94 protein-coding genes, 2 tRNA genes and 1 other annotated feature (1 of these 97 running past the window's edge) are annotated in these 115,343 nt (G+C 51.6%); of the genes, 43 read left to right on the forward strand and 53 right to left on the reverse strand.

Going from position 1 to position 115,343, the window contains the following annotated elements; genetic code table 11:
* Nucleotides 1-200, reverse strand: a 200-nt coding sequence (gene tssD, locus CUZ56_RS11275) for a type VI secretion system tube protein TssD (protein ID WP_126980509.1), incomplete at its 3' end; no start/stop codon positions are given.
* An 828-nt stretch (nt 201-1,028) separates the two neighbouring features.
* Between tssD and rfbF the strand changes: the two genes are divergently transcribed.
* The 8 genes from rfbF to CUZ56_RS11315 all read left to right on the forward strand — a co-directional run bounded on the left by rfbF (nt 1,029) and on the right by CUZ56_RS11315 (nt 10,459).
* The gene (gene rfbF, locus CUZ56_RS11280) at nt 1,029-1,808 is read left to right on the forward strand and encodes a glucose-1-phosphate cytidylyltransferase (protein ID WP_126980510.1); all 780 of its coding nucleotides are present in this window, start codon (nt 1,029-1,031) and stop codon (nt 1,806-1,808) included.
* Between the two features lie 5 nt (nt 1,809-1,813).
* The gene (locus CUZ56_RS11285; protein ID WP_126980511.1) at nt 1,814-2,716 is read left to right on the forward strand and encodes an NAD-dependent epimerase/dehydratase family protein; all 903 of its coding nucleotides are present in this window, start codon (nt 1,814-1,816) and stop codon (nt 2,714-2,716) included.
* Nucleotides 2,709-3,803, forward strand: coding sequence for a CDP-glucose 4,6-dehydratase (gene rfbG, locus CUZ56_RS11290; protein ID WP_126980512.1), 1,095 nt, complete (start codon nt 2,709-2,711; stop codon nt 3,801-3,803). The genes CUZ56_RS11285 and rfbG overlap by 8 nt, the downstream gene beginning before the upstream one ends.
* A 305-nt stretch (nt 3,804-4,108) precedes the next feature.
* Complete coding sequence (locus CUZ56_RS11295) at nt 4,109-5,227, forward strand: glycosyltransferase family 8 protein (RefSeq protein ID WP_126980513.1); 1,119 nt, start codon at nt 4,109-4,111, stop codon at nt 5,225-5,227.
* 300 nt (nt 5,228-5,527) lie between these two features.
* Nucleotides 5,528-6,490 (forward strand): hypothetical protein, encoded by a 963-nt coding sequence (locus CUZ56_RS11300; RefSeq protein WP_126980514.1) that lies wholly within the window; start codon nt 5,528-5,530, stop codon nt 6,488-6,490.
* A gap of 14 nt (nt 6,491-6,504) precedes the next feature.
* Nucleotides 6,505-7,821, forward strand: a complete 1,317-nt coding sequence (locus tag CUZ56_RS11305; RefSeq protein ID WP_126980515.1) for an RraA family protein — start codon at nt 6,505-6,507, stop codon at nt 7,819-7,821.
* A gap of 450 nt (nt 7,822-8,271) precedes the next feature.
* A complete protein-coding gene (locus CUZ56_RS11310; RefSeq protein ID WP_126980516.1) occupies nt 8,272-9,024 on the forward strand; it encodes an SDR family NAD(P)-dependent oxidoreductase in 753 nt (250 codons plus the stop codon).
* Between the two features lie 370 nt (nt 9,025-9,394).
* A complete protein-coding gene (locus CUZ56_RS11315) occupies nt 9,395-10,459 on the forward strand; it encodes an alkene reductase (protein ID WP_126980517.1) in 1,065 nt (354 codons plus the stop codon).
* Nucleotides 10,460-10,625: 166 nt separating this feature from the next.
* Here the strand turns inward: CUZ56_RS11315 and CUZ56_RS11320 are convergent, their stop codons facing one another.
* Both CUZ56_RS11320 and CUZ56_RS11325 read right to left on the reverse strand, forming a co-directional pair.
* Nucleotides 10,626-11,093: a WapI family immunity protein gene (locus CUZ56_RS11320; protein ID WP_126980518.1), complete on the reverse strand. Its 468-nt coding sequence runs from the start codon at nt 11,091-11,093 to the stop codon at nt 10,626-10,628.
* Between the two features lie 245 nt (nt 11,094-11,338).
* Nucleotides 11,339-12,241, reverse strand: a complete 903-nt coding sequence (locus CUZ56_RS11325; RefSeq protein WP_126980519.1) for a LysR family transcriptional regulator — start codon at nt 12,239-12,241, stop codon at nt 11,339-11,341.
* Nucleotides 12,242-12,396: 155 nt separating this feature from the next.
* Here CUZ56_RS11325 and CUZ56_RS11330 point away from each other — a divergent pair, with 155 nt between their 5' ends.
* Complete coding sequence (locus tag CUZ56_RS11330) at nt 12,397-13,533, forward strand: alpha/beta hydrolase (RefSeq protein ID WP_126980520.1); 1,137 nt, start codon at nt 12,397-12,399, stop codon at nt 13,531-13,533.
* Nucleotides 13,534-13,707: 174 nt separating this feature from the next.
* Complete coding sequence (locus CUZ56_RS11335) at nt 13,708-14,919, forward strand: MFS transporter (RefSeq protein ID WP_126980521.1); 1,212 nt, start codon at nt 13,708-13,710, stop codon at nt 14,917-14,919.
* 681 nt (nt 14,920-15,600) lie between these two features.
* On the opposite strand, the gene CUZ56_RS11340 is transcribed toward CUZ56_RS11335, so the two are convergent.
* The 4 genes from CUZ56_RS11340 to CUZ56_RS11355 all read right to left on the reverse strand — a co-directional run bounded on the left by CUZ56_RS11340 (nt 15,601) and on the right by CUZ56_RS11355 (nt 20,476).
* Nucleotides 15,601-16,572, reverse strand: coding sequence for a fimbrial protein (locus tag CUZ56_RS11340; RefSeq protein WP_126980522.1), 972 nt, complete (start codon nt 16,570-16,572; stop codon nt 15,601-15,603).
* 24 nt (nt 16,573-16,596) lie between these two features.
* Nucleotides 16,597-18,978, reverse strand: coding sequence for a fimbria/pilus outer membrane usher protein (locus tag CUZ56_RS11345; protein ID WP_204250889.1), 2,382 nt, complete (start codon nt 18,976-18,978; stop codon nt 16,597-16,599).
* A 107-nt stretch (nt 18,979-19,085) separates the two neighbouring features.
* The gene (locus CUZ56_RS11350) at nt 19,086-19,868 is read right to left on the reverse strand and encodes a fimbrial biogenesis chaperone (RefSeq protein ID WP_126980524.1); all 783 of its coding nucleotides are present in this window, start codon (nt 19,866-19,868) and stop codon (nt 19,086-19,088) included.
* Between the two features lie 71 nt (nt 19,869-19,939).
* Nucleotides 19,940-20,476, reverse strand: coding sequence for a fimbrial protein (locus CUZ56_RS11355; RefSeq protein ID WP_126980525.1), 537 nt, complete (start codon nt 20,474-20,476; stop codon nt 19,940-19,942).
* A gap of 381 nt (nt 20,477-20,857) precedes the next feature.
* On the opposite strand from CUZ56_RS11355, the gene CUZ56_RS16370 reads away from it, so the two are divergent.
* The 4 genes from CUZ56_RS16370 (at nt 20,858) to CUZ56_RS11380 (ending at nt 24,390) form a co-directional block, all read left to right on the forward strand.
* Nucleotides 20,858-21,085 (forward strand): transposase, encoded by a 228-nt coding sequence (locus CUZ56_RS16370; RefSeq protein WP_369126761.1) that lies wholly within the window; start codon nt 20,858-20,860, stop codon nt 21,083-21,085.
* A gap of 324 nt (nt 21,086-21,409) precedes the next feature.
* Nucleotides 21,410-21,865 (forward strand): helix-turn-helix domain-containing protein, encoded by a 456-nt coding sequence (locus tag CUZ56_RS16280; protein ID WP_275427143.1) that lies wholly within the window; start codon nt 21,410-21,412, stop codon nt 21,863-21,865.
* Nucleotides 21,750-22,963 (forward strand): IS3 family transposase gene (locus CUZ56_RS11375; protein ID WP_404948041.1). Its coding sequence is split into 2 segments (ribosomal slippage): nt 21,750-22,008 and nt 22,008-22,963, totalling 1,215 coding nucleotides; the frame shifts between segments, so codons are not numbered across the junction. The genes CUZ56_RS16280 and CUZ56_RS11375 overlap by 116 nt, the downstream gene beginning before the upstream one ends.
* Nucleotides 21,998-22,114: a sequence feature (AL1L pseudoknot), on the forward strand. It overlaps the preceding gene by 117 nt.
* Nucleotides 22,964-23,349: 386 nt before the next feature.
* Nucleotides 23,350-24,390 (forward strand): IS481 family transposase, encoded by a 1,041-nt coding sequence (locus CUZ56_RS11380; protein ID WP_126980619.1) that lies wholly within the window; start codon nt 23,350-23,352, stop codon nt 24,388-24,390.
* Between the two features lie 693 nt (nt 24,391-25,083).
* Here the strand turns inward: CUZ56_RS11380 and CUZ56_RS16200 are convergent.
* Nucleotides 25,084-25,314 (reverse strand): hypothetical protein, encoded by a 231-nt coding sequence (locus tag CUZ56_RS16200; protein ID WP_239442438.1) that lies wholly within the window; start codon nt 25,312-25,314, stop codon nt 25,084-25,086.
* Between CUZ56_RS16200 and CUZ56_RS11385 the strand changes: the two genes are divergently transcribed.
* The 7 genes from CUZ56_RS11385 to CUZ56_RS11420 all read left to right on the forward strand — a co-directional run bounded on the left by CUZ56_RS11385 (nt 25,213) and on the right by CUZ56_RS11420 (nt 35,493).
* The gene (locus tag CUZ56_RS11385; protein ID WP_239442436.1) at nt 25,213-26,049 is read left to right on the forward strand and encodes a phage integrase N-terminal domain-containing protein; all 837 of its coding nucleotides are present in this window, start codon (nt 25,213-25,215) and stop codon (nt 26,047-26,049) included. The two genes, CUZ56_RS16200 and CUZ56_RS11385, sit on opposite strands and share 102 nt — an antisense overlap.
* A 130-nt stretch (nt 26,050-26,179) precedes the next feature.
* Nucleotides 26,180-27,682: an IS21 family transposase gene (gene istA, locus CUZ56_RS11395; protein WP_126980528.1), complete on the forward strand. Its 1,503-nt coding sequence runs from the start codon at nt 26,180-26,182 to the stop codon at nt 27,680-27,682.
* Nucleotides 27,669-28,394, forward strand: coding sequence for an IS21-like element helper ATPase IstB (gene istB / locus CUZ56_RS11400; protein ID WP_126980529.1), 726 nt, complete (start codon nt 27,669-27,671; stop codon nt 28,392-28,394). The genes istA and istB overlap by 14 nt, the downstream gene beginning before the upstream one ends.
* 283 nt (nt 28,395-28,677) lie before the next feature.
* The gene (locus tag CUZ56_RS11405; RefSeq protein ID WP_126980530.1) at nt 28,678-30,225 is read left to right on the forward strand and encodes a type I restriction-modification system subunit M; all 1,548 of its coding nucleotides are present in this window, start codon (nt 28,678-28,680) and stop codon (nt 30,223-30,225) included.
* The gene (locus CUZ56_RS11410; protein ID WP_126980531.1) at nt 30,222-31,421 is read left to right on the forward strand and encodes a restriction endonuclease subunit S; all 1,200 of its coding nucleotides are present in this window, start codon (nt 30,222-30,224) and stop codon (nt 31,419-31,421) included. The genes CUZ56_RS11405 and CUZ56_RS11410 overlap by 4 nt, the downstream gene beginning before the upstream one ends.
* A 61-nt stretch (nt 31,422-31,482) precedes the next feature.
* On the forward strand, nt 31,483-34,731 hold the full coding sequence (locus tag CUZ56_RS11415) for a type I restriction endonuclease subunit R (RefSeq protein ID WP_126980532.1): 3,249 nt from the start codon (nt 31,483-31,485) through the stop codon (nt 34,729-34,731).
* A 336-nt stretch (nt 34,732-35,067) separates the two neighbouring features.
* Nucleotides 35,068-35,493, forward strand: coding sequence for a hypothetical protein (locus CUZ56_RS11420; RefSeq protein WP_126980533.1), 426 nt, complete (start codon nt 35,068-35,070; stop codon nt 35,491-35,493).
* Nucleotides 35,494-35,591: 98 nt separating this feature from the next.
* Here CUZ56_RS11420 and CUZ56_RS11425 read toward each other — a convergent pair whose 3' ends face one another.
* Nucleotides 35,592-35,813, reverse strand: coding sequence for a helix-turn-helix domain-containing protein (locus CUZ56_RS11425; RefSeq protein WP_126980534.1), 222 nt, complete (start codon nt 35,811-35,813; stop codon nt 35,592-35,594).
* Nucleotides 35,814-35,914: 101 nt separating this feature from the next.
* Between CUZ56_RS11425 and CUZ56_RS11430 the strand changes: the two genes are divergently transcribed.
* Nucleotides 35,915-36,160 (forward strand): helix-turn-helix domain-containing protein, encoded by a 246-nt coding sequence (locus CUZ56_RS11430; RefSeq protein WP_126980535.1) that lies wholly within the window; start codon nt 35,915-35,917, stop codon nt 36,158-36,160.
* A 55-nt stretch (nt 36,161-36,215) separates the two neighbouring features.
* On the opposite strand, the gene CUZ56_RS11435 is transcribed toward CUZ56_RS11430, so the two are convergent.
* Both CUZ56_RS11435 and CUZ56_RS11440 read right to left on the reverse strand, forming a co-directional pair.
* Entirely contained in the window at nt 36,216-37,490 is a 1,275-nt protein-coding gene (locus tag CUZ56_RS11435) for a tyrosine-type recombinase/integrase (protein WP_126980536.1), read from the reverse strand.
* 250 nt (nt 37,491-37,740) lie between these two features.
* Nucleotides 37,741-37,816 (reverse strand) — tRNA-Gly (locus CUZ56_RS11440).
* A 223-nt stretch (nt 37,817-38,039) separates the two neighbouring features.
* On the opposite strand from CUZ56_RS11440, the gene CUZ56_RS11445 reads away from it, so the two are divergent.
* Together CUZ56_RS11445 and CUZ56_RS11450 are read left to right on the forward strand one after the other, a co-directional pair.
* Nucleotides 38,040-38,228 (forward strand): hypothetical protein, encoded by a 189-nt coding sequence (locus tag CUZ56_RS11445; protein ID WP_126980537.1) that lies wholly within the window; start codon nt 38,040-38,042, stop codon nt 38,226-38,228.
* Between the two features lie 27 nt (nt 38,229-38,255).
* Nucleotides 38,256-38,741 carry a hypothetical protein gene (locus tag CUZ56_RS11450; RefSeq protein ID WP_126980538.1) on the forward strand — a complete coding sequence of 162 codons (486 nt, stop codon included), beginning with the start codon at nt 38,256-38,258 and terminating at the stop codon, nt 38,739-38,741.
* Nucleotides 38,742-38,745: 4 nt separating this feature from the next.
* Here the strand turns inward: CUZ56_RS11450 and mtgA are convergent, their stop codons facing one another.
* Complete coding sequence (gene mtgA, locus CUZ56_RS11455) at nt 38,746-39,456, reverse strand: monofunctional biosynthetic peptidoglycan transglycosylase (protein WP_126980539.1); 711 nt, start codon at nt 39,454-39,456, stop codon at nt 38,746-38,748.
* Nucleotides 39,457-39,609: 153 nt separating this feature from the next.
* Between mtgA and CUZ56_RS11460 the strand changes: the two genes are divergently transcribed.
* Together CUZ56_RS11460 and CUZ56_RS11465 are read left to right on the forward strand one after the other, a co-directional pair.
* Nucleotides 39,610-40,536, forward strand: coding sequence for a DMT family transporter (locus tag CUZ56_RS11460; protein WP_204250891.1), 927 nt, complete (start codon nt 39,610-39,612; stop codon nt 40,534-40,536).
* A 126-nt stretch (nt 40,537-40,662) separates the two neighbouring features.
* Complete coding sequence (locus CUZ56_RS11465; RefSeq protein ID WP_126980540.1) at nt 40,663-41,859, forward strand: toxin-antitoxin system YwqK family antitoxin; 1,197 nt, start codon at nt 40,663-40,665, stop codon at nt 41,857-41,859.
* A 141-nt stretch (nt 41,860-42,000) separates the two neighbouring features.
* Here CUZ56_RS11465 and CUZ56_RS11470 read toward each other — a convergent pair.
* Together CUZ56_RS11470 and CUZ56_RS11475 are read right to left on the reverse strand one after the other, a co-directional pair.
* Nucleotides 42,001-42,077: transfer RNA gene (locus CUZ56_RS11470), tRNA-Ile, on the reverse strand.
* A gap of 226 nt (nt 42,078-42,303) precedes the next feature.
* Entirely contained in the window at nt 42,304-43,035 is a 732-nt protein-coding gene (locus CUZ56_RS11475) for a class I SAM-dependent methyltransferase (protein ID WP_162615331.1), read from the reverse strand.
* 214 nt (nt 43,036-43,249) lie between these two features.
* Between CUZ56_RS11475 and CUZ56_RS11480 the strand changes: the two genes are divergently transcribed.
* Both CUZ56_RS11480 and CUZ56_RS11485 read left to right on the forward strand, forming a co-directional pair.
* Nucleotides 43,250-43,597: a DUF6717 family protein gene (locus CUZ56_RS11480; RefSeq protein ID WP_126980542.1), complete on the forward strand. Its 348-nt coding sequence runs from the start codon at nt 43,250-43,252 to the stop codon at nt 43,595-43,597.
* 195 nt (nt 43,598-43,792) lie between these two features.
* On the forward strand, nt 43,793-44,215 hold the full coding sequence (locus CUZ56_RS11485; RefSeq protein WP_126980543.1) for a DUF805 domain-containing protein: 423 nt from the start codon (nt 43,793-43,795) through the stop codon (nt 44,213-44,215).
* A gap of 78 nt (nt 44,216-44,293) precedes the next feature.
* On the opposite strand, the gene CUZ56_RS11490 is transcribed toward CUZ56_RS11485, so the two are convergent.
* Nucleotides 44,294-45,916 carry a toxin-antitoxin system YwqK family antitoxin gene (locus CUZ56_RS11490; protein ID WP_162615332.1) on the reverse strand — a complete coding sequence of 541 codons (1,623 nt, stop codon included), beginning with the start codon at nt 45,914-45,916 and terminating at the stop codon, nt 44,294-44,296.
* A 165-nt stretch (nt 45,917-46,081) separates the two neighbouring features.
* Between CUZ56_RS11490 and CUZ56_RS11495 the strand changes: the two genes are divergently transcribed.
* Both CUZ56_RS11495 and CUZ56_RS11500 read left to right on the forward strand, forming a co-directional pair.
* Complete coding sequence (locus tag CUZ56_RS11495; protein WP_126980545.1) at nt 46,082-46,318, forward strand: hypothetical protein; 237 nt, start codon at nt 46,082-46,084, stop codon at nt 46,316-46,318.
* Nucleotides 46,319-46,561 carry a hypothetical protein gene (locus CUZ56_RS11500; protein ID WP_126980546.1) on the forward strand — a complete coding sequence of 81 codons (243 nt, stop codon included), beginning with the start codon at nt 46,319-46,321 and terminating at the stop codon, nt 46,559-46,561.
* Between the two features lie 42 nt (nt 46,562-46,603).
* On the opposite strand, the gene CUZ56_RS11505 is transcribed toward CUZ56_RS11500, so the two are convergent.
* From CUZ56_RS11505 to CUZ56_RS11515, 3 genes are all read right to left on the reverse strand, one after another.
* Entirely contained in the window at nt 46,604-47,398 is a 795-nt protein-coding gene (locus tag CUZ56_RS11505) for a hypothetical protein (protein WP_126980547.1), read from the reverse strand.
* A gap of 176 nt (nt 47,399-47,574) precedes the next feature.
* The gene (locus CUZ56_RS11510) at nt 47,575-48,822 is read right to left on the reverse strand and encodes a hypothetical protein (RefSeq protein WP_126980548.1); all 1,248 of its coding nucleotides are present in this window, start codon (nt 48,820-48,822) and stop codon (nt 47,575-47,577) included.
* A 195-nt stretch (nt 48,823-49,017) separates the two neighbouring features.
* On the reverse strand, nt 49,018-50,319 hold the full coding sequence (locus tag CUZ56_RS11515) for a toxin-antitoxin system YwqK family antitoxin (RefSeq protein ID WP_162615333.1): 1,302 nt from the start codon (nt 50,317-50,319) through the stop codon (nt 49,018-49,020).
* Nucleotides 50,320-50,617: 298 nt separating this feature from the next.
* Here CUZ56_RS11515 and CUZ56_RS11520 point away from each other — a divergent pair, with 298 nt between their 5' ends.
* Nucleotides 50,618-52,507 carry a M48 family metallopeptidase gene (locus CUZ56_RS11520; protein WP_126980550.1) on the forward strand — a complete coding sequence of 630 codons (1,890 nt, stop codon included), beginning with the start codon at nt 50,618-50,620 and terminating at the stop codon, nt 52,505-52,507.
* Between the two features lie 123 nt (nt 52,508-52,630).
* On the opposite strand, the gene CUZ56_RS11525 is transcribed toward CUZ56_RS11520, so the two are convergent.
* The 5 genes from CUZ56_RS11525 to CUZ56_RS11545 form a co-directional block, all read right to left on the reverse strand.
* Nucleotides 52,631-53,785 carry an MBL fold metallo-hydrolase gene (locus CUZ56_RS11525; protein ID WP_204250892.1) on the reverse strand — a complete coding sequence of 385 codons (1,155 nt, stop codon included), beginning with the start codon at nt 53,783-53,785 and terminating at the stop codon, nt 52,631-52,633.
* Nucleotides 53,786-53,858: 73 nt separating this feature from the next.
* A complete protein-coding gene (locus CUZ56_RS11530; RefSeq protein ID WP_162615334.1) occupies nt 53,859-54,308 on the reverse strand; it encodes a zinc-ribbon domain-containing protein in 450 nt (149 codons plus the stop codon).
* Between the two features lie 105 nt (nt 54,309-54,413).
* The gene (locus CUZ56_RS11535) at nt 54,414-55,673 is read right to left on the reverse strand and encodes a Kelch repeat-containing protein (protein ID WP_162615335.1); all 1,260 of its coding nucleotides are present in this window, start codon (nt 55,671-55,673) and stop codon (nt 54,414-54,416) included.
* Nucleotides 55,674-55,821: 148 nt separating this feature from the next.
* Entirely contained in the window at nt 55,822-56,985 is a 1,164-nt protein-coding gene (locus CUZ56_RS11540) for a Kelch repeat-containing protein (protein WP_162615336.1), read from the reverse strand.
* A gap of 151 nt (nt 56,986-57,136) precedes the next feature.
* The gene (locus CUZ56_RS11545) at nt 57,137-58,348 is read right to left on the reverse strand and encodes a hypothetical protein (RefSeq protein WP_126980554.1); all 1,212 of its coding nucleotides are present in this window, start codon (nt 58,346-58,348) and stop codon (nt 57,137-57,139) included.
* Nucleotides 58,349-58,762: 414 nt separating this feature from the next.
* Between CUZ56_RS11545 and CUZ56_RS11550 the strand changes: the two genes are divergently transcribed.
* From CUZ56_RS11550 to putP, 3 genes are all read left to right on the forward strand, one after another.
* Nucleotides 58,763-59,191, forward strand: coding sequence for a nucleotidyltransferase family protein (locus tag CUZ56_RS11550; protein ID WP_126980555.1), 429 nt, complete (start codon nt 58,763-58,765; stop codon nt 59,189-59,191).
* Nucleotides 59,192-59,354: 163 nt separating this feature from the next.
* Complete coding sequence (locus tag CUZ56_RS11555) at nt 59,355-60,722, forward strand: DUF6138 family protein (protein ID WP_126980556.1); 1,368 nt, start codon at nt 59,355-59,357, stop codon at nt 60,720-60,722.
* Between the two features lie 663 nt (nt 60,723-61,385).
* Nucleotides 61,386-62,918, forward strand: a complete 1,533-nt coding sequence (gene putP / locus CUZ56_RS11560; protein WP_126980557.1) for a sodium/proline symporter PutP — start codon at nt 61,386-61,388, stop codon at nt 62,916-62,918.
* Between the two features lie 131 nt (nt 62,919-63,049).
* Here putP and CUZ56_RS11565 read toward each other — a convergent pair whose 3' ends face one another.
* The 14 genes from CUZ56_RS11565 to allE form a co-directional block, all read right to left on the reverse strand.
* Entirely contained in the window at nt 63,050-63,592 is a 543-nt protein-coding gene (locus CUZ56_RS11565) for a GNAT family N-acetyltransferase (RefSeq protein ID WP_126980558.1), read from the reverse strand.
* 122 nt (nt 63,593-63,714) lie between these two features.
* Nucleotides 63,715-64,215 carry a DUF4149 domain-containing protein gene (locus CUZ56_RS11570; RefSeq protein WP_126980559.1) on the reverse strand — a complete coding sequence of 167 codons (501 nt, stop codon included), beginning with the start codon at nt 64,213-64,215 and terminating at the stop codon, nt 63,715-63,717.
* Nucleotides 64,212-64,688 (reverse strand): transcription elongation factor GreA, encoded by a 477-nt coding sequence (gene greA / locus CUZ56_RS11575; RefSeq protein ID WP_126980560.1) that lies wholly within the window; start codon nt 64,686-64,688, stop codon nt 64,212-64,214. The genes CUZ56_RS11570 and greA overlap by 4 nt, the downstream gene beginning before the upstream one ends.
* A 170-nt stretch (nt 64,689-64,858) precedes the next feature.
* Nucleotides 64,859-65,329: a hypothetical protein gene (locus CUZ56_RS11580; protein WP_126980561.1), complete on the reverse strand. Its 471-nt coding sequence runs from the start codon at nt 65,327-65,329 to the stop codon at nt 64,859-64,861.
* A 265-nt stretch (nt 65,330-65,594) separates the two neighbouring features.
* Nucleotides 65,595-67,517 (reverse strand): acyltransferase family protein, encoded by a 1,923-nt coding sequence (locus tag CUZ56_RS11585; protein ID WP_126980562.1) that lies wholly within the window; start codon nt 67,515-67,517, stop codon nt 65,595-65,597.
* Between the two features lie 141 nt (nt 67,518-67,658).
* On the reverse strand, nt 67,659-70,928 hold the full coding sequence (gene carB, locus CUZ56_RS11590) for a carbamoyl-phosphate synthase large subunit (protein WP_126980563.1): 3,270 nt from the start codon (nt 70,926-70,928) through the stop codon (nt 67,659-67,661).
* Between the two features lie 198 nt (nt 70,929-71,126).
* Entirely contained in the window at nt 71,127-72,287 is a 1,161-nt protein-coding gene (gene carA / locus CUZ56_RS11595) for a glutamine-hydrolyzing carbamoyl-phosphate synthase small subunit (RefSeq protein ID WP_404948042.1), read from the reverse strand.
* A 356-nt stretch (nt 72,288-72,643) separates the two neighbouring features.
* Nucleotides 72,644-74,107, reverse strand: a complete 1,464-nt coding sequence (locus CUZ56_RS11600; protein WP_126980565.1) for an NCS1 family nucleobase:cation symporter-1 — start codon at nt 74,105-74,107, stop codon at nt 72,644-72,646.
* A 125-nt stretch (nt 74,108-74,232) separates the two neighbouring features.
* Nucleotides 74,233-75,267 carry an AraC family transcriptional regulator gene (locus tag CUZ56_RS11605; RefSeq protein ID WP_126980566.1) on the reverse strand — a complete coding sequence of 345 codons (1,035 nt, stop codon included), beginning with the start codon at nt 75,265-75,267 and terminating at the stop codon, nt 74,233-74,235.
* Between the two features lie 644 nt (nt 75,268-75,911).
* On the reverse strand, nt 75,912-76,844 hold the full coding sequence (gene arcC / locus CUZ56_RS11610) for a carbamate kinase (RefSeq protein WP_126980567.1): 933 nt from the start codon (nt 76,842-76,844) through the stop codon (nt 75,912-75,914).
* Nucleotides 76,845-76,985: 141 nt separating this feature from the next.
* Nucleotides 76,986-78,347, reverse strand: coding sequence for an allantoinase AllB (gene allB / locus CUZ56_RS11615; RefSeq protein WP_126980568.1), 1,362 nt, complete (start codon nt 78,345-78,347; stop codon nt 76,986-76,988).
* Nucleotides 78,348-78,419: 72 nt separating this feature from the next.
* Nucleotides 78,420-79,853: a YfcC family protein gene (locus CUZ56_RS11620; protein WP_126980569.1), complete on the reverse strand. Its 1,434-nt coding sequence runs from the start codon at nt 79,851-79,853 to the stop codon at nt 78,420-78,422.
* 91 nt (nt 79,854-79,944) lie between these two features.
* A complete protein-coding gene (locus CUZ56_RS11625) occupies nt 79,945-80,973 on the reverse strand; it encodes an aspartate/ornithine carbamoyltransferase family protein (RefSeq protein ID WP_126980570.1) in 1,029 nt (342 codons plus the stop codon).
* 64 nt (nt 80,974-81,037) lie between these two features.
* Nucleotides 81,038-81,814 (reverse strand): (S)-ureidoglycine aminohydrolase, encoded by a 777-nt coding sequence (gene allE, locus CUZ56_RS11630; RefSeq protein ID WP_126980571.1) that lies wholly within the window; start codon nt 81,812-81,814, stop codon nt 81,038-81,040.
* A 1,350-nt stretch (nt 81,815-83,164) separates the two neighbouring features.
* Between allE and CUZ56_RS11635 the strand changes: the two genes are divergently transcribed.
* The 7 genes from CUZ56_RS11635 (at nt 83,165) to CUZ56_RS11665 (ending at nt 95,319) form a co-directional block, all read left to right on the forward strand.
* Nucleotides 83,165-89,329 carry an Ig-like domain-containing alpha-2-macroglobulin family protein gene (locus CUZ56_RS11635; RefSeq protein ID WP_126980572.1) on the forward strand — a complete coding sequence of 2,055 codons (6,165 nt, stop codon included), beginning with the start codon at nt 83,165-83,167 and terminating at the stop codon, nt 89,327-89,329.
* Nucleotides 89,330-89,442: 113 nt separating this feature from the next.
* Nucleotides 89,443-90,237, forward strand: a complete 795-nt coding sequence (locus CUZ56_RS11640) for a transglycosylase domain-containing protein (protein WP_126980573.1) — start codon at nt 89,443-89,445, stop codon at nt 90,235-90,237.
* 76 nt (nt 90,238-90,313) lie between these two features.
* Entirely contained in the window at nt 90,314-91,129 is an 816-nt protein-coding gene (locus CUZ56_RS11645; protein WP_126980574.1) for a transglycosylase domain-containing protein, read from the forward strand.
* Nucleotides 91,126-93,519 carry a penicillin-binding protein 1C gene (gene pbpC / locus CUZ56_RS11650; protein ID WP_126980575.1) on the forward strand — a complete coding sequence of 798 codons (2,394 nt, stop codon included), beginning with the start codon at nt 91,126-91,128 and terminating at the stop codon, nt 93,517-93,519. The genes CUZ56_RS11645 and pbpC overlap by 4 nt, the downstream gene beginning before the upstream one ends.
* Before the next feature lie 601 nt (nt 93,520-94,120).
* Nucleotides 94,121-94,474, forward strand: coding sequence for a hypothetical protein (locus tag CUZ56_RS11655; protein ID WP_126980576.1), 354 nt, complete (start codon nt 94,121-94,123; stop codon nt 94,472-94,474).
* A gap of 105 nt (nt 94,475-94,579) precedes the next feature.
* A complete protein-coding gene (locus CUZ56_RS11660) occupies nt 94,580-94,903 on the forward strand; it encodes a hypothetical protein (protein ID WP_126980577.1) in 324 nt (107 codons plus the stop codon).
* Nucleotides 94,904-94,995: 92 nt separating this feature from the next.
* Complete coding sequence (locus CUZ56_RS11665) at nt 94,996-95,319, forward strand: hypothetical protein (protein WP_126980578.1); 324 nt, start codon at nt 94,996-94,998, stop codon at nt 95,317-95,319.
* Nucleotides 95,320-95,401: 82 nt separating this feature from the next.
* Here CUZ56_RS11665 and nrdG read toward each other — a convergent pair whose 3' ends face one another.
* The 3 genes from nrdG to CUZ56_RS11680 form a co-directional block, all read right to left on the reverse strand.
* The gene (gene nrdG, locus CUZ56_RS11670; protein WP_126980579.1) at nt 95,402-96,061 is read right to left on the reverse strand and encodes an anaerobic ribonucleoside-triphosphate reductase-activating protein; all 660 of its coding nucleotides are present in this window, start codon (nt 96,059-96,061) and stop codon (nt 95,402-95,404) included.
* Between the two features lie 65 nt (nt 96,062-96,126).
* Nucleotides 96,127-98,379, reverse strand: coding sequence for an anaerobic ribonucleoside-triphosphate reductase (nrdD, locus tag CUZ56_RS11675; RefSeq protein ID WP_204250894.1), 2,253 nt, complete (start codon nt 98,377-98,379; stop codon nt 96,127-96,129).
* A 336-nt stretch (nt 98,380-98,715) separates the two neighbouring features.
* A complete protein-coding gene (locus CUZ56_RS11680; protein ID WP_204250893.1) occupies nt 98,716-99,663 on the reverse strand; it encodes a DMT family transporter in 948 nt (315 codons plus the stop codon).
* A 152-nt stretch (nt 99,664-99,815) separates the two neighbouring features.
* Between CUZ56_RS11680 and CUZ56_RS11685 the strand changes: the two genes are divergently transcribed.
* Complete coding sequence (locus CUZ56_RS11685; RefSeq protein WP_126980581.1) at nt 99,816-100,598, forward strand: AraC family transcriptional regulator; 783 nt, start codon at nt 99,816-99,818, stop codon at nt 100,596-100,598.
* 53 nt (nt 100,599-100,651) lie between these two features.
* Here CUZ56_RS11685 and CUZ56_RS11690 read toward each other — a convergent pair whose 3' ends face one another.
* From CUZ56_RS11690 to CUZ56_RS11720, 7 genes are all read right to left on the reverse strand, one after another.
* Nucleotides 100,652-102,238 (reverse strand): tripartite tricarboxylate transporter permease, encoded by a 1,587-nt coding sequence (locus CUZ56_RS11690; RefSeq protein ID WP_126980582.1) that lies wholly within the window; start codon nt 102,236-102,238, stop codon nt 100,652-100,654.
* 19 nt (nt 102,239-102,257) lie between these two features.
* Nucleotides 102,258-102,752 (reverse strand): tripartite tricarboxylate transporter TctB family protein, encoded by a 495-nt coding sequence (locus CUZ56_RS11695; RefSeq protein WP_126980583.1) that lies wholly within the window; start codon nt 102,750-102,752, stop codon nt 102,258-102,260.
* 216 nt (nt 102,753-102,968) lie between these two features.
* A complete protein-coding gene (locus CUZ56_RS11700) occupies nt 102,969-103,955 on the reverse strand; it encodes a tripartite tricarboxylate transporter substrate binding protein BugE (RefSeq protein ID WP_126980584.1) in 987 nt (328 codons plus the stop codon).
* A gap of 228 nt (nt 103,956-104,183) precedes the next feature.
* A complete protein-coding gene (locus CUZ56_RS11705) occupies nt 104,184-105,662 on the reverse strand; it encodes a hypothetical protein (protein WP_126980585.1) in 1,479 nt (492 codons plus the stop codon).
* A 392-nt stretch (nt 105,663-106,054) separates the two neighbouring features.
* Nucleotides 106,055-107,617 carry an alkyl hydroperoxide reductase subunit F gene (gene ahpF / locus CUZ56_RS11710; RefSeq protein WP_126980586.1) on the reverse strand — a complete coding sequence of 521 codons (1,563 nt, stop codon included), beginning with the start codon at nt 107,615-107,617 and terminating at the stop codon, nt 106,055-106,057.
* A 102-nt stretch (nt 107,618-107,719) separates the two neighbouring features.
* Nucleotides 107,720-108,283 carry an alkyl hydroperoxide reductase subunit C gene (gene ahpC, locus CUZ56_RS11715; protein ID WP_126980622.1) on the reverse strand — a complete coding sequence of 188 codons (564 nt, stop codon included), beginning with the start codon at nt 108,281-108,283 and terminating at the stop codon, nt 107,720-107,722.
* A gap of 306 nt (nt 108,284-108,589) precedes the next feature.
* Entirely contained in the window at nt 108,590-109,123 is a 534-nt protein-coding gene (locus CUZ56_RS11720; protein ID WP_126980587.1) for a hypothetical protein, read from the reverse strand.
* A gap of 217 nt (nt 109,124-109,340) precedes the next feature.
* Here CUZ56_RS11720 and CUZ56_RS11725 point away from each other — a divergent pair, with 217 nt between their 5' ends.
* Nucleotides 109,341-110,312, forward strand: coding sequence for a DMT family transporter (locus CUZ56_RS11725; RefSeq protein WP_126980588.1), 972 nt, complete (start codon nt 109,341-109,343; stop codon nt 110,310-110,312).
* A gap of 49 nt (nt 110,313-110,361) precedes the next feature.
* Here the strand turns inward: CUZ56_RS11725 and CUZ56_RS11730 are convergent, their stop codons facing one another.
* The 6 genes from CUZ56_RS11730 to recG all read right to left on the reverse strand — a co-directional run.
* Entirely contained in the window at nt 110,362-110,940 is a 579-nt protein-coding gene (locus CUZ56_RS11730; RefSeq protein WP_126980589.1) for a putative hemolysin, read from the reverse strand.
* Nucleotides 110,940-111,917, reverse strand: coding sequence for a hydrogen peroxide-inducible genes activator (locus CUZ56_RS11735; protein WP_126980590.1), 978 nt, complete (start codon nt 111,915-111,917; stop codon nt 110,940-110,942). The genes CUZ56_RS11730 and CUZ56_RS11735 overlap by 1 nt, the downstream gene beginning before the upstream one ends.
* Before the next feature lie 24 nt (nt 111,918-111,941).
* Nucleotides 111,942-112,352, reverse strand: coding sequence for a hypothetical protein (locus CUZ56_RS11740; protein WP_126980591.1), 411 nt, complete (start codon nt 112,350-112,352; stop codon nt 111,942-111,944).
* A gap of 103 nt (nt 112,353-112,455) precedes the next feature.
* Entirely contained in the window at nt 112,456-112,920 is a 465-nt protein-coding gene (locus CUZ56_RS11745) for a hypothetical protein (RefSeq protein ID WP_126980592.1), read from the reverse strand.
* Nucleotides 112,921-112,983: 63 nt separating this feature from the next.
* On the reverse strand, nt 112,984-113,412 hold the full coding sequence (locus tag CUZ56_RS11750; protein WP_126980593.1) for a hypothetical protein: 429 nt from the start codon (nt 113,410-113,412) through the stop codon (nt 112,984-112,986).
* Nucleotides 113,413-113,448: 36 nt separating this feature from the next.
* Nucleotides 113,449-115,343, reverse strand: the 3' portion of a protein-coding gene (recG, locus tag CUZ56_RS11755; protein ID WP_126980594.1) for an ATP-dependent DNA helicase RecG. Its footprint extends 328 nt past the window's final position; the window shows 1,895 of its 2,223 coding nt (coding positions 329-2,223); its start codon lies off the right edge, out of view; it ends in the stop codon at nt 113,449-113,451.

The following is a 115,343-nucleotide window of genomic DNA, read 5'->3' on the forward strand; positions in this document are numbered from 1 at the left end:
GGTTTGTGCACGCGCTGGCCTGAGGGCTGGCCGCTTTGCGGATCGGTCGGGGTCGTAACACGGTGGCTGATTTCCTGCACCAGGATTTCGTCTTCGTGGCCTTCGACGTAGACGTTACCGACGGAATCTGCTGTGAATGCACCCTGGGTGATGTTGCCCTGGGTTTTGCCTTCAATTGAAATATACGCTGGGGTTGGCATTCTGAGTGCTCCTTGTTGAAATAAGTAAAACAGACATGAATTAAAACAAACGCGCTGCCTTCTGGCAGTTTCACTGAGATATATTGCAATTCATGTGCCAGCACCCTAGCCAAATATTCAACATATTGATTTCATTGAATATTTTAAATCCAAAACAAAACCAAAAAGAGGTTATCCACAGAAATCTGACTTATCCACAGGCGAAAACGGGCCATTAATGACCCGATTTTTTATAACTCGTTGATTTTAAAGAGAAACTATACCGGGCCAATAATGACCCGATTTTTACTAACTCATTGATTCCAAATAAGAATCACACCGGGTCAATAATGACCCGGGGGAACACCAACGCTATTCAATAGCCTCAAATCTCGTCGTTGGTTCAATCAATATCAGCTCTTCTACGGCTTCATCAAACCAAGTGCAGAACTGTTCCCCCTTACTCATGCCAACGACCTTGCCCCCACTCATTGAACGGTTTTGCATCCTCAGCATGAATGCTTTTTTCGGGCAATACAGGCATGTGTGATGTGAATTCCGGGAGAAAAAGTGAAGCAGATTCGCACCGGGTTGCTTCCTCTGTTCCCCTCTGATTTCAATACCAATGGCACCTCAGTTTAAAGGCGGGTTTTGGATTGTTCCAGATGAAATATTTTCTGAGTACCAGCAGCGCTAACTCAGTTGTGATAGGCCCCAGTTGCTGTATGAACAGAGAAGCACTTACAATCCTTGATTATTTTAAGAAGATTTCCATAGATGCAGGCTCATGCAGGCTGGGTGCTTTTGTGTTGCCTATGCCGCAAATGGAGATTAAACCAAAGGAAAAAAATGAAAGTTTTGATTCTGGCAGGCGGGTTGGGAACCAGGCTGGGCGAAGAAACCGGCATTCGTCCTAAACCAATGGTTGAAATTGGCAACAAGCCAATCATCTGGCACATTATGAAGATTTATTCTCATTATGGGTTCAATGAATTTGTTGTTCTTTGCGGATACAAGCACGAAGTCATCAAGGATTATTTTGTCAATTATTTTATGAATAATTCCAATGTGACCGTTGACTTAAGAACCAACGATGTCACCGTGCACCAGAACCTGTCTGAACCTTGGAAAGTCACTTTGCTCGATACCGGCAAAGATACCTTGACCGGCGGCAGAATCAAAAGAGCACAGGAGTACGTCGGCAATGAGCCTTTCATGCTGACCTATGGCGATGGTGTTTCCAACGTTGACATCACCGCACTGATTGAAAGCCACAAGAAATCCGGAAAACTGGCTACCCTGACAGCATACCAGCCGGAAGGAAGATTCGGCGCGCTCGGGATTGATGACGACGGTATCATCAGCAATTTTCAGGAAAAGCCCAAGGAAAGCGGCTCATGGATCAATGCCGGCTTCTTTGTGCTGCAACCTGAAATTTTTGATTATATTCCCAACAGCGACCGCGCCATCTGGGAACAGGAGCCTTTGAGAGGCCTGGCAAAAGACGGCCAGCTCCACGCCTATAAACACAGCGGCTTTTGGCACGCCATGGATATGCTCAGAGACAAGGTCGAGCTCAATAACATGTGGGACAGCAATTCGGCTCCTTGGAAAATCTGGGAGAAATAACAGAAATGAAACGCGTACTGGTAACCGGCGGAACAGGTTTCATTGGCACCCATGTGGTCAATGAGCTTGTGGCAAGAGGGTATGAAGTTCACCTGCTGACATTTTCCCAAAGCCGCCACAATCAAGCCAACTTGATACAGCATGAACTGGACCTGATGGACTCCCAAAGAGTCCATGACTTTTTGCGGGCCAACCGTTTTGAATCTCTGATTCACATGGCCTGGTATACAGGCCCCAAATGCCATGCCTCCAATGACAATATCAAGTGGACCATTGCAACCCTGAGCCTGTTGGAAGGGTTTGTTGAAAATGGCGGCAAAAAATTCCTAGGCGCCGGCAGCGTTTCAGAGTACGACTTCTCTTACGGCTACCTGCGCGAGCATCAAACGCCTTTGGCCTCTCCTTCGATCTACGGAGAATGCAAGTCCTCAGCCTATCACATGGGCAAAGTCTATTGCCAAAACAACCAGGTTGACTTTCAGTGGGCCCGAATTTTTAATTTGTACGGCCCTAACGAAAAGAAAACCCGGCTGATGCCATCGGTCATCCTCTCCATGCTCAAGGGCGAAGATGTCAAGGTCAGCGACTGTCTCAAAATTCAGGACTACCTGCATGTGTTTGATACGGCCAGGGGCATTGTGGACCTGTTTGACAGCAAGGTCCAGGGTGCTGTGAACATCAGCTCCGGAGAGCCGGTCCGGCTGCGCTCCATCGTTGAAAAAATTGCAGAGTTAACCTCCTTTAAAGGGCAGATTCTCTGGGGTGCTATCCCCTCAAGTTTTGATGACCCTTTTATTGCCGGAGATAATAGCAGGCTTGTTCAGGAGGTTGGTTGGTCGCAAAAGATCAAACTGGATCATGGTTTACAAATAACAATAGATTGGTGGAAAGAAAATCGCGATGTTTAATAACGTATATCAAGGCAAAACAATATTAGTTACCGGCCACACGGGGTTCAAAGGCTCGTGGCTCTCGATCTGGCTGACCATGATGGGCGCCAAAGTCATTGGTTACTCCCTTGACCCTTACTCTCAAAAAGGCAATTTTGTCGCCAGCCATCTGTCTGAAAAATTGTTTGCCGACATCAGAGGCGATATCCGCGACTACGAAAAGCTCAACGGCGTCATTGAAAAATACCAGCCTGAATTCATTTTCCATCTGGCTGCGCAGGCATTGGTCAAAACCGCCTATGCCAACCCCAAGGAAACCTATGAAACCAACCTGATGGGCTCGCTGAACATGCTGGAAGTGACCCGGCAGAATGCTTGCGTGAAAACCGTGGTCATGATTACCTCTGATAAATGCTATGAAAATGTCGAGCAGATCTGGGGTTACAAAGAGACCGATCGCATGGGAGGGTATGACCCCTATTCCTCATCAAAAGGCTGCGCTGAATTGATGATTTCCTCCTACCGCAACTCCTATTTCAACCCGCAGAAATACGCTGAACATGGCAAAGCCATTGCCAGCGTCAGGGCAGGTAACGTCATTGGCGGCGGCGACTGGTCTGACAACCGCTTGATTCCTGACTGCATTCGCTTTATCGAAGCAGGCAAAGACATTGAAATCCGCAATCCCAAGGCCACCCGCCCGTGGGAACATGTGCTTGAACCCCTGTCAGGTTACCTGCGTGTAGGCGAAAAACTGCTGGCTGACCCCATCCAGTATGCCACCAGCTTTAACTTCGGCCCCCATATTTCTGCCAACAAAACCGTGATGGAAGTGGTCTCCAAACTGGCTGAGTACTATGGCAAAGGCAAAGTCATTGATGCATCAAGTACCGCAGTTGTGCACGAAAACACCCTGCTCAACCTTGATGTCACCAAAGCTTATGTGATGCTGGGCTGGCACACGCAGTGGAACCTGAAAGAATCGATCGAAAAGACGGTCGACTGGTACAAAAAAGCACTGACAAGCAACGATATGTATGACTTCTGCGTTGAACAGATTGAAGAATACATCAAGAGAATGGAAGCATCTGCACCGCATCTGTAATCTGTAAGCAGGCTTCCCTGATCGGATGTTATTTTAATTTTGAATGAGAATTAACCCCGCCGCAACCCAACCACCTCTTTCTTTTGAGGTGGTTGCAATGTGGCCGGATACATACTTGTTTTGAATCACTCCGTTGCATGCAACGGAGTGATTTATTTTGAAAGATAGTTTTTACCTTTGGCCATTTAACGCCACAGAACCGGTTGCATACGGCGGCAACATCTCTTTCGCGAGATTAGCCATCAAAGCCAATGCACCACCGGATGCAAAGATACGTTATTCAACAGAACTAGTCAGGTACAGCAATGGATGAAATAAAACCTTTTTTCCAAGACAATTACGCGACACTCGCTTTTTCGTCTAGTGATTACTTTATCCCCTACTTAACCGTCACATTGAAATCCATTGTAGATAACAGCGACGAGCATACCAACTATGACATCATCATCTTTTCCAAAGATGCCTCAGAAGCCAATAAAAAATATGTCATCGACTTTATTTCCAGAAAAAACATTTCTGTGCGGTTTGTCAACGTCAAAGAATACTTTAAAAACCTCAAGCTTTACACCGCTGCGCACATCACCATTGAAACCTATTTCAGGCTGGTGATACCACTGTTTTTAAAGAACTTCGACAGAGTCTTATTTTTAGATGCCGATCTGATCATTACTGACGACATCAATAAGCTCTACAGCATGGATATCAAAGGCTATCCGATTGCAGCCACAGAAGAATGCCTGTTCTCTGCGCATATCCGCCTTTACGGCAAAGAAGCCATCGACTACGTTCATAAAAAGCTGGGGCTCTCCGACCTGGACACCTATTTCCAGGCGGGGGTCATGCTTTTTGATGTGAAGAAATTCAGTGAGTTTAATTATTCCAACAAACTCATGGAAATGGTGACCAACTTCAATTACAACATCCTGGACCAGGATGCGTTAAATGAACTGTTCAACAATAACTACTACCGGTTTGGCAACGAGTGGAACTGGCCGCCAATGCAAAAGCACATGAAGGAGTTGAAATACATTGAAAAAATGTCTCCCAACATTCGTGCCAAATACCTGGCCGTCACAGACCCCAAAATCATCCATTACGCAGACAAAAACAAACCCTGGCTCGACCCGAATGAAGATATGGCCGTCACATGGTGGGACTATGCCAGAACAACACCTTATTATGAATTGATCCTGTACCGGATGAATGAAAACCTTTACGCTAAAAAAGGTGAGTACGAAGAATATATTGCATACACCATCCGATACCAGGAAAACAAATCGAATTATTGGAAATACCGCATTCTGTCAAAAATCACCTTTGGCAAAAGACGGGCACGCCATAAACGGAAAAAACAAGAAGCCAGATACGAGCTGCAAAAAGCAAATGAAATTGCGCGCAAATTTGCCATCAAACTCGGGAAATAAAGCTTCTATCCGGTATCGGCACAGTTTAATCTGACAGAAGGCCTCGCCTTCTGTCATGAAAAAACACAGAATGATCTAGCATATAACCCCGGATGGACGCATAAAGTAGAATAATCTTTAGCTGAGTATCGTCACTATCCGGCACAGCCTTGTAAAGGAATTACCTGCAGCGCCAAACTCTATTTTTATATCTTGGACTGCACCCTGCCAGTGGTATTTGCTAAAACCCGGCACCTTTGTGAAGGAACGCCATAGCAAACACAGACATACCGGTTCGCCTGTTTTAATTTGGAGGTAACTATGAGCAGTTTTATTGACCGGATACTGGCAACAAGAATCAGAGTTAAACAAATTGCAAAATCGGTTGATGAAGTTCATGCTGTTCAGGACCGGATAGAACAATTGCTCAAAGACATGCAGCAAAACCTGCCTCATGAATTTGAAAGCAAGGCACAGGCTATACAGGGGAAAATTGACTCCCAACTGCAAATTGATTCACAACTGCAAAATGTCCACCTCACCAAGGCAGACACCCAGTTGCACCTGCTGCAAATGGCCAGGCTGTTCAACGACAACCTGTATCACCTGATCTTTCACCGGGAAGAAATTCAGACGCTGCACCAGTCCGTCTTTCCCCAGTTTGCCAATCAACATGAAGGCCGGGAAATTGCCGTTGTAGGCTGCGGCCCAACGCTCAAACAATACCAGCCAATTCCGGGTGCCGTGCACATTGGTGTCAACAAATCCTTCCAGCACCCGGCACTCGAACTGGACTACCTGTTCATTCAGGATTACGTTTCTTCAAAAGGCTATATCGAAGCCGCCAACCAGTACCGGCGTGGTCAGTGCCAGAAATTCTATGGCATCATCCTGGGCGCATATGAAATATCTATTCCTGCCATACAGGCCATCGCAGCCAACGCCTACCGGTATTACGTCATGGTCGGCTACTCGCCATTCTGCCAGGACATTCAAAACAACCCGCTGCCTAACTTTAACTCCATTACCTTTTCTGCCCTGGCCTTTGCCCTGCTGACCAAACCCAAACGCATTTACCTGGTGGGATGTGATACAAACGAAAGTGGTTATTTTGACGGCCAATTGAACCATATGGCCCAAGCAGATTTAATGCACTCTATCAGCATCAACAAACAGGGTTGGAACCATTTTAAAAATTTCATAGACATCTTTTATCCGGATATTGAAATCGTATCGGTCAACCCGGTCGGACTCAAAGGATTGTTCAAAGACATCTATCAATAGCGCGAGATTACCGTATGAAAGTATATGCATTTGTGCCGGCCAAAGGCTCCAGTGAAAGAATTCAAAACAAAAACATGCGTTTTCTGGAGGGCGAAAGACTCTACATCAAAGCGCTTAAAACGCTGTTGCAATGCACAGAAATCGACCGTGTTTTTCTTGACTCGGAATCGCAGGAAATGTACCAGCACGCCGACTACCTGCCCATTACATTTTTGCAGCGTGATCCGGCACTGGCCACCAACAAAACCGATGGCCACCAGATGTTCATGAACGAGGTCAACTCCTACCCTGACGCCGACATCTATGTGCAACTGCTGTGCACATCACCATTCATCAAACCACAGACCATTGATGAAGCCATCCGCAAGCTGAAAAACGATGCCAGCTACGATTCCGCCATCCTGATGAAAAAGGACAAATACTATTTCTGGAAAGACGGCCAGCCGGAATATGACCCCAACCATATCCCCAACAGCAAAGACTTGCCCGACACTGTTTCAGAAAGCATGGGCTTATACATCGTCAAAAAAGGAGCCGCCTTTGCCACCCAGAAACGTTATGGCACCCGCCCCTGGATGATTTTTGGTGACCCGCAGGAACTTGTTGACGTCAATAACGAAGAAGACCTGAGGTTTGCCGAAGTATATGCCAAAGGCATCAAACGCCAGGAAAGTGAATACCTGCGGCTGGTTCGCAGCTTTATCACATCCCCTGCACTCTCCGACCTGCTGGACGACATGTTTTTAGAAAAAGGAGAGCCTTGCGGCGCGGTTCTCTCCAACTGGGTCTGCAACCTGCCCGGCTCCACCGCACTGGGGCGGGCCAATACACTCAGGCTTCGCGCACTTGAAGAAGGGGAAGACTTCCACGGCATTTACGATGCGCTGGAATCCTACGCCGGCATTTCTGACAACGACATCATCGTTGTTGAAAACGAAATCAATGACTTTGCCTATTTTGGCGACCTGAACGCCACCCTGGCGCTCAGAAGCGGTGCATCTGCCGCCGTGATTGACGGCGCCACCAGAGATCCCAAGCAAACCCGGTTCCTCAACTTTCCGGTATTTGCCAAAAAATACAACGCGCAAGACGTCAGGCGCCGGGCAACGCTGGACTACATCAACAAACCCGTCACCATTGGCGGCATCACGGTCACGCCAGGCGACCTCATCTTCATTGACGAATGCAGCCTGGTTGTCATCTTTCAGAAATACGAAAGTGAAGTGATGAAAAGATGCATTCAAACGCTGGCCACCGAAAAAAACATCGTTAACGAAATCATCAACAAGTACCACATCAAAGACATCATCGACAACAACGGCGCGTTTTAGTAAACCCCAAAAACAGGGCAAGAAAATAGCTGAGCCCCAACCCGCAGTGCGTGCAATCCGGACTGCGGGTTTACTTTTGCTGAAGACATGGTGCGCCCCATACATCTTTGCATCACCCGGCCTGACAATACTGGTACCTGACCAAATACCAAACCAGACACCAGATCAAATACCGGCACAATTCTGAAAACAGATTTCACCCTGCCGCACCTGCCGCCGGTTTTTACCCTGCATACCCGATACACCCGATACTCCAGGCAAACCACCACCAGAAGCCATTTGCAACCCATCCGGTTGATCCGGGTTTAATACAAAATACCCTATCAAAAGGGGCGTTGAAACGGTGTATTTCAAACACCTTCATCCGCCTGCATCACGAACACGCCATCATCCTGTACTACAATGAAATCACCAACTGATATGAAACAACCGAAAAATCCAGGAGGAGATATGACACAAGAAATGACAGGAAAAGTTGCTTTGGTCACCGGGGCCGGTTCAGGCATTGGCAAAGCTGCCGCACTCAAGCTGGCAGCAGCAGGTGCTGCCGTTATCGTTTCAGACCTCAACAAAGAAAGCGCCCACCAGGTCACTGAAGAAATCATCAAAGCCGGTGGACAGGCAAGCGCATTTGTTGGCAATGCCGCTTCCGAAGCCGATGTCAAAGCCTCTGTTGAGCTCGCCGTCAGCACATACGGCGGGTTGCACGCCGCATTCAACAACGCCGGTGTTTCAGGCGTTTCCGGCTCTATCACTGAAATTACCGCTGAAGAATTTCGCCGCACCATCGAAATCAACCTCTTCTCCGTTTTTTACGCCATGCATTATGAAATTCCCGAAATGCTCAAGTCCGGTGGCGGCTCTATTGTCAACACCTCATCCATTCTGGGGCTGGTCGCCACACCTTTTGCGCTCGCGTATTCCACCTCCAAACATGGTGTCGCAGGCATGACCAAATCGGCAGCACTGGCTTTTGCAGCCAAGGGCGTTCGTGTCAACTCCATTCATCCGGGCTACATCGAAACCCCTTTGCTCGGCACCCTGCCCAAAGAAGCCATTGACTCCATGGTAGCGCTCGAACCCGTTGGACGGCTTGGCACGGCAGATGAAGTGGCTGAACTGGTGCTGTTCCTGCTCTCTGACAAAGCCTCCTACATTACCGGCTCACAATACGCTGTTGATGGTGGCTACCTGAGCCAATAAAACCGCCCGCATCTTTTTTCGCAACCGGTGCAACAGCCACGGTTGCGAAGCAGCAATCCATACAACAATCCACGCCCCTGATCAGACCTGGCCTCGCTGCATCTTTAATCCTGCATCCTTGCCCCTGTACCTGCCAGACGGCACCACGGCCAAACAACACCGTATCATTCAAAAACAACCCCGATTGCTCCATTTTTGGAACAGTGTAATCCATATTTTCATATTTATTTCATAAATGAATCGATAGATAATTCCTCCATCAGCCAGACAAGGACGCCACCATGAAGCAGAACAAAAAAATAACATCGCACCATACCGATGCCGCTATCGCCATTTCAAAAATATCCACTTGATCACCACGGAGTACACCATGAACAAACTGTTTGAACCTACCCAAATCGGCCGCTACACAGTCAAAAACCGCCTCGTTATGGCGCCCATGACACGCTCCCGCGCCCATGAAGACGGTACACCAGGAGAACTGGCAGCCGAGTATTACGCCCAACGCGCCGGCGTTGGTCTGATCGTGGCCGAAGGCGCGCAGCCCTCAGACGATGGGCAAGGTTACCTGACAACGCCTGGCATTTACACCAGTGCCCATATTGCAGGCTGGAAAAAAATTGCTGACGCCGTACATGCCAAAGGCAGCCATATCTTCATCCAGCTCATGCATGCCGGACGCATGTCACATCCGGACAATACACCGCACCATCGCCAGGCCGTTGCACCGTCCCCGATTGCACCGGGGGCACCCATGTTCACAGCCAAAGGCATGCAGGACATTCCTGCGCCCCGCGCACTGACCACACAGGAAGTGCACCAGACCATTCAGGACTTCCGCTACGCAGCCCGCTGCGCCATCAAGGCCGGTGCTGACGGTGTCGAGATCCATGGCGCAAACGCTTACCTGGTTCAGCAGTTCTTCGCGCCAAGTGCAAACACACGTACCGACCAATACGGCGGGTCGATTGAAAACCGCGCCCGTTTTGCCATTGAGGTCGCCGCCGCCGTTGCCGAAGAAATCGGAGCCAACAGAACAGCCATACGACTGTCCCCCGGCACAGCCATGTGGGGCATTGATGAAGGCCCCGAAGGTCCTGACCTGTACCGTTACCTGGTGGCAGAACTCAACAAACTCAACCTGGCCTATCTGCACATCATGCACCAGGGCAATGAGCCATTGCTGGCCGACATTCGCAAACTCTGGCAAGGCACATTGATCATCAACCGCCCAGGCCGGCCGCGCGAACAGATTGGGGCCGATATCAACTCGGGGCTGGCTGACCTCGAAGCCTATGGCCAGATGGTGCTGGCCAACCCTGATTTTGTCGAACGCCTGAAAACCAATGCACCAATGAACGATGCCGACCGCACCACATTCTTTGGCGGCACAGCGCAGGGATACATCGATTACCCTGCCATGCAAAATATCTGAGAAAGATATCTGGGAAAAATCAGGAGGTGGAAAATAAAGGGTTTCACCTCCTGTAAAAAACGGAGAATGACAATTCAAAACTCCGAATTAAGATCTTATATAGGTATCGTCTGCGCTGAAAGATCACAGTAACCGATACCTGCACTTTATGAAAATTTCTCCTGGCCTAATTATTTTCCCCTTCAATTCTTGAAGGGTAGTTTTCAATCCACTTTTGAATGGCACTGAGTATCTGTGAAAAATCATTTTCATCGAGATCAAAAAGCAGTCGCCAATCATCCTTTGATGTATAGGGATACTTCTGCGTAAAGCCAGGTTTAAGCTCGCAATTAAGAATTACCGCTATTCTGACGACGTTATCAATGCAGGAAACAAACGCCAGCTCAAGGCATGGCTCCGTAAAGCGCAGATGAGAAAAAGAAGGTAAACGCCTATCTGCCAATGCATTGAACCATGCGTACAGTCGGCAAAAGTCAGAGGCTTCTAGGGCAGGGTCAGTTTTTTCAAACAGATCATCATCCTGCCTCACAGTAACTTTCAGTAAGCACCAGTCATCTGCCAGATCTGGGAATTCATAACCCAGGATATTCAGCCTCAGTTCAACAGCATGATCTTTACTCTTTAATGAAAGCATTGAATAACAATCCGTTCCAAAGTGAACACTGCGTTTAAGCCATCAAAACTCATTTTATTCAACATGTGGTTTGCATACCCGTAAATCAAAAGACAAGACAGAAAAACACTCAGCGTGTTTTCATTCTTAATGGTTGTTAGTCTTTAATGGAAAAACCGATTTAGAGTACCAGTGTTTGTTGAATTGCCCGCTTTCAAAGCAATCCATCTTTCTATTAACTCAAGCAAACAATTCAATTCATTTTGTCACTTTGCATAATACTTGCGCAAAATCTCCGTCAGCCAATCAAACACAGCCAGCACATGCGCAGAGGTCATGGTGCGTTGCGGACGGTAGAGATACATCACCCAGCGTTTTCGCATCATCTCAGGGAATAACTCCACCAGCCTGCCGCTTTCAAGGTGCTTGTTGCACATATAGTCGGCCAGCAGCGAGCAAGTCATTCCAGCCAGGGCCGCAGAAAGTTCACTATAGGGGTCATCGGTGACAAAGCGCTGCTGTTTTGGATACAAATGCAAATCGTCGTTAATCGGCCAGCCCCACGCACGCCCCGTATTCACATTGATTAAATTGCTGGCAGGAAACCGTTTTTGCAAATCATCCAGATCTTTTGGCTGCCCGAGCCTGGCCAACAACCGTGGCGAAATGACAAGCTTATCCTGCATTTCGCTGATCTTACGAACAATCATCAGCGGGTCAGGCTCAAAACCGACCCGCACCCCCATATCAATCTGATTCTCAACTAAATGCAGCTTGGCCGAATCCACACGCCAATCTATGCGCAATTCCGGGTAATCCGCGCACCTCGCCACCAAGTCTGCCAATATGGCATCGTTTTCGGGCAACCTCAGCACAGTGATGCGCACCACTCCGCTCATATTGCCCTGCTTTTTTTGCGCCGTGGCAAACAGCTTTTCACCGTCCAGCAAGTACTGCTGGGCCCGCGGCAAAAAGCGCTCGCCAAACTCGGTTAGCTGCATATTGCGCGTATTGCGAACAAAAAGCAGTGCCCCCAACTCCTCTTCCAGTTCGGCAATCACGCGTGTGACCACCTGCGGTGACACCGACATCCGCAGCGCTGTTTCGCGGAATTGCAAGGTCTCGGCAGCGGTACAGAAATACTTCAAGGCATCCAGTCGATTCAGCATGATTATTCCTGTTTCGCGAATTATCAATTCCTGATTTATTCATTGTATCAGAGTAATCAGCCGCTGATAATCAACATATCCAGATAAATCTGATGCCCATTGGCAAAAAAACCAGCCGCATATTTCACCCATAAATTCACCAGCCAGGAACAGAAATGAAAAACTCTTTTTCCCGCAGAGAAATTTTACAAACCACCATTGCTGTGAACGTTGCCCTTGGCATCAGCGCATCTGCGGCAACCGCCAGCCCCCAACTTCCCGTCAATACAGGAGCAAATCATATGCAACTGACTCAAGAGTGGGACAAAACCTTCCTCAAAAGCAACAAAGTCGATCATCAAAAAGTAACTTTCAAAAACCGTTACGGTATCATGCTGGCAGCCGATATGTATATGCCGCAAAACACCGGTGATCAAAAACTGGCCGCCATTATTTTAAGCGGCCCGTTTGGCGCGGTAAAAGAACAATCATCAGGCTTTCATGCACAGACTTTAGCGGAGCGCGGTTTTGTAACGCTTGCGTTTGATCCGTCATTCACAGGCGAAAGCTCAGGCGAGGTTCGCAATGTGGCATCCCCCGATATCTACACGGAAGATTTCAGTGCAGCGGTAGATTTCATTGGCTTGCAACCTTTTGTCGACCGCGACCGCATCGGTGTGCTGGCCATTTGCGGCCTAACCGGCATGGCCATTACCGCAGCGTCAAGTGACTCCCGCATCAAAGCAGTGGCAACGACTGCAATGTACGATATGTCACGCAGCATGAGCAAAGGTTATCAGGACTTTTATACACAAGAACAACGCCAGAAAGTGGTGGATTACCTCAGCCAACAGCGCTGGGCTGATGCGGAACAAGGCACATTTGCCACAGGGCTGCATGAAGTTCCGTTTGATAAAAACGGAAACATCGTCAAAGCCGACCGCTTATTTCCTGATGCACTGCCGGCAGATGCCGATCCCGTTTCAAAAATATTTTTTAACTATTACAAAACACCGCGTGGTTTCCACCCCAGGGCAATTAACTCTACAACCGCCTGGACGGCGACCACACCCATGTCATTCTTCAGCTTCCCGCTCATGGATAACATCAAGTACGTTTCACCACGCCCTCTTCTGTTGGTGACCGGCGACAAGGCCCACTCCCGCTACTACTCGGAAGACGTCTATAAAGCCGCCTCTGAACCAAAAGAACTGGTGGTTGTCGCCGGTGCCGACCATGTGGATTTATACGACAACCTGGACAAAATCCCTTTTAACAAGTTTGAACAATTCTTTAAAGAACATTTGAGATAACTTGTTTTCAAACACCCTCGCGGTAAACCAAATCCAACCCCAAAAAACTGCCTGTCTGAAACATACAGGCAGGCCGCTTTACCTCACCGCCAAAAAGTTCATGGTAGACGGTGGCCCCTGATCTGCTTCCTTCCATTTTCCATTCAGCATCAAATAAACAAAAGACCCTTCCCGATGACAGATTCAACAAATCAGGCCAAGAACCGCCTGCTGATACCCATCTTAACCCTTGGCGTATTTGGCATTCTGAACACCGAAATGGGCGTGGTCGGCATTATTCCGATCATCGCCAGGCAATTTGACATCAGCGTGCCCGACGCAGGCTGGATGGTCAGCCTGTTTGCTTTGGTGATAGCCTTTGCCGCACCTGTCGTACCGCTGTTCTTTTCCAAAATGAACCGCAAAACCGCAATGACATTGGCACTGTCAGTATTTGTCATCAGCAATATAGTTTCCATTTTTGCTCAGAGCTATACCGTGCAACTGGTTTTTCGGGCTATTCCCGCCTTGTTCCACCCTGTATACATCACCATTGCCTTTACCACAGCAGCAGCTTCGGTGAGTAAACAAGACGCACCCAAAGCCGTCGCAAAACTGTTTATCGGCGTATCGGCAGGTATGGTACTGGGCGTACCGATAACCAGCTTTATCGCTGACGAATGGGGGTTCAGCACGGCCATGGTGTTCTTCACCGCGGTGAATGTCATGGTACTGGCGGCAACACTGCTGTTCGTGCCATCCATGCCGGCAGGTAATAAACTGACATATGGTGAACAGCTCGGAGTATTGAAAAAAATGATCTTATGGCTTTCGGTAACCGCCGCCATTTTAATGAACGCTGTCATGTTCGGCTTTTATAGCTACCTTTCCGATTACCTGCAATCGGTTACGCTGCTGCCTTTTAAAATCATCAGTCTGTTGCTATTTGTGTATGGAATGGCAAATATCATCGGCAACGTTTTTGCTGGCAGATTGCTTGCCAGAGCACCCTCCCCAACGCTCATGACCATGCCCGTACTACTGCTCGCCTTGTATGCTTTGCTGTTTGTGATGGGCAAGTCCGCCTTTGCCGTCACAGCCATTCTGCTACCGCTCGGGATCGCCGTCGGCATTGCCAACAACGGTAATCAATACATGGTCAGCACCGCCGCTCCTGAAGCGCCAGAGTTCACAAACGGATTATTCCTGACCGCAGCCAACCTTGGCACCACACTGGGAACATTTGTTTGCGGGCTGTTCATTTCAGGCTGGGGTGCGCAATACGCCATACTTAGCGCAATGCTGTTTGCCGCACTGGGAATTATCGGAATCGCTTTGAGAACATATCTGTACAAACCCAAAGGCCCATCTGAAAACTACGCCACCCCGACACTGGCATCAACTTGAATGTCAAAACTCCGCCAACATTATGAACAGGCACATGACTTGCCCATATACTTAAATTAATCGGTTTGGGGAAATTTCAATGCGTGTCTGCAGACAGAAAAGCACAAAACGCCTTAATTTCTAATGATTTTCAGCCTTTAGCGAAAGACTAAAATAGAGAATTGGAGCGGGAAACGCACTCCGAAATATCGGCCCAAGTCTTTGAGGTAATAAGAAATTTTTCCTTGTACCTCTAACTCGTGTACTACATTTTGTACTATTTGTTTAAAGTTGGCAACCACTAATAATGTCAAGCAAAGCAGACTCTATGAAGTGAGGCAAATGCTTTGAAGCAGCTCAGTAACAAAGGGTTATAAGGGAATGGTCACAAAGGCAAAGGCGCCATTACTGCGTAATGGCTTCTACTTTTAAAAGCAGTTAGATACCGGGGAAAAGGAAAAGGCCAGTGTACATCAGACACATTTCAATCGGTTCACTTTTACCACCGTAAATATAAAAAAGCCGAGAGCGTTCAGAATTCTGTGTCAAGCATAGAGTGTATTAAAAAATCTTGAATATTTGTCTCTATTTTCACTCAATTAGGGTGTGTTAACACTACTTGTAAAGCATGGGAGAGCATCAGATAAATGTTACGGCTTAGTGTTAACACGCCCTAACGATTATGTAATTAAGGGGCACAGTCTAGTTGTATGTCAAAGTGACCGTTGCAACCGTATTGGCCGTACCGCTTATTATTGTACTTCCCGTTTGATAATAACGAGCCTGTAAAGAAATATCAAAAGAACCACCGGCAATCGTCCCCAAACTTTTGGCTGAAGACAATGTCAATGGTATATCCTGATATAGCAATTGGATGCCAATACCGCTGGCAGTCGAACCGCTATCCAAAACTAAAATACCGTTTTGTGGGTCGCTGCTGTTGCCTTCAATAGTAAAACTCAGCAGTGTATTTCCATCGCATTCAACGGGAATAAAAAATTGCTTGATTGCTGTTGTACTTCCTATGCCGCTAAAGTTATTTCTGGGCAATGTTCCCATGTTTACATTGATCGGATTGGTTGTCACTGTACATGACACCGTTTGTATGACAGTTTGAGCAACTGTTATGCTTTGCGTGACAATGATACCACCGGGAAAATAGCCGCCAGATCCTCTGGCACTGAGCGCAAACCGTATCGTAGACAACTGACCGGCATTAATAGTACCCGTTTTGACCAGCGTAAATTCCTCTGTAACTATAACAGTACCTTCTCTTATATTTAACGGTAACACATTAGCAGTATTATTACTAACTGACATTGACGACCTCGTTACCCATGAACCATCATTAGCCTGACTCTTCCAATGCATACCAACACCAGGATAAAGTGTATTAAGGATATCACCGGATGGTGTGCCAAGAGCAGGATTGCTGCCAGTTGTATAAAGCTGCCAAGTTTGGCCCGAAGGGAGATCATTGCCATTGCAGTAGACTGAGTAACTGACTATTGCGGTTGCTAGGGAATCACCAACACCCTTGTTTGCTACGTTAACATTTCCTCCGGGAAATACTACTGTAATATCCGGTGGTGCAAAGCTGCAGCCGGCCTGCACAGTATAAGACAACAGCAAACAAACATTCAAAATCAGCAAGCGAATATAGGTTTTCATCATGATCAAGACTTTTGAAACAACATATCATTCACAGTTCAGACTCTCCTGCCGGATGCCGTGTGAATGATCTGCTTGAAAATTAAATTCTGTCTGGCATTTCTGCCCTCCTCCCCAGCTCACTTCAAGTTTGCCCTGTGAGGGCAACCCAGCAAAATAAACCTGCCCCCAGTCAGCAACAATGCTGTCATTATCTTGCCCCACGACTTTCGCCGTGGCACCAAACGGAACTAGCGAACCATGATGGGTTAAAGTAAAAAGAACTCGTGAACCAACCCTGGCATTGAAATTGGCAAGCACCAATGCGCCTCGGGTAGGCACCACCTCCCGTGTTGTTTCATCTAGGTCCACGTGGTCTTGTAATGACAGAGTATCTACGGCAATGCGGTTACTGCGATATGCGCTCAGATAAGGTACCACTGCATTCCCCCATGCGTCCGTAGCTATACCCATCTGGTTATGAATTTTTGCATCACTGATTTCAGGAATGCGTACCAGCGCCATACTTTCTCCTGGTATTTGCGACAGCGTGATCCCGTAAGGATGGACAAACACGCCGCCTTGCAAACCAAAGTTCAATCGCCGTGAATACTTGTCATAATTGTATCCAGCATTGATTTCCCCCATGGTGCCGCGATAGCTGGCACTCAAATTACCATTGACATGATGGTCGCGGCTTGCATAGCCCTGGCTAACACTGTAGCTCAGATTGTGATCCGCCAGCGCTGTACCGCTGACGCCCATTTGTGTAATAGTTCCATTATGCTGTGTCGCCGTGCTGCTGGTATGAATCCAGTTATTTCTCAATGGACCATCTAAAGGTATTTGGATAGAAAATGAGAGCTGCCGGTCAGTTCTGCCATAGCCCGCATTTTGCGTCTGATTATAATTGAGTACATAATTGATCCGTCGGTAACTGCCGCTCCATCCGATATTAATTGTGCGATCATAGCTGCTTCTGTTCCAGTAATTCTGCTGATATGCCGACAGATATAAATTGCCTGCATGGCCTAACGACTGGGAAAGAGTAACCTGAAAACGGCTACGCTTGTTAGCATCATATATGCCGTACTCATTAGCTTCCTGAAAAGTATAAAAGTCCTGTGTCGAATAGCGATAACTGGCGAGCGTGAGCGTTGTATCAGTTTGTGTAAGTGTCTTGGCATACTGCATGCGATAGGATACGCCATGCTTTGTATCATTGTCTGGCAGTTCTGTGCGGGCGTAGGTTACGTCTACTGACGCAGATCCGAAGGCCCCCAAACCAAGACCGCTGCCTACAACCGAAGATATATAGCGATCGGAAACCAATACCCCGCTATAAAGCGTCAGATTATTTGATATACCATAGGATAAAGTGGTCATACCAAATCCGGGTTCCCGCGCTCCTGTTTGCTGCGAGTGATACTGTCCTGCCGCGAAAGCATATTTGATGCTGCCCTCACGCAACATGTTGGGCACAGAAGAAAATGGCTGGCTGAAGCGGCGCTTGCTGCCGTCAGCCTCTGTGATGGTGACCTCCAGATCTCCACTGGCGCTTGTAGGAAACAAGTCTTTGATTTCAAACGCTCCCGGAGCAACATAGGTCTGGTAAATCACTATGCCATTCTGGCGTACGGTAACCATTGCATTTGACCAGGCAATGCCACGCACGATTGGAGCAAACCCACGCAGACTCTCAGGTAACATGGCATCGTCAGACACCAGCTTGATTCCACGAAATATGATACTGTCAAAAATCTCCGATGGCGTACTGCTTTGCCCCAGCACCAGTTGCCCCTGTAACGCCTGAATATCCCGATACAGATATGTGTTAATCGACCTGAACGCATGTGAACTGTTGCTTGCATCCGAATAAGTAGAATAATTGCGCAAACGCCAGTCGCCAAGGTTCAGGCCACTTTGCAGATTGACAAAATGGTTGTCGCGGGTTTGTCCCATGTTGCGTTGCCAGGTACGAGAGCCTGTCACGTTGTAGCCAACAAATGCTGCAGGCATGCCCTGGTCCCAGCGTGCAGGGTCTATGGTGCCGTGCGCCTGCAGATCCATCGCTGCCTGCGGAATAGAAATGTCCAGACGTTGTTGTTCAAAGTACAATACGCTTTGTGCGCCAGGAATATAGGTAGAAAAATGGCTCAATGGCATCGCTTCATCCGATTCAACCAACACTGCAAATGCCTGAATTTTGACACCCATCGCTCTGAGCATGTCAGATGTCAGCAACGGCTGCAGCCGGCCATCTTCTAAAGCAACAAAAGGATAATTACCACTATCAAAATAAATGCCATTGACATATACATCCACGCGATAGGTGCCCGGAAGCTGTTCACCTTGCTCGAAACGGCTCAGATCCACTACTCCCGTATCGACCTTATCCAACGCATCAGGATTAAACCAAACCTCAGCCAAAGAAATTTGAGAGGTAAATACAACAAACAGTGCCGGTATACTGTATTTGATGAGTATTTTTATACGATGTATCATCGCGGTTCAGATAAATTTAAGTTGACAATTGTTTACGGGGCAGCAACACTTTCCGACAATCGCATCCCATGGCTGTCTACACTATCGGGAAATATAGATTTATCGGCAAACTGTGCTGTTGACGGAGACGTAATTGCACCATAGTCATTGATCGCTTGCCAGGTTACTGACACGGTTACATCTACCTTGTTAATTATTGGTACGAGAGATTCGCTAAAAGGAGCAATCATGGGAGGCATGGGCACATTGTCATGACCGATCTGCAGGGAAAACAGCGAAACAAAATAAGGTGTTGGATTTTGAATGACAACCACTCCGTCAACATATATGAATGTCAACTTCTTCCAGGCGTCATTGGCCTCATCCGTACGCAAACTCGTGGGGCGATAAAACAATTTGATGCGCGTTTTGATTGCAATCGTTAACTGGTTTGCCTCGGTTTTTTCCACTGCGGGGATGGCTTTGACATTCAACCAAAACACAGACTCCCGATCTTGTGGCAGATTTGTTTCACCCGTGAAAACTATTCTGAGTATATTTTCTTTACCAGCATCAAGACGAAATAAAGGCGGGGTAATGATAAAGGGCGCTTTGAATCCTGGATCGCTAAAATCATCCGCCCATGACTGGATCAGATGGGGAATGCCGTCTGCTGAATTTCTCACCGACAGTGTCGCTTCACGTTTGCTGGCATCATAGATCACGCGCGTGCCACCAACGCTGATGCCTTTGCCATATACAGGTTCAAATATAACCAATCCCCCTAATAATAAAAATATCAGGTAAAAAAAATGGCGGATAAAAAAAGTGTTCATGGTTTAGTCAATGTCGTTTCTCAGAATCAAGCAAAAAGCGCATAAATCATTATGCGCTTTTTGTTTCAAGTTTAGGGATAGACAACCGTAAAATTGGTTACAGCATTTGCCGTTCCAGCAGTCACCGTACTACTGGTAGCCATATACTTGGCAACAAATGTCAGTGTTGCTGAACCGCCAGCGGGTATCACTATTGAAGTTGATGGCGTATACAACGGAATCGGGGTGATGCCATTTTGTTCGTATAAAGCAACACCAACGTTGGTCGCAACACCTCCCCCACCGGTCAATGCCAAAATACTGCCATTCCCCGTATGAGCTGTGCCATCAAAAGAAACCTGTGCAGCGGTCACTGATGGTGGGCAGCTGTTGAGGCCGATTGTAAAAGTCGTTGCCGCAGCAACATCGCCAGCTGCGCCAAATATGCTGCTGCTGACAGTCCCAAGGCTAACCGTCTGACTTGCAGAAACCGTATCTACAGTACAGGCCGAATCGGTGATCGTCCCTGTAAAATTAATCGTTCCATCCGCAGCCTGCGCGACTGGAATCATGCCCAGCATCGCAGCCAATATCGCTGTTAAAGCAGATTTGTTAAAAGTAGATTTCATCGAAATATCTCCTGAGAAATTAAGGAGCAAATTGCTCTGGTTCGAATGATCTACTTTTTTGTTATACAAAGGTAAATTTAATATTTTTGTATACTATTTTTGAGGTTTTAATACCACAATACCTGTATGGTAAAGGAAGTTGACGTCTAATAGACAAGGAACTATACTGACCAGTTTTCCGCAAGCTAAATGTTGCTAACACAAGTCATCGACAAAGCGAGAGCAGATAATGGCCGCAGTAAGCTTAAACAAAGCTAGGTTCAGGGCTCATTAAAATTAGGGATGAGATGAAGTAAACATGCTGAGAGTGTTCAACGAAATGTTCAAATATAAATGACAAAGCCCCATCTATTTTGGTTATCACCAAAGCAGCTTGATTAAATTAGCCCTTACTTTCCTGTGTCTCATGGAATTACCCGCATAGATGATCGCAAGGTCATCAACGGGATTATTCATGTGTTGAGAAATGGTTTGCAATGGCGAGATGCGCCTCAAGATTATGGCTCTTATAAGACACTTTATAACCGCTTCGTACGCTGGAGCTGTATGGGGATATTTACCCAGATTTTTGATGCGTTGGCGCAAAAACAAAAAAGAGTGAATACCTGATGATTGATGCTACACATTTCAAAGCACACCGTACAACAGCTTCACTGCTTAAAAAGGGCTGCTTGCCGCGCCATCGGAAGAACCAAGGGCGGATTAAACTCTAAATTGCACATGGTGTGTAATGCACAAAGCAAACCTGTCGTCATGACACTGACCGCAGGCCAGGTCAGTGGTTATATAGAGCGTGTTATGAATTTTGAAGGATCACGGCGGCATTGCTGAACATGAGGATTGTGAAAACGATGAAATGCAGCCCGGCCAGTGTTTGGGGCAATCGCTCATAGCTGTGTGATTCATAGACATCGTTTCAATTAGAATGGTGGAATGGATGCCGCAATACGCAAGCGCTTAAGATGGATAAAGCTTTACGAAGAAACAGGAAATGCAGGCCTTGTTTGCCTCAAATGTGGTATTACAAGGCCTACCCTTCGTAAATGGTGGAAACGCTATCAAAAAGATGGCGAGCAAGGCTTGCAGGATCAAAGCCGACGACCGAATTACTCCCCTAAAAGCAAAATATCTGAAGAGCACAAAAAACTCATTACCGAACTCCGACAACGCAAACTCGGACATCGAAGAATTCATGAATCGCCCCGGGTATTGAGGAGGCTCCAACCTTTGAGAGAATGGAGCGATGAACAAGACAAAGAAATACTCACCCGAAGTGCGCGAACGTGCGGTTCGTCTGGTACAGGAGCAACGCGGCAATTACCCGTCTTTATGGGCGACAGTGCAATCCATAGCGCCCAAGATCGGTTGTTCGGGTGCGACCCTGCATGACTGGGTCAAGCGCAGTGAGATCGACAACGGCCAGCGCGAAGGGTTTACCAGCAGTGAGCGCGAACGCTTGAAACAACTTGAAAGGGAGAACAAGGAACTGCGCCGAGCCAATGATATTCTCAAGGCGGCCAGTGCGTTTTTTGCCCAGGCGGAGCTCGACTGCCAATTGAAGAGATGAAGCGCCTGATTGATCAAAAGCGCCATGTCTTTGGGGTCGAGCCAATGTGCAAGGTATTGAACATTGCCCCTTCATGCTACTTCAGACATGCCGCCCGGTCGCATAACCCGGCCCTTCGCAGCCCGCGAGCCAAGCACGACGATATTCTGATGACCGAGATTGAACGGGTCTGGCAGGCCAATTTGCAAGTCTACGGCACCCGCAAGATGTGGCATCAACTGCAACGCGAAGGCATTGTGGCGGCCCGCTGCAGCGTTGAACGCCTGATGCGTAGGCTGGGACTGCAGGGAGCGCGTCGGGGCAAAAAGGTGCGAACCACCATCGCTGACAAGCTCGCCCCTTGTCCGCTGGATCACGTTAATCGCCAATTTCATGCCAAGCGCCCCAATGAACTGTGGGTGTCTGATTTTACCTACGTCTCAACCTGGCAGGGCTGGTTATATGTGGCCTTTGTCATTGACGTGTTTGCAAGACGCATTGTCGGATGGAAACTCAGTACCAACATGCATACCGACTTTGTGCTTGATGCGCTCGAACAGGCCCTGTATGACAGAGTTCCGCCACAAAATGCACTGATACATCACTCGGACAGAGGATCACAATATGTGTCCATCCGTTATACCCAAAGACTCAAACAGGCCGGTATTGAACCTTCTGTAGGCTCCCGTGGCGACAGTTACGATAATGCCCTGGCTGAAACCATCAATGGCCTGTATAAAACCGAGCTCATTCATAAGCGGGGGCCATGGAAAAACAGGCAGTCTCTGGAGATGGCCACCCTGCAATGGGTACATTGGTACAATAACCATCGATTGCTGGGCTCAATCGGCTATATACCACCGGTTCAGGCTGAGGCTCAATACTGGGAGAATCTACTATCTGACAACTCTAAAACCGAACTGATTACTTTGACCAACTAGCCTCCTCAATACCCGGGGCGATTCATATCGAGATTGGCCTATATGATTTTTTATAGCGTTTAAACGCTGATGTTGTGGGAAGTGTAAAGGAAAATCACTGCGGCAACTCTGGTCATACCGGCACTGTGTAGGGATATTATCAAACCTCAATGAATATCGACCCTGATTAAATTCTTACTCACTTTTGACTAAGAATTTAAACAGGCGACAAGCGCAGCGCGTCAGCCCTAATTTATGTGTTCTGGCGCAATGTTTTGATGTTTTTGGGGCATATTTAACTGAACTAGTTTGGATGAAATCAGACACTTAGCTTGAAAAAGAGAGAGTTACCAGTTTTGATAATGGGTATCGAATCCTTTAATCAAAACTTAAAAGAGGTAACTCTCATGCTATATACTACCAACCAAATCATCAAGCATAAAGTAGGCTTGTTAAATCTGGCCGAAGAGCTTCACAATGTGTCCAGGGCCTGCAAAGTCATGGGTGTATCAAGAGACACGTTTTATCGCTACAAAGAGCTGGCAGATCAAGGCGGTGTGGATTCTTTGATTAATCGCAGCAAGCGTGTCCCCAACCTAAAGAACCGAGTCGACGATCAAACCGAGCAAGCTGTTGTGACATATGCTATTGATTTCCCCGCGTATGGTCAACATCGAACTAGCAATGAATTGCGTAAACAAGGTATTTTTGTCTCTGGCAGTGGTGTACGCTCGATCTGGTTACGTCATAGTCTGGAAAATTTCAAGAAGCGCCTGGAAGCTTTAGAGAAGAAAGTAGCCCAGGAAGGCATTATTCTCAACGATGCACAAATAGCGGCGCTGGAGAAGAAAAAGCATGACGATGAGGCTTGCGGGGAGATCGAAACGGCGCATCCCGGTTATTTGGGCTCACAGGATACTTTCTATGTAGGCAATCTCAAGGGGGTAGGCCGTATTTACCAGCAAACCTTCGTAGATACGTATTCAAAAGTAGCTCACTGCAAGCTCTACACCAGCAAGACACCTATTACAGCAGCAGATCTGCTCAATGACAAGGTGTTGCCATTTTATACCTCGCACGAACTTCCTATGCTGCGCATACTCACTGACAGAGGTACAGAGTTCTGTGGCGCTGTCGAGCGTCACGACTATCAGTTATATTTGGCTCTTAACGACATTGATCACACGAAAACCAAAGCCATGTCACCTCAAACCAATGGTATCTGTGAGAGGTTTCATAAAACCATCCTACAGGAGTTTTACCAGATCACCTTCAGGAAGAAACTTTATTCTACGTTGGATGAACTCCAGCAAGACCTTGATGTCTGGCTGGAATTCTACAATAATGAAAGAACGCATCAGGGCAAAATGTGCTGTGGGAGAACTCCTATGCAAACTTTGCTTGAGGCCAAGCTGATCTGGCAGGAGAAAAACCTGAATCAGATCTAAACTGACAGATACCCTGCAAATACTGGTAACTGTCTGATCGGGTCTGAGCTAGTACAATTTAACAGATTTAAAATAGTTCATTCCATAGACATTCACCTGCGTCCACTGCCCTAAACAGCTCTTGCATTCACGTTTTAACCTCCCTACAATCAAATGACTTAGCGTGCTTGTTAGCACATAAGCCCAGAGATACGAACTCTTGGAGTATCTGCTTCGTCAGAAGTCGAGTCATTTTTCTTCACACCCGTTACATACACGGCATCACTCCCTCCGTTTGGGCGAGTGTACGCCTTTTCCAGCGCCGTATGTGCCAGATACTTTCCCCTGGCGACAACTGCGCCAACCTACTCAAAAGCTGAACATTGCCGCAAACAAGCCCTGTCACTACCTGTAGTGACAGGGCGGGCAAACCGGCTCTGCAAGCCATTTTGAAAAGCGTTTCTCATAGTTATCGTCTCGTGACGATGCCCTTTTCTCTTCTGCCATTGCGTTTTCGCACTCTCCTGTCTCAATGCTTTATCAACTACTCATAAGGAGGTTCATTTAACCCAACCTGTATTTATTCCTTTTGTCTTTCCCTGCGTAGACCGCTTTCAACAGAAAGCACCGCAGGCGCTCCAACTGGAGCAACAGATGTCGCTGATACATCTGGCCCTTGTCTGTTAAGCAACGGCTTACAGGAACCTGTCTCCTTCACTGGATCGGGTTGGCAATAACATTAACCATTTTTGAATTCAGCAAACGACCAGAAGATATTTTTTGATGATGCAGCAATGATGAGGTGTTTGATTCGTGGATGACCTGACTTACCAGCTTAAACAATTGTGCCACCGCTCCCATGATGGCGCCCCCAATACGCAAAGCGACCGCCTCAAAATATTGCGACTGTGTGCCAGTGAACTGATCGAACTGGGATTTCGCCATATGAAAGCGACTTCCCTGAAACCCAAACATATCGAAGCACTGGTGCAGACGTGGAAACAGCAGGATTTGTCGGCAGGCACGATTAAAAACAGAATGGCTGCACTGCGCTGGTGGGCTGAGAAGGTGAACCGTTCCAGTGTTATCCCCAAAGACAATACGACATTGGGAATAGAAAAGCGGGTTTATGTCACCAAAAACAATAAAGCCAAAACACTGGATGGAGACAAGCTCAGCCTGGTCACTGACGCCCATATCCAGATGAGCCTGAAATTACAGGCGGCCTTCGGACTCAGAAGAAAGGAGTCTATCAAGTTCATCGTGAGCGATGCCGATAAGGGCGACCATATTGAGCTGAAAGGCTCATGGACCAAAGGCGGCAAGCCCAGAAGTATCCCTGTCAGGACACCTGCACAAAGGCAGTTGCTTGATGAACTGCACCGGTTTGCAGGTAAAGGGTCACTGATACCCCAAGAGAAAAGTTATATCCAGCAACGGCATGTCTATGAGGGTCAATGCAAACAGTCCGGATTGAGTAACATGCATGGACTGAGGCACCAATACGCTCAGGAGCGTTATGAGGAGTTTACCGGATGGAAAGCGCCCAAGGCAGAAGGCCCTGCTCAAAAATCTCTTTCAACAGAGGAAAGAGTGATAGACCAACAGGCCAGACAGACGATCAGCCGAGAGCTCGGGCATGAGCGCCTTGAGGTGGTCGCGGTTTATGTTGGGACTTGATGCGTACCGGCCCATACTTATGTTAAATATTGTGTAAAAGTGCACCAAAGAACCATAGGATTACAGTGCAAAAGTGCACCACCTGTGGAAGCAACTAACCTCTAGGCATTTTTGCCGGAGAAATCTTTGGATGTTACTAATGGAAACAATAGCAAAAATAAGAAGGCTTTTTTATAAAGACAAACTATCACGTAGAGAAATAGCCAAACGCCTAAGGCTTAACAGAAGAACGGTGAGCAAACACCTAAACACTACAGAGCCGCCCAAATACCAACGCAGTAAACAGGAGTACCCCAAACTTGGGCCTCACCTTGAGTTTATTAATGCACATTTACTGGCTGATGCCGCCAAGCCTGCCAAGGAGCGTTTAAGCATCCGCAGGTTCTTTGAGCTGTTAAAGAGCCAGGGTTATGAAGGGCAATACAGTGCATTAAGTGCTTATGCCAGGCGTTTTAATGCTCAACAGCGCTTAAAGGAAACAAAGGTCTTTATTCCTCAGAGCTTTGGTATAGCTGAGGCGTACCAGTTTGACTGGAGTGTTGAAACGGTGAAATTGGCTGGCGAGCTCGTTAAAGTCAATGTTGCCCACTTTCGACTTTGCCACAGCCGAGCGTTTTTTATCAAGGCTTACCCAAATCAGCAAATGGAAATGCTCATGGATGCACACAATCAAGCCTTTGAGTTCTTTGGAGGTACTTGCTCGCGAGGCATCTATGACAATATGAAGACTGCTGTTATTGCCATTCAAACAGGCAAGGAGCGTACATGGAATGAACAGTTCCTGGGGCTGATGAATCATTACCTCGTTGAGCCTGTTGCCTGCACACCTGCCTCAGGTTGGGAGAAGGGACAAGTGGAGCGCCAGGTTAAAACCTTGCGTAAGCGATTATTTGAACCCACCCTGTCTTTTACCAATGTGCAAGAGCTTAACGCGTATCTGCGTGAGCAGTGCAGTTTGCTGATGCATGAGTTCAGACACCCTGAGGATAAAAAGATAACGGTTGCTCAGGCCCTGGAAGTCGAGAAAGGCTCTTTAACACGCTGTAGCACTTATCCTTGGTATCGGGCCAAACTCGTTTATGTCAGCAATCTGTCCCTGGTTGTATATCAGGGTCATAAATACAGCGTGCCTTGTGAGTTTGCTGGCAAAGAGGTGACATTGCAGGTTTTTGCTCAGCAGATCAAGGTTGTTTATCAAGGCCAATGCGTTGCCACACACGAGCGCAGCTTTGTTAAAAATGCCTCTTCGTATAACGCATGGCATTACTTAAGTGCCTTAAAGCGTAAACCAGGTGCATTACGCAATGGAGAACCCTTTTTAAACTGGCAATTGCCTGCACCTTTGCTTGAGCTTCAAAAATGCCTGCTTGCCAAGCCTAAAGGTGATAAAGCCATGGTTGAACTGCTTAGTCTGATTGCCGAGCATGGGGACGATACAGGCATTACAGCAGCAAGTCTGGCATTGGAAGAAGGCGTTCCAACTGTAGAGGCTGTATGTAATATTATCAATCGGCTCAATGAACCCATTATTCCTAAAATAAAAGGCAAGGAAATTCCTTTGAATACGCCACCGCAAGCAAACTGCGTGCGCTATGACAACCTACTCAAAGGAGAACTCCATGCCACGCGCTGAATGCCTTGATATCCTTAACCAGTTAAAGCTCACTGCCATGAGCTCCTATTGGGATGAAATTGTGACTGATGGTATCAGGCGTAAACGCTCTACGTTTGATATTTTACACAGACTGCTCAAAGCTGAACAAGCTCAAAGGCAAATTCGCAGTATTGAGTATCGCATCAATCAGGCCAAATTCCCCGCACATAAAACGCTGGCTGAGTTTGACTTTAAAGCCAGCCCTGTCAATAAACCCGCCATTGAATTGTTCATGGATAACTCATTTATTGAAGATAAGCGCAACCTCATCTTTGTTGGTGGACCTGGAACGGGTAAAACTCACCTGGCCTCAGCTATTGGCATTAATGCTGCATCAACGGGCAAAAAGGTGCGTTTCTGGAATGTGCTTGATCTGGTTAACAAGCTTGAACTGGACAAGGACTCCAACCAATACAAACTCAATACTCAGATGATCAAGTATGACCTGGTCATTCTTGATGAGTTGGGCTATTTACCCTTCTCTCAAAAAGGTGGGGCTTTGTTGTTTCATCTCATTAGCCAGTTACATGAGCATGTCAGTATTGTCATTACAACCAATCTGGCCTTCTCTGAATGGGCTACTTTATTTGCTGATGAAAAGATGACCACTGCACTATTAGACAGGCTTGTTCATCATTGCGATATTGTTGAAACAGGTAATGATTCTTACCGTTTTAAACACAGGTCTTGAAGTGGTGCACTTTTAGACCGTTACCCCGGTGCACTATTCCACTGTATTTGACACATACTTAATCTGAAACCTTTTTGATTCTGCTCAGAATCGAATCTGATAGTCGTCTCAGTGTCAGTAACGGATGTTCATCAATTCAATTTGTAAGTCAGCTCAATCCAACAAAGGCTTGGAAGCACACAGATCTCTCAGGGCAATTAACTAAATTTCATAAGAGACACTCGTAATAGCGAGAGCTTTAAGGCAAAATAGGTTATCCGTCTGAATTTGGAAAACGACAATAATGGCAAGAAGACCTAAAGAAATCAAAGCAGAACCTTTAGAGGTTATCCTTTGGAAAGCGGCTGACAAGTTGCGTAAAAACATTGATGCGGCCGAATACAAGCATGTTGTACTGGGGCTGATTTTCCTTAAATACATTTCTGATTCTTTTGAGTCACATTATGAATTACTGAAAGCTGGTCAAGGTGAATTTGCTGGTGCTGATCCGGAAGATAAAGACGAGTACACCGCTTATAACGTGTTCTTTGTGCCGGAACAGGCACGATGGAGCTATCTGATATCTCAGGCCAAGCAACCGAAAATCGGTATTTTTGTTGATAAAGCAATGGAGCTTATCGAAGCCGATAATCCTCAATTAAAAGGCGTGCTGCCAAAGGTCTATGCCCGTCAAAACCTTGATGCCACCGTACTGGGTGAACTGATTGACTTGGTTGGCAATATTGCATTAGGCGATGCCAAAGCGCGTTCTGCTGATGTTTTGGGGCATGTATTCGAATACTTTCTGGGAGAGTTTGCGCTGGCAGAAGGTAAACAAGGTGGCCAATTCTATACGCCAAAATCCATTGTAGCTCTCTTGGTCAATATGTTAGAACCGTACAAAGGCCGGGTCTTTGATCCCTGCTGTGGTTCTGGCGGTATGTTTGTTCAATCAGAAAAGTTTGTTGAAGCCCATCAAGGTAATATTGACGATATTTCGATTTACGGTCAGGAATCCAACCAGACAACATGGCGTCTGGCAAAAATGAACCTGGCTATTCGTGGTATTAATTCTGAACATGTCCGGTGGAACAGCGAAGGCTCTTTCCTCAATGACGCGCATAAAGATTTAAAAGCTGATTTTATCATCGCTAATCCACCGTTTAATGTTTCCGACTGGTCAGGAGAACAACTACGCGAAGATGCCCGCTGGCAATATGGCACTCCACCTGCGGGTAACGCCAACTTTGCCTGGATGCAACATTTCCTCTATCACCTCTCGCCTAAAGGCCAAGCAGGTGTTGTGCTGGCAAAAGGCGCTTTAACCTCTAAAACCTCTGGTGAAGGTGATATCCGCGCTGCACTGGTTAAAGATGCCAATGTGATTGACTGTATTGTTAACTTACCTGCCAAGCTGTTCCTGAATACCCAGATTCCAGCAGCGTTATGGTTTATGCGCCGTGATCGTCAAAACAGCGCTCGGTATTGCGATCGCAGTAAAGAAATTCTGTTTATTGATGCTCGTAATCTTGGTCACTTGATTAATCGCCGTACCAAAGTGCTTTCCGACGACGATATCAAAACTATCGCTGATACTTATCATAACTGGCGTAACAAAGACGGTGACTATGAGGATATTGCTGGCTTCTGCGCTTCCGTAGATATTGATAAAGTCGCTGGATTGGATTATGTGCTAACACCGGGCCGTTACGTTGGTCTTGCTGATGAAGAAGATGATTTCGACTTTAAAGAACGCTTTACTGCATTGAAAGCTGAATTTGAAGCTCAACTGAAAGAAGAAGCCCGACTGAATAAGGCTATCGCTGAAAATCTGGCGAAGGTGAGGTTATGAGTGAGTGGTTAGAAGATACACTAGGTAATTATGTAGCTATTCAAACAGGCCCCTTTGGTAGCTTATTACATGCCTCAGACTATGTCCCAGCAGGTATTCCTTCAATTATGCCAGTTAATATTGGGTCTGCACGGAATATCGTTCAGGACAAGATCTGTCATATTTCTAAGTCTGACGCTAATAGGTTAGAAAAATATCTTGTTCATAAAAATGACATCATTTATAGCCGAAGAGGTGATGTTGAGAAATGTGCTTTAATCACAGAAAGAGAAAATGGTTGGTTGTGTGGAACTGGTTGCCTAAGAATTAGAATTCATAATAAAAAGTTGGACTCCATATTCTGCTCATATTACTTATCTACAGACACAGTTAAATCTTGGGTATCAGCCAATGCGGTTGGAACCACAATGCCAAATTTAAATAGTAGTATTCTCAATAGATTACCTATTTTAGTTCCTTCGCTATCGGAACAAAAAGCCATCGCCTCTGTGCTGTCCTCTCTTGATAACAAAATAGACCTGCTTCATCGCCAAAATAAAACGCTGGAATCTATGGCTGAAACGCTGTTTAGGCAATGGTTTATTGAATTCCCTCAAGAACATTGGGAAGAAAAATCTCTTAGTCAGATAGCCACTTTTACAAATGGGTTAGCATGTCAAAAATTCCCTGCGGTTATCGGCGAAGAAAGCCTACCTGTTCTAAAAATTAAAGAGCTTAATTCAGGTGTAACCAATGATACTGATATGGCAACTGCGAATGTCAAACCTGAGTATGTCGTTAATCATGGAGATGTAATTTTTGCATGGTCTGCATCTCTAATGGTCAAAATCTGGTCTGGTCCTAATTGTGTACTTAATCAGCATCTTTTTAATGTTAGATCTAATAAATATCCAAAATGGTTTTATTATGAATGGTGCAAATTTCACTTGAGAGAATTTATTAGTATTTCTCAAAGCCATGCTACAACTATGGGGCATATTAAAAGAAAAGATCTTGATGAAGCTATGGTAAAAATACCTTCAGATAGTGAATTAAACGTGATGTCAGTGCAGATTGAACCTTTACTAAACCAAAGAATTGAAAAGTTGAAACAAATTCAGGCATTAGAAAAACTCCGCGACACCCTTCTTCCCAAACTAATGAGCGGCGAAGTTCGGGTTCAGTATGCAGAAGAAGCAATCGAGTCAATAGCATAAAATAATAAAACGAGTAGTCAACCTGTTGTCTGGTTAAGCAACAATAATAAGGATAGTACGCATGGCAAAGATGACCGAATCCGATATTGAAGTGATGGTAATTGAGCAATTACAAGGGTTGGGCTACGAGTATGTTTATGGCCCTGATATCGAACCCAGCGGTATTAACCCATTGCGTAGCTATCAACAGGTTATTCTTGAAGGAAAAGTGCGTGCTGCGCTGAAACGTCTGAATCCACACCTCAATGAGCAGAAACGTGATGACGCTTTGAAACAGGTGATGCAAATCAGCTCTCCTGATCTGATGGCAAACAATTTGGCTTTTCATCGACTGTTAACCGAAGGGATCAATATTGAAGTCAGTAAAGAGGGTAACACTCGGGGTGAGCTTGTCTGGCTGATTGACTTTAACGATCCAACCAATAATGAATTTCTGGCCGTTAACCAGATCACCATCCGGGAAGACCGCCATAACCGCCGTCCGGATATGATTATTTACATTAACGGTTTGCCGTTAATCGTGATTGAACTCAAAAATGCCACAGACGAGAACGCCACTGTTTTGGGTGCATATAACCAGATTAAAACCTATCAGAACCAGATTCCCAGCCTGTTTACTTACAACGCGTTTAATGTAATCTCTGATGGGCTTGAAGCCAAAGCCGGAACCGTTTCTGCAGATTTCAGCCGCTATATGACGTGGAAAACCTCAAACGGTAGAACGCAGGCAACCAGTACCCAGCCACAGCTTGAAGTATTGATAAAGGGTTTACTCAACCCCGTGACCTTACTGGATATGATCCGCCACTTCGTTGTGTTTGAATCCAGTAAACATGAAGATGCCAAAGGGATTATCAGTATCCGAACGGTTAAAAAAATGGCGGCTTATCACCAGTATTACGCTGTTAATGCAGCAGTACTTTCGACTATTCGCGCCTCGGCAGTGAATGCGGATTCTCCATCAGCAGAAGTTGCTCTGCGACAGCAAGGACGCAGCAGCCAGAATCTGGTCAATGCACAAAAAACAGGGGATCGTAAAGCGGGTGTGGTCTGGCATACGCAGGGTTCCGGTAAATCTCTTTCAATGGTGTTTTATACCGGCAAAATTGTGCTGGCGCTGGATAATCCAACAGTCGTAGTGATCACTGACCGTAATGATCTGGATGACCAATTATTTGGCACGTTTTCTTCTGCCACACAGCTTTTACGCCAGACACCTAAGCAGGCTGAAAACCGCGAAGAACTCAAAGAATATTTAAAGGTTGCTTCTGGCGGCGTTGTGTTTACAACGATTCAAAAATTCCAGCCGGATGATGGCAGCAATATTTATGAGTTACTGTCAGACCGTACTAATATTGTGGTAATTGCTGATGAGGCGCACCGTTCCCAGTATGGTTTCAGCGCCAAAGAAGTAGATGTGAAAGACAGTGAAGGTAACGTAACAGGTAAACGTACCGTTTATGGTTTTGCCAAATACATGCGCGATGCTCTGCCTAATGCGACCTACCTTGGTTTTACAGGAACACCTATAGAAAAAACAGACGTGAACACCCCGGCTGTTTTTGGTAACTACGTTGACATTTATGACATCTCTCAGGCCGTAGAAGATGGTGCAACCGTGCGTATCTTCTATGAAAGCCGTCTGGCAAAAATTGCCATCAGTGAGGAAGGCCGCCAGCTAATAGAAGAATTTGATGATGAGTTTAACGAGGATGAGCTGGCGCTTACTCAGAAAGAACGTTCTAAATGGGCCAGAATCGAAGGGCTTATCGGCAGTTCAAAACGCATCAAAGCGATTGCGGCGGATATGGTTCAACACTTTGAATTGCGGTTAAAGTCCAATGCGGATCATGGCAAGGGTATGATAGTAACAATGTCCCGCCGTATTGCCGCCGAACTATATAAGGAAATCATCGCCCTCAAACCTGAATGGCACAGTAATGATTTAAATGACGGCGTGATTAAAGTCGTTATGACTTCATCCGCTTCAGATGGGCCAGAAATTGCCAAACACCACACCACTAAAAAAGAACGCCAGGTTCTGGCTAACAGAATGAAGGATGACGACGACAAGCTGAAATTGGTGATTGTGCGTGATATGTGGCTGACCGGTTTTGATGCGCCAAGCATGCATACGCTTTATATTGATAAGCCAATGAAGGGTCATAACCTGATGCAGGCCATTGCGCGTGTCAACCGGGTTTATAAGGATAAGATTGGTGGCTTAGTTGTTGACTATCTGGGTATTGCCTCAGATTTAAAAGAAGCCTTATCATTCTATTCTGATGCAGGAGGACGGGGAGATCCTGCTGAGGTTCAGGAAGAAGCTGTCACGCTGATGCAGGAAAAACTGGAAATCCTTGAAGGTATGATGCATGGCTATGATTACAAAGCCTACTTTACGGCGACGACCTCACAGCGCCTGACGATTATTCTTGAATCAGAAAACCATATTCTGGGGCTGGAAAACGGTAAAGGCAAAATGCGTTTTCTGGCTGCGGTTGCTGCATTGTCACAGGCCTTTGCATTGGCTACACCACATGATAAAGCGATGGAAGCTGCTCCGGAAGTTGCTTTCTTTCAGGCAATCAAAGCTCGTTTAAACAAATTTACTGAAGGTACAGGCAGTACGGATGGCTCAGAAGATGAACATAATGACAGTCTGGAAGTCCGTGTCAAACAGACCATTGATCAGGCATTGGTCACGGATGAGGTGGTGGATATTTTTGACGCTGCGGGAATCCAGAAGCCTGATATTTCTGTTCTGTCCGAAGAGTTCCTGATGGAGATGAAGGATTACCAGCATAGAAATATTGCCCTTGAAACACTTAAAAAACTACTGTCTGATGAAATCAGGGTTCGTTCTAACCAAAGTATCACACAAGGCAGAAAGCTCATGGATATGCTGACTTCGGCAATCAATGGCTATCAGAACAAAGTATTGACCGCTGCTGAAGTTATTGATGAACTGATCAAACTTGCCAAAAACATTCAGGAATCGGACAGCCTTGCGAGCCAGCTCAATCTCAATACTTACGAATATGCCTTCTATTCTGCTGTCGCAGATAATGACAGCGCACGTGAATTAATGGAAAAGGAAAAACTACGTGAACTGGCAGTCGTTTTGACAGAAGCTATTCGTAATAATGTCAGCCTGGACTGGACCGTTAAAGAAGCTGCCCGGGCAAAAATACGCGTTGTTGTAAAGCGCCTGCTCAAAAAATATGGCTACCCGCCAGATATGTCTTTGCTTGCCACGGAGACTGTTTTAAAGCAGGCTGAGTTGTTAGCGGGAGAGTTGGGTCAATGATTTGCAGCCAAGCAGTGGTCATTATGATGTCTGCACTCACTTCTCGCTGGCTATCAAATTTGTTTGTGCATCATAACAGAACGTTATTAGATTAGGTAACGACTAATCCACATAATGCCTGCTTGCTTTTTAAGTAATAGGTTTTAAAATCTGCGGATAAAAAATACGAACAGAGCAATTCTGCATTTTTTATCACTAATCCTAAATCCCCTGCTAACACCCACCAGTAAAGGGATTTCGAAATCTGCACGACCAATTTTGCATTTATTCTGATTTTGTTTTACCTCTGAGGTCTACTACGTACGTTCGTAATTTATTTTTCAAGAGGTCTATAAAATGAAAAAAGAACGTACGTACGGTGTATCAAACCAGCTAATTTTTCCACAGCGGTTTCATCAACTCAGAACCGACCAAAAGGACGATGCCATCTCCTATTTGGCTTATCTGGAAACCGTTATCCAGCAAGCCGTGCTGGAAAATTGGGATACCCGGTGCAGGAGTGGCGGGATCATAAGCGAAGCCGGTTATTTATTCAGGTTAATTGAATTAGCCAGAAAGAAAAAGTTCAGATTCACCCTACCAAATCAAAAGCCACAAAATTCATCCAGAGGAGCATCTTTACAGCCACCAGTAGCACCAAGCAAGGATCAGCCATACATACCAGCATCCCCGGAAACCAGGAATAGGCACATCAGGACAATCTATTCCATACTTGGTAAAAAACCACCGGCAGAACGCTACAAAGAAGAAAACAAATCCTGATGGGATGGGTTTTCTACCATCTGAATCACATTATTCAATGTGACAAGTAAAAACGCTGCCAGTAACGACAGCGTTTTTATCTTTATACAGCCATTGAATCAAATTTTTTCTTTTTTTGGATAACGTGAAGGCCAGATGTGCTGTGGCGTGGTCTCTAAAGCACGGGCAATAATCTGCTCTCCTTTAGGCCAATGGCGGTAAAGTGCATTGGCAAGTGTGGCCGAAGCCAACCCTGAGCTTCTGGATAACGCTGCCAATGATGTATCCCGTTTCTTCAATGCGGCAATGATGTCTGCCCTGTGCCAGTCATCTCTGTTCATTATTATTCTCCTTTTTCAGATCCCAAAATAGTATCCCATTTTGGGATAACAAAGTAAATGAGAGATATTCGATTTTAGGATTTCTTACAGAGGAAAAAGAGATGAGTTCAATCTACTCACAAGAATACCAGCGTGTCATCAAAACACTCAGAGATGCAAGAATTGAACAAGGTATCACTCAAGAAAAGCTGGCTCAGGCATTTGGTCGTCCTCAATCATTCATTGCCAAAGTGGAAAATGGGGAAAGAAGACTGGATGTTGTTGAGTTCGTGCACATGGCACGTTTACTTTCACTTGATCCGGCTCGGATATTGAGTCAAATCAAGGTCAAGCGTTACAAGTTTTAAACACAGAAAAGCGCTGTCCGCATGACAGCGCTTTTCTTTTTACCATGAAACAGAATTAACTTTCTTTGGTCTGTTTTTCCAGTCCTTCGGCTTTCCACACATCGAGCCTATCAGCCCAGTCCTGCATCATCTGTCTTCTTTGTTCCACATACAGCGCATGGTTGTATGTGCCGCTCACCGCGTCTTTGTCGGAATGCGATAGCTGTGCTTCTATCCAGGCCTTTTTGTATTTGTCCATTTCATTGAGTGCCGTTGAGAGGGTGGCCCGGATACCGTGGCCGGTCAGCCGGTTCTTGAAGCCCATGCGATGTAATGCCTGGTTTAAGGTGTTCTCACTGATGGTCTGCCGAGGTTCACTGCGGTGCCTGAACAGGTAATTTTGCCACGGGTATTTGAGTTGAAACAACTCCCTGAGGACTTCTACCGCCTGTCTGGATAACGGGACAATGTACGGCGGTATCTCTTCACTTTCTGAACGAGCGTGTTTCTTAAGTTGCTTGACGCTTTCCGCAGGTACGCGCCATAGGGCATTATCCAAGTCAAACTCGTCCTGCTCGGCATAGCGCAGCTCTCCGGTGCGTACACCGGTTAAAAGAAGCAGGCGCAGCCCTAAAACCGTTTGCCGCTCTCCTTGATACTGGTGTAACGCTGCCAGCAGTTCGGGGATTTCATGCATTCTCAGGAACGGATTGTATTGTGTCGGTCTTTGGGGCAAGGCTACAATGTCCATTTCTGAGGCCGGATTCATGTCAATGATGCCTTCCGCCACCGCATGGCGAAAGATTTCATTAAGCCAGCCCCTGACTTTCTCGGCAATGGATAATGAGCCTCTGGCTTCTATGCGGCGCTGCACGGCCAGTACATCGGCGCGGGTGATGCGCTCTAGGGGCAAATTGCCTAACTCCGGCAGGATATCTTTACGCAAATAACGCTCAATCTGTACCCGTGTGCCCTGCCGGTTTTTGGGGTCATGGGTGCCGAGTTTAAAGAATTTAAATGCTTTCCAGACTTCGGCAAATTCTCTGAAAGTAATCAGCCCCTGAGTGTTATCGCCATGGGAAATAGCCTCCCTTTTGCGTGAATAACGCGGGTCAATGCCAACGGCTATCTGTTCGTGGGCTTCATCTCTGAGGTTGCGGGCCTGCTTGAGTGTCAAAGCGGGGTAACGCCCTAAAGAGATACGCTGCTGTTTTCCCTGCCATGAAAAACGGAAATGCCACTGCTTATTGCCATTACCGGCAACATACAGCGCAAGGCCGTTCAGGTCATTGATAAGATAGGGCTTGTTTTTGGGTCTGGCCTGTTTGACCACAGTATCGGTTAACGCCATAGTTTTTCACCTCTTTAAATCTGGTTAACTAAAAATGTTTAAACGAGATTAGAGGTGCAATCGCTTGCACTAAGACCAAGAAAGCCGATTACGGCGTTGTACTACCCTAATACAAAAGTTGTACTAGTTTTTGTACTAAAAATTCGTGGCTGACCATGAATGTCCATGGATATCAGGAAGCGATACTGGAAAAATGTGTCTTTATTTTCAAAGACTTATGAACGTCTAAAGACGATCTTGGAAGATGTTTTGGAGCGGGAAACGAGGCTCGAACTCGCGACCTCAACCTTGGCAAGGTTGCGCTCTACCAACTGAGCTATTCCCGCAAAGAAGAATGCTATTATGCGTAATCTTTGCTAACTATGCAAGTGCTATTTTCAAATTCCCCCAAACAGCTCTTGGAATTGGCGTTCCATTTCAACAGAAATCGTAAGTACGCGCTAATGCTATTCAAATTTCGTCCAGGTTGAAAAGAGGCTTTATCAGTATATTTGCGCCTTTGTTATCCTACTGTGCCGCCTGGGGCGTTAACCATATAATGCAATTTATATGGCATCTCCCAAAGATATTTTCCTCAACGGCTGTGTTGAAATTGACAACGCTTTGTCCGCACATGGCTATAAGTCGCTGCAAAAAGGGCAAATGCTTAAAAAGCCCTTGTCTGCCGACAAAGATATCACTGGTGAAATTCATTTTCAGTCCAGCCACCTGAATTCTGCCGGGCATATCATCGTCTGACCACATATCAGCATTTGCTCCAAACAGTTGAAAAAATGGCATCAGGAGCAAACCAGCAACCCGAATGCCACAGGTGTGGTTTACAGCAATCAATTGGGCTTTTTCACGCCTCGCAAACAATGGACTGACTGGAACCTTGCCGGTGTCAGTTATGCACAAAGTGTTTCAGATATAGCGCAGGCGGTACATAATTATGCGCTGCCTGTTTTTGAGTTGTTTGCAGATAAAACACAAGCCATTGAGTTTTTACAGACCAATGGCACACAGTTTCACCCATGGCTGGAAAAGTCGCTGCAACCCATGGCTTTTATGTTGTTTTTTGCACCCACAAGTGCGGCACAGGGTTTCTTTAATGATTTCGTCTCTCACTGCGCGTATCAAAACCGCATCCGGCAACTTTATCAAAACCTGGCACAGGCTCGGCATATTGACTTGAATTATTCTGAATTTATCGGTGCTGCTGCCATCAAGCTGGCTTACGTTCACGGGTTAACTGTCGGCAAAGCTGCATGAAAGCTTAAGGAATGCTGACCGCAGGCATGCCCCTCATTATCTGCCCTGCCCGCCGCTGCAAATATCCTGAGCCCTGGTTGTTTTGGTAATAGCGCGGTCGTGGCAACATGGCCGCGAGCCGCGCTGCCTGCACTGCGCTCAGGTTGTCCGCATTGTGTTTGTAATACGTTTGCGCAGCGGCCTGTGCACCGTAAATGCCATTGCCCCATTCGGCATGGTTTAAATACAGTTCCAGCAAGCGCTCTTTAGTCAGCAAGGTTTCCAGCGCCAGGGTAATGAACAGTTCCTGCCCTTTGCGTACATAGGTCTGCTCGGTAGACAAAAACAGGTTCTTTGCCAGTTGCTGGGTAATGGTGGAGCCGCCGCGTATGGTGCCGCCACGCGATCCTGCGTCTCGGGCAGATTGCACACGCTGGTTATGCTGCCATGCCTTCCAGACGGCTTCCCACTCCACGCCAAAGTGTTCTTCAAACCGGCTGTCTTCCGAGGCGACTACCGCCCGCTTGAGGTTTTCTGATATGTTGTCGTAGCTGCGCCATTCGCGGTGCCATTGTTTCAGCTCGCCTGCAAGCAGCAGCCGCACAATAGCCGTGCGCTCAAACGCGGTAGAGCGTATCGGCAGCACATTGCCAGCGGCAATGCGCAGCACAAAAAACAGCTCCAGCGCAAATGCTGAAAGTAACAGCAGGCAGATAAAACGTTTAATGTAAGCCACAGGTATTTCGGGTTTTCTGGTTTGCTTATTTTAGAGCCATCGCATGCAAATTCGCACACTTTGTCGCATTCTCTGATGGGAGGTTTGTTGAAATGTCAGATTTGGTCAATAATAGGTCCCCTGCTCCAGTTCTTCAACCAGTTTCTATACGACATGCCCTCTGCCAATTCTCCGCTCAAAGCCATGGGGCCTGCCGAATGGGCCATGCTGATCACGCTTTCGCTGCTATGGGGCAGTTCGTATTTTTTTACCAGTGTCATTGTCAAACAGATTCCCCCGCTGACTTTTGTCACGCTGCGTGTCGGGCTGGCCAGTATCGCACTGCTACTGCTGCTGCGCACCCTTGGCCTGAAAATGCCGCACAGTCCCAGAATATGGGGGGCATTCCTGGTCATGGGGTTGCTCAATAATCTGGTCCCGTTCAGTCTGATTGCCTGGGGGCAAACGCAGCTTGCCGGCGGACTGGCGGCTATTCTTAATGCGACCTCGCCCCTGTTTACTGTGGTCTTTGCCCACTGGCTGACCAGCGACGAAAAGATCACCCCGAATAAACTCGTGGGCGTTGTCATCGGTTTCCTCGGTGTTGCGGTGATGATCGGGCCGGACGCATTCTCGTCGCTTGGCAGCGCCAGGCTGCTGCCGCAGGTTGCCTTGCTGGGCGCTGCAGTCTGCTACGCATTGGCCGGTATTTATGGACGCCGCTTTAAATCGCTTGGCATTCCGCCCATGGTCACCGCCACGGCACAGGTCACCACAGCCGCACTCACGCTGCTGCCATTCGCACTGCTGATTGAGCACCCGTGGACGCTGCCGATGCCCAGCCTGCATGTCTGTGCAGCCATTGCAGCCAGCGCTATTTTTTCCACTGCGCTGGCCTATGTGCTGTTTTTCCGCATTCTCTCCAGCGCCGGGGCCACCAATGTGATTCTGGTTACTTTTCTGGTTCCGGTCAGCGCCATCATTCTGGGTGCGCTTATTTTGAACGAGCGCTTATATCCAAGGCACTTTATCGGCATGGCGATGATCGGCCTGGGCCTGCTCGCCATCAACATCCGGGGCTTCTTACTGCGCAGGAAATAAGGTTTGGATGCCTCTGAGCCGGAATGCAAATTAACGCACCGGCTTTTTTGCAGAAACTCAGGCTGGCATGGTATGCTTGTGGGCAGTCTTAAATTTCAGGCCTATCCCAGCACAGGAGCATAAAATATGCATTCACTCTCTTTTCGCATCAGCCGGTGGACTCAGGCTTTTTTCCTGTTTCTGTTTTTAAGCACTGCAACCACCCTGTTTGCCCCAGCCAATGCGCAAACCGTTTATCACGAAGAAGAAGTCACTTTCAGCACAGAAAACGGCCTTGTACTGGACAGCAACGGCCAGCCTGTCAACGGCGTGGTACAGACATTCCATGATAATGGCATGCTCCAGCAGGAAACGCCTTATGTCAACGGCAAAATTGAAGGGGTCGAAAAAGCATACAACCTCAGTGGCGAACTGCGCCGGGAAACCATCTACGTTAACGGGCTGAAAGAAGACGTTGAAAAAATATACTGTGGCAACGCCGTTCTGAACTGCGAAAACACCTATGAGCATGGTCAAAGAGTCGGTGTGTCCAAAGGTTATTATGAAAGCGGCCAATTACGCTACGAAATACCTTACGTCAACGGCATGGCAGAAGGCATCTCCAAAGGCTACTACGAAGACGGCAGCCTGCGCTATGAAACGCCGTATGTCAATGACGAAATACACGGCACCGACAAGGGGTTTCATGAAGATGGCAGCCTGCATTATGAAAGAACGTTTGACCACGGCAAAATTGACGGCCCTGACAGGTCTTACTATGCCGACGGCACATTGCAAATGGAAACCCCTTACGTCAATGGCGAACGTGACGGCATTGAAAAATGGTATTACCCGGACGGTTCGCTACAGTCTGAACGCTCCTGGACCAACGGCAATCTCAACGGCCCGTCAAAATCGTTTTATAACAATGGCGCGCTGTGGTATGAAGTGACTATGGTGGATGGTCAACGCCAGGGCGTTGAAAAAGCCTATTATTCAAACGGCACGCTTAAAAGCGAAACGCCATGGCGCGACAACCAGATTGATGGCATGATGAGAAACTACCATCCCAACGGCAACCTGGCACGTGAGGTGCTGTTTGTGCATAACCAGCGCCAGGGTGTCGAAAAAACCTATTACAGAAACGGTGCGCTTAAACGCGAAATCACATTCGTTGACAACAAGCTGGAAGGCCCTGACAAATGGTACTACGAAAGCGGCGCACTGAAGCAGGAAAGCCACTACACCGCAAGCCAGCGTAACGGCATTTCCAGAACCTACGATGAAAACGGCAAACTGCTCAGCGAAATCATGTACGCAGACGGCCAGAAGGTTGCCCACTGAATGCCCTCACCACAAACGCCCTGGTCTGTCGCGTCATACCGCATAAGATCAAGGCGTTTTACATGCACACCAAAATGCTTTATCGTGCGGCAAGCACGGCTCTGTGAGCACGCTGTAGTATGCTCACTCATGATGGAATATTGGTAGGCCGTGCGGGACTCGAACCCGCAACCTCACGGTTATAAGCCATGCGCTCTCACCCATTGAGCTAACGGCCCTGACACAGATATCCATTGCGGAAATCATTCAAGGCTTCATACACCTGTAATCAAAGATGTATTCGTTGGCTCAAACGCATATCAATAATAGCAACCGTAATTTAAAGTGTGGTCAATATGTATACCGCGCCGCATCATGCATGTGCCATACACATTTTGAATAATAGATCCGGATTGTAATGCTTTCGAAAAATAAGTGTCAATGAAATTTGATCAACTTCATTTTCTACTGACAGTCCCACGACACCAGCGCCCAGACCCAGTGCGAACACGTTTGCTGCAAGTTGGCATCTGAACCTCCGCCATCTTGCGCCGGATAAGTGGTGCAACGATTGCCTTTCTGGTCAAGATAATCCACCCGTGGCAAATACCCCATCTGCGCCAGCAGGTTCACCGCATAAATGTAGTCCGGGAAAGCAACCGCTGTTTCTTTTGCTTTCGCAGGGATTGCACGCGGCTCCACCATCAGCGTCATATATGCCCGCAGCCTGGCCTTGCTGTTGATTTTATGAAGGGCATCTGCCATGTCGTCCACCATGGTGGAACGCGATGCCACCACCACATCACACACCGGCACATCACACCACGCCTGCGGCCCGTACTCGTGCCACGAGTGCTGCAACACATGCACATTGGATAGCCCCAGTGCCTGTGCGCGGCATTTCACCACATGCAGCATGCCGGGGCTGTAATCCAGCGCGTACACAGCCTTTAGCTGCCTTGCCAGCGCCAGGCCAATTGCACCACCACCGCAGCCAATATCCAGCAGCGAATGGGCGCCCTGCAAATCCATGTGTGCAATGAATGCCTGTACATACGGGTTGGCAGAGTCATCTTCAGTGAGCGAGAGTTTTTGCGAACGCTCATCCCATGCGCTTGGCGGTTTGCTCTTGCGGCTTGATTGCTCTGCATGGGCACGGTAGAGCGAGGCAAAATCAATATCGTCAATGGTAGGCATCAATCTATCTTTCTGTTTGTCCATCAAACACGTTCAGCACCGATGATACGCGTGCACCGGTTCACGCCGGTTTATTATCCGGCACCGGCTTTCCGGCAGTGTCTCCCGGCTGGCAGGCTCAGGTACTGAAGGTCAAACGCAGTATCTTGTTACAATTTTATGCGTAATACACTCACCAACACCAGCACAAACACTTTGCCGCACAGGATCTGACATGAACGCCATCAACATCATCACTCCCTACAAATACGAAGGCATGTGGGTATTTGACGATGCGCGTGCAGGCCTGTCAAAAGAGCCGTTTGTCAGCGGGGCGGATACCATGATCGACCGCGTTGTCGCCGACATTCCCGATGCCGACCAGGGTTTTGTGATGCTGTTTTCTCAAACGCCATTTCCCGGATACGCATTCAGGCTGCAATGGCGCCGGGTTGATTGCGGCGGTAACTGGTACCACAGCCAGGAGCTTGATATGGAAGGCTGGCTGTGCCCGGCACTGTTTCGCTATTTTGAACAGGCCCCTGAAGATATTTTTGTGCAGATTAAAGCCAAAACCGCCTGAAATATTTCACGGCCTGCCCGGTGGCCAATTCATACGAACAGCATCCCTGCCCCTAGCAAGGTTGCCGGCGGGCTGAATACCGCTGCACCCCATTCAGGACAACAATATACAGCGGTGTATTTCTTGTTGAACTGTTATGCCGTTTGCATCAGGAAAATACGGTAATAAGCTACGTCCTCACTGAAAGGGGTATGTATGAACTGGTATCTTCAAGCATTAAAAAAATATGCGGTTTTTGACGGGCGTGCCTGCCGTTCAGAATACTGGTGGTTTGTCCTGCTCAATATTGTATTTGCAACCGTGCTGCTTTTTGTTTCTTTGCTGTTTGGCGCAGGCTCTATGGAAATCAACCACGCATCTACACCTTACCCAGCTGTATTTGTATGGGCCAACGCGCCGGTCCTGGGTATTTTTTACCTGGCTATTCTGCTGCCAAGCATTGCCGTGCTGATCCGGCGATTGCATGACATTTCGCGCAGTGGCTGGTGGATACTGCTGATTATTCTTCCGGTGATCGGCGGCTTTGTGCTGTTGATTTTTACCCTGTTGCCCAGCACCCCCGGCACTAACGAATACGGCCCAGAGCCAAGCCATACTGCCAGCCCATCTTCGGCCTGACCGAAAACACCCAAACGACATGTGCCAAAATAAACACAGCGGCCCTGGAGCCGCTGTTTTGCTACACCATGCCAATGTTCATTCAGCCTGCGGATCACTGGCCTCGCCGCGCAAGGATCCGTCTGCATCCCAGTGCTGCCACTGCCCTACCCGCTCGTCATGCAGGTAATCGCCCTTGCTGCCAAGCTGTCCGTTGCCATGCCAACTGCTCCACTCGCCGCTGCGCAGGCCATCCAGATAGTGCCCGGTGCCGCTGAGCTGCCCGTCCTCACGCCACCATGACCACAGACCAATCTGGCGGCCCAGCCGGTAAGTGCCCTGCAACCGTTTTTGCCCGTTTTCCCACCACAGCGCATAGGCACCATCAGGCACACCGTTGATAAAACGGATAGCGACCTGCTGGTTGCCATTGGCATGCCAGCGGGTATAACTGCCGGTCATGCGTAACGGTTCATCGCCCTCATAGTGGTACAGGCCGTGCAGGTCATCCATCCCCCGGATCACATCAGCCGCTTCCATCAACAGGTACGGGTCGGTCAGCTTGGCGTCATTGCTGCGGTAAAAATCCTGTACTTCAAAAAAACCTTTTTCCGTTACCCCGAGAAAACGGCGGTAATACGCTTTGCTGCCGGCAACAATGTCGCCGCTGACAAACGGTACCTGCTCGCCCTGGCTTTTTTGAGTGGCACCGGGGCCGGCCGGCATCACCAGGCGCAGTGGCACTGTGCTGCCCTGGGCATTCCAGCGCTGCCAGTACCCGGTGCGAATGCCTTTATCGTAACCGCCGCGCTCATAAAGCTGCCCATTGCGCCACCAGCGCTGCCATGGCCCTGCTTTGCGCCCGTCAAAATACTCACCCTGTTCGTACATCTGCCCATTGTCGTACCACAGTGTCCATTGCCCCTGGCGCTGTCCATTGACAAATGTACCCTGCGCCTGCAACTGGCCGTTTTCCCACCACCATTGCCACTGGCCTTCTGCCGCGCTGGTACTTTCCGGAGCACTCTGCTCATACAGCCCCTGCACGGCCATCTGCCCGCTTGGCCACCACTGCGTCCACGGGCCTGCCTGCTGGCCATTCTGGTATGTCACCTCGCGTATTTTTTCACCCCCCTCTGACCACCAGGTCCAGGTGCCATCGGCTGTGCACACGGCTGAAGCAGTTGATGCTGCTGCACGGTGCCTACCCTGCAACATCTTTTGTCCATTGGGATACCATGCGGTATAAAGCCCGACAATCGCCAGCCCCTGATCACAGCGCGGCAATTCCGCTGCCATTGGGGTATCGGCATCCACCAGGCCACGCGTAACGTCATCCAGACTGCTCAGCACAAACGGGTCGGTATACTTGTCGCCGCTTTGCTTATAGAACTCCTGCACCAGATAGCCATCGGTGCCATCGGCTACGCTCACCCCTAAAAACTTGCGCTCATACAAATCATTGCCGATAACCACCTGCCCCACCTGGTACGGCAACGCCCTCATGCCGGCATCGCGCAAAGCGGAAGCATCACCCGACTCCTGTGTTGAGCAGGCACTCAGTGCCCCTGCGGTAATACCGGCCAGTGCAATCAAAAGTGCACCGGCAGGAATAGAAATGCTTCTGGCCCACCGGGTAGTTTTTTCTGTAAAAGATCGTCCTTTTTGAGGATTCATCACTTCATCATCTCCGCTGTTGTGTTGAACTGAAGATGGCTGCATACCTGACATACTGTGCAACCCAGTTTCATTAACTGACATTAAACCACATCACCGCCAGACAAGTAAACAGTCTGGGCGCTGCGGTGACCCAGCCACAGCAAAGCCATGCGCAGGTTATGCTATGCTGGCCGATCACGCACAATGGATACCGAAGTGGAAAGCAAAATGGATATACCGCAAAGCATGCAGGCTGAACTGAGTCGCTGGAACGATGGTAAAGGCATTAATCTGGAAAACTGGATCAGATGCGAAGGCTCATTCCCGCTGGCGGTCGGATACGCCAGCATTTTCTGGCCGGAGTTCGTGCAATGCCATGGTTACATTGTGCGCAAAGGCATTGCTCTTGAAACCATCAGAGGCTTTGCCCACCAGCAAGGCAGCACCCGCCGGTCGGTTGAATAGGTGGTTAACCATCTGCATCTTTATTATCTGCATAACCCCGGTGATGAAGATCCTGCCAAAGACGTATTGCTGGCGCTGGGCAATGTGCTCAAAGAAATTTATACGGCCAAACTCAAAATGCAGTTTCCCGACCAGCCGTGCGAGGTGGAGTTTTATATTCCTGCCCAGAATGACGATCTCGACTCCTACCAGATATCGTTTTGGCAGACCGGTGGGGAAAACATCCCCGCCACAATTCCCTGAATGTTTGAGCGCCGCGCTAGCGCCAACCCGCTCGTGAAGCCGTCACAAACCCAGCAGATTATCTTCGCTTTGCGGGTTTTCAAACGTCGGATTGCGTCCCGGATCTGCTGGCGGGTCGGCAGAATCAGCCGCATCAGCAGGGTTAGCAGGATGAGCAGAGTCACCTGAAGATGCATCACTTTCTTCATCTGCCAGCTCCGGCTCCTGCGCCTGTACATCATCGGCCGTGGCCGCATCCTCTGCATCAGCAGAAACAGGCTGCGCATCTGCGCCGCCATGCTCACGCTGCCAGGTGGCACTCACCCACACCGGCGGGTACATGCTTTCAAATATCGCAAGGTCTTCATCGTTATCCATCAGCCGCTGCGACCCCGGACACGGCCCACGCTTGATCGTGACCACACCATCGGCATCCGGGCGCTCATACAGCACCATCATCTGCCCCGCATAAAACGGGTAATTCTGCTCTTCCAGAATCGTGCAGCGCGGCGCATCACCCTGGTTGCAGTTGACCACCAGCCTGGCAACCTCCAGTGCCTTTAACGCATCGACATTACCGCTGTAAACTTTCAGCACCTCAAAGCGGCCGCCCCGTTCATCCTGACGTGCACCGGCATAAACACGGCCATCCACCGGCAGTTGCTGCACCATGGTCATGCGCACCAGATACGACTGTGCCGCGTTGCGCTGCAACGTTGCGGCCGGCACACAATGCAACTGGCTTTGTGCAACAGCAGCCGTGCCCAGCAACAGGCCCAGCACACCAGCCAGCCCCAGCTTTAACCATTGGCTGAAACCGCGCATTGTTTTATCTTTGATCTGTACATTGAAAACCATGGCATTCACCTCATCACACCCCGCAGGTATGTATACATACCAAAATGTACCACGACCGATATGTTCACAGGCAGACTTTACAATTTTTTACAAGCGACCATCTGCATGGTGGATGAAAGCACGGGGCGCAACGTTTGATGCTGTAACAACCGTACCGGCAAATACAACACCACCGCTCAAGACTCCAGCAACACAGCCTGGTTATCGTGGATGTAACACGTGAACAGATGCTTGTCTGCCGCAGCAACCGTCTCAGAACCAAAGCGGTACAACTCATGTGGATTTTCCAGCCTCAGCAGCACCTGCACCGCGCAGGCCTGTGATGGACTGTCGCCGGAGCGATGGCACAGAGTTTCACGCCGGCGCCCGTACATGGCATCCCACCGGTTTTGGCCGTCATCAACAGGCTCGCGGACCTCATTCACCTCATCCTCCAGTGCCGGGCTGGCAATCTGAAAATAAGTGCAAAGCGCCTGCGCAACCAAGTCCCCCTGTTCGCTGGCATCCATACCCCGCATGCTGATTCCGCCTGAGCCCAACGCCTCCTCCTCAGCACCGGACTCCTGAGCCCACGTTTCAATCGGCTCAGGCTTTGTTGCCCATAGAGTGCTGCCCAATGCGGCAAAGCTGCTGCCCCCTGCCGGAGCGGCGGTATTGTCTGCATACCTGGGTGGCACGCTTTCCGGACGGCGTACGCCATCCATACGCCGGGGCTGGCCCGCTTTCACGCCGTCATCCGGCTGCTCCACAGAGGTCACCCTGAACAGGTTGCAGAAAAAGAAAAAGTCATTCTCCTCATTGGAAACGCGGTACAGCATTTCGGAAAGCCGGCTGTCTGCGCCATTGCGCCAGCATGCAAGCAAATCATGCACCGGCTTGACACCATAAATCTGTGTACCGATGCCCAGTTCCAGCCCGCATTTGCGCAAAAAATCGTAAATAGAAACCGTCTCCGGCTCATCATCCGACAGGTAAATTGTGATCTCGCGCTCATTAAGCTCAATGCGGGGCTTGACCGGCATGCCGGTGCCCACATCCACAAACGTGGTTGACAGTTTTTTGCGGATGCGCGAGCGGCCCAGCTCCACATAAAAAACAAACTCGCCGCCAACCAGCGAGTAATGCGGTTTTTTCCGCAAACAAAACCGCACATGCGCACGCGCGGCCCAAAACCCGATACAGCACAGTTCGCTGTCTGCGGCCAGCTCATCCTGCAAAGCCTGCAACGCGCTGACCTGTGCATCATACAACTGCCTGCTGCCAGAACCATCCAGCGGATTAAACGCCAGGTCATACCAGAATGCCTGAGACTGCAATAACTCCGCCCGCCACACCGGCTCTCCCGCCAGCGTCAATGGCACCTGCGGCACCTCGTCACTCAAAGCAGGTTCCCGCCGTCCCAGGTCGTATACACCGCGAGCCATTTTTATCCCCTTGTCTGAGCTTGACATCTGTCACGTTCGCTTTTCACAATAAGCATAGCGTATTTTGTATTCAAATGGAATTTGAAGACCACTCGGCGCCCATACACCTTCTTCACAACCAAGGTCAATCTGTGCAGCGGTACATGACAAACCAGGCGATCACCCTAGCGTTCCAGCGATATTCAAGCTCACCGCTCAACGCCACCGAGGCTCAATCGTGCCCGAGCCAATGCTGCGCTCGGATGCATCGCCGAGGTACTGCGCCTCACGCGCCAGCTCGCCATCACGCGTCCACCAGCGCCATGGCCCAATACGCTGCCCCTGCTGGTAAAGCCCTTCCAGCCTGAGCTGCCCATTTTCGTACCAGTGTGCCCAGGCGCCCTGCTGGGCACCGCTTTCATAAACACCTTGCTCCATTTTCTGACCATTGTTAAACCACAGTACCCACTCCCCCTGCCGCAGCCCCCTGTGGTACTGGCCCTGCCCGGCCGGCACCCCATTGCTGTACCAGCCGGCAAAACCGCCTTCGTTCGCGCCCTGGTCATAATGCTCCTGCAACATCAGGTTGCCATTTTCATACCACATGCGCCACTGTCCCTGGCGCTTGCCCTGCCAGTACCCTCCCGCAATGGCCTGCCGACCATTGGCGTACCACAGCACATAACTGCCATGCGCAGCCAACTGGTTCAACCATGCATATTGTTGTTTTACCGGTCGCGGTGCAGGCAGGGTTGCAGTCACATCTGCCAGTTGCAGCAACACAAACGGCTCTGTCAGTTTGATTTCAGCCTGCATATCGGAATAGTTGTCACCATCGGCTACCGGCAGCTCTGCCAGATCCATTCCGTCCGGCAATGGCTCACCAGCACGCCTGATCTGCGCTGCCCCGGCCAACCGATCAGGAAGTACACGCGGCCCGTCACCCACCTGTTGTGGTGGCTGCGTTTGATAAAAATCCTGCACCCGGTAACCCTGCCGTGTCGTCTCCAAAAAGCGGCGGTAATATGCAGCATTAACCGCGACCACGTCTCCTGGCTGCCAGGGTACATTCATGAGTGCCAGTGCCAGGCTATCGTATCGCCGTTCAACAGGCGTTGCCATTGCCACCCCTGATGCCAAGTCAGGCAACAACACTTCTGAAGGCCCCAGCCCTGCAGCAGCATGCAACTGCGTACCGGGTGGCGGCAAGGGTGAATCATCCCCTGCAACAGCATCTGTAGCAGATAGAGCAGTTAGAGAAGCCTGCGCATCTGCAAGCACAGCATCCACCGGCTGTTCCTGCGGCTCTGCCGGGGTTGGCACCGAAGGCCGCTGCGCCGGTTCATGCGCATTCTCCACCACAACTCCGGCCGTACGCTGCGGCAATTGCCAGGGCCGCACCCTGCCCGACTGTGTCAGCAACTGCATCTGATCACAGCCGCTTAACACCAGCGCCAGCAGCAACAACCATCCGCAGCACACCCGGCCATACAGTACCCGTGCGCGGGCCCCATCCATATATACCTGCTTTCTCATGCCTGCATTTTAAAGTACCCAATCTATCCACAAGCATTTTGAGCAACCCGCTCTTACAGATCTGTAACTTTTCACATAAAAACAACTTCCCTCTCTCTGATCTGCTGCACAAACCCTGTATTTTTAATCCAGCATTGCACAAAAATGCAGCATTCGTCTCCTAAAATTCGGCCTGAAGACTTTGTTATCAAAGCTTCAGATAGAGCCTGTGCTAAAAACCATATCCCGTTCTGTTGGCTCACAGTTCATTCCCCAATTGTTTTTTATATTGCTGAATATCATGAGCGCCAAAAAAGAAGACAGTATCCAAAAACATTTTGCCAAGTCAGTGCTGTTATGCCTGCTGGCATTTTTCCTGATCCCTGTGATATCACTGGTATTCACCCAGCATGGGCTCAACACATGGGATTCTGAATTTATCGGAAGCGTCATGTCACGCTCCCGCATGTCTTCGGCTGAAAAAGAGGAACTGCGCACCTTCCTCACGGCCAACCCGCCTTCCAAAGCCTGTGCCGGCCCTGTGCTGGACCCTGTGGACAATAAGCCGCTGTACAACTCCAGGGTTTGTGCCCCTTACGCTGAACGCTGGCAGTTTTATCAGGTGGGCCAGTTGTCCAAATGGCTGATCATTGGCGGCATTATCGGCGTGCTGTTCATTGCGCTGCTGGGCCTGATCGCATTTACCAACCGCAAGCTGCAATACATCAGCTTTGTCACCGGCTGGCGGCTGCTGATTGTCGCCTGCGTGGTTGAAATCATTGCCCAGGGGGTGATCATTACCTGGCTGTCTTTTTGGCTCACGGCATTTTTCTTTAACAGCTACGTGCCCAAACTCATTCTGGTCATCGGCCTGTTTGTCGCTATCGGGGTGTTCTATGCGCTGGTGAGTATTTTCAAACGCCTGCCCCCCATCGGCGATACCGAAGGCGAACTGCTCAGCCGCATCGATGCGCCGGCATTATGGGCACGTGTGGACGCACTGGCCAAAAAGCTCAAAACCCAGGCGCCCGACCAGATCATCGCTGGTATTGACGATAACTTTTACGTGACAGAAAGCCCGATCAAGATTCAAGGCAAAACGCTCAAAGGCCGCACGCTGTATATCAGCATCCCCTTGCTGCGCATTCTGGACACCAGCGAAGCCGACAGCGTGCTGGCGCACGAGCTGAACCACCTGCGCGGCGGCGACACCACCAACAGTGCCGCATTGGGGCCCAAACTGTTTCAGTACGACATGTACTGCGCCATGATGTACGACAACGGTGCCACCCGTCTGGTTTACTATCCACTGCACCTGTATCGCCTGATATTTGAATTTGCGCTCAAGCGCGAAAGCCGCCAGCGCGAATACATGGCCGACCGCACGGCGGCCAAAGCCGTATCGCCACAGGCCATCATCCACTCACTGGTCAAAATATCGGCCTACTCAAGCTACCGCACGCAGACAGAAAACCAGTTGTTCTCCAGCAACCAGCGGCACGATGAGCGTATCGGCATCTCTGATCGCGTCGCCAGCGGCCTGCATGACTATGCGCGTTCGGAAAACTTTGTTCAGGATATACAGGCCGGCCATGTACCGCACCCGTTTGACTCGCACCCGGCACTGCCCGAGCGCATGAAAAACGCCGGCTACAACATCAGCCCGACACAGTTTGGCGATATTGTGACACAGCCTCCGATACAAACCTGGGTGGACCTGATTCCCGTTGCAGCACAGATCGAGCAGCGTCTGTGGTCCAAATACGAGCAGGATTTTGGCAGCCAGCATGAACATGTGCTGGCCTACCGCTACGAACCGGCCAACGCGCAGGAAGAACAGATTGTGCTCAAATACTTTCCGCCAGTAACGTTTGAACTGAAAAAAGGCCAGTCCATTCAAATCACTTACGCCGGCATTGTGCAGCCCAAAACCGGCGAGCTACTGGGCTGGGATATGGTCAAAGGCCTGAACTATACCGATGGCTACGGCAGTGATACCCTCACCATCACCCACCCGGAAAAGAAAATGATCGGCAATAAAACCACCGCGATCAAACTGCCCGGCATTGCCAAACAGCGCGACCAGTTTAAAAACACGCTGGGCATGTACTGGGAACGCCATCAGGTCATGCGCGCAGAGCAAGCCGCTGCGGCACAGGACAAGCAGAACGAACCTCCTTCTGCCGCATAACCATACACCATGCCCATCATGCATCAGGCCCCTGACGGGGCCTGATTTTTTGGACAGCTTACTTAAGTTTCGCAAGCAAAAAAGAAATTGCTCCTGCTTGCCTGCCCCTGGGCTGCTAAGCTGCTAGGGTGCCGCCGGTGCCGGTTCAGCAACAGCGGGCTCAGTCGCGGCAGGCTCGGCAGTCACTGCGGGTTCCGCAGCAGCCGGCGCCGTTGCAGACTCATGTGCAGGTTCAACCACAGGTGCAGCAGGCGATGGTGCATCTGTCACCTGAGATGCAGGCGCAGGTTCGGCCGGCTCAGACAAAGGCTGCGCAGCAGGCCTGGTCATCGGGCCATATTCCAGCGGCACCCAGGCATAAGCCTGCCCGTTATGCCGCACATGGCCCAGCCCCGGGAACGGCAAGTGCGCGCCGCCCACCAGCCAGCGCTCGTCTGCCGTTTTGGCAAAAACCGCGCGCCTTGTGGCTACTGCCTGCTCACCGTCCACATCAAACACCATAAATGCCTGCGGATGCATGAACTGCACCGCATGGCTGTGCACCACATCGCCCCACAGAAAAATATGATCTGGGCCCGAATTGAACAGATAACCAACATGGCCCGGCGTATGCCCGTATGCCGCCACCACATCCAGGTCCGGCAAAATCACATCTCCAACATTGAACGTTTTGAAGCGGTCATTGGCCCGGTACGGTGCCACCGCAGCCCGCGCGCCCGCAAACACGCCACGAACCTCCTCAGGCTGCTGCTGTGCAATCTCCTCACTCAGCCAGTAATCGGCCTCACGCTGTGAAGCATAAACCGTTGCGTTGGGAAACTCCGCCTGCCCGTCACGCGTCAGACCGCATGCATGGTCAGGATGCAGGTGGGTCAGCAACACCACATCAATCTGCTCAGGCGTAAAACCTGCTGCACGCAACTGCTGCGGCAAGTGGCCCACCGTATTCCCCATGCAACCGCCGCTGCCGGCATCCACCAGCACCACATGTGCTCCTAGCGACAGTACATAGGCATTCACCGCCGTCTGCACCCCGCTGGCATCATCAATGAAAGCCTGCTGCAACAGTGCATGCACCTCTTCAGGCGCCATGCCCTTGACCAGATTGGCCCCCAGACGAACATGCCCGTCATTGAGCGCAGTCACCTCCAGGTCACCCACCATCACGCGGTAGTACCCCGGAACCTGCTGGCGCGGCTGCGCCGCCGTATCAGCCATGACTACCGGGCTCAAAGCCAATGCCAAAGCGCCTGCAATGCCACCAATCCACTTTTTCATAAACACCCCCAAACGTTGATACCCAAACCACCAGCCGTGCTCACCATACCATGGTTGCGAATTCAGATTTTAATTAGCTTAAATGTTCCCCGCACGCCGTGCAGGTAAACAGCTTGGCATCGGCCAGAAAAACCAGATGGCATCCGGGACACTCCTTGCACGCAACCTGCTGCGCCACCGCGTCAACCGCTTCTTTGGCCTGTGGCTCAGGCATACCTGCATTCACCAGCTTGTTAGTGATCATCTGCAGCGGCATTCCGGCTGCACCATCACGATACACACTGCGCAGCAACTGCTGCCCGGCCGATTCCTCCAGCACCGATGTCTGGTACTCGCACTGACACTGCTCACACTGAACATAGCGGCCAAGCTCACGTATTGGGAATGTCGGAATAAAAAACAATGTGAAATAACTGGCAACCTTGAGCAGACGGTAATTCCGCTCTCCATTGCAGTTGGGGCAAAAAAAGCGCCCGTGCCCAGCCTCTTTGGTACGCCCCTTGGTGCCAAAAATAAAAATCATGCATTTCCCCTTTGTTGCCGTCAGGCACCGCCTGACCATTTTGATTCAGCAGTATACCTATACTGCCAATTTATGTGTGTTCATCTGGCAACCACTTTGCATGTGTCAAATGGGCGGCAAATTCAAGAAATCTACTGCATCTACAGGTTCAAAAAACCCCCTTTTAGATCTGGTAACATGTATCTGGCCACCGGTAAGCATCAAATGGTTATCGCCCAACTGCGTCATTACAAACCGGCTTCTTTGATGGTACCCTGATAATATATCAGACCATTTATGAGACAACGGATTCCAAAGCATGATATGCGGCGTACCGAAACCACCGTCCTGTAACGCTGCAACCCGGCCATCAGCTAACAACAATATATAGTCAATTTGCCTAAAACCAGAAACCACTTGTTCCCAGCGATCATTGGCAGTATCGTATACCTCCATTACACCTTGCCACTGCCATTTACGCCCCTCTATTTCCGAATTGCCCACCCGTATTTTGACAGCGTCACTATTATTGCCCGTGACAACCACTCGACCATCAGGCAATAACAAAGCTTGCGTATCTGCGTGTGTTCCGTGCATAGACGCCACCTGTTGCCACGCACCAGTAGATGGATCAAACACCTCAACTGAATGCAGCAACGTATCATCAGGGTAAGAAGTCGATCCCCCAGCCGCCAACACCCGCCCGTCATCCAAAAGTGTCAACGTGTGGGCACGACGTGCATCATGCATCGGTAAGGTTTCCTGCCACTGCGCTTGTGCTATATCTAATATAAAAGCCGAGTTTTCACTGCTCTTTGAATGATGATTATCTGTGTTTCTCAGGATACCACCACTGACCAGCAATTTGTCTCCTGCCATCAAGACAGCAGTCGAACCGAAATACACTCTCTGTTCCGGCCTTGCCCTGGCTTCAGCAATCAACAGCGGTCTTTGCTGCTGGTACACAGCCCCCTCTAGCCAGCCCTGCTCTCCTGCTTTCATAGGAGAAGCCGCCAGCCAGCGATCAGCCTGAATGTCATAAAGAAATACCTGGTCCATCAAGGTCCTGCCAAACCGCACATGGCCATATACCAATACTCGCCCATCGTTCAACTGCCACATATACTCAGGAAACATGGGTTCAGGCATATCAGCAACACGCCGCCAGAACCGATTTTCCGGATCATACATTTCTGCCGAACTCAACATGCGCGCACTATCAGGAGTTCCTCCCACCGCCAGTACCCTGCCATCGCGCAATGTTAATGCTTTATGCTCAAAGCGCGGTACACACAACGCAGAATAATGGCTTTTAGGAGGAGGATCGCGGGAAATGGAAAACACCACACAACCAACCACCAGCAGCACAAGCAGCAGCCATTTCAACGCAAAAATGTGATAGCCACCCTGAAACGAAGCCTCCTTGCCCGCTGGTATGCTGGATGCCATTTCATTGTTGATTTGATAGACTTTCATGTGCGGCTACCCTGTCTGTTCAGTCCGTATGCTCAATTCATATGTTTGTCGCGGCACATCATGGTTCCAACGTCAATGCTTCCACCGAACTCAGTCCGCCGGAAAGCGATTCTCCTCCAACCACCAGCAAACGCCCATCGGACAGTACAGTCGCGCTGTGTCCCATGCGCTCCTGCGTCATGGCCGCTCCCACACCCCACCGGCGGGCGACAGGATCATACACCTCCACGCTTGCCAGAGGGGCATTGACACGCATCACAGGCGTTCCACCACCCACAATCCAGACGCGCCCGTCACGCAACAAGCTCGCCGTATGCTCGGAGCGAGGTTCCAGTAAAAATCCCGAAACATCCCATACAGATGCACCACGATAAAGCTCCGCTGTATTTCTAATTTCTGGTCGGGACGTCTGTGCCTGCGACTGCCGGGTACCCATTCCTGCTGCAACCAGAACCGCCCCATCCTCCAGCAACGTAGCCGCGTGCATATAACGCGAGTCAAACATCTCCCCGGCTGGCTGCCAGACGTTTTGTATCGGATCATAAATTTCCGCATGACTCAAAGCAATCTCCATATTCCCCTGTATAGTCACCCCTCCAACAACCAGCACACGTCCGTCAGCCAATATAATAGCCGTGTGCAACATGCGTGCTTCATGCATGGCTGCGGCTGGCAACCAGCGTCTCTGCTGCGGATCATACAGCTCAGCACTGTTCAGCGCGACAGGTCGGCCACCTTGTGGCTGTGCCCCGCCCATCACCAGCACCCGGCCATCGTGCAACAAAACCGCCGCGTGCATAACTCGCTGCTGCGTAGCCGATGAATCCACTATCAACCATTGCCGCCGCTCTGGCTCATAAAGCTCAGCCTGCACCGCTGTTGAGCGGGTGTCTGCCACTCCGCCAACCACCAATACGCGACCGTCCTGCAAACGTGTGGCCGTATGAAACAGGCGTGCCACTTCCATATCAGGTAAGGGTATCCATGTATCTTGTGCAGGCACATACAGTTCAGCACTGGCATGTGATCGGGCAGGCTGATACCGTTTGCCCGGCAACATCCCCCCAACCACCAGTACGCTCCCATCTTCAAGCAGCGTAGCCGTATGCCGGGAACGTGCAGTCTGCATCGGTGCCAGTGTCAGCCATTGCCCTGCCCGTGTATCGTCAGGGCGGTCAACCCTGCTCTGTGCCAATGCCGCTGCCCCACTCAATACGAGCATAAGCGCCAACATCCAGTCCATCACAAAACCACCCCATACCGCGAGCTGTCCGCACTTCGCGGGCGGCTTGGCACAATGGCACTCCATCTTATGCGATGTAGATTTTTTTAATGCCCATGCTTTCTGCCCCTTCCACTGTGTTGCATTCAATTTATTTCTCCTCATACAATAATGCAGGCAACGGTGTACCATCCGAGCCAACCCCGCCAATCACCAACACACGCTGATCCGGCAGCAGCAGTGCATGATGCCCTGCCCGTGCCTGGGGCAAAGGCACACCGACCTCCCAGCGTCTTAAAACCGGATCATATATTTCCACAGCAGACAACGCCGATGACTGAGGTGCCTGATCATAGCGAAGCTGTTGCGCCCTACCTCCAGCCACCAGCACCCGTCCATCAGCCAGCAAGGTAGTGGAATGATTCACCCGAGGCTGTAGCATAGGTTCCCCTTCCTGCCATTTCCCGCTGGCCGGGTCAAACAGTGCACACGCACCGATAACCTCTGCATCGTCGCCGATTAAATCCATTTTCCCGATGCCCCCTGCCAGCATCACCCGGCCATCATGCAGCATTGCCTGCCCGAATTTCTGCCACACATGCTTCCATGGCATCGCCTGCGTCCAACGTCCCTCTTGCAGATCGTACATCAGCACAGACTCACGTGCCATGCGCATATCCGATACGCCAAACAACCAAACGCGCCCATCCTGCAACAACTGCAGATGGGGTGCAAATACTGTTGCCTCATCAGCATAAGGAGAAATCTGCTGCCAGAGCCTGGCAACCGGATCATAAATGGCTGCCATCCCCATGGGTTCCCCAACAGCACCTCTCAATAAGCGACGCCCGACGACCAGCGCTCGCCCGTCAGGCAAAGCCACTGCACCGTGAGGCTCCATCGCGTGTGGCGGCTCCACCACTGCCCAGGAGTTTTCCTGCGGGTCATACACCTCCAGGTGCTCCACACTGTATGGACGGCCATCGCGCATCTGCATACCGCCCACCACCAATACATGTCCGCCGATTAAAGACAGCGCCTGATATCCATAACGTGGTTCATGCATCACAGCAACAGACTGCCATTGGTTTGCCTGCTGGTCATAAATCGCTGCCTGCTCTTCAAAACGCGGCGGTTCATCGCCGGCCTTTCTGCTCCCCAGAACCAGCACCTTACCACCGGCCAAGCCACTGTACGCCCCCGGCTGGATCAATACCGCTGCATCTATTCTGGATATCACCGGCAAAGGCGTTACCGGCTCCCAGTGTCCTTGCTGCTCTTGTCGGCATCCCCCCATCAGCAACACAAGGACAAGTGCCAGCAACAGCCACGCGCATGATCTCCGCCATTGCGCATCCATCATACGGACGCCCCCAAGACACTCCCCGACCCTGATATGACGCGCATGACTTTTCCTTTATTCACCCACAATAAATTCATTATACACAGTTATTTCTATAATTACAGAAATTTAATTAGAAAAATGTGAGACCAACAAGCCCCGCAATCTGCCCTTGCTTCAAACAAGACAATACTTAAGCGAAAATATGCCGCAACAGCAGCATAAACACCTGCCTTGCCAAAGCACTTTGCGCCAAAAGACTGAGATATACCCCCATTTCACCAGACCGTTAAGCAACCCGTTAAGCGTACCCATGCCTCCCCAAGCCTCTTGTGTTTTGCTATACTCAAAGTAAAAGCATTGCTCTCTCTGCCTAGTCATCGGTGGCTGGCAGCGGGAAACAGCAATATGCATTTAACACAAGGAACCAGAGACATGAGCACCAACAAGCCTGCACACGGCACCACAGAAGACAACATTGAAATTCAAAAACTGTTTCATGCCCTGAAAGTCGACCCGCTGGCCTGGGCCAAATGGTATATGGAAGAGGCCAACAAGCGTCGCCGTCCCTCGGAAATACTGGCTCAGCACCGCCAGGAAGCTATTCACATCATTGAAGAGCACAAAGGCCTGAACCCGCGCGTATTCGGTTCTGTTGCGCGGGGGGATGACACCATCAACAGCGACATCAATATCATGATTGATGCGCAGGAGTGCTCCATGGTCGACCTGGGACGCATGCGTACCGACTTGCAAAAGCTGCTGGGTGTACCTGTCAGCCTGATCCCGTCGGATTTCATGTTCCCGCAGATTGAGCAGGCAACCACCGTACAGACCATTCCGCTGGACAAATTCCCCAAGTAAATCAGCCCTGCTTTTCACTGATGCCGAAACAGTGTATCTGTTTCGGCATTTTCATTTGCAATAAGCCTCTTTGGCACAGCATGCCTTGCGCCACCAGATCATACGGACATAATTCGCAGACATGTTATGCTTGCCACAGCGCTAACCGAAGGGCATGATTGATATGAGCAACAAACTGATCCGTGAAGTCAAAGGAAATGAGCTTTTAATTGACGCGCTGGCACAGGCAATCATGTCAGGCCGGCCATTCCGGCAAGCCACAGACTCTCCTTATGCTTTTATACTGGCTGACGACGTAGAATGCCTGGGGCTCCATGTGCTTCAATATGTTTTAGAACAAAAACCGTTTGACCTACAGAAGTGCACCGCATTTTGTGACCTGTTCAGAAAGCACACCCATGAGAGTTTATATGCGCTCAGTAGTGCATTTTCAAAATGGACAAACCAGCATGTGATACAGCCCTATTTTGACTGCCAGAGCAACGGCTGGAGAAAAACTTACACCGTCAAGCCGGAAGCTAAAACATCGGTAGATCCAAGCGTTTTGCACTTTCTTTGTTACATGGCTATTCACTATTTGAAATATGGCGCCAGTTTTGAAAGCATTACCGCTGAATGCTATTTCGACTATGTTTGCCAGCTTGGGGGTACGGCGTTGGTCGAACAGCTCAAACAAAATGGCTCGGGTACGCTGCCGCAAAAGTTAACCCGATATTACGACGACGATATCGACTGTACCGCCAACGACGTGACAGCATGTATCAGCATTCAGTTACACCACGATACACAGCAGGCTTACCGAAAAGCGCTGCAGTTCATCATTACCCTGTTCAAAGAAACCGATTTTCCGCACAGCTACTACATTCAATTCAACAGTCCGAATATCTCTTATCTGCCAATAGAAGACCTGCCGCAGACCGGTGCCCACGCCTTGTTTGCCGGTGCAGTGCAGTATTCTGATTTGCATCCGCTGATCGCTGAATATGCGAACACCGTCATGCGCATATGGCATTGGTATACCGACCTGGAAGAACACGATGCCAGCGCGATGCCGTCCACCTTTGCCGTTTTTGCGCTTGGGCTGGCTGGCAGGCAATACTTCCCTCTTGTCAGCCGCTACATGCAAACCTGCGATGAAGAGCACCAAACAGTTCAGCCGCCATTCACCACGGCTTTCATTGGGCAATACGGCATAGACGCGCAAAGCCTTGCCGTATTCGTTGACTGCATTTTGTCTATGGAAGAACATCCGCCTGTTGAAGGCGTTGCCCAACTGATGGCGAATACCACCTGTTTACAGGATCTGCTGAAAATCAAAAACGATTTCTCAGACCGCCTTCGCTACAAAGATCTGGACGAACGCACACGCAATGATGCTGATGAATTGAACAGTCTGCAAAACATTCTATGGGAACAAATCTGTTACGCCATTTGGGGCTTACCCGAAACATGGCCGGATATCATTGAACAGGCTCCGCCACAGCTCCGGCCACTGTACCAGCAGATTTTAACCACTGCCGATGACGAATAAACCACAGAAAATCCGGCTGCATATCCTTGCTCCTTCTGCCCTTGCCTGATGCACGCAGCAGGCTTATCCATGGCCGGTTAACCCCACTTGCCAAAAGATACAACCCCAAACCAATATCCCAGGAATACAAGGGCAGATTGCTTGCAAGCCAAAAAGCAGCCCTTAAAATATAAGGGTAAACCCTTTATTTTCTATGGCGCCATTCTGCTTCTGGCTGCACTGCCTGGTTCACATTTGGAAAACACAGCCAAGCATATTCTAAAAAGCAACCACAAAGGTTTACCCACAGCGTCTTAAAAAGTTCTGCTTTCTATCAACTTACAACATATCGCGTAAACCCTAATTGACGAAAAATCCGTTTTTTAAATTCGCAGAGGTTTTACCTCGCTCTGCGAATTGTTCTTACCTCTTTTCCAGAGTCCGTCCTAGGATATAGGTTTTCAGTCAACGCAGATTCAGACAGAATACGTTCATCTTGGCTGTCAATGGCCTGTGGACACTGTTTTCCCGGTACATCTCAGCACAGAAAAGACCCCTTGCACCTTCACCAACCCGTCAGGCCTGCCCTGCGGATGGCTATTTAGAATGTTGTGCCATTGTGCTGACCATCTGCCAATGGCATTCAAGGTGCCGTTGGCGTAAGTTATTTAAAAAGGATCTGTTATGGATGTAGGTACTCCCCTCATCATTACCTTTGTGCTTTATATCGCGCTGATGATTCTGATCGGACTCATCGCATACCGTTCCACCAACAACCTGTCAGACTATATTCTGGGTGGCCGTAAATTAGGTGGCCTGGTAACCGGTTTATCGGCCGGTGCTTCTGACATGAGCGGCTGGCTGCTCATGGGGCTGCCTGGTGCGGTATTTGTATCCGGTATTGCCGAAAGCTGGATTGCCATCGGTCTGATACTGGGTGCATGGTGCAACTGGCTGTTTGTTGCCGGGCGCCTGCGTGTGCATACCGAGTACAACGATAACGCACTGACGCTGCCGGACTACTTCACCAGCCGTTTTGAAGACCGCTCACGCATCCTGCGCATCATTTCGGCACTGGTCATTCTGATCTTCTTTACCGTTTACTGTGCTTCCGGTGTTGTCGCCGGAGCCAAACTGTTCAACTCCACCTTCAACATTGATTACTCCACCGCACTGTGGGTTGGCGCTGCAGCCACCATTTTCTATGTGTTCATTGGCGGCTTTCTGGCTGTCAGCTGGACTGATACGGTGCAGGCCACGCTGATGATTTTTGCACTGCTGATCACCCCGGTCATGGTGATACTGGCCATTGGTGATTTCTCTGGCACCATCGAAACCATCAAGCAGATTGATCCGGACAATATCAACATGTTCAAAGGCATATTTGATAACGGCTTCATTCCGGGCATGGTGATCTTCCTTTCGCTTGTTGGCTGGGGCCTGGGTTACGTCGGGCAGCCGCATATTCTGGTGCGCTTCATGGCGGCCAAATCAGTCAAAACCATGAAAAGCGCCCGCCGCATCGGCATGACCTGGATGATTCTGTGCCTGGCCGGTGCGGTAGCCGTCGGGTTCTTTGGCATTGGTTACTTTGCCCAGCATCCGGAACTGGCCGGCCCGGTTACCAATACCGTGGCGGGTGACAACAAGCATGAAGCCATCTTTTTGGAACTGGTCAAACTGCTGTTCAACCCATGGGTTGGCGGTGTGGTGCTCTCCGGCGTGCTGGCTGCGGTCATGAGCACCCTGAGCTGCCAGTTGCTGGTATGCTCCAGCGCCCTGACAGAAGACCTCTATAAAGGCTTTGTGCGCCCCAATGCCAGCCAGAAAGAACTGGTCTGGTTTGGCCGTGCCATGGTGCTGGTCATTGCGCTGGTGGCCATCGCCATTGCCTACAACCCGCAAAGCAAAGTGCTGGGACTGGTTTCCAATGCATGGGCCGGGTTTGGCGCATCATTCGGCCCGGTCATTGTGCTTTCGCTGTTATGGAAACGCATTACCCGCAACGGCGCACTGGCCGGAATGCTGGTCGGCGCACTGACCGTGATCGTCTGGATTGCCAATGACAAATTCGGCACCGGGCTGTACGAAATCATTCCCGGCTTCCTGTTCAGCTGCATTGCCATTGTGGTGGTCAGCCTGATGGGTAAAGAACCTTCCGCATCCATCCAGAAACGCTTTGAAGAAGCAGACCGGCAATACAAGCTGGAAAAATAAATACCAGTAAATAACATTTACTGCGCTTTACCATCTTTTCCAAAGCTTTAAAGCCCTGGCAGCAACAGTTGCCGGGGCTTTTCACATGCCAAGCTACACCTTGCTTCAAACAGCCGGCGCATTCAGCTTTATCAATGCAACTGCATCCACTCTTCCCGCGTGATTTCCCAGACTTGGGTTGGCAATACCCCTGACACATAACGCTTGTCTGTCATGCCGATCTGACGCATGCCGCTGTGCTCGGAAATTTTGACAGAAGCCACATTATCAATGGCCTTGTACACACGCAGGCGCGGCTTTTGCAGCACCTCAAACCAGAACGCTGTCACGCAGGCACAGGCTTGTGTCGCCAGCCCCTGGCGCTGCCATGGTGGTGCAATCCAGAAGCCCCGGTTTTCATCTTCCCTGTCATGCAGACTGATCACGCCGATTAAATCGGCCGGCTGCCGTTTGTGCCGGATAGACCAGTACCAGCCCCGTCCGGCCGCCACATCCGGCTGCACAACATCACAGATAAACCTCTGTGCACCATCGGCCGGATAAGGCCATGGCACCACATCGGACAAAAACCGCACAATGCCCCACTGTGGAAACAATGCCTGCACCGCCGGTGCATCTTCGGGCACCAGCGGATATAAGCATAACTGCGGCGTTTCAAGTACGGGAACAGGCATACCGAAATAATCCTTTTGTGAATGTTGTAACGCCAGCGGCAAAACAGGCATATACACAGATGCAGTAAATACAAAAAAAGAGCCGTCAGGCCCTTTTGCTCTCATAGCGCCAAAAGGCGGACTCAGTCCTGCGCCTCGTCTTCTTCAGGCTCCGGCTTGATCGCTGACTCTATGCCCTGTGGCTTTTGCACCGGTTTATACAAACTCCAGTTCAGTGCCAGCACACATGCAATCTCCAGCATGTAAATCGTCGTTGAAATACCGTGCAAGGCACCAAAAGGCAAAGCACCAGGCCCTACATCGCGCGCATGCGCCACCATCGGAAACACCACAAACTGTCCGACAATTGCCAGCGCCAGCGCCGCCAGCACCCACAGCATGGGCGCATTGGGCGTATTGAAACCGGCACGTTTATTGACACGCCGCACCAGCAGCAAAATAATGGCACCCAGCGCCAGGCTGATATAGGCTGTAATGGCAAATGTATCACCGGCAATGGTGCCGGCAAACTTGCGCTGATCTGGCAGCATTCTGAAAATAACCGGCGCGCTCACATAGCCCACGCCGATCATGACACCGGCCCACAATCCGGCCAATGTCGCAGCCAGGTGCTGCAATTTCATTTGTAGAACACTTCCAGAATTTCAAAGCTGCGCAGGCCGCCCGGTGCCTGGTATTCAGCCACATCACCGGCCTCTTTGGTAATCAGCGCGCGCGCAATCGGCGAGCCAACCGAAACCCGGCCTTCTTTAATATCGGCTTCATCTTCACCGACAATCTGGTACGTCACATTCTTGCCCGAGTCCTGGTCTTCCAGCACCACGGTGGCACCAAACACCACCCGGCCATCTGCCTGCAAGGCCGATGGGTCAATCACCTGTGCCTGTGCCAGCTTGGACTCAATCTCGGCAATACGGCCTTCGATAAAACCCTGCTTTTCCTTGGCCGCTTCGTACTCGGCATTTTCTGACAAGTCGCCCTGTGCGCGTGCCTCGGCAATCGCCTGCACAATTGCAGGACGCTCCACGCTCTTCAAGCGCTGCAGCTCAGCTTTCAACAACTCGGCCCCACGTAATGTCAATGGAACGGTCGCCATAACACTGTACTCCTCAAACAAAAATCAAATTCTTCATCATCAAAAAGAACCGCCGCCAGCGTTGCGACTGGCGGCGGCACGCTTGGTACTGATACAAATTAACTATGCGCTGGCTGGCATGTTGCCATGCCAGCTAAAAATCCTGTCTTTAACATCACACGCCTTTGTGCTTATATTGCAATCAGCCATCGAGTTGCATTGGTACTCAAATTATTTCGGCAGGCAAAGCTAGCCCCTGCATTACTGCCATACATGTTATATATGATAGACCAAATCACCGCAAGTGTGCAAGCCCTTCCCTCATTTAAGGGAACTTCGTGCCAATAATGTACGGAAAATCCGCCTTTTTCAATACCGTCTCGGTCAATCCAAAACGTATCCTTGCCACTTACAAATACCATGTTATGGGCAGACGCTGTCATTAAAATGACTTCAACCTTATCTTCCTGCGCCATACACCGTATATGCAGATTGTTATCCGAATCACAATCGGCACTTTCAATTTTAATATTTTCGGCAGCATTCAAAAACTGTTCTATTTTTTGCAGATCGTCGCAATCCGCTTGTAACAGTTGAGCCTTTTGCGCATCAAACCTTTTCATCGGCTTTTCCATATCCTCTACTGACAGTGGCTGTTTCATACAAGTGAGTGTCTGCATCAACTGATCTTTTGCCAATGCCTGCCGCGAATAATGCCACTGCTGTTCCTTGACTTTCAGACAATGGTCAATCTCCTGGGAACTATTATTGATAGTTGACTTCTGTCTTCCAGAGTTTCTGGTTTAGTTGTGCCGGCCTGACAGAGCTTCCATTACTCACCCAAAGATGGAGAGTTTTCGCCTGTATAAAACATAACACTGTGATTTGATACCAGTGCCAAGTAATGGCACAAACACATTATGTCGCTCAATCCTCCTGGTTAACCGCTTCAATCACTTGCATGACAAAAGGGGCTACCAGTTTTGATCCATACCAAGAGTAGTGTACGCTGTCACCAAAAATTACTGTGGTTTGATCTGCATGGCACAAACCTTCTGGGCACAAAATATCAGATACGTCGACAAAATAGACATTCGAATGTGTGGAGGCATAAGTGCGCAATATCTCATTAATCCGAAATGCATACGTGTCTTTTACATCATAAACAGAGCCTATCCTCTCTTGACAAATTTGATAAACAAAGTTTGGCCGAAGCATGCAGGACAAAGGTTCAATACCCCAACGGTAATAAGGGGGTAACCCTAAAAGAATTAACTTCCCTCCACGGATATCACGATGCACATCATCGAAATGCTTAAACAAAAAGCTCCGCATTTCCTCATCTGTTTCCACAGTAAAAATTGCACCCGTGTCTTGATCCTGCATCCTTCTGTCTAACACACTGAAATGCATATACCATCCTTGAGCCACAACCAAGGGTACACCACTCTCCAGTACATCATTAACGGCTTGACTATATCGATCAAAACATAAGCTTTTCAGCCGGGGAATAATCTTTGTTGTTGATATATGGCTGGACATAAAGCATCCAGGATAATAAATAGCATCTACAAATTTCCCACTATTTCTTAAGGTGTTATTTAAGCCTGTTTTTAAATGCCCTATCTGACTATCTCCCATCAAAACAGCTGTTTTAATACCATTTGAATCACCAAACACAGAAATTAAATTTTCCGGCTCTTCCGTGTCTGAATTCCGATACTCAGACAACATGTACTTTTCAGTATCAACTCTCCAACTGTAATTTAAAACACCATTATTTATAAAAATAAGCATCAATATCAAACATAAAAACTTCAACGCACTTTTCAATAAATTAACCGAATTGATTGAAAAATTTTTTACATTGTATTTTTTTTCAACAAATTTATATAAAATACCAGAAATCAATATAGAAATTAATATTAATATCAATTTATCATAAACATACAAGTCTCTAAATATATAATATTTATAGATTAAAATTAAAGGCCAATGAACAAGATATAAGGAGTATGAGATTTTTCCAATATACACTAAAAATTTTAACCGAAAAATCTTTCCTGCAATTGAATGCTGAGCTCCCCAAATACATCCCACAGCGCCCAAACAAGGAAGCAATGCAGCCGTTCCTGGAAAAGAAATCGGTGGTTCATATATTATAGCTGGACTTAATACAAAAATAATCCCAAGAATTAAAACTATATAATAAAAAAAAGACCTAATTTTTTTATTATACAAAAAAATTAAAAGTGTGCCTAAACTCAATTCAAAAATACGAAATGGAAGTAAGTAATAAGCAGCAGCCTGATCTGACTTTAAAATATATTCTGACAAAAAAACAGAGCATATTGTTATTATAAAAACAACAATATAAAAATATTTTTTACAATATTTTATTAAAAAAATTATTATAAATGGCCATAACAAATAAAACTGCCATTCAACTCCCAGTGACCATGTATGCAAAAAAGTTTGCTGATCTGCTGAAACATCAAAGTAGTTTTGATGTTTGTAATAATATATATTAGATATAGAAAATAAAGCATATACAGCAGTTTTTATGGTGTTTTTCAAATAAAACGGATCTGCTATTAAAAAACAAATAATACACGTCAGTAAAACAACAACGATGAGAGCAGGATACAATCTTAAAATTCGACGTATATAAAACTTAATAAATGAAAACTGGTTATCGTTAATAATAATAGATGTTATGAGAAAACCAGAAATTACAAAAAATACATCAACGCCAATATACCCACCTGGAAAGCCTAAATCTAAATGACAAAATAATACCAGCAATACAGCTACTGCTCTGAGGCCATCCACTTCTGGTTTATATGTCATATCAATTCAGGTTTAAAAAATATTCGGTACGCTCATATGATTATATTGCCATTATTTTTATTAATTTACATGGCGTTCATCGAAGAGCAGAAACGGCCTGTAATTAACAGGCCGTTTCCGTTACAACATATCAACAAAGCATCAATGCAACTTCTTGTGCAACTCCTGCAATGAATACACCTGCAACTCTTCGTTGCCATGCTCCATCGCTTCGGTCACCGCTTCGGCACCTGCCATCGTGGTGTAGTAAGTCACACGCTCAGCCAGTGCAGCCATACGGATCTGGCGCGAGTCGGCAATCGCCACTCGCGTTTCATCCACCGTGGTAAATATCATTGCAATTTCGCCGGCCTTGATCGCGTCCACAATGTGCGGGCGGCCATCCTTCACCTTGTTGATCACGGTTACCGGTACGCCGGCTTCGCTGATAGCGGCCGCAGTGCCTTTGGTTGCCATGATCTGAAAGCCCAGCCCGCTGAGCGTTTTTGCAATGGCCGCGGCACGGTGTTTGTCGCTGTCTTTCACGGTAATGCAGATGGTTCCCTGCTTGGGCAGTTTGCTGCCTGCACCGAGCTGGCTCTTGAGCATGGCTTCGGCAAATGTACGGCCCACGCCCATCACCTCGCCGGTAGAGCGCATTTCCGGCCCTAAGATTGGGTCCACTCCATGGAAACGGCTGAATGGGAACACCGCCTCTTTCACCGAGAAATAAGGCGGAATCACCTCGCGCGGCGTTTTGCCATCGGGCAGTTTCTGCTCTTTCAGTTTATCGCCCACCATGCAGCGCGCGGCAATCTTGGCCAGCGGCTGGCTAGTTGCCTTGGATACAAACGGCACCGTACGTGAAGCACGTGGGTTCACCTCCAGCACAAACACGGTGGCATGCTCCTGCCCGTTTTCCTGGCGGATCTGAATGGCAAACTGCACATTCATCAGCCCCACCACTTTCAGCCCCTTGGCCATTGCAATGGTCTGGCGGCGCAGTTCATCCTGCAGGTCTTTCGACAAGGTATCCGGCGGCAGTGAACATGCCGAATCACCAGAGTGCACCCCGGCCTGTTCAATGTGTTCCATGATGCCGCCAATGATCACGTCATCGCCATCGCTGATCGCATCCACATCCACTTCAATGGCATCATCCAGGAAGCGGTCCAGCAGCACCGGAGAATCTTCCGACACCTTGACCGCCTCGCGCATATAGCGTTCCAGATCTTTCTCGCCGTGCACAATTTCCATTGCACGTCCGCCCAGCACATAGCTGGGGCGCACCACCAGCGGGTAGCCGATTTCAGCGGCTTTCTCTTTGGCTTCGCCCTCACTGTGCGCGATGCGGTTGGGCGGCTGACGCAGACCCAACTGGTTAAGCAGTTGCTGAAAGCGTTCACGGTCTTCCGCCATGTCGATTGAATCGGGTGTCGTGCCCACAATCGGCACACCATTGGCTTCCAGCCCCAGGCACAGTTTCAGCGGGGTCTGCCCGCCATACTGCACAATCACGCCAGCCGGTTTTTCCACTGCGACGATTTCCAGCACATCTTCCAGCGTCACCGGTTCAAAATACAGTCGGTCTGAAGTGTCATAGTCGGTTGACACGGTTTCCGGGTTGCAGTTGACCATGATGGTTTCATAACCGTCTTCACGCATGGCAAGCGCGGCATGCACACAGCAATAGTCAAACTCAATGCCCTGCCCGATGCGGTTCGGCCCGCCACCAAGCACCATGATTTTTTTCTTGTCGCTCGGGCGTGCTTCGCACTCGTCGTCATAGGTCGAGTACATGTACGCGGTCTGCGTGGCAAACTCGGCCGCACAGGTATCGACCCGCTTGTACACCGGACGGATATTCATCTGGTGCCGCGCTTTGCGCACATCGTCCTGCTTGACACCCAGCAGCTTGGCAAGTCGCTTGTCGGAAAAACCTTTCTGTTTCAGAAAGCGCAGTTCCTGCGTGCTCAGGCTATCCAGTGTCCGGCCCTGCAGCGCTTTTTCCAGCGCAATCAGTTCCTCAATCTGCGCCAAAAACCAGCGGTCAATATGTGTTTCTTCATACACTTCTTCCAGCGTCATGCCAAGGCGGAAAGCATCCCCCACAAACAGGATACGCTCCGGCCCGGGCTCACCGATTTCTTCGATGATTTCATCTTCATCGGTGCTGCGTTCATCCAGCCCGTTGATACCGGTTTCCAGGCCACGCAGTGCCTTCTGGAAACTTTCCTGGAAGGTGCGGCCAATCGCCATCACTTCACCCACCGACTTCATCTGTGTGGTCAGGTGCGCATCGGCAGCCGGGAATTTTTCAAACGCAAAACGCGGAATCTTGGTTACCACATAATCAATGGTCGGCTCAAACGATGCCGGCGTGGCCCCACCCGTAATGTCGTTGCGCAGTTCATCCAGCGTATAACCCACCGCCAGCTTGGCGGCAATTTTGGCAATCGGAAAACCAGTGGCTTTGGAAGCCAGTGCCGACGAGCGCGACACACGCGGGTTCATCTCAATCACAATCATGCGGCCGTTTTCCGGGTTCACCGAAAACTGCACGTTGGAGCCGCCCGTTTCCACGCCGATTTCGCGCAGAATCGCAATCGACGCATCGCGCATGATCTGGTATTCTTTATCCGTCAGTGTCTGCGCAGGTGCAACTGTGATCGAATCTCCGGTGTGAACGCCCATCGGGTCTAGGTTTTCAATCGAACACACAATGATGCAGTTGTCCGCCTTGTCGCGCACCACTTCCATCTCGTATTCTTTCCAGCCGATCAGTGACTCTTCAATCAGCAGCTCGCGCACCGGGGAGAGGTCCAGCCCGTTGCGGCAGATCTCTTCAAACTCTTCCGGGTTATAGGCAATACCGCCGCCGGTACCGCCCAGCGTGAAGCTGGGGCGAATCACCACCGGAAAGCCGTTCGAGCCGGTCAGCTCCTTGATCTGGCGCTGTACCGTCCACGCTTCATCCAGCGAGTGTGCCACGCCCGATTTGGCCGACTCCAGCCCGATGCGGGTCATCGCATCTTTGAACTTCTGGCGATCCTCTGCTTTTTCAATCGCATGTTCATTGGCGCCGATCATCTCCACGCCGTATTTGGCCAGCACGCCGTTGCGGTGCAGTTCCAGCGCGCAGTTCAGCGCGGTCTGCCCGCCCATGGTGGGCAGCAGTGCATCGGGGCGCTCTTTTTCAATGATTTTTTCCACCACCTGCCAGGTAATCGGCTCAATGTAGGTGGCGTCCGCCGTATCGGGGTCGGTCATGATCGTCGCCGGGTTCGAATTCACCAAAACCACGCGGAAGCCTTCCTGGCGCAGTGCTTTACACGCCTGCGCTCCCGAATAGTCGAACTCGCACGCCTGACCAATCACGATCGGGCCGGCACCAATGATCAAAATACTTTTTATGTCTGTGCGCTTGGGCATGTTATCACTCTAATTTTCCGCTCAGTTTTCGAGCATGTATTTTTCAACTCAAACTCAACTCTGTGCTTGCAGTGCCGGGGCATTCCGGCACTTCCTATCATTTCCTGCCAGACTTCTTGAACCAATCCGGCAGTCAACACCACAGGCCAGCATCAAACCAGCCCATAGCAACATCAGTTGCACACGGCTACTTCACACTTATCCGCGTCGTGACGACATCAGCGACACAAAGCGGTCAAACAGGTAACCAATATCGTGCGGGCCAGGAGATGCCTCCGGGTGCCCCTGAAAACTGAATGCCGGCTTGTCGGTACGCTCAATTCCCTGCAAAGTGCCGTCAAACAGACTGACATGCGTGGCACGCAGGTGTGCCGGCAATGTAGCTGCATCCACCGCAAAACCGTGGTTCTGGCTGGTGATTGATACACGGCCAGAGTCCAGGTCTTTCACCGGGTGGTTGGCACCGTGGTGCCCGGTTTTCATCTTGAATGTTTTGGCACCGGAAGCCAGCGCCAGAATCTGGTGCCCCAGGCAGATGCCAAAAGTCGGCAAACCGGCATCCACCACCGCACGTGCCGCCTCAATCGCATAATCACAAGGCTCGGGGTCGCCCGGTCCGTTGGAAAGAAACACACCATCGGGCGCCATCTTGAATATTTCAGACGCCGGGGTCTGTGCCGGCACCACCGTCAGGCGGCAACCACGCTCGGCCAGCATGCGCAAAATATTGAACTTAACACCATAGTCATACGCCACCACATGGTAACGCGGCGCGTTCTGCTCGCCATAACCGCGACCCAGCTTCCATTCGGTCTGGTTCCATGGGTAGGATTCTTTCACGCTCACCACTTTGGCCAGGTCACACCCAGCCATGGAAGGTGCCGACCGGGCGGCGGCAACCGCCTGCTCCAGCACATCAGGGGTAGCCTGCTGTCCGGCAGGCAGGGCCAGAATGCAACCGTTCTGCGCGCCCTTTTCTCGCAGCAAACGCGTGAGCTTGCGCGTATCGAGTCCGGCGATGGCCACCGTATTATGTGCCTGCAAATACTGCGGCAACGTCTGGCTGGCACGGAAATTGGAATGCAAAAGGGATAAATCCTTGATGATCAGCCCCGCAGCGTGCACTTTTCTGGCTTCACCATCTTCTTCATTGGTACCTACGTTACCGATATGCGGGTAGGTCAGCGTCACAAGCTGCTGAAAATAGCTGGGATCGGTCAAAATCTCCTGATAGCCGGTCATCGAAGTGTTAAACACCACCTCTCCGACTGTGCTGCCAGCAGCGCCGATTGAATAACCATGAAAAACGGTGCCATCTGCGAGCGCCAAAACCGCGGGCGAATGGGATTGGGGCAAAATCGAAGGCAAGAGAAAATCTCCAACAGAGTTTTTTTGGGACTTGAAACTGCAACAATGTGAAAAATGTGCAGTTAAACTTCTATATTGTAGCCCAAAACAGCCCCGCTCCCCTGAGATGCCTTGGAAAACCTGTAAGCTATCGGCTTATTGTTTTCTCTCCCAAAACATCTGACGAGATCTTCAAACACCAGCAAAAACAACTACTTGCAACCCTGCCTTTATCCACCCGCCTTTCTCAAAGACCATTTTCCCCCGCGTAATTCTGACCGTTTGGCCTCCAAACGGCTGGCAAATGCACCCGCAAATGCCAACCGGGCCTCAACATCCCTCACTTCATTCCTAAAAGCGCCCCCTGCTCAGCGGCGTACCGAGTACTTGTAGTACAGCGCCCCGGCAATCAGCAGCCCGATAAAGAACGAAAAACTGCCCAGCACTTTCAGGTGCGCCACCCAGGTCGTGCTCAACACGCTCAGGCCGGGTACAACGGCGCACACAATGCTTACCAGTGAAGCAGGCAGCAGCGACTTCACTGCCGCCGGGTTCACCCCGTTTTTATACCAGTAGCTGCCCTTGGGCGAATCGCTGAACAGGTCCGGCACGTTGATCACCTGCTTTTTCACCAGGTAGTAGTCCACCAGGAAAATACCGTACAGCGGGCCAATGCACGCGGCCAGCATGTCAATCGTGTAGTGGATGATTTCCGGCGAGTTGTACAGATTCCACGGCGTGATCACAATCGAGATGACTGCTGCAATCATGCCGCCCCTGCGCCAGCTGATTTTGCTGGGCCACAGGTTCGATACATCGTTGGCGGCCGATACAAAATTGGCCACAATGTTGATCCCCACCGTGGCCGTGACAAAGGTAAACGCCAGCAACAGCGCCACCGCCAGGTTATCGACATAGCCCACCGTTTCCAGCGGGTCTTCAATCATGCGGCCAAACACCGCCGGCGTGCCGGTAATGGTGATGATGGCAATCAGCGAAAACGCGGTGAAGTTCACCGGCAGGCCCCAGAAGTTGCCTTTTTTCACATCCTTCATCGTTTTGCAGTAGCGCGAGAAGTCACCAAAATTCAGCGTCGGCCCGGCAAAGTAGCCCACAATCAGCGACATGCCAATCAGAAACTGCAATACCGTCTGCCCGAACGTCAACTGCTTGGTGGAAAGGTTGAAATGGATGTTGTCCCAGCCGGCGTGATAGACAATCCACGCCATCAACAGGAACATCACCACATACACCGCAGGGCCGGCCCAGTCGATGAAGATTTTGATTGCATCCATCTTCATCAAAAACAGCGCGGTCTGCATGCCCCACATCAGCATGAAGCTGAGCCAACCCAGGTAAGACAGATTCAGGAAAGAAACGTTTTGCCACGCCGCCAGCGAAGGGAAAAATTTCAGCAGAATAATGGCCAGCGCGGCAGAAGCCAGATAGGTCTGAATACCGTACCACACAATGGCGATGATGCCGCGGATCATTGCCGGAATGTTGGCTCCGTAGACACCGAAGGGCATGCGCGAAATCACCGGATAGGGCACGCCCGACACCTGGCTGGGCTTGGCGATCAGGTTAGCCAGAATCATCACAATCCAGATGCCTGCAATCAGCACCAGCAGAATCTGCCACGACGTCAGCCCCAGTGCAAACAGCGTGCCGGCAAAAACATAACCCCCCACGCTGTGCACGTCTGACATCCAGAAAGCAAAGATGTTATACCAGCCCCACTTTTGCTTGGCAGGTATCAGGTCTGCATTGGCCAGCTTGCGGTTGAACCTTTTGGGTACTGCTTTAACTTCCGGGGCGCCAGGGTCTGTCATGCTTACTGCCCTTTACACTACAAGTGGTTTATGATTTGAGTGTATAGGAGCCGCCCCGTCATCGCCTGTCTGACAGTGACAACCAATTGGCTTTGTACGCCAGATCATCCACGCATTCGAAACCATCAGGTCGGCAGTTTCAAACTGCGCTGGCGGTACTGTACCGGCGAGCAGCCAAACCACCTTTTACAGGCCCGGCTGAAATTGCTCGGATCGGAAAACCCCAGCAGAAAACTGATCTCGGTCACCGCGGTATCACTGTGCGCCAGCAGATCGTGCGCCAGATTCTTTTTACCCTGGTCCAGCAGCACATTGAACGCACGGCCCTCCTGCTCCAGCCGCCTTTGCAGCGTTCTGGGAGAAAGGTTCAACTGGCTTGCCACATCGGTCAACTTGGGCTCGCCCTTGGGCAACATCAGGTGAATCTGCAGCAGCACCCGGCTGGAAATATCGTTCTTCTGCAGTTGCGACATGTACTGGTTGATCACATATTCATTGATTTTGACCAGTTGGGCATTGGCACCGGCGTAAGGCTCGATCGTATCGGCATAACGGAAACAAATGGAGTCCACCTCCGCGCCCAGGCTGACCGGTATTTTGAAGTAATCGTCCAGCCGCTCCATATCGCTGGTATAAGGCAGTGCAAACGTCACAAACTCCGGCACCACATCATGCTGCACCAACTGGCACGCCTGGCGGTAAACAAACGCAATCATCGCAATGCGTGCGGCATGCATCGGCTCGCTGCCCTCTTTGGTTTTGAGCACCAGAGTGGTTCCCACCTTGTCATGCTCCAGGCTCATGTGCATGGTGGTTGAAATGGCCTTGCAGTAGCGCACAATCAGCCCGAGCAGTTCTGACAGCGACCCGCTGGACATCATGGCCAGCCCCAGCCCATGCAGCGTGGGCGCCTGAATTTCCTTGCCCACCCGCAGGCCGATCAAAGGGTCACCGGTCTGCGCAATCACCAGCTCCCACAAGCGCCTGACACCATCCACTTCGTAGCGGGCATCGGGAATATTCATCAACGTTGCATCCAGCCCGGCTTGCGCCATCAGAGGCAGCGGATCAATGCCATAACCTCTGACTGTCTGGCAGATGGAGCGGATCCAACTGGATAAAACGCTTGGGCCTATGACCCTGTGTTTACCATCAGGCATGTCACTTCACTTTACATCACAACCGGGCACAACCCCGGCCACAGCTACCGGCCTCAAATCATCTGAAGGTTGCCCGGCAGGCATCCTCATTACGATATGAGGGCACTCACAGCAAATACAACCTGGCAGCCCGACATCCCGTACCGAGTGGACGCAGCAGCCTGCCTTTTCATTGCGTGTGATTCACCCCTATAAACACAATACATTCTCAATGTATTGAAGCATCTGCTCGCGCTTTTCATCGTGAAGCCATACACGCCTCATTGTCATCGCGAATCAACCCTGTCAGTGTGTCAATTTTACCTGCTATTTCAGTGCATTTATTTAGTCTGAATCAAATGCTGCGACTCCGCCGCGCAACGCTTGACAGATAAAAAAAGGGACCCCGTTGCCGGCAGTCCCTTATTAAAAGAATCAGCGATGATTCTCGGAGTTTGTTCTGTACTTCGAGCATGTCTGTCAGCACCCGGGCGAAAATGCGCCAGCGATACAGTGATAGTGAGTAGTCCGAAAAAGCATGCAGCCAGGGCACTCAATACGGCTCACAAAGTCCCATGGTTTACCGTACCCCATTCAGATAGCCTGCACTGCACCCGTTAGCGAACTGCGCCTTTTGCACCCAGGTGCGAACAAACCCTGCTCAATCAACCATATACAACACCTTTTTCCCGGCCGGTGATACGCGTGCCCGCCTGCCCGGCAATGATTTTTTCAATATCGTGCAATGCACCAATCACCGCATCCTTGCCGGTAGCTTTGGCAAAATTCACCGCCGCCTGAACCTTGGGGCCCATAGAGCCTTTGGCAAAGCCGAATTCCATGATGGAATCAGGATCCGAGCGCACAATCTTCTTCTGCGTCGGTTTGCCCCAGTCGATGTAAGCGCCGTCCACGTCGGTGGCAATCACCAGAATATCGGCATCCACCGATGAAGCCAGCAGCGACGAAGCCAGGTCCTTGTCGATCACCGCTTCCGCGCCACGCAACATGCCCTTTTCGTCATAGTAGGTCGGAATACCGCCACCACCGGCACAGATCACAATGTAATCGTTCTCAATCAGCGTCTGCAGCGGACGCAGACCAAAAATGCGCGTCGGCAAAGGACTTGCCACCACACGGCGGAACTTGTCATTGTCCGGCGCCATGGTCCAGCCTTTCTCCGCGGCAATGCGGTCGGCTTCCTCTTTGGTATACACCGGCCCGACCGGCTTGGTCGGGGTCTGGAACGCCGGGTCTTTCGGGTCCACTTCCGTCTGCGTCAAAATGGTAGCCAGCGCAGCCGTCTTGGGCACAAAATTCACCAGTTCCTGCTGGATCATGTACCCGATCATCCCGACCGATTCGGCCCCCAGCACATCCAGCGGATACATCGGCACATCCTTGTAGGCATTGCTCTGCAAGGCCATCAGCCCGACCTGCGGCCCATTGCCGTGCGTCACAATCAACTGGTTACTCCCATCATAAGCCTTGGCAATCTGCTCGCAAGCCGTTCTCACATTGGCCCGCTGATTGTCTGACGTCAATGGCTCACCGCGTTTCAACAGCGCATTACCGCCCAAAGCGACAACGATTCTCATATCAGTTCCTTATACAAATTAACAAATTAAAAATTTCGAAAAACACTTCCCCTGGCGGCAACACCGTCTGATCCGGCTTGTTGCTGCCCACATAGCTATTCAATGATCTGTCAGCCGCACCCGCGGCGGCTGATTACGCGCTTATTTGCATACCACCATACGCTGCCCCACCGGTTCGCTGACAATGCCCTGGCCCAACTGGTACACCAGATGCCCGCGCACAAACGTGTGCGTGACACGGCAGCCGATCTCAAACCCTTCGTACGCGCTGAACTTGTTTTTGTAGTACAGCTCGTCGCTGGTCACGGTATAACCCTGGTTCGGGTCCAGAATCACCACGTCAGCATCCTTACCCAGCGCAATTTCGCCTTTGGCCCCCAGCCTGAAGCGCCGTGCCGGCTCGGTTGCCAGCGCCTGCATCAAAGTCACCGGGCTGATGTTGCGCTTTTTCACCGCCGCATCAAACATCGCATCCACACTGTTCTGGCAGCCGCTGATGCCGCCCCAGGCCTCAAACGCATTGGGCGAAGACTTCAAGTCCGGCGTGCAGGGCGAATGGTCTGAACCCAGCATCTGGATCATGCCGCGCTCCAGCAGGTCCCACATGCGGGCCTGGTTGTTGCGGTCCCTAATCGGTGGCGAACACTTGGCTTTCGGCCCGATCGCATCCAGATCCTCAGTGGCCAGCAGGAAATAGTGCGGGCATGATTCAAACGAAGCATCCACCCCCTGCGCCTGTGCCTCAAACACCGCTTCAATCGCTTCCGGGCAACTGCAATGCGCAATATGCACCCGGCAGCCGGTTTCCTTGGCCAGCAGCAACACGCGACGCACCGCTTCCACCTCGGTAAATACCGGGCGCGTGGCAACATAATCCGACACCTTGGTTTTGCCGGCCGCCTTGGCCGCCGCGCCCAGCTTGTCGGTCAGTGCCGCGTTTTCGCAGTGAATCACCAGCAGGTCGTCGGTTTTCGCGAGCGCCTGCATGCCGACGTACAGCTCATAGTCGTCCACATTTTTAAAGTCACCCGGCTTGCCCGAACCACAGGTCGCCACAAAACATTTATACGCTGCGACCCCGGCTTCGGAAAGCCGTGGCAGATCCTGCAGGTTCCACGGCACCAGCCCGCCCATCGGTGAATAATCCACGTAGCTTTTGCCCTGAGCCGCCTTGAGCTTGACGTTCAGCGACTCCACATCGGTGGTGGCCGGCATCGTATTGAGCGGCATTTCCACAAACGACGTGGTGCCCCCGGCCGCCATGGCCTGCGTACCCGTTTCGTAACCTTCCCATTCGGTGCGGCCCGGCTCGGAAATATGCATGTGCACATCCACCATGCCCGGCAGCACATAGCAGCCGGTGGCATCAACCACCTTGCGGGCCTGCGCGGCATCAATGTGAGGTGCAATATGGGCAATTTTCCCATCCTTAATCCCCAGATCAGCCGTGATGTACTGATCGGCCAGAACCACAATGCCCTGCTGAATAATGGTGTCAAACATATATTGCTCCTTCTCCTTGTCGATCAGACAGGCAGCCCGAAGTTTCCCGGCAACCTGCCTGCCCAGCCATCACTAGCCGCCAATCCCGGTGGACTGCATCAGGTACAGTGCCACGCTGGCAATGGCACCCAGCATCAGCATCAATGGTGTATAAAAACGCAGCCATTTGCCCAATTCCACTTTCGCGATCACCAGTGTGGCCACAAAGAAGCCGGAAGTCGGGAAGAAAATGTCCGTCAACTGGCCACCCCAGGCGTTTGCCGATACCACGGCCTGCTGCGAAATACCCAGCAATTCTGCCAGAGGCGAAATAATCGGCATGGTCAGCACGGTCAATGCCGTTGCACCCGGAATCAGGAAGTTAAAGATCGACTGTTCCCAGAAAATCGCAATCGCTGTGAGTTCCGGCGGGACTGAACGCATCATGCTTTCCAGCCAGAATACCAGTGTATCGGTAATGATGCCTTTATCCATCACCACCGCAATGGCGCTCGCCACCCCGCACAGCAGTGCGGCTACCATCATGTCGCGCATACCGGCGTTCACATCGTCACAGATCTGCTGCGGCTTTTTACCTGCCAGTGCAGCGGTAATGATACCAATGAACAGGAACAGGCCGCCAATGGCTTCAAACCCCAGGTTTTTCCACAGAATCAGTGCAATGGCAATCGGGAACATGACCAGGCAGGCAATGCCGGCCATTTTCTGGCGCCCGGTGAACACCTGCACGCCTTTTTGTGCATCTTCTTCCGCAATCAGCGCCCGCATTTCCTGATCGGTTTCTGCGGTCAGGCTCTTGCTCGGGTCTTTTTTCACCTTGGCGGCATAACGCATCACATACGTTACAGCCACAAAAATGACAAGCACCAGAATCAGCGCACGGAACGCAGAACCGGAGAACATCGGCAACTGGGCAATCTGCTGCCCAACCCCGACCGAGCCCGGAATCGTCAACCCGAATGTAAAGCCCAGACAGGGGCCCAGCAGCGCCACGGCTGTGGCGGTCATGCCGTCATAACCCAGCCGGTAAAACAGCGGCAGCAGCACCGGCAGATACGCCAGCGAGAGCTCCGGCACCCCGATGAATGCAGCCAGTCCGGTGAAAATACTCATCAGAATGGGAATCACCAGAAAGCCCTTGTCGCCCACCGCGTTGCTGAGGTTATGCACCCCCATATCAATCAGCCCGGCCCGTTTGATCAGGCCCATGCAGCCACCCACCATGAAGGTCAAAAACACAATCCCTGCGGCTCTTTTCAAGCCATCAGGGATTGCGGTGACCAGGTCCATGAACCCGACCGGGTGCTGTTCAATCGTATGGTACGTGCCGGCCACCACCAGCGTCTGGGCGCCATGCGATGTCTGCACCACCTGTCGCTCATACTGCCCGGCTGGGATGATATATGTCAGCACCGCCACCACCAGAATAAACACTGCCAGCACAATGTAAATATCAGGCATCTTGAATTTTTTCTTGGCGGGCTTGTCCGCTACATTCGATGTCATGATCCGTTCTCCCGTATTTGCAGCAGCACCACCTGCGCCCGTGGCACAGGCAGCGCCGCTATAAAGAGTCTTCCAACAACCAATTACCCAATCAGTTCACGCCCACCACGGAGGCCAGCAGCGCCATGCGAATCGCTACCGAGAAACCGATCGCGCGGAAATACAACTGGTGCTCTGTGTTGTCGATGCCAAAATCAAACTCGCCCGGATTGCGCGGCAGCGAATGATGCACGCCGACCACCTTGCCCGTTTTCTTCTTGATGTTGTTCAACATGTCCATCGAGACATAGTAGTTCGCCATCTTTTTCATGAAGTCTTCACGGTTCGGATCGTCTTTTTTCACCGAGCAGCCCGGCAGGTAAATCAGGTCAACCTTTTTCTCGGCATACAGTTCTTCATTCTGTTTTTCCGTCAGGTCAAAATGCTCTTCAAACTGCGCGCCCATCTTGGTCAGCTTGTTGCGCACCACTTCGGGGGTACGCAGTTCGCTGGTGCCGGTATAGATGATCTTCGCACCCATGTTGGCCAGCGCCAGCGCAAAAGACTGGCCCGAGCGTGCACGCGAGAGGTCGGGCGTGGCAATCGCCACCGTGGCGTTGCTCAGGTCGCCAAACGCTCTCCAGCAGGTGTAGCTGTCCAGCAGGCCCTGGGTCGGGTGCGTCACATGGCCGTAACCGCCCGAAATCACCGGAGACACATAATCGCCCAGTTGTTCCAGCGCGCCCAGCGCTTCCTTGTCGTCCGGATGCCGCATCACAATCACGTCAGCGTATTCAGACGTCACACGCAGGCTGTCGTACAGGCTTTCATTTTTAGCCGCAGAAGAGTTATGCAGCGGATCAGCTTCGGTGATCACACCGCCGCCCAGGCGCAGCATGGCATTTTCATGGCTGCAACGGGTACGGGTGGACGGTTGGAAAAACAGCGTGTACAGCACTTTTCCTTTAAGCAGATCCACGCCGGTGCGCATAAAGGGTTCCAGCATTTCAGCAGCGTTATACAGCGCCTGGATCTGGTCACGGCTGAAATCATCCAGGAACGTGATGTTCTTGCCTTTCATGCCGGTGGCAGCCAATTGCTCGCGGATGTCACGTGCCTTAAAGTTTTGATCGAGAGCCATAGTTACAATTCCTTTTCATTCAATCTTTGTCAAGCATGACAAGGGGTCGTATGACACCTTTGCCTTAAATTTCAACGTCGCGGTGGCAGTCTTTGGAATAGATGTAGGTGAACGGTTCACGCCCCACGCCATAAGATGCCTGTTTGCAGTACGGTCCAAACCAGATGAAGTCCTCTTTCTGAATCAGATACCAGTCATCATCCAGCAGGTAGCAGCCCTGGCCTTCATACACATAGGCGCCATGCTCCTGCACGTGTGTTTCAATGATGTTGTGGCTGGCACCCGGATCAAAGCTCAGCACATGCATGTTCATGTCAAAGCATTCTTCAATCGGCAGCAAATCTTTGATGTGCACATTGGGCATGCCGTCGTAATCGGCCCAGGCAATATCGTTGGTGTTGCCAAAAACGATGTAAGGCTCCAGCCCGCCCGGATGCGGCACATAACGCTGTTTGTACAGCAGGATGCGGCCAGCCTTGTGGTTCACGTTTTCAAAGTCGATACCCACACCAGCCGGCGCATAAGCATAGCCGCCCTGTTTGAGCACTTTGGTTTCATTTCCGAGTTTGACTTTCAGCTCTGCTTCACCATCAAGCAGATAGATGAAAGACTCTTCATGCGGTTTGGCACCGTAGGTGATGGTGGTTTTCGCGTTAGGGCCCAGTGTCCCGATCAGCTGAATGAAACTTGCACCCATTTTTGGGGTGGCCAAAATGGTCATCTTGCAATCCACAATGCCCGGAATCACATTGATTACCCGGCCATCAGGGGAAATGATTGCAAAATTGCCATGCTCAACGACGGAACGGTTTTTCAACAAACCCTCTGGATAACCTGGCATATCTATTCTCCTTTTCAATCGATACAACAAATACCTATTTGTTAAAGAGAAATGTACGCCTGGGGGGACGTTTACTCGATAGCCCGCAGCGACAACCGCCTGTCTTTGCACGACAAAAAGAAAAACCGGTGTTTTTACCGGCAGAAAACAAGAGAAACCATGAAAAACCAACGCTGGCAAGTGCATGATAGGTACATGGCAGATACAGTCAGGCGGCACGCTCAGGGTGACATATACTCAATCAATCAAATGCGCGCGCGACAGATAGAGACAGATAGATATACAGATATGCGGAAGCGTATAACACGGGCACAACCGAGGAACGATGTGCTGTGTGCTGCTGGAGAAAATACATGTCCGGCATCTGCCCCCTGATGCCGTTAATAAGAGCATGCCAGCTCAAACCGTTTTAAACATGGCAGCGGTTCTGGTCAGAATATGGCTGGTCAAAATACAGTTAGTCAAATTCTGCATGGCCCCTTCATGAGCCAAGGGCAAAACAGGCGGCAGACATCCTTCAGGTACGGCAAAAATACCTGCTCTCTGCCCACAGACTCACACCATCCGGGCAGGTGACAGAAACTTCTAAACACACTCAAACTGTTTGTCAATAGCCCAAAATACCCTCTTTACAGCCAAAACAGCGGTGTATAACAGCTCAAAGGCTGAAAACGAAACGGAATTACAATAAAAGTTTCAAAAATCCCCTACTTATTTGATCTATATCAAATAAAAAGTGTATCTTGCACGCTACATGCTACTATAATCAATTCAACCGGCGCAAAGTGGTTTCAAAACCTTTCGTGATCATTTTCATTTCTCCGCTCTTTTCAGGTTGTTTTTAGCACATCAATAACTTCAACCTGTTTCGCATAACTGCAGTGTCGGCCAGGCTCATGTATTTTTTGCATGGGCCGTTTTTCTTTCTGTCTTTCCGTGCGCGCGTGTATTGTGCATCTCGCGATAACGGATACAAAAACCGGCTGCCTCCAGCCCGGATCATACACACCCCCTCAGTTCCGACACCTCCACAAACGCATCATGACCGGGCAAGGCCTGAAACAGCGCCAAAAAGAAAAAAGGACGCGAGCCGCCTTTAATGCAAAATGCCAGTCTATTGCGCCTGCACGAAACTTCTGTGAAGTTTTCGTGAAGTCCCTGTGAAGCCTGACTGCCAACACAGACATCTGCTAGCACAGGCACCGGGTTCATGCTAGCATCGTCAACACCATGGGAAACCACTCTCCCTGCCGCGTGCTCTTGGGCACGGGTCTTCTGATTTTATGAATATGGCAGGTGGTTCTCTCCCCTCATCAAACAACCCGATATTGCAGAAAACCAAATAGCCCAATGAAACCTATACAACACGCTATTGCACTGATTTCGCTGAGCCTGGCGGCCATGTCCGTACAAGCGGCCCAAATCACCGCCTTGTCGCCACAGGGTGAAATTGCCCAGGTCAGGCAGGTTGCCGTCAAGTTTGATGAAGCCATGGTCCCGATGGGAGACTCGAACGCGACAGCGCCGCTGACATTGGTGTGTGACCCAGCAGCCGTTCTGGAAAGCGGCCAGGGCCGCTGGGTGGACGAAAAAAACTGGGTGTTTGACTTTAAGAGCGATCTGCCCCCCGGCGTTAAATGTACCGCCAAAATCGCCGAAGACCTTCAAAGCGTTGCCGGTAATGCCTACAGCGGTCAGATCCATTACAACTTCAATACCGGCGGGCCGTTCGTGAAAACCATCCGCCCGTGGGAAGGCAATACCATTGCCGAAGATCAGGCCTTTATCCTGCGCCTCAATGGTGACGCCACCGCTCAGACCATCAGCCAGTATGTCTGGTGTGAATCGTCTGCGGTCGGCGAGCAGATTCCGGTCAACATCATCGAGGGTGATGAGCGCACCAAGATCCTGACGCACTTCGGCTGGGGCAAGGAAGCCACCGAACACCCGGCCCAGTATTGGGTACTGCAATGCCAGCAACGCCTTTCTCCCAATACAGCATTCAAACTGGTATATGGCCAGGGCGTTGCCACACCGACCAACATTACCAACAACATACAAAAAGTATTCAACTACACCGTACGCGAAGAATTCAAGGCCAATTTTTCCTGCGTGCGCGAAAATGCCCAGGCCGCCTGCATGCCGCTGGAATCCATGCGCCTGAACTTCAACGCCATGCTGCCACTGGCCTTGGCTGAGCAGATTGTGCTCAAAGGCAGCAACGGACAGACTTATCAGCCCATTATCAGCGATAACGACCGCCAATCCGGCCTGGTTTATGGGCTATCGTTCCCCAAGCCCCTGCCTGAGGAAAGCACTTTTCAGGTCGTGCTGCCAGCCGACATTCAGGACGACAGCGGGCGCAAACTCGCCAATGCTGACCAGTTCCCGCTGAACGTGGCAACCGCCGAAATGCCGCCGCTGGCCAAGTTTGCAGCGGCTCCGTTTGGCATCGTCGAATTGTATGGCACACCCGATGCGCCGCCCATGGTGCCGCTGACCGTGCGCCGGGTTGAAAACACGCTGGATGTGCTCGCACAATCCATGCCCGCCAACCGGGGTACGGTTTCCAATGTCCGCCTGACCTCTGACAAAGAAATCATCCGCTGGCTGCGTGCGGTTGACATCTTTAACCGCGGCTGGATTGACCGCAGCGAAGCCACTAACCTGATGCCGCAGGCGCAGATACCTTCACGCGTCAACCCTGACAATGGCCGCGCAGAATCCTGGGTGCCCACGCGAGAAATATCATTGCTTGCAGAGATCAACAGCGCCAAGCCCATCGAACTGCCCCAAGAAGGTGACGGCCAGGGTGCCACACGCCCGTTTGAAGTCATTGGCATTCCGTTAACCGAACCTGGCTACCATGTGCTGGAAGTGGCCTCACCCGCACTCGGTGACGCACTGCTGGAGCCGGAATACGGCCAGCGCAACATGTATGTGCGCACCGGTGTACTGGTCACCAACCTGGCCGTGCACGCCAAAATCGGCCGGGAAAACTCACTGGTATGGGTCACCACGCTCAACGAAGGCAAGCCGGTACCCGATGCCGAAGTGCGTATTCTGGGTTGCAACGGCACCGAGTATTTCAGCGGCAAAACCGACGCGCAAGGCATTGTCAACATCGACGAGCAGCTTCCTGATGGCACATGCCCGGGCCGTCGCAACTGGGAAAAATTCCTGTTCATCAGCGCCCGCGCGGCAGATGAAAAAGCCCCCGGCGGCATGGACATGGCGTTCACGCTGTCCACCTGGGACCGGGGTATTGAGTACTGGCGTTTCAGCTATCCGACCAATTTCAGCCCGAAAGCCAGCAGTGTTGCCACCACCGTATTTGACCGCACGCTGCTGCGCGCCGGGGAAACCGTCTCGATGAAGCATTTCATCCGTGACCTGAACCTGGGTGGATTCGCCCTGCCTGAAGGACGCCTGCCCGACATTGTCAAAATCATCCACCAGGGCAGCGGACAAGAAACCACACTGCCGTTGACGTGGGAACGTACCGGTGGCGGCCTGAGTGCATCCAGTGTTTTTGAAATTCCGGCCACCGCCAAACTGGGCAACTACACCATTACGCTGGCACGCAAATCCGGTGGCGACTCTTACGACCGCTATTACACCGGCGGTTTCCAGGTGGAAGAATTCCGTCTGCCCGTATTTGAAGGCAGCATCAGTGTCAACACCCAGGGCGACAGCAAAGCGCTGGTCCAGCCCAAAGATGTACCGCTGGGGCTGCAGATCAATTACCTTTCGGGCGGCGGCGCGGCACAGTTACCGGTGCAGATTTCCGCTGTGGTACGCGAAACCGGCATCAGCTTCCGCGACTATGACCGCCGCTTTTCGTTTAACCCGCCACCAACAGGGCCATACCCCAGCCGTTCCTATGGCGACGAGGATTATGATGACGACTACAGTGACGAAGCCGCTTCATCGAGCGCAACAGGACAAAAACTGATTGCTGACAAGCTGCCGCTGACACTGGACCGCAATGGCTCCGGGCAGATCACGCTCGCACAGATTCCTGTGGTGACCCGGGCTCAGGACCTGCTGGTGGAAGCCAGCTTTGCCGACCCCAACGGCGAAATTGTCACATTGCGCCGCAATGAAACCCTGTGGCCGGCAGCGGTTGTCGCAGGTATTCGCAACGATAACTGGGTTGCAGTCAAAAACAGCAACGTAACGCTGCAGGCCATTGCCCTGAGTACCGACGGCAAACCGCAGGCCGGTGTGCCGATGGAAATCCGGGCCCAGCAGCGCCTGATCACCAGCACACGCAAACGCCTGGTCGGCGGTTTTTACACCTACGACAGCCATACCGAGATCAAAGACCTGGGCACCATCTGCTCAGGCACCAGTGATGAGCAGGGGCTGCTGACCTGCACGCATAAGTTCGGCCCCACGCCTGAACAGCTTGCCGCCTGCGCCGAGGCATCCACCACCAGCGGTGTGACAGTTTCTGTCTGCCAGGCCACCGAAGGCGGGCAGATTGAACTGGTTGCCGTGGCAAAAGATGAAGCCGGCCGCACGGCCCAGGCGTTCACCTCATTGTGGGTCTTGAGCCGTGACGAACTGTGGTTCGGCGGCAGCGACAGTGACCGTATTGACCTGCTGCCTGAACAGCCCGAATACCGTCCGGGAGACACCGCACGCTTCCAGCTGCGCATGCCGTTCCGTGACGCCACCGCACTGGTCACCGTAGAGCGTGAAGGCGTGATCGAAAGCCATGTGGTTCCTGTGAGCGGCAGCAACCCGACCATTGAACTCAAAGTCGGCGAACACTGGGGTCCTAACGTCTACATCAGCGCTCTGGTGCTGCGTGGCCGCCTGCATGAAGTGCCGCTGTACAGCTTTTTCACCTGGGGTTATAAAAACACCGACCAGTGGTGGAATGACTTTCAGAACAACGCCGACTACGCGCCGCCGACTGCGCTGGTTGACCTGAGCAAACCGGCCTACCGGCTGGGGGTGGCAGAAATCCGTGTTATTGACCCGGCCTACCAGCTCAACGTTCAGGTGGCAACCGACCAGCCCAGCTATCAGGTACGCTCAACAGCCAAAGCCACCATCACCATCACACTACCTGATGGAACGCCTGCGGCCCATGCCGATGTAGCGCTGGCTGTGGTGGATGAAGCACTGCTTGAACTGAAGAAAAACCAGAGCTGGGACCTGCTCTCGGCCATGCTGACGCGCCGCTCTTGGGGGGTGCGTACTGCAACCGCGCAAATGGAAATCATCGGACGCCGCCATTATGGCCGCAAGGCACTGCCCGCAGGTGGTGGTGGCGGTAACGGCGGTGCCAGTGCGCGCGAACTGTTTGACACGCTGCTGGTGTGGAACCCCAGCGTCGAGCTGGATGCCAACGGGCAGGCCACCATTGATATTCCTCTGAACGATTCCCTGACCACCTTCCGCGTGGTCGCCATTGCGGCGGACGGCAGTTCACGTTTTGGCAGCGGCAGCGCCAAGTTCCGCAGCACGCAGGATCTGCAACTGATCAGCGGCCTGCCACCGGTGGTGCGCAGTGACGACAGCTACCGCGCCGGCATCACGGTGCGTAACGCAACCGAGCAGCCGATGAAAGTGGATGTCAGCGCCACGGCCACCGGCCTGACGCTGGAGCCGATCACGCTGGAAATTCCGGCCAACTCGGCGCGTGAAGCGGTCTGGGAAGTCACCGTTCCGGCAGAACTCGCCGGCATGTATCAGGGCCAAATGGCGTGGGAAATCAGTGCCAAAGACACCAGTACAGAAAAAGGCGCCACAGATGCCATCAAGGTCAGCCAGCGCATTCTCACTGGCGTACCCATCACGGTGCGCCAGGCCACGCTGAAACAGCTGGACGGCACACTGGAGCTTCCGGTCGCGCCGCCTTCTGACGGACTGCCCGGTCGCGGCGGCATCCAGATCAGCATGGTGCCACGCCTGGCCGAAGGGCTGCCGGCGATTACCGACTGGCTCAACCGCTATCCTTACATTTGCCTGGAGCAGCGTGTTTCCGTTGAGCTTGGCACCCGCGACACCGCGGGCTGGAAAGCGCTGGCAGCACGCATTCCCTCTTATCTGGATGAAGACGGCCTGGCCTATTACTACCCGCCGTCAGGCAGCATTTCACGTCGCGGCAGCGATATCCTTACCGCGTACATCCTTTCTTCTGCCGACGAAGCGTCCAAACTCAATGCCGAACTGGCGCTGCCAGCAGAAGTCAGCAAACCGATGCTGGCTGGCCTCGCTAAATTTGCCGAAGGCAAACTCCAACGCGACTACTGGTCGCCGCGCAAAGACCTGGATATGCGCCGCCTGGCCGCGATGGAAGCGCTCTCGCGCTACAACCAGTTCCACCCGCGCATGCTCAGCACCATCACTCTGGCACCCAACCAGTGGCCTACCACCAGTGTGATCCAGTGGCTGCAAATTCTGCAGCGCACACCATCCATTGCCAACCGTGACGAGCGCATGGCCGAAGCACAGCAGATTCTGCGTTCACGCCTGAACGTGGCCGGAACACGGCTGGGCTTTTCCACCGAAGAAAATGACTACTGGTGGTGGCTGATGTGGAACAGCGACCTGAATGCCGCCTACCTGTTGCTGGCCACATTGAACGATGACGGCTGGCAGGAAGACCTGCCCAAACTGGTAACCGGTTTTATTGCACGGCAACAAAACGGCGCCTGGCACACCACCACGGCCAACCTGTGGGGCAGCTTTGCACTGGAACAGTTCTCACGCAAATTTGAACACCAGCCGGTGCACGGCCTGACCCAGATACGTATGGTCGATGCCGATGGAAAAACAACCGGCTCCGGCACGGTCGACTGGAAACTGGTGCACCGCATTACCGACAATGCCATCGGTACCCATGCGCCAGGAACCAATGTCGCCTTTGGTGCGCCTTCAGCCGCAGCTTCGTTTGCCAATAATTCAGTGTTTATGGCGTGGCCGACACCACCGCAGCAAAGCACCGTCATCCTGAACCAGGATGGCAGCGGCAAACCCTGGGCCACTATCCAGAGTCTGGCAGCCGTGCCGCTGAAAGCCCCCTTCTCGGCCGGCTACAGCATCACCAAAACCGTCACACCGATCGATGAACAGGTAAAAGGCGAAGTCTCGCGTGGCGACATCTGGCGCGTGCGCATTGAAGTCAATGCCCAGACCGATATGACCTGGGTTGTCGTCAATGACCCAATCCCGGGCGGCGCCACCATTTTAGGCTCCGGGCTCGGGCGCGATTCTGAAATTGCCACCAGCACGCCCACGCCGGCATCCGACAGCAACACAGGCAACAACTGGCGGGCCTGGCTTGCATATCAGGAGCGCGCGCAGGACGGCTTCAGGGCTTATTACCAGTTTGTTCCCAAAGGCACCTTCAGCATTGAATACACGGTACGGCTAAATAACGTCGGGACATTCATACTGCCGCCAACCCGGGTAGAAGCAATGTACGCGCCTGAAATGTTCGGGGAATCGCCCAACGCCAGTGTCACCATCAAACCGGCACCTGCCGCAGGCCATTAAACCGACGGCCTGTTACACTGTGAAAACAGACATGCGTTCGTATAATCACCAACGCATGTCTGTGGGTTGTATTTTGACTGGTATTTGATCATTAAACAGGTATTCGCGCCATCATGAAAACACTTCTTTCTTTGCTATCCAAACTCTTTGGACTGGTCCTGGTGGCTCTGATCATCTTTGTTTCTTTCCTGCAACTGACCAAGCCCGCCGTTCCCTCTTTTGAAAGCATTCAAAACCACTTTGAAAACAACTTTCGCAGTGGCATTACACGCTGGGTTCCGGTAGACCAGATATCAACCGAACTCATGCACATGACCATTCTGGGCACCAACGGGTTTACTCCGGAGCGCAAAGCCGGCTGGTCAGATGGCATTGCGGGCTCTTTGTGTATCGAACGCGGCTCCAACAACGGCCTTGGCTACAGCAACCTGGCATGGCGGGTCACCCGCGCCATGATCCAAACACAAAGCCCGATATCCATTGCAGACGACTCCAAATCCCTGCTCAACAAATTCAGCTTCTGCACATCGGTGGCCGATTTCGATCGGGCCTACACCTTCAATCAGCTGCTGGAAGTCTACTTCAACCTCTCACGCTATCACAGCGACATCATTGGCATCTCCACCGCATCCCAGGTACTGTTCCAGAAGCCTCCGATGCAACTCAACATTGTTGAATCGGCCATTGTGACCGCCCTGGCTGCAGCACCATATGCCTCAGAAGCCACCATTACCCAAAATGCCTGTAATCTGCTGTATGCCTCCTCCTACGTGCCGTCGCCCGAACAGGAGTGCTCCAAACTGACAACGCTGGTGGTGCGTGGCTTTGAGCGGGCACGTGTTTTTTCCAGGCCAGCCCCGGCAAGCCCGGCAGAGCCTCCTGTGACAGCACCGGCCAACCTGCTTTAAAGCCTTGTTGATACATGGATGCATCCGGCATGCTATGTCCCGCTGTACCGCCTGAATTTGCACAGGATGCCTTCACATGGTGAAACTGCTGATACAACTGGTACTTGCTGTATTTGGGCTGGTGGTACTGGCGCTTATTGCGCTGGCCATATATGTCCAGTTCACCAAACCGCCATTACCGGCATTTGAGCAACTCAAAAACCAGTTTCATCCGAATGGAAATGCAGCGCTGAACCGGTGGGTCAACATTGAACACATTCCGGCTGAACTGCAGGCCATATACCTTGCAGAGACGAACGATCCCACTTTTTGGCAGCGTGAGCAACCAGGCTTGCTGCAGCTTGCTGTCAGTGGCACATGCCTGTCGCATTTAGTGCCGTTAACACGCCAGAGCCCAACGGGTTCTTATCATGGCGCCTCGGCCCGCACACTCCGTATATTGCGCTATTACAATGACAACACACCACTTACACGCCGATGGACCAGAGGGTTCTACGAATGTGCGCTGTCAGCCGACATTGAACATCAATGGACAAAAGCGCAGATCATCGAAGCCAGCTTCAACCTGAGTTTTTACGGCGCCCGCCTTAACGGGCTGTACGCTGCTTCGCACATTCTGTTTGAAAAAGAACCGCAACAGTTGACAGTGCCCGAATCTGCCATTCTGGTTGCCATCATGCGCACCCCTGTCAGCTGGCATGAAGAATCTGCGGTTCAAACTGGCTGCACAAGACTTCAGCAGGCCAGTATTCCCAATGCACAACAGCACTGCGCTGAACTGCCAGCTCTGGCGCATGCTGTCTATCAGCGTAGAGAAACCTATATGGCGCGTCCAGGCACTGCCAGCCCTGCCACACCACCATCCATTCCCGGCATACCCGCTTCACCATGAACGCCACCTCTGCACCCAACACCCCCAAAACATCCGGCTGGCGCTGGTTCTGGCGCATCACACTGGGCCTGCTCAGCAGCGGCACGCTGGTGCTGGTGATTCTGCTGGCCATATTGCTGATTCAGGCGCCCCCGTCACCAAGCTATCAGGAAGTGCGGCAGGCATATCACCCGTCAGACGCTGTGCTGCTGGACCGTCATGGTGAAACACTGCACCGGCTGCGGGTTAACTTCAATGTCCGCCAGGGCACATGGACAACACTGGCCGATGTTTCGCCGGCACTGCAACGGGCACTGCTGGTATCAGAAGACAAAAACTTCTATACCCATGGCGGTATCGACTGGCTGGCCGCGATGGCGGCTGCCTGGAACAACCTGCGCGGCTCGCAAACCCGCGGTGCTTCCACCATCACCATGCAACTGACCGGGCTGTGGCACCCCGAGCTATCCTCCAGCGGCAACCGCACATTGTGGCAAAAACTGCAACAGGCTGTGGCGGCCAAAGCGCTGGAGCGCCATTGGCAAAAAGACCAGATTCTGGAAGCCTACCTGAACATGGTACCTTTTCGCAGCGAGCTGGTAGGCATCAGCGCCATGTCTGAAGGCCTGTTCGGCAAGGCCCCCAATGGCCTGAATGCGCGAGAATCCGCCATCGCAGCGGCATTGGTCCGTGCGCCCAATGCTTCTGAAGCCACCGTGGCACGCCGGGCCTGCGCTATCCTGCACGCCATGCAGGCAGACAATGCCGAACAAGAGTGCACGACCCTGCCTGACTTTATCCGTGTGCGCTTCAACCTGCCGCGGCAAGCCCCCTCCGAAGGCATTGCGCCGCATCTGGCGCAGCGCCTGCTCAGCGCGGCGGCAGCTTCCAACAACGACATAGTAACCGTACGCACCACGCTGGATGCCCAGGCGCAACGCATTGCACTGAACAGCCTGCGCCAGCATCTGCTGGAAATTTCTGAGCAGAATGTGGAAGACGGTGCCGTCATCGTCATCGACAACGCCAGTGGTGAAGTGCTGGTGTGGGTAGGGTCGTCCGGTGCCGATATTTCACAGGCGGCTGAAATTGACGCCATCACCGCCATGCGCCAGCCCGGCTCCACACTCAAACCGTTTTTGTACGCACAGGCCATGGAACAGCGCCGGCTGACCGCCGCTTCGTTGCTGGACGACTCGGCCGTTAACCTGAATGTCGGCAGCGGCCTGTATGTGCCGCAAAACTATGACAAAAGCTTCAAAGGCTGGGTCAGCGTGCGTACGGCACTGGCTTCATCACTCAATATTCCTGCGGTGCGCACTCTGGTCATGATCGGGCCGGACGCCTTTTCGCGCACACTGCTGGCGCTGGGCCTGCCACTCAAGGAAAGCGGCGACTATTACGGCTACAGCCTGGCGCTGGGCAGTGCCGAGGTCACCCTCCTGACGCTCACCAACGCTTTCCGTGCCCTGCCCAACGGCGGCCAGGTTGCTGCCGTGCGCTGGCTGCCGCTGCCTTCAGCCGCCCCGTTGGATACAGCGCCAGAGCATACACCTTATACGTCTCATGCGCCTGACCAAGCGCCTGCCAGCCCCAACGCCAACCCACCGGCCAATCCACCAACCATCCCGCTTTATGCGCTGAACCTGCCCACGCATTCATCAGGCATCGGGCCACAGGCCGCATGGATCATCGGCTCTATTCTCTCCGACCGGGAAGCCCGCGTTCCCACCTTTGGCCTGGACAGTGAACTCAACACCCGCTACTGGAGTGCGGTCAAAACCGGCACCAGCAAAGACATGCGCGACAACTGGGCCATTGGCTACAGCCGCCGTTACACCGTTGGCGTCTGGGTCGGTAATGCCAGCGGCGCAGCCATGTGGGGCGTTTCCGGCACCAGCGGCGCAGCACCGGTATGGCGCGATGTGATGAACTTTCTCTACCAGCGTGACCTGGATAACGGCCACGGTGCCGACTGGGCCGCCCCCCCCGCGCCCGAAGGCATCGTCAGCAGACAGATTCATTATGAGCCGCCTCTGGAGCCGACGCGTACCGAGTGGTTCATTGCCGGTACCGAACGCGACGTCATCAAAACATCCGCCCTAGTCAGCCCGGCAGCACATGCGCTTGACCCGGATGCACCGGCCCGCATTACATCCCCTGTATCAGGCACCATCATCGCGCTCGACCCCGACATACCACCTGCCAACCAACGCCTGTGGTTGCGCAGCAACCACCCCGATGTCCGCTGGCAAATCGGTGACATCGTCATTGCCGAAGGTGCCAATGCCGCGTGGCTGCCGGTGCCCGGGCACCACCGCATTACCCTGGTCAACCGTCACAGCGGCCAGGAGCTTGACAGCATCCAACTGGAAGTACGCGGTGCCAGCCTGAATCCAACTCCTCCCTGATACAGGCCATACTTTTTTGAAACTGTACCGCAGGGCAACTGTGCTGCAACGGTTTTCCAACGGTGTTTTCCAATGGTTTTCATATGGCAAATCTGTAACCGCACAAATGCAATACGCAGCGCCCCGTCACAGCCACGCCACCGGGATGCATTGATGCCTGGAACGTCCCCGCAACCTGTGCATAACCCTGTTGGCAAGTTGTTGAAAAAGCCTGTATATCTGTGTGAACAAGCCGTGCATATTCCCGGCCTTTTCCCTTATGAACGCTGCAATGACCATGCTCACGCGTTCCCTCACATGCAAAAATGTGACGGCTCACTATAATAAACACATTATCATCACCCTCAGGGTGAGACAAGGAGACCACGTTTCATGCGCTTTCAGCCCGTACTTGTTTTGCCGTTGTGTGCATTGGCTGCCAGCCAACCATGCACCGCTACCAGTTAAAAGTACAGGCTAAGCAGGAAAGCCTGCGCGCGCCAAACAGAACCATGCTGGCAGCGTTTGCAACCCTTCATAACAGCCAAACCAGCATATTGAAACAGGCAGCTATTGAACCCTACAGATTTTTGACCATTTATTAACCAAGGATAACCTGATCATGCGTTTTCAATTTCTTCTTCCCGCCTTGCTTTGTGTCACTTTGGCTGCATGCCAGACCTCAGCGCCATCCACTTCCGCCACTGAGACACGTCCTTCTGCGCAACCCACAGCACCACAGACTGCCGCAGGCAACCCGTCCAACCGCGAGCTGGCACTGAAAATCTGCAGCGCCGACGCACAGAAATGCAACTGCCTGGCCGACCAGATGCTGCAGACCCTGACCGCCAAGGAATGGAGCATCCTGAACGCCGCCTATAACAAAGACCCCAATCCACCCGCAGGCACTGCCGACAGTGACCTGCAACAGTTGGCTAATAAGCTCAACAGTGCAGACAGCGTCTGTAGCCGGTAAACTCCGTTTACAATGCGTGTGCGTTGCGCTGTGTTTTCAGAACATATATTATTTGACCCGACAAGCGCACCCGCATGATCTATAGATTTTGACACCAAGGAAAACATGATGAATTTGAAACAACTCTCTTTGCTGGCAATCAGTACCGTCTTTTTTGTTGGAACGGCTGCCGCCCAAACTCCCAACCCCAACAACAAAGAAGAAATGCGGCAATTGGTCATGACCATGTGCCCGGCCGAACAGGCACAGTCCTGCACCTGCCTGGCAGATAACATGGCCAAAGACCTGACCACCAAAGAATGGACCATCTTTATTGCCGCCATGCAAGATGCGCCGGAACCTCCGGCAGGCACAACCGAAGAAGAACTGGTGCAGTTTGCCACCAAGCTGCAAACAGCGCTGCAAAGCTGCCAGCCAGCAGGCAATTAAAATCTGCCGGCATACGCATCAGGGGCCTGATATCGCAGGATTTCAGGCTCCTTTTCATTTCACCCGCAACCCTAAACCACACGATTGCCACCATGAACATCCAACGACACATTTTGCTGCTGTTATGCCTGCCTTGGGTATGCCTGAGCGCTACAGCCCAGCCCACCGACATGAACGACACCCAACAATTGCGTGAATATGTTTATCAGCAATGTATCGCAGAAGAAGGCGAAGACAACGGCGGCTGCCGCTGCGTTGCCGACGCGCTGGCACAGCAATTCAACACCAAGGAATGGGCTGTTTTCATCAGCGCGCTGAACAATTCAGACCAACTGCCCGCAGAAGTAACCATCAATGACCTCAACTCCATGCTCAGCAAAATGGAGCAGATCGACGCCAAGTGCAGCAACCTGTAAAAACCTTGCGCTGCCATAACACGAAAGCCATGCATTGCATGGCTTTTTTCATACCGTGTTTAGGTCTGAAACAGGTCTACCGTCAAAGCGAAAACCCCAGTGACAACTGGTCGCAACCGCTGGCCTCCGGCTGACGGCTGCTACTGGCCCTGGCATCACAGCGCTGTACGCTCAGTGCAGCAACACGTGTTTGCGCTTTCTGAGCCGCAGGCACACCGGCTGGCAGGTCAGCCCGCACTACCGGTGCAGCCACCTCTTGCTTCGGTATCTGGCGTTCTTTGCGCAAATCGTGAATCACCTGGTTACTGCTGCCGCGCCAGACCAGATTGGCGTCCTTGAGCGCCTCGACAAAACGGCCATCAATCAGCACATCCACCAGGTCAACCACGGCCATCTGCTCGCTGTCCAGTTCATCGAGCGTATAGCCTGTCCAGGCCCAGATATCCTTGCCCGGACACTCCGCACGCACCCGCTGTACCAGCTTCAATACCGCAGCCACATTGCCGGGATACAGCGGATCACCGCCGGAAAGCGACAACCCCTGGCGATGGATGCGTTTATCCTTCAGGTCGGCAATGATCTTATCCTCCACCTCCTGCGTGAACGGCTTGCCGGAATCAGGCCGCCAGGTGCTCTTGTTGTAACACCCCTGGCATTTGTGGATGCATCCGGCAACAAACAGGGCGCAGCGCGTGCCCGGCCCGTTGACCACATCGACAGGATAATACCTATGATAATTCATGACGCTTCCCGTTACTTGTGCCAGCCCTGCCGCGCAGATTCAGCGCTGCAAGGCCGGTACTTTTATCATTCAGCCGGCAAACAGGCGTTCTGCTTTTTGGCCTGCATATCGCTTTCAGAAACACGCTCCTGATAAACCTTTTTGGCCTTGGCCGCCACTTCCCGCTCAGCCGCTTCATACTCCGTGTCCAGCCCCTCGTCCAGTTGTCCGTTGGACAAATGCTTGACGCGCCGTTTCACCTCTTCCTGTTTGCCTTTGTTGAACGGGCGCGCATCGGGGCTGCCCAGGTAACCGCACACGCGGCGCGTGACAGACACCTTGGCCGGGTCGTGGTTATGGCAGCTCGGGCAGGTAAAGCCCTTGCTGGTACACAGGAACTCGCCCATGTAGCCGCACTCATAACACTCGTCAATCGGCGTATTGGTTCCGTAGTAAGGCACATGCTCGTAGCTGTAGTCCCACACATCCTCCAGCGCTTTCAGGTTATGCTGCATGTTCGGATATTCACCGTAGCAGATAAAGCCGCCGCTGGCCAGGTGCGGATAAGGCGCTTCAAAATCCAGCTTGTCGTACGGGTCCACCTTCTTCTCCACATCCAAGTGGAAACTGTTGGTGTAATAGCCCTTATTGGTCACGCCCTCAATTTCACCAAACTCATTGATATCGAGCCGGCAAAAACGGTCGCACAGGCTTTCGCTGGGCGTGCTGTACAGGCTGAAGCCGTAGCCGGTTTCCGCTTTCCAGCGTTTGGTCGCCGCAGACAGGTATTCAACAATTTCCAGCGCTTTGGCACGCAGTTGTTCGCTGTCATACACATGCTGCCCATACAGCGCATTGATCATTTCATGAATGCCAATATACCCCAGCGAAATCGACGCACGGCCGTTTTTGAAAATATCGGCAATCGGGTCGTCCGCCTTCAGGCGCACACCGCAAGCCCCTTCCATGTACAGAATGGGTGCAACGCGTGCCTTCACATTTTCCAGGCGTGCAATGCGTGTCAGCAGTGCTTTTTTGGCAATTGCCAACCGTTCATCCAGCAACTGCCAGAAATGCTTTTCATCGCCCTTGGCTTCCAGCGCAATGCGCGGCAGGTTCAGGGTCACCACCCCCAGGTTGTTGCGCCCGTCATGCACCTCCTGCCCGTCCTCTTCGTAACGGCTCAGGAAACTGCGACACCCCATTGGCGTTTTAAACGACCCGGTCACTTCCACCACCCGGTCATAGTTCAAAATATCGGGGTACATGCGTTTGCTGGCACAATCCAGCGCCAGTTGCTTGATGTCATAGTTCGGGTCTTCCGCTTTGCGGTTCAGGCCCTCCTTGATCGCAAAAACCAGTTTGGGAAACACAGCCGTTTTGTGATTCTTGCCTAAACCGGCCAATCGATTTTTCAAGATAGACTGCTGGATCAGCCGTGCTTCCCAACTGGTGCCCAGCCCAAAGCCAAACGTCACAAACGGTGTCTGCCCGTTGGCGGTGTGCAGGGTATTGACTTCATACTCCAGCGACTGGAACGCGTCATAACATTCTTTTTCGGTACGCGCCCGGGCATACGCCAAAGGATCTGCCACCTGCCACTCCTGCGCCACTTTCAGGTGCTTGTTGTAGCTCATCGTGACATATTTTTCCAAAATGGTGTCAATGCCATTGATGGTGGTGCCGCCGTAAATGTGGCTTGCCACCTGCGCGATGATCTGCGCAGTAACCGCGGTGGCGGTGGAAATCGACCGGGGTTCCTCAATTTCGGCATTGCCCATCTTGAAGCCCTTGGTCAGCATGCCCTTCAGGTCAATCAGCATGCAGTTGAACATCGGGAAAAAGGGTGCGTAATCCAGGTCATGGTAATGAATCTCGCCCTTTTCATGCGCTTGCACCACATCACGCGGCAGAATATGCTCTTTGGCGTAGTGGCGCGCAATGATACCGGCCAGCAAATCGCGCTGGGTCGGAATCACCTTGCTGTCCTTATTGGCGTTTTCCGTCAGCAACGTCATGTTGCTTTGCTCGATCAGTCCGCGGATTTCCTGATTCAGGCGGCCACGGCGTTCACGCGCCAGATCGCGGTCATGCCGGTATTCAATATAGGCACGCGCCATCTGCTTGTAGGGGCCGGCCATCATCTGGTTTTCCACCGCGACCTGAATCTCGGCAATATCCACGGTCGGCTTGCCCTGCATCAGCGCGGCCACACAATGGGCCACATACGTACAGTAAGCATCGTCATCTACCTGGCAGGCTTTGGCCGCTTTGACCACTGCATTTCTGATGAAAACTTCATCAAACGGCACACGACAACCATCACGTTTAATCACCATCGGATTCACGGCAGCACTCCTCGTTTTTTCAAAATTATGGGCTCACAGCAGCAACGGAGCCGGGAGCATCCCTTTTTTGAATGATAATTCAGGGAAACACTACATATAGTGTTGATGGAATGAATAATACCCCATCTATAGTGTTTAGTCCATCATCTGGAGGTACTAGTTATTTGATCTTCATCAAACGGTGCCCAACATTTTCTTGTATGTGGCAATCATAGTTACATGATTTGATTCAACAATTTAGGCGTTTTCTTCAAGTAGTTTCTAGAGTTGCCCTTGGGCAACAAACCATGAAGCCCGCAGGGATCAGTCCGCCTTACACCCAAAGAGTTATTTCGCCTGGCGAACACCGGCTGCCCGCAGCAACCATCTGGCTACCCATTGGTGTGTGCTGACCAGCATGATACCGGCAAACACCGCCAGTGCACCGACGATAAAGCCCGGCTCCAGCCGCTCATTCAGCAGCACCACCCCAAACCCGACGCCAAACAACGGCGTCAGGAAAGAAAACACACCCAGGCGCGACGCCAGATAACGGCGCAACAGCCAGAACCACATCAAAATGCTGAAAAAAGACACCACCAGCGTCTGGAACAGCAGGCTGCCCCACACCACCGGCGTCAGCACAAAATGCTGCTGTCCCATCCAGAACGCCGCAAGCGTCAGCAGCACAAACGTCACCAGCAGGTGATACAGCATGGTCTGCCCTGCCGGGGTCTGCGACAGGTGCGAACTGCGCACAATCGCCGTATTGCATGCCCAGGCCATTGCCGCCAACAGTGCATAAAAATCACCCTTCAAAGCTTCACCGGCAATCCCGCCGCCTGTGCCTGCACCGGATGCCCCGCCAAAAAACGCATAAACGAGCCCGCCAAACGCCAGCGCAATCCCCAGCCACTGCAGGCGTGTCAGCCGTTCCTGCGGCAGCCGCCAGTGCAACAGCAAGGCAGCAAAAACCGGTGCCGTATACAAAAACACCACCACATGCGATGCGCTGGTATACAACAAAGCCTGCGCCACAAAAAAATACTCCAGCGCAAACATCAGCCCGGCCAGCAGACCGGGCACCATCGTTGCGCGCCAGGAAATCCAGTCGCGCCGCCACAGCACGACAGCGGCCATCAGCAGCGCCGAGCCACCGGAACGCAGCGCAATCTGCATCATCGGCGACATATCCGCCGCGCTCATTTTGATCACCACCTGCTGCAACCCCAGAATGGCGCACAGCAGCAGCATCAATGCACCGGCTTTGCCGTCTATATCTTTTCTCTCATTCACGATACACACCTGCCACCGGGCCGGGCGGCTTTTGACTTCAACATGAACAACAGTATCACCGTGACTGAATCAATGGATATAATGAAATTGTGACAACATGTTATGCAATGGCGACACCATCGCCGAATTGCAATCAACACAGAGCGAACACAATGCCCAAGCCAGCCAGAACACGCATGCAGCCTTTTGACGGCATTTCACCGATGCCGATCCACTTTCGCTATGACGTCATCCGTGCCGCTTCCGGCTACCATGCGCATCAGCACGACCGAGGCGAATTCTATTACTCATTTTGCGGTGTCATGAACATCAAAACCGGCACTCAGCATTTTCTGGCACCACCCCAGTATGGCCTGTGGCTGCCGCCGGGTACCGCACACGAATGCACCAGCCTGCACGGCACCAGCTTTTGTGCCTTGTATATTGACGCTGCACTGGTTGCCCACTTACCCGCCAACCCGTGCGCACTGACCATTGAGCCGCTGGTGCGGGCCCTGCTGGAACACCTGCGCGGCGTGCCCGAGCACCAGTTGCGCAGCAGCGAAACACAGCGCCTGTTGCAGGTGCTGCTGGACCAACTGGCGCAGGCCCCGTGCAGCGGCAGCTACCTGCCCGGCTCCACCCATCCGGTACTGGCGCCCTTGCTACAGACACTACAGGCCAATCCGGCCGACGACCGCTCCCTGGCAGAACTGGCTCAGCAGGCCCACATCAGCGAACGCACACTGATGCGTTACTGCCGCAAAGAGCTTGGCATGTCATTGGCAGAATGGCGGCAGCGCCTGCGCATCATCAAAGCCATGGGCATGCTGGAAGCCGGCGACAAGGTGGAGAGCATTGCGCTGGACCTGGGCTACGCCAGCGCATCATCGTTCATTGCCATGTTCCGCAAAGCCACCGGCACCACGCCCGGCGAACTGCGACAGAACGCATAAGCCACAGGCAGGGGGCATCCGCCCCCTTACTCACCAAACAAATACCACACCGCCTAGCCCTGTTTGGCCAGTTGCGGCGTTACCGCAGGTGAAGGCGGATTTTCATGCGGGTGTTCATGCTCGTGCGAAAGGTCATGCTCCACGGCCCGCTCATGGCTGCGGGCAATGCGTTTGAGCGCCGACCAGGTTGTCCATAACAGAATCAGTGCGGCAAATGCCAGAAACACCGCACTGATCGGCCGCGACAGAAACGTCATGCCATCACCCCCGCTGAGCTGCAACGCACGCCGCAGGTTCTCCTCCATCGGTGCGCCCAGCACATACCCCAGCAGCAGCGGGGCGGGCTCAAACTTCAGCACATACAGAAAATAACCCACCATGCCGATGATGGCCGCCATGTAAATATCGTAATAATTATTCTGCTCGCTGAACACACCCAGGCAAATGAAAATCAGAATCGCCGGAAACAGCCATTTAAACGGAATCTTCAACATACTGACCCATATGCTGATCAGCGGAATATTCAAAATCAGCAAAATAACATTGCCAATGATGAAACTGATCACCAGCCCCCAGAACAGCCCGGGCTGTTCAGAGATCAGCATCGGCCCGGGCTGAATCCCATGGATCATCAGCGCCCCCAGCATGATGGCCATCACAGCATCCCCCGGCAGCCCGAGCGACAGCGAAGGCACAAACGCCGTCTGCACCGCCGCATTGTTGGCCGCTTCCGGCGCACTGACGCCTTCAATCGCGCCCTGCCCCAGCTCCTTCTTATGCTTGGCCACCTTCTTTTCTGTGGCATAAGCCATGAACGACGCAATCGACGGCCCCACCCCAGGCAACGTGCCCAAGAAAGAACCAATCGCGCTGCCGCGCAACATCGGCATGCCCGAACGCTTCCACTCCTCCTTGGTCGGCAGCATGGAACGCATGGTGATCTTCTTTTTCATCAGGCTGGTGTCATGCGGAATATTGATGCTGTTGATCAGCTCGGCAATCCCGAACAACCCCATCGCCAGCGCCACCAGCTTGATGCCGTCCATCAGCTCCGGCCGCTCAAACGTAAAGCGGAACTCACCGGTTTGCACATCACTGCCCACCATGCTGATCAGCAGCCCCAGCACCACCATTGCCAGCCCCTTGGCCGGTGAACCCGAAGACAGTGTGGAAGCCGCCACCAACCCCAGCAGCATCATCGAAAACAGCTCGGCCGGCCCGAACTGCTGGGCCGCCTGCGCCAGCGCCGGCGAAAACAGCACCAGCAACACCAGCCCGATCAGCGCCCCGACAAACGATGCAATCGTCGTGATGAACAGCGCCAACCCGGCCTTGCCTTTTTTCGCCATCGGGTAGCCGTCCAGACACGTCACCGCCGAAGAAGGCGCTCCCGGCAGATTCAGCAAAATGGATGCGGTCGAACCGCCATACTGCCCGCCATAATAAACACCAGCGAGCATCACAATGCCCGAGATCGGATCAATATTGAACGTAAACGGCAACAGCAGAGAAATCGCCGCCACCGAGCCAATACCGGGCAGCACACCAATGATCATGCCCAGCAGCACACCGAGAAAACAATACCACAGCGTGGTCAGCGAGATGGCGGTCTGGAATCCAAGAATCAGGTTTTCAAGCATGGTTCAGTCACTCCATTATTTATCCGTTAGGCTGCATCAGACCGACCTGCTGCAAAAAAGCCGTGATGTTGTACATGTCCGGCCACACCGGAATAAACATATTGAGCCCATACTTGAAAACCGCCACGGTAATTGCGGTAATCGCCACGCACACCACAATGCGCTCCAGCCGCTTCATATCCTTGGCGGCGTAAGAAGACAGCAGTGCCGTCACAAAAGTAGAAATCACCAGCCCCAGCTTATCCAGCAAAAAACCATACAGCAGCAGACTGATCACCACAAAAAAGGCATTCTTCCACTTGACCTTGATCGGCTTGCCTTCCTTGAACCATGCCGGCAGTGCCACCACCACGCCCAGAAATGCCAGCACCCAACCTAACAGCACCGGGAAGTAACCGGGCCCCATCTCAGAGGTGGTGCCAAATTCATAATTTCTGCCATACAGCGCAAAAAACAAACCAACCGCTATCAGAAAAACGCCACCGATGACGTCATGATAATCACGTACTTTCATGAACCATTATCCTTATCCGAAAACCAAAAGACCTTTGCCATGCGGTGCTGCGGCACACAAGCGGCAAATGCGGCGTTTTCCGGAATTGCTGTGTCCACCGTTGCGGCCAATGGTTGAGGCAGCCAGAGACATACAAGCACACGGCACCCCCTCTGGCAGCACCAGACCAGACACAACAATTCTGCTATCGCATTGAACCGATACGGTTCACCAATGTCATGAAATTTGCAGGCCCTGTTTTTCCACCACTTCGCGGTAGACCTGATACTCGTCTTGAATCTGCTTGGCAAACTCAGCCGGGGTATTGCCAATGACCATAGAGCCGGTATCTTCAATGCGCTTGATCACCTCCGGCTCCTTGAGTGCAACCAATGCGGCGGCATTGATCACCTGCACAACCTCCTGCGGCAGCTTTTCCGGCCCGACCAGGCCGTAATAGGCCATGCGGTTCACCGGCTCAAGCCCCAGCTCCTTGAACGTCGGCACATCGGGCAGAATCGCTAAACGCTGAGGCGCTGCAACAGCAATCGGCACCAGCCTGCCGGCCTGAATAAACTGCAACGACGAAGGCAGGTTGTCAAACAGCATTGGCACATGCCCAGCCACCACATCGTTGAGCGCCGGGCCGGCACCGCGGTACGGAATGTGTTTGACATTCAAGCCGGTCAGGCTCTTGTACAACTCCATCAGCATGTGTGTGATGGAACCCTGCCCGGTACTGGCATAGCTGTATTTCTCCGGGTTCTTTTTAATCTCGGCAACGAACTCCTCGTGATTTTTGGCCGGAAACGACGGATTCACCGCAATCACATTCGGGGTGGCTGCCAGGTTCACAATCGGGGTGAAATTTTTCACCGGGTCATACCCTACTTTGGGATTAATCGCCGGATTGGTTGCCGTCGTGGACACCGTTGCCACGCCAAGCGTATAACCGTCAGGACGCGCGCGCATCAGATCAAGCGCGCCAATCACGCCGCCGCCACCGCCCTTGTTTTCCACCACAATGGTTGAGCCCAGCTCGCGCGACATCGGATCACTGACCACACGCGCCACAATATCTGTTGTACCACCGGCGGCAAACGGAACAATCAGCCGTATATTACGGCCTTTAGCAGGATAACTGCCCTGCGCCCAACCCCATGTATGCATACCGGCCAGTGCCATACCGGCAGTGACAGCGCTGATCAGTTGACGTCGTTTCATGTGTACTCCTTCACGGCATCCAGTGCCCGGTTGTCGTTTGCGAAACCGTAACAATGCCAAAGAAATAATTCCCTGTCATGCGGACTTTCCCTACAGAATCCTGTGTGATGAGATTACCCACACCCATGAAAACCCTAGCCAATTTTTATGTGGGCATAAAAAAAGAGGGCCTGGGCCCTCTGCTGCAACACACTGTCTTTTTATTGTGCACAGTTCATGTTATATCGCTTATCGGATATGCACCGCCATGCGTGCAGCACCTTCAGCCAGCCTGGCAGATGCCGTTTTATCCACCCAGGGCGTACTCAGCAAATGCGTTGCGGCATCCCACGCAAAAGGCTGCTGCGTATAGGGGTTCAACCCCTGTGCTTCCAGCTTTTGCAGAAATGCATTGACCGCTTCGGCATTCTTTGTATCAACTCCAGCCCACAGCATGCGCTGCTTGGCATTGACCAGCGCCATATACACCTGCACATCGTAAAGCCTGCCAAGATAATCATCCATGCGGGGCAATGCCGTTTCCACCAGAATTCTCCCGACCATATTGCCCGGTGCATTGCTTTGGTCAGCCAGTGCAAACTGCTGCTGCATGACAGCCGCCATTTGTTCCGAAGTCTGCGTCAACCGCCCCTGTCTGAACAACTCAGACACCTGAGGCAATGTCAATGAAGCCCTTTCAATCACCGGCTGAAACGACAGATAATAAATATTGCTGGTGGCATTGCCATCGTATTGCTGCGCAAATAAGGCCTTATCTATATCGGATGAAGGAGTGTGCTCCCCCATCAGCAGACTCACCTGATCCATGGCTGTCTCTTTATTCAGGGCATAGAACATCTGTATGCCAAAATCACGCTCACTCATCAATGCTCCTACCATGCCCTTTTGCTGTTCATCGGTCAGTGGAGTCAGCAATGTGGTGAAGCGTTTGGTCGCGATATGCTCCTGCATAAAAGGCATATCCATCAGCGCATTGACCGCATGGAAATAGTTATATAAACGCCGTATGGCAATCATCTGCCCGATCAGCGTACGGTCATGCGCCAGCATTCTGTCGCTGAATGCCCTCTCCTGCTCCAAAATCACAAACCCCTGTGCAGCATCTCCCGCCTCAAACGCCTCCATCGCCTGTGCCAGGCGAAGACTGGACAGAATAGTGACATACTGGTACGAAGGCAAATAATCACTGGCTGTGTACAGGTAGGTTCCATAATACGGCAGGCTGGTCACCTGCAAATACCTGTCCAGTGCTGCCGCATTGTTGGCCACCAGCGTATGGATGGCCGCTTTTTGCGCCAGTGTCTGCGCCACACAATCATGCGCTTGCAGATTGGTGCACGGAAACGCAAACCGCTCTCCACCCACCATCAGGTCAAGCTCCTGTCGCGCCCGCCCGTCGTAATAGCTTGTGATTTCCGGCACTTTCAAATCGGTATTTTGGGTTGCGATCATCTGTTCCAGGCGCGCATAGTTATCCTGTGCGATCCGGCTGCCTGCTGCCATGAAATCCACACCTTCCGGCGCATTGATCGCCAGCAGACCGGCATAAACATCCTGCCTGAGCACCGCTGCATCCGGTTTGGGTGGATGCAATATTTCTGCCACAGGTGGCAGCAGCTCTGTTCTCACAGGCTCAGCCCCAGCCCATGCTGAAACAGACAGCATCAAGGCTGCCGCAACACTTCCCGATAGCATTCTGATATTCATATCCACTCCTGTTATCACTTTTTCAACCCAACCCCAAAACAAAACCGCATATTTAACGCATCGGTTCTATCTGCACCGCAATCAACAGGCTACCACCGCCTAACAGTAGGTACTCTACCTGTCGCCCCGTGGCGTACTTGCCCGGCTCAGCTTCCCAACGGAATGGCTGCTGCATCTATGGGATCAAAACTCCTGACCCCAATTGGCGCAGGCAAACCTCCACAGCATGATGCACATCACAGTTTTATATTCATGCAATGAATGCATAATATAACACATATATACAACGCGATATAACACATGTTGCTTATGCATAACGATTGAACACCATAAAAAAGGGAGCTCTTGCGAGCTCCCTTCGGGTCGACAACGATCCAGCAGTTACAGATTCGTTATTCTTTAGGCGCAGTGGCGCGGATCAGGTGGTCAAAAGCACCCAATGCCGCTGTGGCCCCTGAGCCGATGGCAACCACAATCTGCTTGTAAGCCGTATCGGTACAGTCGCCGGCAGCATAAACGCCCGGCACATTGGTCTCGCCGTGTTTGCCCACCACCACTTCCCCGCGCCAGTTCAGATCCACCGTGCCTTTGAGCCAGTCGGTATTGGGCAACAGGCCAATCTGCACAAAAATACCTTCCACGTCAATGCTCTTGGCTTCGCCGGTGACTCGGTCTTTGTAATTCAGGCCAGTGACCTTTTTACCATTGCCCACGACTTCGGTCGTCTGTGCATTGGTCAGCACCGCCACATTCGGCAGGCTGCGCAGCTTGCGCTGTAACACCGCATCGGCACGCATCTCTTCAGAGAACTCCAGCAGCGTCACATGCTCCACCACACCGGCCAGATCAATCGCGGCTTCAACACCTGAGTTACCGCCACCGATCACCGCCACATTTTTGCCCTTGAACAGCGGGCCATCGCAGTGCGGGCAGTACGTCACACCCCGGGTACGGTACTCTTTTTCACCGGGCACATTCATATCGCGCCAACGGGCCCCGGTAGAAATGACAACCGTTCTCCCCTTGAGCTTGGCACCGCTTTCAAACTCGATCGTTATACCATCGTCTGCGGGCACCAGCTTGCTGGCCGTCTGCAGGTTCATGATATCGACATCGTAGCTGCGGGTATGCGCTTCCAGCGCAGCAGCCAGCTCCGGCCCCTGTGTTTCCTGCACGGAAATAAAGTTCTCAATCGACAGGGTATCAAGCACCTGCCCGCCAAAACGCTGTGCCGCCACGCCGACGTTCAGCCCTTTGCGTACGGCATAAATCGAAGCTGCCGCCCCGGCCGGGCCACCGCCAACCACCAGCACGTCAAACACGCCCTTGGCGTTGAGTTTTTCGGCTTCGCGCTGCGCGCTGCCGGTATCCAGCTTGGCCAAAAATTCTTCCACACCCATACGCCCCTGGCCAAATACCTCGCCATTGAGATAGATGGTGGGAACTGCCATGATCTGCAAACGGTCCACTTCATCTTGGAACAGCGCACCATCAATCGACTCCACATGAATGCTCGGATTGAGCACCGCCATGGTATTGAGCGACTGCACCACTTCCGGACAGTTCTGGCAGGAAAGCGACATATACACCGTAAAGTTATATTTGCCCTTAATCGCCTTGACCTGCTCAACCACGCTGGGATCCAGCTTGACCGGATAACCACCGACTTGCAACAACGCCAAAACCAGCGAAGTGAATTCATGCCCCATCGGAATCCCGGCAAACCGCAGGCTGATTTTTTCTCCGGGGGAATTCAAAGAAAACGAAGGCTTGTGCTGAACATCGTTGGTTACGATTTTCAGCGTCACTTGGTCTGAAAGCGACTCAACCTCCGACAGCAATGCCAGCATTTCGTTCGACTTTTCGCTGCCGTCCACAGAGGCAACGATCTCGATCGGACGAACGATCTTTTCCATGTACGTCTGTAATTGGCTTTTGAGTGCAGCATCCAACATAATGACCAGTACCTTTCTTGTTGATGTGTTTGTATTTGTAAAAAAGCCCGGGCACAGTCTGCCCGGGCCCATTTTGCCCAAGGGAGGGAACTGTTCTTGTTTTTAGATTTTACCAACCAGGTCCAAAGAAGGTTTCAGAGTCTTTTCGCCTTCTTGCCATTTAGCCGGGCAAACTTCGCCAGGGTGATTAGCCACATATTGTGCTGCTTTCACTTTACGCAAGAGTTCTGTTGCATCACGACCAATGCCATTATCGTGAATTTCGCACAGTTTGATCTGGCCTTCAGGGTTGATCAGGAAGGTGCCGCGCAGTGCCAGACCTTCTTCTTCAATCATCACGTCAAAATTGCGGATGATGGTGCCGGTCGGGTCGCCCAGCATGTAGTATTTCACTTTGCCGATAGCTTCAGAGGTATCGTGCCATGCCTTGTGGCTGAAATGGGTATCTTGTGACACGGAATAAATTTCAACGCCCAGTTTCTTGAACTCGTCATAATGTTCGGCCAGATCTTCTAATTCTGTTGGACAAACAAATGTAAAGTCAGCAGGATAGAACACCACCACGGACCAATGGCCCTTCAGGTCTTCACTGGAAACAGGCTCAAACTTGCCATTGTGGAAAGCAGTTGTTTTAAAAGGTTTAATTTCAGTATTAATCAAGGACATTACAGTTACTCCTGTTGGTTTTGTGTTGTCGATGTTGTAATGATACGGCCTCTCAACCAATAAATCCAATTGATTGATAAGATGATGTCGATTGATAAAATTTATCAATCATCCCGATGCCTCTGTCCGTACACCCCTACAAATACAGCCATAGCGGTGCGACCTGCCTATCATGCCTGAGAATCAGAAGTATTGCTCTGCGCAGTGGTATCCCCAATCAGGAAACATGGCCCTGAATGAAAAACGGCCCTTCTTTCTGAAAAGCCGTCATCACCGTCCTGCCAACAGGCCCGCCAACCGTCAGAATCAAAGCACCCTGCGGATGGAAATCGGCTTGTAGTTGTCGAGATCCTCCACGCCTTCCTCTTTCAGCCGCTCGATAAATGCGCGAATGGCCTCCACATCGGCAAATAACCCATGCGAATTCAGGTAGGACAATGCCCACGTGCGCTGCGGATAGGCGGTAATTTCCGATTCAATCAGCGAGTACCCGCCTTCCGGCGAGCCAAAATCGTAGCCCTGGTGCTGGCCCAGCTCCTCGGTGCTGAGTTCAAGCAGCAAAGGATCATTGGCAGGCTGCTGCCGCCGCAACCCCTCCCACAATGCCTGGGCGGCCTGCAGGTCCGGGCACACCTGAATGTACTGTCCGTCATCCAGCTCATAAAAACGCAGGCTTTCACCGACTTTTTTCAGCTCCAGATAACAAGCCGGCCGGATCACCCCAAACTCCTGCGGCCAGATATCGCCTCCTAACCCAATATGCTCACAATTCAGGTGTTCTCTACAAAACTGGTCGGTCTCCTCCCAGTTGTACTTCACTACATACCACGATGGACTCATTGCTTGTCTCCTCTTCAAGATATTGAAAAGAGCCGGTTTTTCCGTTTTTTACTGTACCGACTTTCTAAGCTTACCCGTTTTTTCACAGTTTGCAAACAAGCGAAAACCATAAGCCCCAACCCTGCGGACGCCCGAGCAGTTTTCTGCAGCACCGGCAATCGCATACACTCGCTGTTTCAGCATTCAAAACTCTCTGTCCAGAAGAACATCCTCCACCATGCCTGCAACGTTTTTGTCCTACCTGTGTCTGGCAACCAGCATGGCCCTGGTCGGCATCTACGTGGGCTTGTCCAAACCATTGCTGGCCATTTTCCCCGTCATATTACTGGCATGGCTGCGCTATGCCATCGCGGCGGTCGTCATGGTCGGCTGGCTCAAACGCGCCCCCGACGAAGCACCAATGGGCTTGCGCCAGATACTGTTGCTGGCCAGCGGCGCGCTCATCGGCAATTTTCTGTTCACCTTGTGCATGCTCACCGGCGTCAAACTCACCTCGGCACTGTCAGCCGGCATTGTCATGGCCGGCATTCCGGCCGCGGTGGCACTGCTTTCACGCATTCTTTTGGGCGAACGCATTGCCCGCCGTACGCTGGCGGCCATTGCCTGCGCGGTACTCGGCATTGCACTGCTGGCCATTGCGAACCTTGTCGCACAGCCCGCATCGGTAACCGATGCGGCACAAACCGGCACAGCAGGGCAGACCCTGCTTGGGCATGCGCTGCTGCTGGCAGCTGTTTTCTGCGAAGCCTGTTACGTCGTTATCGGTAAACAGCTTTCCGGGCGCGTTTCAGCCAAACGCATCAGCGCCTACCTGAACCTGTGGGGTTGGATTTTTGCCATGCCCATAGGCACCTACCTGCTGCTTCGGTTTGATTTTTCCACGGTAGGCTGGCAGCAATGGGGCCTGCTGCTGTTTTACGCCCTGTGTGCCAGCATGGTCACCGTATGGCTGTGGATGACCGGGCTGAAAACCATCCCTGCATCCTCTGCCGGCATCTTCACCACCATGCTGCCCATCAGCGCCACGCTGGTGGGTATTGCACTGGGAGAACAGTTTACCGGGATACATGCACTGGCTTTTACGCTGGCCTTATGCGGTGTGGTGCTGGCGACCTGGCCCAAACGCGGCCCAGCTATTCTGCAGGCAAACCACCCCGACCATGAAAAACTGGAAAAACCGCTGAAATAAATTCCCCGGAGCACTGACATGCCGGGATGATTCAATCATATGCCAAGAACTACTCGCCCCACTGGCGTGTGATGGCATCCTGCTGTTGCAGATACATATCGGTGCGGTGCCCTTGGCACTGCTCCACAACCTCTTTATAGAGAGACTCACGCCCCAGCCACAAATTTCCTGCATCAACATACCGCCCGTTGGGCAACAGGCAAAAATGCTGTAATACCAGCCGGTCCTGCATCCCCGCTGTCAACCAGCCATGATCCTCGCAGAAATCAAGAAAGTCATCCCCGCTATCCTGTTCATGGCCAGATGCAATCTCACTTTGATACAGTTGATGACGCTCATCGGCCATCTGCACCAGTGCATCCAACGTCCGCTTCCCAGCATTGCTTTGAACAACCTCCTGATAACGCCCGTTTTCCTTGCCGCGAAAAAAATCCCACTGCTCAAAATAACGTCCGTCAGGCAGCAGACAATAGCCTTCGCTGCCATGCAAGGCATATGCGGCACGCCAGCCCTGGTCAGCACAAAAAACCGCAGACGGATTAGGCAGCGCCCAGGCCGCCCCGCCCCAGAGCAGGCACATCAGCAACGCGGCAACACCTTTGCCCATGAACGCCTTCATACCACCCATCAAACGCTTTCTATTGCTTTTGCCACTTTGGCACTTTTGACAGGACACACGCCATGCAGATCGCAGGCATGCAGTGCATTGATCAGCGCCGCTATCGCCTGCGAACGCGGAAATGACTTGCGCCACGCCAGCACCACACGCCGTGTAGGCACCGGTTTGTCAAACGGCACATAGCGCACCAGGTCGCTCTCAACGCCCTGCCCCTTCAGCGCTTCATCGCTGATAGCCAGGCGAGGCACAATCGTAATCCCCATGCCCGAAGCAGCCATCTGCCGCAGCGTTTCCAGTGACGAACCTTCAAAACTGCGCTGCATGCCCTCGGTGGCATCGGCTGAAATACGGCCAAACTCGGGGCAGATATCCAGCACCTGGTCGCGGAAACAATGCCCGGCACCCAGCAGCAACATTGTTTCATTCTTCAAATCATCTTCATGAACGCTTTTGCGTTTGGCAAACGGATGGCTCTTAGGCACGGCCACCAGAAACGGCTCGTCATAAAGCGGTTCCACCTCCAGCCCGGTATCCGGAAAAGGATCGGCCATAATGGCACAGTCAATCTCGCTGCTGCGCAGCATTTCCAGCAGGTTCACCGTGAAATTTTCCTGCAGCAGCAGTGGCATCTGCGGCGTCAGCCGCACACTTTCGCGCACCAGTTGCGGCAGCAGATAAGGGCCGATGGTATAAATCACCCCCAACCGCAATGGGCCTGCCAGCGGGTCCTGCCCGCGCCGTGCAATGTCCTTGATCATCATGGCGTCTTCCAGCACCAGCCGGGCCTGGCGCACAATCTCCTGCCCCAGCGGCGTTATGGCCACATCGCCCACGCCACGCTCAAAAATCTGCACGCCCAGTTCGTCTTCCAGCTTTTTAATGCCAACGCTCAAAGTCGGTTGCGACACAAAACATGCCGCCGCCGCTTTGCCAAAATGCTTTTCACGCGCCACCGCCACGATATAACGCAGTTCTGTCAGTGTCATGATGATTTATCCTTGTACAACCCGTTAATCAATCCTGACCAGTTCCAGTACGCCTTTGGTATCCGGGTCTTCCAGCATCAGGTGACCTGTTTTGGCATCTAGCCACAGCACCGGTGCCGGGGCCTGAGACCCGCCATTCGCGCCGCTCCATTCGCAAACCAGTTTCCCATCCGCATATTTTGCAACCAATTCAAATTCATTGCCGAACGGCTGCCCGGCCTGTGCGCCGGCTACCTGCACCTTCAATACCACCAGAAAATCATCTCCCTGGCGCCGGATCCGTACCATCGTCCCATCACTGACCTGCTCCGAGCTGGCCACATTGTCATCCCGAACCGCAGACCAGTCGCCCACAAACTCATAACCGGGTTTGACGACAGAACAGCCTGTCATCAAAAACAGCATCACCAAAATCGTGCCAAACAGTTTCCTCATGCCAACTCCTTGCGGGTTAAATGCGCCTGAGCGCCCCCCTTATTTTATAAAAACCGCCCGCCTGCACGGTCCAGGCCTTGCATACCGGTAGCTCTCCGTATGCTCATTCTCCTGCGGGAACATCCCCCACCCGCACCAGTTCCATACGCTCGCCGATTTCAGGCAGTTCCACAACCAAGCGCCCGGTATGCTGATCCAGCCACAATTCAGGCGGCGTCTCTGTGCTTCCCCCATCAATTCCAGTCCACTCACTGATCAACCGGTTATTCTCACTGCGCGACTTCAGCTCAAGCACCATACCGCAGCCATGGCCGGTTTCGGGGTGTTTTGACACCGACAGCAACCGGATATGAAGCGGATACCGCTCATCCTCACCGGGGCTGATATAAGCCGTCAGCCCCTCGCCTTCCAATAACGACAAAACCGGCTCGCGGCTGCAAACACCGGCTTCATCCACAACGCAAAAAATAAACCATTTGCCGACCAGATCATGTTCTTTTACCGACGATGCACATCCTGCCAACAGCATACAGGCAATTATCAGCCAAATCCCAGCCCATCTTTTCATATAAAAACTCCCGCAGCAGGTTTAACCGCATGATACATTCTGATATTTCCACTAAGCAGGTATTTACTCATTGTTGATTCTGACAAACTCCCGGTCCCATTCCCCCTGAGCGTTTTCCAAAACCAGGCATCCTGTTGTTGAATTTATTGACAATACAGGTGCAAATCCGAGCGGCCCCATCTCCGGATTTGATAATTCACATTGCAACTGGCTGCTGCTGCCCATATAGCTGCAATCAAGCTCAATTCGTGCACACCCGGCAAGCTTTAACCCTGTATAAAGCGCTGCGTTATCAAGATAAACGCGGAAATCTGCCCCATGCGGTTGAATACTCAACTTTTGTCGGGGGCACTGCCCCTCGAACAAACCTCCTACAACTTCCCCCTGAGGCTTGGTATCTATCCATTCCCCTAGAAAACCTGTCTCTGCATGAACTGTTGCCCCTCCTGCCAGGATGCACAACGCTATGACTGCCAAAGACTTTCTCATCATGATTCCTATCATCACTCCGTCACTCCCATACAAAAATCAGGCCTTTAAAAATTCCGCTTTGGTCCCCATCCAGCGCTCAATATGCTGTTTGGCCGCTACCGGATATTCACGCAGAAGAATCGGCGCCATTTTACGCGCGGCCTCCAGCAGGCCAGTATCCTCCGACAGGTCAGCAAAACGCAGCAGTGCGTCCCCCGACTGCCGCGCCCCCAGAAACTCACCGGGGCCGCGAATCTCCAGATCGCGCCGCGCAATCTCAAACCCGTCATTGGTCTGCACCATCGCTTTCAGGCGCTCACGACCTGCCTGCCCCAACTGGTCGCCAAACAACAGAACGCAGGTGGATGCCACCGTGCCGCGCCCGACCCGCCCGCGCAACTGGTGCAACTGCGACAGACCAAAACGCTCGGCATGCTCAATCACCATCAGCGAGGCATTGGGCACATCCACCCCCACTTCAATTACCGTGGTTGATACCAGCACCGACATGCTGCCCGCAACAAACTGCGCCATGATCTCTTTTTTCTGCGTGCCGGGCATGCGGCTGTGCAACAACCCGATCTGCACCTGCGGCAGCTTTTCCTTCAGGTACTCATAAGTGGCCGTCGCGTTGGAAAGATCCAGCGCCTCGCTCTCCTCAATCAGCGGGCACACCCAGTACACCTGCCGCCCCTGCGCCACCAGCTCGCCAATGCGCGCGGCCACCTCATCCTTGCGCTGTTCGCTGAACAGGCGCGTTTGTATCGGCGTGCGCCCCGGCGGCAGTTCATCAATGGTCGACACATCCAGATCTGCGTAATAACTCATCGCCAGCGTGCGCGGAATCGGCGTGGCACTCATCATCAGAAAATGCGGCTCCAGTTCCTGCTCCTGCAACTTGTCCCGCAGCGCCAGCCGCTGCGCCACCCCGAAGCGGTGCTGCTCATCAATGATCACCAGCCCCAGCCGATGGAACTTCACCTGCTCCTGAATCACCGCATGCGTGCCCACAATCAGCCCGGCTTCTCCGCTGGCAATAGCTTCCAGCATCTGCGTGCGCTCGGCCTTTTTCTGCGCACCGGTCAGCCATGCCACGGTGACACCGCGCGGCATCAGCCAGTCCACCAGTTTGCGAAAATGCTGCTGCGCCAGAATTTCCGTAGGCACCATCAGTGCGCACTGCCAGCCGGCCCCGATGGCCACTGCTGCGGCAATGGCCGCCACCACCGTTTTACCGGAACCGACATCGCCCTGCAGCAGGCGGTGCATTGGTACCGTGTTGCCCATATCACGCACCACTTCTTCGGCCACACGGCGCTGTGCCGCCGTCAGTTCAAACGGCAGCACCGCCAAAAACTGCTCATGCAGTGGCGGCAGGTTGCCCTGATGGTGCGGCCGCAGTTCCGGCGCCCGTAAACGGCTGCGGGCCATACGCGCCTGCAGTTGCGCCAGTTGCTGTGCCAGCAGCTCTTCAAACTTCAGCCGCCGCCAGGCCGGGTGCGTATGGTCCTCCAGCGCAGCCAGCGGCACATCAGGGCCCGGCAGGTGCAACAGATGCAATGCCATTTTCAGCGGCATCACGCCATGCAGTTGCGGAAACAGCCCCAGCAGTTCCGGCGCAATCGTTTCATGCAGATCAGCCCGCGACAATCCGCCCAGAACCGCCTTGCGCAGATACGCCTGCGGCAACCCGGCCACTGTCGGGTATACCGGTGTAAGGCTCTGCGGCAACTCGCCTGAGGCTGCCTTGAACGCCGGGTGCATCATCTCCCAGCCGCCCCAGATGCCACCGCTTTTAATCTCACCGCGCACCCGCACGCGTTGCCCCACGGCCAGCGCTTTCAGGTGCGACGGATAAAACGAAAAAAAACGCATGCGCAGTGTATCGCTGCCGTCATTGAGCGTCACCAGCAACTGCCGCTTGTGCCGGCGCACAATCTCCTGCTGCGTGA

Source organism: Saezia sanguinis (genome assembly GCF_003991585.1).
GTDB classification, from domain to species: Bacteria; Pseudomonadota; Gammaproteobacteria; order Burkholderiales; family Burkholderiaceae_C; genus Saezia; species Saezia sanguinis.

Coding starts and splice junctions, on each gene's coding strand:
- CUZ56_RS11465 (WP_126980540.1), top strand. CDS start 40,663: ATGCATTCACTCTCTTTTCGCATCAGCCGGTGGACTCAGGCTTTTTTC.
- CUZ56_RS11520 (WP_126980550.1), top strand. CDS start 50,618: ATGAGCGCCAAAAAAGAAGACAGTATCCAAAAACATTTTGCCAAGTCA.
- rfbG (WP_126980512.1), top strand. CDS start 2,709: ATGTTTAATAACGTATATCAAGGCAAAACAATATTAGTTACCGGCCAC.
- CUZ56_RS11580 (WP_126980561.1), bottom strand. CDS start 65,329: ATGAAACAGCCACTGTCAGTAGAGGATATGGAAAAGCCGATGAAAAGG.
- CUZ56_RS11730 (WP_126980589.1), bottom strand. CDS start 110,940: ATGGGTGGTATGAAGGCGTTCATGGGCAAAGGTGTTGCCGCGTTGCTG.
- CUZ56_RS11425 (WP_126980534.1), bottom strand. CDS start 35,813: ATGAACAGAGATGACTGGCACAGGGCAGACATCATTGCCGCATTGAAG.
- CUZ56_RS11340 (WP_126980522.1), bottom strand. CDS start 16,572: ATGATGAAAACCTATATTCGCTTGCTGATTTTGAATGTTTGTTTGCTG.
- CUZ56_RS16280 (WP_275427143.1), top strand. CDS start 21,410: ATGGATGCCGCAATACGCAAGCGCTTAAGATGGATAAAGCTTTACGAA.
- CUZ56_RS11310 (WP_126980516.1), top strand. CDS start 8,272: ATGACACAAGAAATGACAGGAAAAGTTGCTTTGGTCACCGGGGCCGGT.
- CUZ56_RS11350 (WP_126980524.1), bottom strand. CDS start 19,868: ATGAACACTTTTTTTATCCGCCATTTTTTTTACCTGATATTTTTATTA.
- greA (WP_126980560.1), bottom strand. CDS start 64,688: ATGGCGACCGTTCCATTGACATTACGTGGGGCCGAGTTGTTGAAAGCT.
- CUZ56_RS11410 (WP_126980531.1), top strand. CDS start 30,222: ATGAGTGAGTGGTTAGAAGATACACTAGGTAATTATGTAGCTATTCAA.
- CUZ56_RS11570 (WP_126980559.1), bottom strand. CDS start 64,215: ATGAAATTGCAGCACCTGGCTGCGACATTGGCCGGATTGTGGGCCGGT.
- CUZ56_RS11315 (WP_126980517.1), top strand. CDS start 9,395: ATGAACAAACTGTTTGAACCTACCCAAATCGGCCGCTACACAGTCAAA.
- CUZ56_RS11700 (WP_126980584.1), bottom strand. CDS start 103,955: ATGAAACGACGTCAACTGATCAGCGCTGTCACTGCCGGTATGGCACTG.
- CUZ56_RS11330 (WP_126980520.1), top strand. CDS start 12,397: ATGAAAAACTCTTTTTCCCGCAGAGAAATTTTACAAACCACCATTGCT.
- CUZ56_RS11420 (WP_126980533.1), top strand. CDS start 35,068: ATGAAAAAAGAACGTACGTACGGTGTATCAAACCAGCTAATTTTTCCA.
- CUZ56_RS11645 (WP_126980574.1), top strand. CDS start 90,314: ATGGTGAAACTGCTGATACAACTGGTACTTGCTGTATTTGGGCTGGTG.
- istA (WP_126980528.1), top strand. CDS start 26,180: ATGTTACTAATGGAAACAATAGCAAAAATAAGAAGGCTTTTTTATAAA.
- CUZ56_RS11565 (WP_126980558.1), bottom strand. CDS start 63,592: ATGCCTGTTCCCGTACTTGAAACGCCGCAGTTATGCTTATATCCGCTG.
- CUZ56_RS11660 (WP_126980577.1), top strand. CDS start 94,580: ATGATGAATTTGAAACAACTCTCTTTGCTGGCAATCAGTACCGTCTTT.
- CUZ56_RS11665 (WP_126980578.1), top strand. CDS start 94,996: ATGAACATCCAACGACACATTTTGCTGCTGTTATGCCTGCCTTGGGTA.
- CUZ56_RS11285 (WP_126980511.1), top strand. CDS start 1,814: ATGAAACGCGTACTGGTAACCGGCGGAACAGGTTTCATTGGCACCCAT.
- allB (WP_126980568.1), bottom strand. CDS start 78,347: ATGTTTGACACCATTATTCAGCAGGGCATTGTGGTTCTGGCCGATCAG.
- CUZ56_RS11750 (WP_126980593.1), bottom strand. CDS start 113,412: ATGATGAGAAAGTCTTTGGCAGTCATAGCGTTGTGCATCCTGGCAGGA.
- CUZ56_RS11480 (WP_126980542.1), top strand. CDS start 43,250: ATGAACGCCATCAACATCATCACTCCCTACAAATACGAAGGCATGTGG.
- putP (WP_126980557.1), top strand. CDS start 61,386: ATGGATGTAGGTACTCCCCTCATCATTACCTTTGTGCTTTATATCGCG.
- CUZ56_RS11695 (WP_126980583.1), bottom strand. CDS start 102,752: ATGAAAGTACGTGATTATCATGACGTCATCGGTGGCGTTTTTCTGATA.
- CUZ56_RS11320 (WP_126980518.1), bottom strand. CDS start 11,093: ATGCTTTCATTAAAGAGTAAAGATCATGCTGTTGAACTGAGGCTGAAT.
- nrdG (WP_126980579.1), bottom strand. CDS start 96,061: ATGAATTATCATAGGTATTATCCTGTCGATGTGGTCAACGGGCCGGGC.
- CUZ56_RS11540 (WP_162615336.1), bottom strand. CDS start 56,985: ATGCTCGTATTGAGTGGGGCAGCGGCATTGGCACAGAGCAGGGTTGAC.
- CUZ56_RS11405 (WP_126980530.1), top strand. CDS start 28,678: ATGGCAAGAAGACCTAAAGAAATCAAAGCAGAACCTTTAGAGGTTATC.
- CUZ56_RS11605 (WP_126980566.1), bottom strand. CDS start 75,267: ATGCCTGATGGTAAACACAGGGTCATAGGCCCAAGCGTTTTATCCAGT.
- CUZ56_RS11530 (WP_162615334.1), bottom strand. CDS start 54,308: ATGATTTTTATTTTTGGCACCAAGGGGCGTACCAAAGAGGCTGGGCAC.
- CUZ56_RS11335 (WP_126980521.1), top strand. CDS start 13,708: ATGACAGATTCAACAAATCAGGCCAAGAACCGCCTGCTGATACCCATC.
- CUZ56_RS11740 (WP_126980591.1), bottom strand. CDS start 112,352: ATGAGGAAACTGTTTGGCACGATTTTGGTGATGCTGTTTTTGATGACA.
- nrdD (WP_204250894.1), bottom strand. CDS start 98,379: ATGGTGATTAAACGTGATGGTTGTCGTGTGCCGTTTGATGAAGTTTTC.
- CUZ56_RS11295 (WP_126980513.1), top strand. CDS start 4,109: ATGGATGAAATAAAACCTTTTTTCCAAGACAATTACGCGACACTCGCT.
- CUZ56_RS11445 (WP_126980537.1), top strand. CDS start 38,040: ATGGCATCTCCCAAAGATATTTTCCTCAACGGCTGTGTTGAAATTGAC.
- CUZ56_RS11725 (WP_126980588.1), top strand. CDS start 109,341: ATGCCTGCAACGTTTTTGTCCTACCTGTGTCTGGCAACCAGCATGGCC.
- CUZ56_RS11325 (WP_126980519.1), bottom strand. CDS start 12,241: ATGCTGAATCGACTGGATGCCTTGAAGTATTTCTGTACCGCTGCCGAG.
- CUZ56_RS11600 (WP_126980565.1), bottom strand. CDS start 74,107: ATGACAGACCCTGGCGCCCCGGAAGTTAAAGCAGTACCCAAAAGGTTC.
- CUZ56_RS11640 (WP_126980573.1), top strand. CDS start 89,443: ATGAAAACACTTCTTTCTTTGCTATCCAAACTCTTTGGACTGGTCCTG.
- istB (WP_126980529.1), top strand. CDS start 27,669: ATGCCACGCGCTGAATGCCTTGATATCCTTAACCAGTTAAAGCTCACT.
- ahpF (WP_126980586.1), bottom strand. CDS start 107,617: ATGTTGGATGCTGCACTCAAAAGCCAATTACAGACGTACATGGAAAAG.
- CUZ56_RS11505 (WP_126980547.1), bottom strand. CDS start 47,398: ATGGTTTTCAATGTACAGATCAAAGATAAAACAATGCGCGGTTTCAGC.
- carB (WP_126980563.1), bottom strand. CDS start 70,928: ATGCCCAAGCGCACAGACATAAAAAGTATTTTGATCATTGGTGCCGGC.
- CUZ56_RS11305 (WP_126980515.1), top strand. CDS start 6,505: ATGAAAGTATATGCATTTGTGCCGGCCAAAGGCTCCAGTGAAAGAATT.
- ahpC (WP_126980622.1), bottom strand. CDS start 108,283: ATGTCCTTGATTAATACTGAAATTAAACCTTTTAAAACAACTGCTTTC.
- allE (WP_126980571.1), bottom strand. CDS start 81,814: ATGCCAGGTTATCCAGAGGGTTTGTTGAAAAACCGTTCCGTCGTTGAG.
- CUZ56_RS11475 (WP_162615331.1), bottom strand. CDS start 43,035: ATGCCTACCATTGACGATATTGATTTTGCCTCGCTCTACCGTGCCCAT.
- CUZ56_RS16200 (WP_239442438.1), bottom strand. CDS start 25,314: ATGGCGAAATCCCAGTTCGATCAGTTCACTGGCACACAGTCGCAATAT.
- CUZ56_RS11655 (WP_126980576.1), top strand. CDS start 94,121: ATGCGTTTTCAATTTCTTCTTCCCGCCTTGCTTTGTGTCACTTTGGCT.
- CUZ56_RS11515 (WP_162615333.1), bottom strand. CDS start 50,319: ATGGATGGGGCCCGCGCACGGGTACTGTATGGCCGGGTGTGCTGCGGA.
- CUZ56_RS11490 (WP_162615332.1), bottom strand. CDS start 45,916: ATGCAGCCATCTTCAGTTCAACACAACAGCGGAGATGATGAAGTGATG.
- CUZ56_RS11550 (WP_126980555.1), top strand. CDS start 58,763: ATGAGCACCAACAAGCCTGCACACGGCACCACAGAAGACAACATTGAA.
- CUZ56_RS11485 (WP_126980543.1), top strand. CDS start 43,793: ATGAACTGGTATCTTCAAGCATTAAAAAAATATGCGGTTTTTGACGGG.
- CUZ56_RS11685 (WP_126980581.1), top strand. CDS start 99,816: ATGCCCAAGCCAGCCAGAACACGCATGCAGCCTTTTGACGGCATTTCA.
- CUZ56_RS11435 (WP_126980536.1), bottom strand. CDS start 37,490: ATGGCGTTAACCGATACTGTGGTCAAACAGGCCAGACCCAAAAACAAG.
- CUZ56_RS11620 (WP_126980569.1), bottom strand. CDS start 79,853: ATGACATCGAATGTAGCGGACAAGCCCGCCAAGAAAAAATTCAAGATG.
- CUZ56_RS11555 (WP_126980556.1), top strand. CDS start 59,355: ATGAGCAACAAACTGATCCGTGAAGTCAAAGGAAATGAGCTTTTAATT.
- CUZ56_RS11430 (WP_126980535.1), top strand. CDS start 35,915: ATGAGTTCAATCTACTCACAAGAATACCAGCGTGTCATCAAAACACTC.
- CUZ56_RS11510 (WP_126980548.1), bottom strand. CDS start 48,822: ATGGCTCGCGGTGTATACGACCTGGGACGGCGGGAACCTGCTTTGAGT.
- arcC (WP_126980567.1), bottom strand. CDS start 76,844: ATGAGAATCGTTGTCGCTTTGGGCGGTAATGCGCTGTTGAAACGCGGT.
- CUZ56_RS11720 (WP_126980587.1), bottom strand. CDS start 109,123: ATGAGTCCATCGTGGTATGTAGTGAAGTACAACTGGGAGGAGACCGAC.
- CUZ56_RS11380 (WP_126980619.1), top strand. CDS start 23,350: ATGCTATATACTACCAACCAAATCATCAAGCATAAAGTAGGCTTGTTA.
- CUZ56_RS11705 (WP_126980585.1), bottom strand. CDS start 105,662: ATGAATATCAGAATGCTATCGGGAAGTGTTGCGGCAGCCTTGATGCTG.
- CUZ56_RS11525 (WP_204250892.1), bottom strand. CDS start 53,785: ATGAAAAAGTGGATTGGTGGCATTGCAGGCGCTTTGGCATTGGCTTTG.
- CUZ56_RS11355 (WP_126980525.1), bottom strand. CDS start 20,476: ATGAAATCTACTTTTAACAAATCTGCTTTAACAGCGATATTGGCTGCG.
- rfbF (WP_126980510.1), top strand. CDS start 1,029: ATGAAAGTTTTGATTCTGGCAGGCGGGTTGGGAACCAGGCTGGGCGAA.
- pbpC (WP_126980575.1), top strand. CDS start 91,126: ATGAACGCCACCTCTGCACCCAACACCCCCAAAACATCCGGCTGGCGC.
- CUZ56_RS11460 (WP_204250891.1), top strand. CDS start 39,610: ATGCCCTCTGCCAATTCTCCGCTCAAAGCCATGGGGCCTGCCGAATGG.
- CUZ56_RS11415 (WP_126980532.1), top strand. CDS start 31,483: ATGGCAAAGATGACCGAATCCGATATTGAAGTGATGGTAATTGAGCAA.
- CUZ56_RS11635 (WP_126980572.1), top strand. CDS start 83,165: ATGAAACCTATACAACACGCTATTGCACTGATTTCGCTGAGCCTGGCG.
- CUZ56_RS11690 (WP_126980582.1), bottom strand. CDS start 102,238: ATGCTTGAAAACCTGATTCTTGGATTCCAGACCGCCATCTCGCTGACC.
- CUZ56_RS11300 (WP_126980514.1), top strand. CDS start 5,528: ATGAGCAGTTTTATTGACCGGATACTGGCAACAAGAATCAGAGTTAAA.
- CUZ56_RS11585 (WP_126980562.1), bottom strand. CDS start 67,517: ATGACATATAAACCAGAAGTGGATGGCCTCAGAGCAGTAGCTGTATTG.
- CUZ56_RS11745 (WP_126980592.1), bottom strand. CDS start 112,920: ATGAAAAGATGGGCTGGGATTTGGCTGATAATTGCCTGTATGCTGTTG.
- CUZ56_RS11545 (WP_126980554.1), bottom strand. CDS start 58,348: ATGATGGATGCGCAATGGCGGAGATCATGCGCGTGGCTGTTGCTGGCA.
- CUZ56_RS11625 (WP_126980570.1), bottom strand. CDS start 80,973: ATGGCTCTCGATCAAAACTTTAAGGCACGTGACATCCGCGAGCAATTG.
- CUZ56_RS11735 (WP_126980590.1), bottom strand. CDS start 111,917: ATGACACTGACAGAACTGCGTTATATCGTGGCGGTGGCGCGTGAAAAG.
- CUZ56_RS11495 (WP_126980545.1), top strand. CDS start 46,082: ATGGATATACCGCAAAGCATGCAGGCTGAACTGAGTCGCTGGAACGAT.